The sequence below is a fragment of the Pedobacter gandavensis genome (assembly GCF_032678745.1).
Taxonomy (GTDB): domain Bacteria; phylum Bacteroidota; class Bacteroidia; order Sphingobacteriales; family Sphingobacteriaceae; genus Pedobacter; species Pedobacter gandavensis_C.
The window spans coordinates 519,043-634,385 of sequence record NZ_JAVTST010000001.1; the positions used below are offsets into that span (position 1 = coordinate 519,043).

The 115,343-nt window shown below is 40.0% G+C and carries 96 protein-coding genes and 1 pseudogene (2 of these 97 only partly in view); 58 read left to right on the forward strand and 39 right to left on the reverse strand.

The window, feature by feature from the left end:
• Window positions 1-449 carry the 5' portion of a DeoR/GlpR family DNA-binding transcription regulator gene (locus R2S10_RS02000; protein ID WP_316838761.1) on the reverse strand. The gene continues 301 nt to the left of window position 1, outside the view, so only the first 449 of its 750 coding nucleotides appear in the window; its start codon is at window positions 447-449; its stop codon lies off the left edge, out of view.
• 91 nt (window positions 450-540) lie between these two features.
• On the opposite strand from R2S10_RS02000, the gene R2S10_RS02005 reads away from it, so the two are divergent.
• The 8 genes from R2S10_RS02005 (at window position 541) to R2S10_RS02040 (ending at window position 11,540) form a co-directional block, all read left to right on the forward strand.
• Window positions 541-1,116 (forward strand): 5' nucleotidase, NT5C type, encoded by a 576-nt coding sequence (locus R2S10_RS02005; RefSeq protein WP_316838762.1) that lies wholly within the window; start codon window positions 541-543, stop codon window positions 1,114-1,116.
• 82 nt (window positions 1,117-1,198) lie between these two features.
• Window positions 1,199-1,783, forward strand: coding sequence for an O-methyltransferase (locus tag R2S10_RS02010; RefSeq protein WP_316838763.1), 585 nt, complete (start codon window positions 1,199-1,201; stop codon window positions 1,781-1,783).
• A 47-nt stretch (window positions 1,784-1,830) separates the two neighbouring features.
• A complete protein-coding gene (locus R2S10_RS02015) occupies window positions 1,831-5,193 on the forward strand; it encodes a DEAD/DEAH box helicase (RefSeq protein WP_316838764.1) in 3,363 nt (1,120 codons plus the stop codon).
• A 105-nt stretch (window positions 5,194-5,298) separates the two neighbouring features.
• The gene (locus R2S10_RS02020; protein ID WP_316838765.1) at window positions 5,299-6,591 is read left to right on the forward strand and encodes an FN3 domain-containing metallophosphoesterase family protein; all 1,293 of its coding nucleotides are present in this window, start codon (window positions 5,299-5,301) and stop codon (window positions 6,589-6,591) included.
• 174 nt (window positions 6,592-6,765) lie between these two features.
• Window positions 6,766-7,962, forward strand: coding sequence for a hypothetical protein (locus tag R2S10_RS02025; protein WP_316838766.1), 1,197 nt, complete (start codon window positions 6,766-6,768; stop codon window positions 7,960-7,962).
• Window positions 7,963-7,999: 37 nt separating this feature from the next.
• Complete coding sequence (locus R2S10_RS02030; protein WP_316838767.1) at window positions 8,000-9,211, forward strand: SGNH/GDSL hydrolase family protein; 1,212 nt, start codon at window positions 8,000-8,002, stop codon at window positions 9,209-9,211.
• 103 nt (window positions 9,212-9,314) lie between these two features.
• A complete protein-coding gene (locus R2S10_RS02035; RefSeq protein ID WP_316838768.1) occupies window positions 9,315-9,812 on the forward strand; it encodes a gluconate 2-dehydrogenase subunit 3 family protein in 498 nt (165 codons plus the stop codon).
• Between the two features lie 12 nt (window positions 9,813-9,824).
• Window positions 9,825-11,540: a GMC family oxidoreductase gene (locus tag R2S10_RS02040; RefSeq protein ID WP_316838769.1), complete on the forward strand. Its 1,716-nt coding sequence runs from the start codon at window positions 9,825-9,827 to the stop codon at window positions 11,538-11,540.
• Here R2S10_RS02040 and R2S10_RS02045 read toward each other — a convergent pair.
• Together R2S10_RS02045 and R2S10_RS02050 are read right to left on the reverse strand one after the other, a co-directional pair.
• Window positions 11,485-12,564: an aminoglycoside phosphotransferase family protein gene (locus tag R2S10_RS02045; RefSeq protein ID WP_316838770.1), complete on the reverse strand. Its 1,080-nt coding sequence runs from the start codon at window positions 12,562-12,564 to the stop codon at window positions 11,485-11,487. The genes R2S10_RS02040 and R2S10_RS02045 overlap by 56 nt on opposite strands.
• A 78-nt stretch (window positions 12,565-12,642) precedes the next feature.
• Window positions 12,643-13,662 carry a LacI family DNA-binding transcriptional regulator gene (locus tag R2S10_RS02050; protein ID WP_062548873.1) on the reverse strand — a complete coding sequence of 340 codons (1,020 nt, stop codon included), beginning with the start codon at window positions 13,660-13,662 and terminating at the stop codon, window positions 12,643-12,645.
• A 446-nt stretch (window positions 13,663-14,108) separates the two neighbouring features.
• On the opposite strand from R2S10_RS02050, the gene R2S10_RS02055 reads away from it, so the two are divergent.
• From R2S10_RS02055 to uxuA, 7 genes are all read left to right on the forward strand, one after another.
• The gene (locus tag R2S10_RS02055; RefSeq protein ID WP_316838771.1) at window positions 14,109-15,461 is read left to right on the forward strand and encodes a Gfo/Idh/MocA family protein; all 1,353 of its coding nucleotides are present in this window, start codon (window positions 14,109-14,111) and stop codon (window positions 15,459-15,461) included.
• 675 nt (window positions 15,462-16,136) lie between these two features.
• Window positions 16,137-16,475, forward strand: coding sequence for a helix-turn-helix domain-containing protein (locus tag R2S10_RS02060; protein ID WP_062548871.1), 339 nt, complete (start codon window positions 16,137-16,139; stop codon window positions 16,473-16,475).
• A 177-nt stretch (window positions 16,476-16,652) separates the two neighbouring features.
• The gene (locus R2S10_RS02065; RefSeq protein ID WP_316838772.1) at window positions 16,653-18,629 is read left to right on the forward strand and encodes an LTA synthase family protein; all 1,977 of its coding nucleotides are present in this window, start codon (window positions 16,653-16,655) and stop codon (window positions 18,627-18,629) included.
• Between the two features lie 40 nt (window positions 18,630-18,669).
• Entirely contained in the window at window positions 18,670-19,347 is a 678-nt protein-coding gene (locus tag R2S10_RS02070) for a response regulator transcription factor (RefSeq protein WP_316838773.1), read from the forward strand.
• A 16-nt stretch (window positions 19,348-19,363) separates the two neighbouring features.
• Window positions 19,364-20,617, forward strand: coding sequence for a HAMP domain-containing sensor histidine kinase (locus R2S10_RS02075; RefSeq protein WP_316838774.1), 1,254 nt, complete (start codon window positions 19,364-19,366; stop codon window positions 20,615-20,617).
• A gap of 152 nt (window positions 20,618-20,769) precedes the next feature.
• Window positions 20,770-21,591: an SDR family oxidoreductase gene (locus R2S10_RS02080; RefSeq protein ID WP_316838775.1), complete on the forward strand. Its 822-nt coding sequence runs from the start codon at window positions 20,770-20,772 to the stop codon at window positions 21,589-21,591.
• A gap of 3 nt (window positions 21,592-21,594) precedes the next feature.
• Window positions 21,595-22,770 (forward strand): mannonate dehydratase, encoded by a 1,176-nt coding sequence (gene uxuA / locus R2S10_RS02085; RefSeq protein ID WP_316838776.1) that lies wholly within the window; start codon window positions 21,595-21,597, stop codon window positions 22,768-22,770.
• Here the strand turns inward: uxuA and R2S10_RS02090 are convergent.
• Window positions 22,767-23,819 (reverse strand): LacI family DNA-binding transcriptional regulator, encoded by a 1,053-nt coding sequence (locus tag R2S10_RS02090; protein WP_316838777.1) that lies wholly within the window; start codon window positions 23,817-23,819, stop codon window positions 22,767-22,769. The two genes, uxuA and R2S10_RS02090, sit on opposite strands and share 4 nt — an antisense overlap.
• Before the next feature lie 163 nt (window positions 23,820-23,982).
• Here R2S10_RS02090 and R2S10_RS02095 point away from each other — a divergent pair, with 163 nt between their 5' ends.
• From R2S10_RS02095 to R2S10_RS02155, 13 genes are all read left to right on the forward strand, one after another.
• Window positions 23,983-25,137, forward strand: a complete 1,155-nt coding sequence (locus R2S10_RS02095; RefSeq protein WP_316838778.1) for a glycoside hydrolase family 18 protein — start codon at window positions 23,983-23,985, stop codon at window positions 25,135-25,137.
• A 127-nt stretch (window positions 25,138-25,264) separates the two neighbouring features.
• Window positions 25,265-25,942 carry a hypothetical protein gene (locus tag R2S10_RS02100; protein WP_316838779.1) on the forward strand — a complete coding sequence of 226 codons (678 nt, stop codon included), beginning with the start codon at window positions 25,265-25,267 and terminating at the stop codon, window positions 25,940-25,942.
• An 86-nt stretch (window positions 25,943-26,028) separates the two neighbouring features.
• Complete coding sequence (locus tag R2S10_RS02105; protein WP_316838780.1) at window positions 26,029-28,080, forward strand: hypothetical protein; 2,052 nt, start codon at window positions 26,029-26,031, stop codon at window positions 28,078-28,080.
• A 10-nt stretch (window positions 28,081-28,090) separates the two neighbouring features.
• A complete protein-coding gene (locus R2S10_RS02110) occupies window positions 28,091-29,527 on the forward strand; it encodes a hypothetical protein (protein ID WP_316838781.1) in 1,437 nt (478 codons plus the stop codon).
• A 229-nt stretch (window positions 29,528-29,756) separates the two neighbouring features.
• A complete protein-coding gene (locus tag R2S10_RS02115) occupies window positions 29,757-30,356 on the forward strand; it encodes a TetR/AcrR family transcriptional regulator (RefSeq protein WP_316838782.1) in 600 nt (199 codons plus the stop codon).
• Window positions 30,357-30,831: 475 nt separating this feature from the next.
• Window positions 30,832-31,968, forward strand: coding sequence for an efflux RND transporter periplasmic adaptor subunit (locus tag R2S10_RS02120; RefSeq protein ID WP_316838783.1), 1,137 nt, complete (start codon window positions 30,832-30,834; stop codon window positions 31,966-31,968).
• Window positions 31,969-31,976: 8 nt separating this feature from the next.
• Window positions 31,977-35,168 (forward strand): efflux RND transporter permease subunit, encoded by a 3,192-nt coding sequence (locus R2S10_RS02125; RefSeq protein WP_316838784.1) that lies wholly within the window; start codon window positions 31,977-31,979, stop codon window positions 35,166-35,168.
• 17 nt (window positions 35,169-35,185) lie between these two features.
• Window positions 35,186-36,595, forward strand: a complete 1,410-nt coding sequence (locus R2S10_RS02130; RefSeq protein WP_316838785.1) for a TolC family protein — start codon at window positions 35,186-35,188, stop codon at window positions 36,593-36,595.
• Between the two features lie 101 nt (window positions 36,596-36,696).
• Window positions 36,697-37,296 (forward strand): RNA polymerase sigma-70 factor, encoded by a 600-nt coding sequence (locus tag R2S10_RS02135; RefSeq protein WP_316838786.1) that lies wholly within the window; start codon window positions 36,697-36,699, stop codon window positions 37,294-37,296.
• 56 nt (window positions 37,297-37,352) lie between these two features.
• Window positions 37,353-38,546: a FecR family protein gene (locus R2S10_RS02140; RefSeq protein ID WP_316838787.1), complete on the forward strand. Its 1,194-nt coding sequence runs from the start codon at window positions 37,353-37,355 to the stop codon at window positions 38,544-38,546.
• Window positions 38,547-38,657: 111 nt separating this feature from the next.
• Window positions 38,658-39,104 (forward strand): protein-disulfide reductase DsbD N-terminal domain-containing protein, encoded by a 447-nt coding sequence (locus tag R2S10_RS02145; protein WP_316838788.1) that lies wholly within the window; start codon window positions 38,658-38,660, stop codon window positions 39,102-39,104.
• A gap of 7 nt (window positions 39,105-39,111) precedes the next feature.
• Entirely contained in the window at window positions 39,112-40,797 is a 1,686-nt protein-coding gene (locus R2S10_RS02150; protein ID WP_316838789.1) for a protein-disulfide reductase DsbD family protein, read from the forward strand.
• A 176-nt stretch (window positions 40,798-40,973) separates the two neighbouring features.
• A complete protein-coding gene (locus R2S10_RS02155) occupies window positions 40,974-43,496 on the forward strand; it encodes a zinc-dependent metalloprotease (RefSeq protein ID WP_316838790.1) in 2,523 nt (840 codons plus the stop codon).
• 85 nt (window positions 43,497-43,581) lie between these two features.
• Here R2S10_RS02155 and R2S10_RS02160 read toward each other — a convergent pair whose 3' ends face one another.
• The 3 genes from R2S10_RS02160 to R2S10_RS02170 form a co-directional block, all read right to left on the reverse strand.
• Window positions 43,582-44,028: a carboxymuconolactone decarboxylase family protein gene (locus R2S10_RS02160; RefSeq protein WP_316838791.1), complete on the reverse strand. Its 447-nt coding sequence runs from the start codon at window positions 44,026-44,028 to the stop codon at window positions 43,582-43,584.
• A gap of 65 nt (window positions 44,029-44,093) precedes the next feature.
• Window positions 44,094-44,678 carry a Crp/Fnr family transcriptional regulator gene (locus R2S10_RS02165; protein ID WP_316838792.1) on the reverse strand — a complete coding sequence of 195 codons (585 nt, stop codon included), beginning with the start codon at window positions 44,676-44,678 and terminating at the stop codon, window positions 44,094-44,096.
• A 103-nt stretch (window positions 44,679-44,781) separates the two neighbouring features.
• Window positions 44,782-45,591 carry a murein L,D-transpeptidase catalytic domain family protein gene (locus R2S10_RS02170; RefSeq protein ID WP_316838793.1) on the reverse strand — a complete coding sequence of 270 codons (810 nt, stop codon included), beginning with the start codon at window positions 45,589-45,591 and terminating at the stop codon, window positions 44,782-44,784.
• A 328-nt stretch (window positions 45,592-45,919) separates the two neighbouring features.
• On the opposite strand from R2S10_RS02170, the gene R2S10_RS02175 reads away from it, so the two are divergent.
• On the forward strand, window positions 45,920-48,730 hold the full coding sequence (locus R2S10_RS02175) for a thiopeptide-type bacteriocin biosynthesis protein (RefSeq protein WP_316838794.1): 2,811 nt from the start codon (window positions 45,920-45,922) through the stop codon (window positions 48,728-48,730).
• 9 nt (window positions 48,731-48,739) lie between these two features.
• Here the strand turns inward: R2S10_RS02175 and R2S10_RS02180 are convergent, their stop codons facing one another.
• Complete coding sequence (locus tag R2S10_RS02180) at window positions 48,740-49,828, reverse strand: sensor histidine kinase (protein ID WP_316838795.1); 1,089 nt, start codon at window positions 49,826-49,828, stop codon at window positions 48,740-48,742.
• A gap of 82 nt (window positions 49,829-49,910) precedes the next feature.
• Between R2S10_RS02180 and R2S10_RS02185 the strand changes: the two genes are divergently transcribed.
• Window positions 49,911-50,072, forward strand: coding sequence for a hypothetical protein (locus R2S10_RS02185; RefSeq protein ID WP_316838796.1), 162 nt, complete (start codon window positions 49,911-49,913; stop codon window positions 50,070-50,072).
• 21 nt (window positions 50,073-50,093) lie between these two features.
• Here R2S10_RS02185 and R2S10_RS02190 read toward each other — a convergent pair whose 3' ends face one another.
• Window positions 50,094-50,840: a LytTR family DNA-binding domain-containing protein gene (locus R2S10_RS02190; protein WP_316838797.1), complete on the reverse strand. Its 747-nt coding sequence runs from the start codon at window positions 50,838-50,840 to the stop codon at window positions 50,094-50,096.
• Window positions 50,841-51,319: 479 nt separating this feature from the next.
• Between R2S10_RS02190 and R2S10_RS02195 the strand changes: the two genes are divergently transcribed.
• Window positions 51,320-51,655: a cupin domain-containing protein gene (locus tag R2S10_RS02195; protein WP_316838798.1), complete on the forward strand. Its 336-nt coding sequence runs from the start codon at window positions 51,320-51,322 to the stop codon at window positions 51,653-51,655.
• Here the strand turns inward: R2S10_RS02195 and R2S10_RS02200 are convergent.
• Window positions 51,624-52,865: an MFS transporter gene (locus R2S10_RS02200; RefSeq protein WP_316838799.1), complete on the reverse strand. Its 1,242-nt coding sequence runs from the start codon at window positions 52,863-52,865 to the stop codon at window positions 51,624-51,626. The two genes, R2S10_RS02195 and R2S10_RS02200, sit on opposite strands and share 32 nt — an antisense overlap.
• Window positions 52,866-52,995: 130 nt before the next feature.
• On the opposite strand from R2S10_RS02200, the gene R2S10_RS02205 reads away from it, so the two are divergent.
• A complete protein-coding gene (locus R2S10_RS02205) occupies window positions 52,996-53,571 on the forward strand; it encodes a TerD family protein (RefSeq protein ID WP_316838800.1) in 576 nt (191 codons plus the stop codon).
• A gap of 14 nt (window positions 53,572-53,585) precedes the next feature.
• Here R2S10_RS02205 and R2S10_RS02210 read toward each other — a convergent pair whose 3' ends face one another.
• The 10 genes from R2S10_RS02210 to R2S10_RS02255 form a co-directional block, all read right to left on the reverse strand.
• Window positions 53,586-56,204, reverse strand: coding sequence for a PAS domain-containing protein (locus R2S10_RS02210; protein ID WP_316838801.1), 2,619 nt, complete (start codon window positions 56,202-56,204; stop codon window positions 53,586-53,588).
• A 132-nt stretch (window positions 56,205-56,336) separates the two neighbouring features.
• Window positions 56,337-56,918, reverse strand: coding sequence for a DUF4136 domain-containing protein (locus tag R2S10_RS02215; RefSeq protein WP_316838802.1), 582 nt, complete (start codon window positions 56,916-56,918; stop codon window positions 56,337-56,339).
• 139 nt (window positions 56,919-57,057) lie between these two features.
• Window positions 57,058-57,666 carry a hypothetical protein gene (locus R2S10_RS02220; RefSeq protein WP_316838803.1) on the reverse strand — a complete coding sequence of 203 codons (609 nt, stop codon included), beginning with the start codon at window positions 57,664-57,666 and terminating at the stop codon, window positions 57,058-57,060.
• Window positions 57,647-58,447 (reverse strand): metallophosphoesterase, encoded by an 801-nt coding sequence (locus tag R2S10_RS02225; protein ID WP_316838804.1) that lies wholly within the window; start codon window positions 58,445-58,447, stop codon window positions 57,647-57,649. Before R2S10_RS02225 ends, R2S10_RS02220 begins: the two co-directional genes overlap by 20 nt.
• 126 nt (window positions 58,448-58,573) lie before the next feature.
• On the reverse strand, window positions 58,574-59,020 hold the full coding sequence (locus R2S10_RS02230) for a hypothetical protein (protein ID WP_316838805.1): 447 nt from the start codon (window positions 59,018-59,020) through the stop codon (window positions 58,574-58,576).
• Window positions 59,021-59,152: 132 nt separating this feature from the next.
• A complete protein-coding gene (locus R2S10_RS02235) occupies window positions 59,153-59,464 on the reverse strand; it encodes a hypothetical protein (protein ID WP_316838806.1) in 312 nt (103 codons plus the stop codon).
• 188 nt (window positions 59,465-59,652) lie between these two features.
• Complete coding sequence (locus R2S10_RS02240) at window positions 59,653-60,231, reverse strand: NAD(P)H-dependent oxidoreductase (protein ID WP_316838807.1); 579 nt, start codon at window positions 60,229-60,231, stop codon at window positions 59,653-59,655.
• 66 nt (window positions 60,232-60,297) lie between these two features.
• A complete protein-coding gene (locus R2S10_RS02245; protein ID WP_316838808.1) occupies window positions 60,298-60,864 on the reverse strand; it encodes a Crp/Fnr family transcriptional regulator in 567 nt (188 codons plus the stop codon).
• 554 nt (window positions 60,865-61,418) lie between these two features.
• Window positions 61,419-61,733, reverse strand: coding sequence for a hypothetical protein (locus R2S10_RS02250; protein ID WP_316838809.1), 315 nt, complete (start codon window positions 61,731-61,733; stop codon window positions 61,419-61,421).
• Window positions 61,734-62,006: 273 nt separating this feature from the next.
• Window positions 62,007-62,588 carry a hypothetical protein gene (locus R2S10_RS02255; RefSeq protein ID WP_316838810.1) on the reverse strand — a complete coding sequence of 194 codons (582 nt, stop codon included), beginning with the start codon at window positions 62,586-62,588 and terminating at the stop codon, window positions 62,007-62,009.
• Between the two features lie 165 nt (window positions 62,589-62,753).
• Between R2S10_RS02255 and R2S10_RS02260 the strand changes: the two genes are divergently transcribed.
• The 3 genes and pseudogenes from R2S10_RS02260 to ribB all read left to right on the forward strand — a co-directional run.
• Window positions 62,754-63,251, forward strand: coding sequence for a hypothetical protein (locus R2S10_RS02260; RefSeq protein ID WP_316838811.1), 498 nt, complete (start codon window positions 62,754-62,756; stop codon window positions 63,249-63,251).
• Window positions 63,252-63,263: 12 nt separating this feature from the next.
• Entirely contained in the window at window positions 63,264-64,136 is an 873-nt protein-coding gene (locus R2S10_RS02265) for a helix-turn-helix transcriptional regulator (RefSeq protein WP_316838812.1), read from the forward strand.
• Between the two features lie 140 nt (window positions 64,137-64,276).
• Window positions 64,277-64,897: pseudogene (ribB, locus tag R2S10_RS02270) on the forward strand (3,4-dihydroxy-2-butanone-4-phosphate synthase); the annotation flags it as partial.
• On the opposite strand, the gene R2S10_RS02275 reads toward ribB, so the two are convergent.
• Window positions 64,895-66,166 carry a prephenate dehydrogenase gene (locus R2S10_RS02275; protein WP_316838813.1) on the reverse strand — a complete coding sequence of 424 codons (1,272 nt, stop codon included), beginning with the start codon at window positions 66,164-66,166 and terminating at the stop codon, window positions 64,895-64,897. The pseudogene ribB and the gene R2S10_RS02275 sit on opposite strands and share 3 nt — an antisense overlap.
• 80 nt (window positions 66,167-66,246) lie before the next feature.
• Window positions 66,247-68,511, reverse strand: coding sequence for a family 20 glycosylhydrolase (locus R2S10_RS02280; RefSeq protein WP_316838814.1), 2,265 nt, complete (start codon window positions 68,509-68,511; stop codon window positions 66,247-66,249).
• Between the two features lie 153 nt (window positions 68,512-68,664).
• On the opposite strand from R2S10_RS02280, the gene R2S10_RS02285 reads away from it, so the two are divergent.
• Window positions 68,665-69,552, forward strand: coding sequence for a YegJ family protein (locus R2S10_RS02285; protein WP_316838815.1), 888 nt, complete (start codon window positions 68,665-68,667; stop codon window positions 69,550-69,552).
• 375 nt (window positions 69,553-69,927) lie between these two features.
• Window positions 69,928-70,617 carry a transporter substrate-binding domain-containing protein gene (locus tag R2S10_RS02290; protein WP_316838816.1) on the forward strand — a complete coding sequence of 230 codons (690 nt, stop codon included), beginning with the start codon at window positions 69,928-69,930 and terminating at the stop codon, window positions 70,615-70,617.
• On the opposite strand, the gene R2S10_RS02295 is transcribed toward R2S10_RS02290, so the two are convergent.
• Window positions 70,614-71,432: an ion transporter gene (locus R2S10_RS02295; RefSeq protein WP_316838817.1), complete on the reverse strand. Its 819-nt coding sequence runs from the start codon at window positions 71,430-71,432 to the stop codon at window positions 70,614-70,616. The genes R2S10_RS02290 and R2S10_RS02295 overlap by 4 nt on opposite strands.
• A gap of 23 nt (window positions 71,433-71,455) precedes the next feature.
• On the reverse strand, window positions 71,456-72,160 hold the full coding sequence (locus R2S10_RS02300; protein ID WP_316838818.1) for a FadR/GntR family transcriptional regulator: 705 nt from the start codon (window positions 72,158-72,160) through the stop codon (window positions 71,456-71,458).
• A gap of 168 nt (window positions 72,161-72,328) precedes the next feature.
• On the opposite strand from R2S10_RS02300, the gene R2S10_RS02305 reads away from it, so the two are divergent.
• The 9 genes from R2S10_RS02305 (at window position 72,329) to R2S10_RS02345 (ending at window position 87,817) form a co-directional block, all read left to right on the forward strand.
• Entirely contained in the window at window positions 72,329-75,652 is a 3,324-nt protein-coding gene (locus tag R2S10_RS02305) for a TonB-dependent receptor (RefSeq protein ID WP_316838819.1), read from the forward strand.
• 21 nt (window positions 75,653-75,673) lie between these two features.
• Window positions 75,674-77,242: a SusD family outer membrane lipoprotein NanU gene (gene nanU / locus R2S10_RS02310; protein WP_316838820.1), complete on the forward strand. Its 1,569-nt coding sequence runs from the start codon at window positions 75,674-75,676 to the stop codon at window positions 77,240-77,242.
• 85 nt (window positions 77,243-77,327) lie between these two features.
• A complete protein-coding gene (locus R2S10_RS02315) occupies window positions 77,328-78,257 on the forward strand; it encodes a dihydrodipicolinate synthase family protein (RefSeq protein ID WP_316838821.1) in 930 nt (309 codons plus the stop codon).
• Window positions 78,258-78,310: 53 nt separating this feature from the next.
• Window positions 78,311-79,450: a galactose oxidase gene (locus tag R2S10_RS02320; protein WP_316838822.1), complete on the forward strand. Its 1,140-nt coding sequence runs from the start codon at window positions 78,311-78,313 to the stop codon at window positions 79,448-79,450.
• Between the two features lie 2 nt (window positions 79,451-79,452).
• Window positions 79,453-80,694, forward strand: coding sequence for an MFS transporter (locus R2S10_RS02325; protein WP_316838823.1), 1,242 nt, complete (start codon window positions 79,453-79,455; stop codon window positions 80,692-80,694).
• A gap of 131 nt (window positions 80,695-80,825) precedes the next feature.
• Entirely contained in the window at window positions 80,826-82,388 is a 1,563-nt protein-coding gene (locus R2S10_RS02330) for an exo-alpha-sialidase (RefSeq protein WP_316838824.1), read from the forward strand.
• Between the two features lie 114 nt (window positions 82,389-82,502).
• Window positions 82,503-84,599 carry a GDSL-type esterase/lipase family protein gene (locus R2S10_RS02335; protein WP_316838825.1) on the forward strand — a complete coding sequence of 699 codons (2,097 nt, stop codon included), beginning with the start codon at window positions 82,503-82,505 and terminating at the stop codon, window positions 84,597-84,599.
• A gap of 13 nt (window positions 84,600-84,612) precedes the next feature.
• On the forward strand, window positions 84,613-85,797 hold the full coding sequence (locus R2S10_RS02340; protein ID WP_316838826.1) for an AGE family epimerase/isomerase: 1,185 nt from the start codon (window positions 84,613-84,615) through the stop codon (window positions 85,795-85,797).
• A gap of 25 nt (window positions 85,798-85,822) precedes the next feature.
• Window positions 85,823-87,817, forward strand: coding sequence for a beta-N-acetylhexosaminidase (locus R2S10_RS02345; protein ID WP_316838827.1), 1,995 nt, complete (start codon window positions 85,823-85,825; stop codon window positions 87,815-87,817).
• Here the strand turns inward: R2S10_RS02345 and R2S10_RS02350 are convergent.
• Complete coding sequence (locus tag R2S10_RS02350) at window positions 87,812-88,555, reverse strand: arylesterase (protein ID WP_316838828.1); 744 nt, start codon at window positions 88,553-88,555, stop codon at window positions 87,812-87,814. The two genes, R2S10_RS02345 and R2S10_RS02350, sit on opposite strands and share 6 nt — an antisense overlap.
• 148 nt (window positions 88,556-88,703) lie before the next feature.
• Here R2S10_RS02350 and R2S10_RS02355 point away from each other — a divergent pair, with 148 nt between their 5' ends.
• The 4 genes from R2S10_RS02355 to R2S10_RS02370 all read left to right on the forward strand — a co-directional run bounded on the left by R2S10_RS02355 (window position 88,704) and on the right by R2S10_RS02370 (window position 93,265).
• Window positions 88,704-89,393, forward strand: coding sequence for an ABC transporter ATP-binding protein (locus R2S10_RS02355; RefSeq protein ID WP_316838829.1), 690 nt, complete (start codon window positions 88,704-88,706; stop codon window positions 89,391-89,393).
• Between the two features lie 43 nt (window positions 89,394-89,436).
• Window positions 89,437-91,953 carry an ABC transporter permease gene (locus R2S10_RS02360; RefSeq protein ID WP_316838830.1) on the forward strand — a complete coding sequence of 839 codons (2,517 nt, stop codon included), beginning with the start codon at window positions 89,437-89,439 and terminating at the stop codon, window positions 91,951-91,953.
• On the forward strand, window positions 91,954-92,325 hold the full coding sequence (locus tag R2S10_RS02365; protein WP_316838831.1) for a DUF2784 domain-containing protein: 372 nt from the start codon (window positions 91,954-91,956) through the stop codon (window positions 92,323-92,325). It abuts the gene before it with no gap.
• Window positions 92,326-92,515: 190 nt separating this feature from the next.
• Entirely contained in the window at window positions 92,516-93,265 is a 750-nt protein-coding gene (locus tag R2S10_RS02370) for a hypothetical protein (RefSeq protein ID WP_316838832.1), read from the forward strand.
• Between the two features lie 42 nt (window positions 93,266-93,307).
• Here R2S10_RS02370 and R2S10_RS02375 read toward each other — a convergent pair whose 3' ends face one another.
• Entirely contained in the window at window positions 93,308-94,165 is an 858-nt protein-coding gene (locus R2S10_RS02375) for an HD domain-containing protein (RefSeq protein ID WP_316838833.1), read from the reverse strand.
• A gap of 121 nt (window positions 94,166-94,286) precedes the next feature.
• On the reverse strand, window positions 94,287-95,147 hold the full coding sequence (locus R2S10_RS02380; RefSeq protein WP_316838834.1) for an SDR family oxidoreductase: 861 nt from the start codon (window positions 95,145-95,147) through the stop codon (window positions 94,287-94,289).
• Window positions 95,148-95,269: 122 nt separating this feature from the next.
• On the opposite strand from R2S10_RS02380, the gene R2S10_RS02385 reads away from it, so the two are divergent.
• The 3 genes from R2S10_RS02385 (at window position 95,270) to R2S10_RS02395 (ending at window position 99,570) form a co-directional block, all read left to right on the forward strand.
• Complete coding sequence (locus R2S10_RS02385; RefSeq protein WP_316838835.1) at window positions 95,270-96,460, forward strand: MFS transporter; 1,191 nt, start codon at window positions 95,270-95,272, stop codon at window positions 96,458-96,460.
• A 109-nt stretch (window positions 96,461-96,569) separates the two neighbouring features.
• Window positions 96,570-98,255, forward strand: a complete 1,686-nt coding sequence (locus R2S10_RS02390; RefSeq protein WP_316838836.1) for a sodium/sugar symporter — start codon at window positions 96,570-96,572, stop codon at window positions 98,253-98,255.
• Between the two features lie 307 nt (window positions 98,256-98,562).
• Window positions 98,563-99,570, forward strand: coding sequence for a type IX secretion system membrane protein PorP/SprF (locus R2S10_RS02395; RefSeq protein WP_316838837.1), 1,008 nt, complete (start codon window positions 98,563-98,565; stop codon window positions 99,568-99,570).
• Between the two features lie 75 nt (window positions 99,571-99,645).
• Here the strand turns inward: R2S10_RS02395 and R2S10_RS02400 are convergent, their stop codons facing one another.
• The 4 genes from R2S10_RS02400 to R2S10_RS02415 all read right to left on the reverse strand — a co-directional run bounded on the left by R2S10_RS02400 (window position 99,646) and on the right by R2S10_RS02415 (window position 104,706).
• Entirely contained in the window at window positions 99,646-100,866 is a 1,221-nt protein-coding gene (locus tag R2S10_RS02400) for a Gfo/Idh/MocA family oxidoreductase (protein WP_316838838.1), read from the reverse strand.
• A complete protein-coding gene (locus R2S10_RS02405; protein WP_316838839.1) occupies window positions 100,866-102,224 on the reverse strand; it encodes a Gfo/Idh/MocA family oxidoreductase in 1,359 nt (452 codons plus the stop codon). The genes R2S10_RS02400 and R2S10_RS02405 overlap by 1 nt, the downstream gene beginning before the upstream one ends.
• A gap of 11 nt (window positions 102,225-102,235) precedes the next feature.
• Window positions 102,236-103,597: a DUF1080 domain-containing protein gene (locus R2S10_RS02410; protein WP_316838840.1), complete on the reverse strand. Its 1,362-nt coding sequence runs from the start codon at window positions 103,595-103,597 to the stop codon at window positions 102,236-102,238.
• 77 nt (window positions 103,598-103,674) lie between these two features.
• Entirely contained in the window at window positions 103,675-104,706 is a 1,032-nt protein-coding gene (locus R2S10_RS02415; RefSeq protein ID WP_316838841.1) for a PmoA family protein, read from the reverse strand.
• Between the two features lie 206 nt (window positions 104,707-104,912).
• Between R2S10_RS02415 and R2S10_RS02420 the strand changes: the two genes are divergently transcribed.
• On the forward strand, window positions 104,913-105,941 hold the full coding sequence (locus R2S10_RS02420) for an LD-carboxypeptidase (RefSeq protein WP_316838842.1): 1,029 nt from the start codon (window positions 104,913-104,915) through the stop codon (window positions 105,939-105,941).
• Here the strand turns inward: R2S10_RS02420 and R2S10_RS02425 are convergent.
• Both R2S10_RS02425 and R2S10_RS02430 read right to left on the reverse strand, forming a co-directional pair.
• Entirely contained in the window at window positions 105,938-106,177 is a 240-nt protein-coding gene (locus R2S10_RS02425; RefSeq protein WP_316838843.1) for a hypothetical protein, read from the reverse strand. The genes R2S10_RS02420 and R2S10_RS02425 overlap by 4 nt on opposite strands.
• A 14-nt stretch (window positions 106,178-106,191) precedes the next feature.
• Window positions 106,192-106,440: a YtxH domain-containing protein gene (locus R2S10_RS02430; RefSeq protein WP_316838844.1), complete on the reverse strand. Its 249-nt coding sequence runs from the start codon at window positions 106,438-106,440 to the stop codon at window positions 106,192-106,194.
• A gap of 101 nt (window positions 106,441-106,541) precedes the next feature.
• On the opposite strand from R2S10_RS02430, the gene xseA reads away from it, so the two are divergent.
• Genes xseA through R2S10_RS02445 form a run of 3 tightly spaced genes read left to right on the forward strand, consistent with a single transcriptional unit; the run spans window position 106,542 to window position 109,057 of the window.
• The gene (gene xseA / locus R2S10_RS02435; RefSeq protein WP_316838845.1) at window positions 106,542-107,915 is read left to right on the forward strand and encodes an exodeoxyribonuclease VII large subunit; all 1,374 of its coding nucleotides are present in this window, start codon (window positions 106,542-106,544) and stop codon (window positions 107,913-107,915) included.
• The gene (gene xseB, locus R2S10_RS02440) at window positions 107,893-108,096 is read left to right on the forward strand and encodes an exodeoxyribonuclease VII small subunit (RefSeq protein ID WP_062548805.1); all 204 of its coding nucleotides are present in this window, start codon (window positions 107,893-107,895) and stop codon (window positions 108,094-108,096) included. Before xseA ends, xseB begins: the two co-directional genes overlap by 23 nt.
• Before the next feature lie 40 nt (window positions 108,097-108,136).
• Window positions 108,137-109,057 carry a tetratricopeptide repeat protein gene (locus R2S10_RS02445; RefSeq protein WP_316838846.1) on the forward strand — a complete coding sequence of 307 codons (921 nt, stop codon included), beginning with the start codon at window positions 108,137-108,139 and terminating at the stop codon, window positions 109,055-109,057.
• Here the strand turns inward: R2S10_RS02445 and R2S10_RS02450 are convergent.
• The 3 genes from R2S10_RS02450 to spt are packed head-to-tail and all read right to left on the reverse strand — an operon-like array spanning window position 109,052 to window position 112,361.
• Window positions 109,052-110,041: an NAD(P)-dependent oxidoreductase gene (locus tag R2S10_RS02450; RefSeq protein WP_316838847.1), complete on the reverse strand. Its 990-nt coding sequence runs from the start codon at window positions 110,039-110,041 to the stop codon at window positions 109,052-109,054. The genes R2S10_RS02445 and R2S10_RS02450 overlap by 6 nt on opposite strands.
• Entirely contained in the window at window positions 110,038-111,159 is a 1,122-nt protein-coding gene (locus tag R2S10_RS02455) for a hypothetical protein (protein ID WP_316838848.1), read from the reverse strand. Before R2S10_RS02455 ends, R2S10_RS02450 begins: the two co-directional genes overlap by 4 nt.
• Entirely contained in the window at window positions 111,156-112,361 is a 1,206-nt protein-coding gene (gene spt, locus R2S10_RS02460; protein WP_316838849.1) for a serine palmitoyltransferase, read from the reverse strand. The genes R2S10_RS02455 and spt overlap by 4 nt, the downstream gene beginning before the upstream one ends.
• A 446-nt stretch (window positions 112,362-112,807) precedes the next feature.
• On the opposite strand from spt, the gene R2S10_RS02465 reads away from it, so the two are divergent.
• Entirely contained in the window at window positions 112,808-113,146 is a 339-nt protein-coding gene (locus R2S10_RS02465) for a hypothetical protein (protein ID WP_316838850.1), read from the forward strand.
• Between the two features lie 96 nt (window positions 113,147-113,242).
• Here R2S10_RS02465 and R2S10_RS02470 read toward each other — a convergent pair whose 3' ends face one another.
• The 3 genes in view from R2S10_RS02470 to R2S10_RS02480 are tightly spaced (at most 52 nt apart) and all read right to left on the reverse strand, a layout consistent with a single transcriptional unit that may run on beyond the window.
• The gene (locus tag R2S10_RS02470; RefSeq protein WP_316838851.1) at window positions 113,243-113,752 is read right to left on the reverse strand and encodes an SRPBCC family protein; all 510 of its coding nucleotides are present in this window, start codon (window positions 113,750-113,752) and stop codon (window positions 113,243-113,245) included.
• A 10-nt stretch (window positions 113,753-113,762) separates the two neighbouring features.
• The gene (locus R2S10_RS02475) at window positions 113,763-114,902 is read right to left on the reverse strand and encodes a TlpA disulfide reductase family protein (protein ID WP_316838852.1); all 1,140 of its coding nucleotides are present in this window, start codon (window positions 114,900-114,902) and stop codon (window positions 113,763-113,765) included.
• A 52-nt stretch (window positions 114,903-114,954) separates the two neighbouring features.
• Window positions 114,955-115,343: the end of a thioredoxin family protein gene (locus tag R2S10_RS02480; RefSeq protein ID WP_316838853.1), read on the reverse strand. Its footprint extends 805 nt past the window's final position; 389 of the gene's 1,194 nt are visible here — the last part of the coding sequence; its start codon lies off the right edge, out of view — the gene reads right to left on this strand; it ends in the stop codon at window positions 114,955-114,957.

Consider the following 115,343-nt stretch of genomic DNA (forward strand, 5'->3'; position numbering starts at 1 on the left):
GTTGAGAAAGAGGTTTTGTTTAACCTGCCACCCAAAAAGATCACTTCAATGCAAGGATGATCTTCTAGTACGGTTACTACTGGAAAACTGTTGGTGATCACTGTGATTTGCAAATCTCGAGGTAAAAGCGTCGCAATTGCCAATGCAGAAGTACCTGAGTCAAATAAGACCACTTGTCCATTTTTGATCAGTTTGACAGCTTTTTCTGCGATGATGCCTTTATGGCTCATGTCGTAATGTTCACGTTCGCGAAAGTGGTGTGGTATAGGAGACCTGGAAATTGCACCTCCCCGAACAGCTTTCAGTAATCCCTGATCCGAAAGTTCCTTAATGTCTCGTCTTACGGTATCTTCAGAAACGCCTAATAGGGTACTCAAGTCGCCCAATAGTACTTTTTTCTCTTTCCGGATATGCTCTATGATCAATTGTAATCTTTCTTCCTTTATCATATTGTTGCAAATGTAAGTAAATAATCTCAGCAATATAATGCAATAAGTTGCAAAATAACGCTATATTTGTTGCAAGATATTACAATAATATATGAATGAGATCAAAAAAACAATAGGAATTGACATGGATGGCGTTCTTGCAGATATAGAAGAGCAATTCATGAGTTGGTATGAAAATGAATACGGTGTAAGAGTGCCGAGATCAGAGAGATTAGGTGTTTTGGAGCCTGAAGGATTCCCTGAAAAAGGAGCGATCAGACGATATGTAAATACTCCTGGATTTTTCAGAACCATTCCGGTAATGGAAGGTGCAGTGGAAGCAGTGAAGAAATTAATGGAAGATTACGAAGTTTATATCGTGTCTGCAGCCATGGAATTCCCACAATGTTTATCAGAAAAACACGAATGGTTGGCTGAACATTTTCCTTTTATCAGCTGGAGAAACATCATTTTCTGTGGAGATAAGAGTGTGGTAGTGACCGATTACCTGATCGATGACCATTGTAAAAACCTGGATTTTTGTAAAGGAAAAGCGATTATGTTTGATGCTTCGCACAATGTGAACCAACATCATCATTTGAGGGTAAGTAGCTGGACAGAAATATTGGCCTTTTTTGAGCAAGAGAAATTAGGACAGGAAAACCTGATTGATGCTGCAACAGCTTAATCAGTGTTTTTAAGCTTCTGTTATTCGGCAGAGTCTTATTTCTTTTATCTATATTTCAAATTCCTAAAGGAACCACAAATATATGATAGAAGAAATTAAACGAAAGTATCCTGAGGCCTATATGGCCATCGATGAAGCGACAAAAGATGCAGGTTTTTCTATGGCTTCGGCCACAATGACTTGCTCCTTGTTACAGACGCTGGCCGCTTCAAAACCCGGAGGTCGCTTTCTGGAATTGGGAACTGGAACTGGATTGTCTACTTCCTGGATATTGGAAGGGATGGACCAACATGCCAGCCTGATTTCCATTGATAATGACGCTCAATTTCTGGACATTGCAAAACGTTTTCTTGGTCAGGATGACCGTTTGAAACTGGAATGTATAGAAGGAGAGGACTGGGTACTTCAAAATAAAGACCAGAAGTTCGACTATATTTTTGCCGATACCTGGCATGGTAAATACCTGCTGTTAGAGGAGGTGTTAGAAATGTTGAATCCTGGTGCATTTTACATTATTGACGACATGCTTCCTCAGGAAAACTGGCCTGAAGGACATGCTGAGAAGGCTACCCGCCTGATTGAAGTGCTTGAACAACGTGAAGACTTAATACTGACGAAACAATGCTGGGCAACTGGAATTGTAATTGCTACAAAAAAAGCAGGATAGGTCATTTAAAATCTGATTACCTTTAAGGCTTGGAATTGCCGGAGCAAATGGAGGTTAGAAAAGAATACGTATTAGGAGATTTTGATTTCTCAGAATTAACAGATTTATATATATTAAAACATGTCAATGAGCGTGTGGACACGGGAGTTAAAGGGTTTTACGACCTGGTTCCGGAACATATCGACATTGACGTTGTTTTTTTTACTCAACCGACTAGCATCATCCCGTTTCCAGGGGTGGGCATCAGCCAAAGAGATCGCCAAACCCTGATTACCTGTGGATGTACGGACGCGAATCCGAAATTATGCAGTCATCAGGCACAAGCTCTTTACAACATTTTAAGCAGACCTTCTTTGCGTCTTTTCTTTGATCAGAAGCTCCGTAAGGAAAAGATGAAGCAACAAGCCAAAGATTACGGATTGGAAGCGGAGCATAACCTGACTAACTTTTTTGAACTGGAATACCAGCAAGGCCAGACCCAGATTAAAGCTAAAATGAAGGAGATGTTTCCCCTGAACGGGGAGAGCAAACAAGACCTTAAAAAGAGTTTGTTACCTAAAGAGGGCTTGCAATTACCGACATCAGGAGGCTTAAAACCTAAACATAAAATGGGCCTGGTATTTGGTCAGCATCGTTTTTATAGTCACCTGACCTTAGAAATTATTGAAGCCCAAACTACCTTGGAAGGGAAGTTTAAAAATCCAATTCAGACGATTAGTCCTTCAGATCTCTTATGGAAAACAGAAGATACTGCCGCATTAAAATTCTACAGTGGTATTTTAAAGTTTCAGAACAATTATAATGCGGAACGTAGTGATTCGGATCTGGATGCACTAAGGGCTGTTGCCAGGAATCCACTAAAAATGGATGTCTTTCTGCATGATGCGAAAGTGTCCAGCAATATTACTGCAAATGCCATCATTCCGGTACAGCTGAATACATTAAGCGTAGACATGGCACTCCATGTGAGTCAAAGACATGAGTTTTATGAGGTCTCCGGAAAATTAACACTCAATGGAACAGCTTATGCTTTGGATCAAATTCAACTGAAATATAATTATTTCATTCAAATGGACCAATGTCTTCATTTGATCGATAATCCTAACTTTTTGAGGGTGATTGATTTCTTTAAGCAACATCATGATAAGATGTTGATCCACCACTCTAAATTCGAAGCTTTTCAGGAAGACATTCTTTCCAAATTGGAAAGTAAAATCAAGGTGACTTATGACTACCTAAAACCTGCTACGAAGAAACAGATTGAAGAAAAAGGCTTTGACCTGGAGAATGAACAAATCATTTACCTTTCTGAGTCCGAAGATTTTGTATTACTGACACCAGTAATGAGGTATGGAAATCTTGAAATACCAGTGCTTTCGAGAAAACAAATTCAGTCGAGGGATAGAAATGGTAATTTATTTACCTTAAACAGGGACGCTGAAACGGAACTGCAATTCATCTCAAATATCATGAGGCAGCATCCTTATTTCGAGGAACAAATGGAGAGTAATGACTGTTTCTACCTGCATAAAACCAGGTTATTAGAAGAGCAGTGGTTTCTTCATGCTTTCGAAGCATGGAGGAATAAGAACATCAGTATCCTGGGTTTTAACCAACTAAAAGACAATAACCTCAATCCTTATAAGGCCAATATCTCCATTCAGGTAATGAGTGGAATTGATTGGTTTAAAACCGCAGTAAAGCTTAAGTATGGCAATCAGGTGGTTTCTCTGAGGCATTTACATAAATCTATCCGCAACAAAAACAAGTTTGTAAAGTTAGACGATGGAACGATGGGAATTCTTCCCGATGAGTGGATTGAGAAATTCAGCAAGTATTTCAATGTCGGAGAAATCGTTGATGAACACATTCAAACGCCAAGAATTAGTTTTACAGCTATTGAAGAATTGTACGAATCACAATTGCTGGATGAATCTGTAAAAGACCAGCTGGCGATGTATAAGAACAAGCTTTCCGGATCAGCAGCCACAATTACCGACATAAAGGTCCCGGAAGGCTTAAATGCGACCTTAAGACAGTATCAAAAAGAAGGTTTGAATTGGCTGAGCTTTTTGGATGAATTTAACTTTGGCGCTTGTCTGGCAGATGATATGGGCCTAGGAAAAACAATACAAATCATTGCTTTTATTTTGGCACAAAGAGAAAAGGGACAGCACAATACCAATTTAATTGTGGTTCCGGCTTCTTTGATCTTCAACTGGCAGCAAGAAATATTAAAGTTTGCCCCATCTATTAAAGTGATGACCATTTATGGTGCGGACAGGGTGAAAAACCATAAAGACTTTGATCAGTTTGAGGTGGTATTGACTTCTTACGGAACATTACTCACAGATATCCGATTTTTAAAAGACTATAGGTTCAATTACGTTTTTCTGGACGAGTCTCAGACCATTAAAAACCCGGAATCTCAGCGTTATAAATCTGTTCGGCTACTGCAATCCCGGAATAAGGTGGTGTTAACGGGAACTCCAATTGAGAACAATACTTTTGACTTGTACGGGCAATTGTCTTTCGCTTGTCCGGGTTTACTAGGTAGTAAGCAGCATTTCAGAGAAATCTATTCTACACCTATTGATCAGTTTAAGGACCGTAGGGCAGCGATGCAATTGCAGCAGCGCATTAGCCCATTCTTATTGCGCAGGACCAAGGAGCAGGTGGCGAAAGAGTTGCCGGATAAAACAGAAATGGTGATTTATTGTGAGATGGAAGCTGATCAGCGTAAAGTATATGATGGTTATGAAAAAGAAATCCGCGATTACCTGACCAATCAAACAGATGAAGAAGTGGCGAGCAATACCATGAACGTATTGAAGGGAATCACCAAATTAAGACAAATCTGTAATTCGCCGGCATTACTTAGCGAGGATGAGTTTTATGGCAGTTCTTCGGCCAAAATGGAAGTCTTATTGGAGCAGATTGAGAACAAATCCACTCAGCATAAAATTCTGGTTTTCTCTCAATTTGTAGGCATGCTGGACCTGATTAGAAAAGAATTGAAAGATCGGGGAATTGCTTTTGCCTATTTGACCGGTCAGACCAAAAATAGGGAAGCAGTAGTAGATTCCTTCCAGAATAACCCTGAGATCAGGGTGTTTTTAATCAGCTTAAAAGCGGGAGGAGTTGGATTAAACCTAACGCAGGCAGATTATGTATACTTAGTTGATCCATGGTGGAATCCGGCAGTAGAAAACCAGGCTATTGACCGAACCTATCGCATCGGGCAGCAAAAGAATGTAATTGCCGTCCGTCTGATCTGTCCGGATACGATTGAAGAGAAAATTATGAAACTTCAATCTTCGAAAAAAGAGCTGGTCAAAGACCTGATCAAAACGGATGCCTCTATCTTTAAGTCTTTGTCGAAAAAAGACCTCCTGGCTTTATTTAGCTAGGAATTCATGCAAACGTTTGTGTGAAATTTGGGCTGTTTTACTGAGGAGGGAATTGGAATTTCTGGCTAGTTTGTGGAAAGGAAGCTCAATTCTCCTAAACCACACATGAAAAGAAGAAACTTTTTGAAATCCGGCATAACCGCTGCCGCATTACTCCACATTGGAACATCTGGGGAGGTTCTGGCTGCTCCGATAAATTCGTCAGCTAAGATTAATCATGATTTAGGTACAACTGAAAGTCAAGCTAATAAAGCCATTAACGAGGTTAAAATGATTGGCTTTCCAACAGTGATGTCGCCTTATGAGGATACCATTGCCATTGTTTGGCAAACAGATCAGCCTTCAGTAGCTTGGGTAGAGTATGGTACTGATGAAAAATGTAGTCAGAAGGGAGAAAGCCAGCAGAATGGCCTGGCGGAGTTTTTCCAGGTGCATAAAGTGATTTTGACAGCGCTTAAACCAGGAACCCGCTATTTTTATAGGGTTTGTGTAGAGACACCATTGGCAGAAGAGGTTAGGCCGGTATTGAAAACCGAAGTTCAGCAATTTAATACACTAAATGCCAAGGCCGAAAAGATCAGTTTTGGAATTATCAATGATACCCATGAAAACCAGCTAGTACTAGATAAAATTCAGCAAATCAATCAGGATTTTAAGCCTGATTTCTTATGTTGGAATGGGGATCAGATCAATGATCCTTCTTCAGAAAAACAGATTACGACTGCGCTTTTGAACCCTACAAAAGCGGCATTTACGAGTGGTACTCCTTTGGTGTATGTTCGTGGAAACCACGATACGAGAGGGAACTGGGCCTCACAGCTCAGCAGGTACCTTTCTGTTCCAAACGGATCTTATTATTATCATTTTGTTCATGGACCGGTGGCCTTTACCGTTTTAGACACGGGGGAGGATAAGCCAGATCAGCACAAATATTGTAAAGGGAGAACACGTTTTGAACCTTATCGCGATGCGCAAGCAATTTGGTTGGATCAGGTATTGAGTAAAAAGGAAATGAAAAATTCGCCTTTTAATGTGGTGTTGCTGCACATTCCTTTGTTTACTAAAAGTGGTTGGGATTCACCAGATTCCAGGAACAAATGGTTGGAAATTCTTAAAAAGCATAAGGTAGATCTATTGATATCAGGACATACTCATACCTATGAATTTGTGAAACCAGGAGAAATCACTGATTCCTCGGAATGGCTGGATTGGAACAAGAAAACGAAAGTTAAAGCTGTTATTCCACAATTGGTTGGTGGTGGTCCGAAATTGGAAGGAGCCGAGTTTGCTACTTATATCAAAGGAGAGGCTACTGCTAAGGAGTTGGAAATTTCTGTAGTAGATATGAAAGGTGTATTGTTGGATACCCATATCTTTCCAAAGACCAAAAAAGCTTAGCGCTAATCAATCAACTTTCAAGGTATTTATCATTCGGGTTGGGTTCGGGCAGCATTGCTTTAGGACACAGCCCGAATCAATGAGTATTCATTCTGAGGGAAGGATTTTCATAGTAAATTTACTTTATTTTAACATAGAATTTACGTATATTTAATAGGAAGCAATCCTTAGATCATGGGCCATCTCTTAAAAATATTCGGAACTTTATCATTGGCCCTGGCATTAAGTACCAGTTATGGCCAGCGTAAACAAGATATTTCTTTTGATTTTTACGGAGGGCAATTCCATACAACGCTGGATACTTCCCTTATCGTTGCTGCTCCTGAGCTTTCTGCTGCTTCCATCAAAAGGGCTTATGAGCAATTAAACTCCGGCGATTACCAGCCAATCATAGATTCATTACAGGCTTATAAAAATAAGCTGGAACTGAACGATTGGTTATATTATCAATTGATTCGAAAAACTGCGGAGCAATTGAGTCCGAAATCAGTGAATTATAGTCGCTATACCTTATATAAATGGTTTTTACTGGCAAAATCAGGTTATGATGCCCGTTTGGCTTTAAGTCGGGACAAGATCATTTTCTATGTTTTCAATGATGAAGATATCTCGGATATTCCCTTTTTTATGGTCGATAACAAGAAATACATGTGTTTAAATTACCATGATTATCCTAAAGCGGACCTTAACATTGATCCTCCCGTTCCTGTACAGTTATTAGTGCCGGAAGCAACGAAATCGTTCTCTTATAAAGTTACGAAGTTACCTGATTTTAAACCAGAGAATTACTCAGAGAAAAAACTGGAATTTGTTTATAAACATAAAGCATATCACTTCAATGTGAAGCTGAGTAAAGATGTGGAAGCCATATTTGCCAATTATCCAGGAGTAGATTTTGAAACCTATTTTAATATCCCTTTGAGTAAAGAAACCTATGGTTCATTGATTCCTTTGCTGAAAAAAAACACCCAGGGAATGAGTCAGAAAAAAGGGGTGGATTATTTAATGCGCTTCACCCGTTATGCTTTTCTTTATGAAGATGATGAGCAGAACTTTGGTAATGAAAAGCGCCTTTCCCCTGAAGAAACCTTGTTTGCCAGTCATAGTGATTGTGATGACCGCGTTGCTTTGTTTTTCTATCTGGTAAAGGAAATCTATAATTTGCCTATGATTGCAATGTTGTATCCTACACACATTACGATGGCGGTTCAGTTTGATCAGCCCATTGGTGATGCGATTGTGTATAAGGGGAAACTATATTCGGTTTGTGAACCTACACCTCAGAAGGAAGACCTTCCGATTGGAACCATTTCTGCGAAACTAAAAAACATTCCTTATCAGATTGTTTACCAGTATGATCCAAATCATTAAATCCCTATCTTAATAGCTGAATAATTCCTTAAGATATATGAGCAAAGTACTTTTGTGTTTTTGCAGCAGTTTGCTGTGTAGTATAATGATGGTTTATGGTCAGCTGAAACCATTGGATGATGGTGATTATATCCAACAAAGAGCGGGTTTGAACCAGGCAATTAAAACTTTTCAAGAGCGGAAAAAAGCAACTGTAGCCTTTCTAGGCGGCTCGATCACTTACAATCCGGGTTGGAGAGATCAGGTATCGAAAGAATTGCAAAGTCGTTTTCCAGAGACTAAGTTCCATTTTATTGCTGCAGGAATCCCTTCATTAGGAAGTCTGCCGCATTCTTTTCGATTTAAACAGGATGTATTAGATTCTGGAAAAGTAGATCTATTGTTCCTGGAGGCAGCGGTAAATGATGAAGCGAATGGCACAGATAGCCTGACTCAGATCCGTGCCTTAGAAGGAATCATCAGGCATGCGAAATTACAGCAACCAAAAATGGACATCATTCTGATGTCTTTTGCAGATCCCGATAAAACGAAAACCTATAATGAAGGTAAAATACCGGTATCGGTAAAGAATCATGAATTGGTGGCGGCACATTACGGATTGCCATCGATCAACCTGGCGAAAGCGGTAAGGGACAGACTGGCCAATCAGGAGTTCAGCTGGGAAAAGGATTTCAAAGATTTACATCCTTCTCCATTCGGACAAGAGCTTTATTTCAAAGCGATTCAGCGATTATTGAATGATGCTGTTGCCTTAAATATTCAGTCTATTAAAGAGAATAAGCCTCTCCCTAAAAAGATGGAGCTACCAGGCGCAATGATCAGCGGTAGTTTTTCAAAGGGACATTATATGGGCATTGAAAAGGCAAAGCTACTAAATGGCTGGTCTGTAACACAAGATTGGAAACCGGAGGATGGAAAGAGTACCCGCAAAGGTTTTGTACACATTCCGATGTTATGCAGCACAGCAGCGGGTTCAGAATTGAGTCTGGATTTTGTAGGTAATGCCTTTGGGATTTCGATTGTTTCGGGACCTGATGCAGGGATTCTGAATTATTCAATTGATGGCGGTCCGGAGCAGCAAATTGATTTGTATACCCAATGGAGTAAATCATTGCATTTACCTTGGTATTTGGTGCTGGCCAGTAACTTAAAAGAAGGTACACATCAGGTCAGCATGAAAATCAGCGCTGCTAAAAATATAAACAGTAAAGGGAATGCTTGCCGTATTGCTTATTTCCTGGTGAATTAAGGTTATTTAAAGCTTAATCACCCGATTTTAATAATTAACCCGCTAATAAATAGGCTTAGGAGAGTTCCAGATTTTGGATTATTTTAGCGCCAGAAAATGAATCATGAATAGACGATTAGCCATAAAACAGGTGTTGATATTTGCAGGAGGAATGGCATTATTGCCTTCTTGTTTGAGGGAGGAAGGAAAAGTCTCCATTCAGCTCAAAAATCTTGACATTACTGCAGCACAGGAAAATCTATTGGCAGAGATTGCCGAGCTGATTATTCCTAAAACAGACACTTCCGGTGCAAAAGACCTGAAGCTCCATCTTTTTGTATTGAAGATGCTGGACGATTGTTATGAGCCAGCAGATCAACAGCAATTTCTAGCCGGACTGAAGGCATTTGAAGGCCTTGAGGGGAACGAAGTTGCGCAATTGGTAACAGGTGCCAACAGCAGTAAAACCGGAACTCCTGAAGAGGTTTTGAAGTTTTATAAAATCATGAAATCCAGGACAATTGGCGGATACCTGAATTCTAAGTATGTGATGAGTAACCTGTTAATCTGGGAGCTTGTTCCGGGTAGATACAATGGGTATTTAAGGGTTAAATCAGCTTAACTAACAGCAAAAATGTCGAATCTAAATATAGATAGTATAAAGGAACGTACCTATGATGCCATTGTAATTGGCTCGGGGATTAGTGGTGGCTGGGCAGCCAAAGAATTTACAGAAAAGGGTTTGAAAACCCTGGTACTGGAAAGGGGAAAAGACGTCAAACACATTGTTGATTATCCGACTACCAATAAGTATCCTTACGAATTTGAACATCGTGGAGAACTGACTTTAGCGATAAAGAAAGAAAACCCGGTAGTCAGTAAATGTTATGCCTTCAGAGAAGATGCCATGCATTTTTTTGTGAAGGATCAGGAGCATCCTTATGTGCAGGAAAAACCATTTGATTGGATTCGTGGTTATCAGGTGGGTGGAAAATCGCTATTGTGGGCCAGACAAACCCAGCGTTGGAGCGACCTTGATTTTGAAGGACCTAAACGAGATGATTTTGCGGTGGACTGGCCGATTAGATATAAGGATCTGGATTCCTGGTATACCTATGCGGAGAAATTTGCTGGGATTTCTGGTAATAAAGATGGTCTGGCTTCTTTGCCTGACGGTGATTTCTTACCTGCTTTTCCACTCAATGCGGTGGAGGACTACTTCAAGAATACCATGCGTGAAAAGTATGAGGGCCGTCATGTGATCAGTGCCAGGTGTGCGCATTTATCTCAACCTAAACAAGTGCATTTTGATCAGGGCAGAGGGAAGTGCCAGAACCGTAATTTATGTCAGCGTGGTTGTCCCTTTGGTGGTTATTTCAGTAGTAACTCTTCTACTTTACCATGGGCAGAAAAAACAGGGAATTTGACTTTAAAACCATTTTCAGTTGTGGAATCGGTCATCTATGATGAGAAATTGGGTAAAGCTTCCGGTGTTCGCGTGGTGGATACCAATACCAAAGAAGTTCGCGAGTATTATGCAAAAGTGATTTTTGTAAATGCAGCAGCGATCAATACCAATCTGATTTTATTGAATTCTACCTCTTCGCGTTTCCCTAATGGTCTGGGAAATGACAGTGGGACGCTAGGTAAGTATGTGGCTTTCCACAATTACAGCGCTAGAATTGGAGCAGAATATGATGGATTAAAAGAATTTAGTACCGATGGCAGAAATCCTGCCGGAGGTGGATACATCCCTAGATTTAGAAATTTACTAAAACAGGAAACCAATTTTAAACGCGGTTATGCGGCTGGTTTCTCTGCTTACAGAAGTCCGGAGCGTGATACTTCTGGTATGGGTTCAGCTTTGAAAGCGCAGTTGCTCAATAAGAATCTGGGACCATGGCAGGTAGGGTCGCACATGATGGGCGAAACGATCCCTAAGGAAAGCAACTTTGTGAAGTTAGATACAGATCAAAAAGACGCATGGGGCATCCCATTGTTAAGGATTTCCGTTGATTATGACGACAATGATGTGAAGATGAAAAAGGATTACCTGGAACAGATGACTGAAATGTTTACCGAAGCAGGGTTTAAAAACATCAAAGCAGATAATAGTTCACAATCCCCGGGATTAGATATTCATGAGATGGGTGGTGCCAGAATGGGACATGATCCTAAAACTTCTGTACTCAACAAATGGAATCAGTTACATGATTGCAAGAATGTATTCGTTACTGATGGGGCTTGCATGACCTCTACGTCAACACAAAACCCATCATTAACTTATATGGCACTTACAGCGCGTGCGGTTGATTACGCGGTTCTTTCGATGAAGAAAGGGGAGTTGTAAACTCTTCTTCCATTTTTAAATATTCTTTTAACAGGGCGATTTGATTGATTGCTCTGTTAAAATTATGGCCTTCATATTTAGCACCATAATAGATGTCATTCTGTAGGTAATCTGCAAGGAAACGAATGGCTTGCATATAGATGATGAACTTACCGGCATAGCTGAAATACTGTTTTTCAGTTTCACTCAATACCTCAGCCATTTCTTCCATATATCCTTCATAAATGGCTTTAAAGAAATCTTTTCTAATGCTGATTTTCGTCAAATCAGTTTCTTCTTCACTTGCAGCACATAAATATGTTCTCATCATATCACCTACATCACTGATGAAATAACCAGGCATAACGGTATCCAGATCGATGACACAGATGCCTTTATTATTGGCGTCAAACAATACATTGTTGATTTTGGTATCGTGATGAATCACTCTTAAAGGAACTTCTTCATTGGCTACAATATCCAGGTAGGTATTGACAAGACTTTTGTGTTCATTGATGAAATCAACATATTCCTTTGCTTGCTCCAGTCTTTCCGGATTGGCATTGGCACAGGCAGTTTTAAACTGCTCATACCTCAAACTCAGGTTGTGGAAGTCAGGGATAGTAATGTTTAATGATGAAGCGTCAAAATCTGCCAGTAAACCAGAGAATTTTCCAAACTGTTTGGCAGCTTCATAAGCTTCTTCTCTTTTTGTCAGGGCATTTAAAGAAAGAGATCCTTCTACAAATGGGGTCATACGGAAGTACCCATCAGGGGTATTCAGTAGTGTTTCGCCAGACAATGCGGCTACCGGTGATACAAATAGATATTCCGGATCTTTCTTATTTAAAAAGTCTTTTAACAGACAAAGGTTTTTATCAATATTTGATGGCTCTTTAAATACATCAGTATTTACCTTTTGCAGGATATAGCTTTGCTCAGCGGCAGTTACTTTCCATGTATGGTTTATCAGGCCATCGCCAAATAGGTTAACAGTCGTGTCATCAGAATTCAGGCCATACAATGGTAAGATATTTTCGAACATGCGTCTTTTCAAGATTGGTTACAGATTCAAACGTAATTATTTATGTGATTAAACCATTGAGCAAACGTTTGCGCAAAATTACTTAATATTAGAAATAATCAACTCTGATTCTACAACTACGTTAAAATAAGCCTGTTCTGTTCCGGTTTCATTTTTAGGTCTGTTGATCAGGTCTATTAGAATGTCGGCTGCTTTCTTTCCTTGCTTGTATGGGAACTGTTCCACAGAAGCAATTGGGGTGTAATCCATGTAATTAATGATGGGTAGATTGGCATAGCTGACAAAGTCAATTCCTTCCAGTTCCAGGGAACGGGTATGTCTCATGGCAAATAGGGCCACATAATCATTAAAGGTAACGATGGCTGTTGGTTTACGTCTGTGGTTGAGCATGGTATTCATCACCTCAATGGTGCCACTTTCAGAAAGGTCGCAGCTTACAATTAAAGAGGGGTCGAATTTCAGGCGGTTAGAGATCATTGCTTTAATGTATCCTTCTTTTCGCTCATGACTGGCTACCAGTGTGGTAGGGCCGTTGATCATCCCAATGGTGCGGTGTCCTTTCTTTAGCAAAAAGTTAACGGCTTCATAAGTTCCATTTTCCAGATTAGAGGCCACATAGTGGATGTCTTTAATAGGAGGGATGCGGTCGAAGAATACCACCGGGATATTCAGTTTCTTGAAGATCTCAAAATGTTCGTAGGTGCTGGTTGTTTTGGAAACAGATACCAGTAAGCCATCGACACGTTGGGTTTTCATTTTTTCTACCAATAGTTTCTCGCGATCCGCATCATCGTGTGATTGCGCAAGTAATACGGTATAGTTTCTTTTGTAGGCAACATCTTCAATGCCACTAATGGCAGTAGAAAAGAAAGATTCAGATAATTCAGGTAAAATCACACCTATAATATGCGACTTCCCCTGCAAAAATTGAATTGCTTTCTGATTTGGTTCATAGTTTAGCTCTGTAGCTAGCTTCTTGACCCTCATCTTTGTTGTTAAACCGATACTGGAATGGTCATTTAAAGCCCTTGAAACGGTAGAAACCGAAATCTTAAGTATTTTGGCTATTTCTTTTATCGTGGTTGGTTTATCAGACATGATGTTCAAATATTGGCATAAAGTTTCAATAACCTTCAATTATTTTGAAAAAACAATTCGTATAAAACCCAATTGTTTGATGCTTAGGTCTAAAATGTGCGCAAACGTTTGTTTGAAAATATAAGCCTGAATTTGTATTTCAAGGGGTGTTTTTTTTGGAATAATCCTATTTTATTGAGGTTGTCGGCGGTGTTTTGTTAAATTATGCTAGAATTGTCCAGTTAAACGATCATGAAATTGTTACAAATACAGGAAAGTCATTTTATTTCCGCGAATTCTCAATTTTAAATTATAGAAAATTTAAATATCAAACGTTTGCGTGTATTTTTTGGAGGGTAATCTGCATGGCTTTTGGATTTAGTCTATACCTTGTATTCGGATAATCGTGTGTGGTATGCCATAAAAGCGATACTTTTGAACCAAACATATATAATGAACGGAATATTATGAATAGAAGACAATTTGTTAGAAATAGCGGCATCACTGCCGCAGCTATAACTGTTTTACCTGAGCAATCGATTTTTGCGAGTACCAAAGGTGAAAAGATTAAGGTAGCAATGATTGGAGTGGGAATGAGAGGCCAAAATCATCTTGATCTTTTATTAAAGAGAAGTGATGTGGATTTGGTTGCGATTTGTGATGTAGATGACGTTATGTTAAATTCTGCAAAAGCAATGATTGCAAAATCAGGTAAAGCAATGCCTAAGATTTATACTGGTGATGAAAATGCCTGGAAGAAACTTTTGGAGACAAAAGGATTAAAAGCGGTTGTTATTTCTACACCATGGGAATTACATAAGCCAATGATCATTAAATCTATGGAAGCTGGTATTAAATATGTAGCTACCGAGGTAATGTTAGGTGTTACACTTCAGGATCACTGGGATGTAGTACAGGCGGCAGAAAAGCATGAAGCGCATGTGATGATGTTAGAAAACGTTTGTTACAGAAGAGATGTTTTAGCAGCATTGAATATGGTACGTCAAGGGGTGTTTGGTGAAATTATGCACTTACAGGGTGGATACCAACATGACCTAAGAGAGGTTAAATTTAACGATGGTAAGAAGCCTTATGGCGGTGGTGTAGAGTTTAATGAGAAAGGTTTCTCTGAAGCAAAATGGAGAACCAATCACTCGGTACACCGTAATGGTGATTTATACCCAACTCATGGTATCGGTCCGGTAGCACATTGTATCAATATTAATAGAGGTAATAAATTCTTAAAATTGAACTCTTTTGCAACTAAAGCAAGAGGTCTACATAACTATATCGTAGAAAAAGGTGGTGAGAACCATCCAAATGCGAAAGTAAACTTCCGTTTGGGAGATATCGTGACGACTACTATTGACTGTGCAAATGGAGAAACTATCATTTTACAACATGATACCAATCTTCCAAGACCATATTCTATTGGTTTCAGAGTTCAGGGAACTAAAGGTCTTTGGATGGACATCAATAAGAGTGTATATGTAGAAGGTGTAAGCAAGTCTCACCAATGGGATCCAGCTAAGGAATGGTTAGAAAAATATGATCACCCACTTTGGAAAAAATACGGTAACGATGCTGAAGGTGCAGGACATGGTGGTATGGACTTCTTTGTTATTCATGCTTTCATTGAAGCAGCGAAAAGAAATGAGCCTACGCCAATGGATGTTTATGATGCAGCAGCATGGAGTGCAATTACGCCATTAAGTGAGCAATCTATAGAATTAGGAAATGAAACTGTAGATTTCCCTGATTTCACCAGTGGTAACTGGATGACCAGAAAACCAATTTTCGCATTAAATGACGATTATTAATCTTTTTGAATTTTAGCCTTCCTTTTGGGGGATTTTGAAGCTGAATTAATTTAGTCTCAAAATTCACCGGGATTGCTATAGCTTCAAAAACCATATTTTCATAAAAGGAGCAATGTGATTTTTCACAATTGCTCCTTTTTTTTGACAAAAAAAAGGGAAGAAAACGATTTTCTTAACGTTAACTTAACATTGGAAACGCATCTTTGTATATGTTTTTAACCATTCTTGCTTTAACGTTTTTGTTGTTCGCTTTGATCGCAGCTTTTAAAATGGAGTCCTTTTTACAGGGATTTCTATTCATTGTGGCTTTAGCTGTCGTTGCTGGGGTATTTTATTTATTTATTCTTTTTCCGGGCCTTTCAGGCTTGGCAGTGGCTTTAATGTTAGGTGCTTTTATCTTTAGACAGACTAAAAAGTAAAGTGCCCTATCTGGCTACTGTGCAGCGATTTACCCGGTTAATTCCGGGTGTTTTTCCGATGTTTTTTTACCCTTTACAGCGTGAAAAAACACCGGAAAATGAACGGCTTATAGGCCGTTTTTTTTGCTAAAAACTTTAGTCTCAAAACCTCTTTCGATTATTTATTTCAAAATTTTGTAATAATATGATAATATTATATTTAATATTTCTTAAATTTATTTCAATTAGGGGTTATTAAAAAATAATAATATTCATTATGAAAACATTAGGGGAGAAATTTAGAATTTTACGTCAAAAAAAAGGGGTCAACCAAAAAGCGATGGCCGATCTGTTGGATATCTCAATTCCAGCATACTCAAAATTGGAAACCAGTATTACTGATCCTAACTTTAGCCGCATCAATCAGATCGCTGAAGTACACGGATTGAGCTTAAGAGAGTTTCTTGATGTTGGGGAAGAAGGCGTAAGCGAACACATCCAGATCATCGAACAATTGAAAGAGAAAATCAGTCAATTGGAGAGTTCTGTGATTCGTTTGCAAAGTAAACTGATTGATTTATATGATAAAGAGGATCAGCGTAATAAAAACGCTTAATCTTTAGCAAATCCTTAAGTATCAGTGTTTTAATTAACTTTATTTTGTTGATTCTTTCGGTGTATTTCCGGAAGATCTTGATGATCTTGAAGGTTTTTTAAACGCTGATACTTTCTGCTTTATCTTCAGTTTTCCTACAGAATAGCAGGCTACATTTGACTATATTTTTATAGCGATATGGCTTTTTCTTTTCTGTTCAAATCAAGGTACAGTGTGCTTTTTTCTTATGTAGCAACCTTTATTGCCGGGTCGTTCCTGATTCGTCTTGGATTAATGGTTACTACATTGGAAAAAACTGATTTTTCCTTCTTTTCTATCCTTCATATTTTTCTGGAAGGGTTTGTCTACGACTTCGGTGTAGCCATGTTTCTGGTGTTATTTTACGCCCTATATTTATGTTTCCTTCCCCAGCGATTGATCAAATCCTGGTTCAATATTACTTTCAGCTATTCGGTTTTATTTTTAATGACATTGATTGCCATGTTCTCATTTTTTGCAGAACTTACTTTTTGGCAGGAATTTGAAAGTCGCTTTAACTTTATCGCCGTTGATTATCTGGTTTATACCTATGAGGTAATCCATAATATTAATGAATCTTATCCATTGCCTTTATTGATTGGAGGGGTGATGCTGATCAGTCTGCTGATCTTGCTTGCTTTTGCCAAAACCGGTGCGTTTTCCCGTCATTTTCAGTCAAATACCCCAATTAAGCAAAGGGGAGTGATTTCGGGAATGATCCTGACGATTTGCCTTTTGTACGGTTTCTTTGTTCCTAATTCCTGGGCGGAAACAGGTTCCAATCGCTACCACAATGAGCTGGCTAAAGCCGGGATATATTCCATCTTTTCCGCGTTCAAAAATAATGAACTCAATTACAATCATTTCTATAAAATGCTGGATAAACGGGAAGCCTATCGTGTGATCCGGGCTAGTCTACAAGAAGACAATAGCAGGTATTTATCAGCGGATAGGGGGATAAAAAGAGCCATTACAGGAACCGGAACCGCCTATAAACCTAATGTTATTATGATTACTGTGGAAAGCTTAAGTGCCGATTTTATGGCGCATTTTGGAAATAAAGAAGGTTTAACACCGGTTCTGGATTCTTTAGCTAGTACAAATTTGTTGTTTACCAATATGTATTCCACCGGAACCAGAACAGTAAGAGGGATGGAGGCATTGTCTCTGGCAATTCCACCAACACCGGGAAGCAGTATCGTTAGACGTCCTGGAAACGACAGCCTGACTACTATCGGAAATATATTTGAAAAAGCAGGCTACCACCGGAGCTTTTATTATGGTGGGGATGGGTATTTCGACAATATGAATCAGTATTTCGGAAGCAATGGTTATGACATTATCGACCGGGGTAGGAAGGTGATGGCTGGAGATGATTATTTGACTAAGCGTACCATTATTGCGGATGATCAGGTTCATTTTGAAAATGCCTGGGGAATTAGCGATGAAGACCTTTACGCTGCCCTGATCAAAGGCTCGGACAAGCAGTTTCAGGAAGGTAAGCCATTTTACAGCTTTGTGATGACTACTTCAAACCACCGTCCTTTCACCTATCCGACTGGAGAGATTGACATTCCTTCGGGAACCGGCAGAAATGGGGCCTTGAGGTATACCGATTATGCGATTGGTAAATTTTTACGTGAAGCGGCTAAAAAGCCATGGTTCAAGAACACCGTAGTGATTATTGTGGCCGACCATTGTGCCAGTAGCGCTGGAAAGAATGAAATCGACATCAGTAAATACCATATTCCTTGTATAGTGCTGAATCTAACTGGAGGAGCAACGAATTCAACAGGTAAGCAGCAGGAAATTACCCCCTTGTGTTCCCAAATAGACCTTTATCCCACATTGTTTAACTTAATGGGATGGAGTTATGAAAGTAACTTATTTGGTAAAGATGTATTGGCTAAAACCTATGTGCCAAGAACATTTCTGGGTACTTATCAGAAGCTGGCTTACCTGAAAAATGATAGCCTTGTGGTATTGAGTCCACAGCAAAAAGTGGAAACCTATATATATCATCAGGCTAAAAACGAACAAGTTCCCGGAAAATTTAGCGGTATGGTGCTAAAGGAAGCGATCGCGAATTACCAGACTGCTTATGATCTTTTTAAGAATGGTGGCCTGCATCAATAAATAATTATTAACTTAAAGGCCGTCTAGCCTAGCTTATTTCATGAAATTACTATTAATTGAAGATGAACAGTCGCTCCGCGAAAGTATCCTTGCTTATTTTAGCGCGGAAGGAAATATCTGTGAACAGGCTGCCGATTTTCAATCTGCAATGGAGAAAATCAGTCTTTATCAATATGATTGTATTCTACTGGACCTTACTTTACCTGGTGGAGAGGGGATGGAGATCCTGAGGGAGTTGAAAAAAATGAATAAGAAAGATGGGGTATTGATCATTTCTGCAAGACATTCTCTGGATGATAAAGTCGATGGATTGAACCTCGGTGCTGATGATTATCTGGTGAAGCCTTTCCATCTTTCTGAATTACAGGCCAGAGTAACTGCCATTGTTCGAAGGAAAAGTTTTGATGGCAATAGCGCGATCATATTTAATGAAATTAGTATCGATACCCTTGCGATGAAGGTAATGGTGAATGACCGGGTATTGAATCTGACAAAAAAGGAGTTTGATTTACTTGTGTATTTTATTGCCAATCAAAGGAAGGTGGTAACTAAGAGTGCAATTGCTGAACATTTATGGGGAGACGAGATTGATTTGTCGGATGATTTCGATTTTATCTATACGCATATCAAAAATCTGCGTAAAAAGCTGATTGAAGCTGGGAGCAAGGATTACATCAAATCCATGTATGGTGTAGGCTATAAGTTTGAGAACATATAAAAATGATTGAAAATAGATGAAACTTTCCAGTCGGTATAATCGGGTAAATATATTGGTGTCTCTCCTGGTCTTGTTATCGACGGGGGTAATCTATTATGTGGTCATCCATTTTATATTGACGGAGAAGCTGGATCGTGACCTTCGAATTGAAGAAGAGGAAATCCTTGCCTATGTAGAAAAGTACCATAGACTTCCTTTACCGGGTGATTTTCATGATCAAAAGGTAAGCTATCGGAAGGTAAAGCCATCGGATACTGTGGGTAGGACTTATAATAATAGTATCTACCTGAATGAAAAGGAACACGAAAAGGAACCTGGAAGAAGTCTGACGACTTTTATGAAGGTGAACGATGAGCTTTTCGAGGTTACCGTTGCAAAGTCCAGACTGGAAGCTGAAGACCTGGTTCGCATTATTTTTCTAATCAGTTTGTTGATTATCATCGTGTTACTACTGACTCTTTTTATTGTGAATAGATTTTTATTGAACAGTTTATGGCAGCCATTTTATCATATTCTTGATCAAATGAAAGCATTTAACCTCACCGGAAAAAACGAGGTTAAAGTAGAGCAAAGCAATATTGACGAATTTGCGGAGTTAAATCAGGCGGTTTTATTAATGTCTCAGCGTGTAAAAGAGGACTATAAGGAGTTGAAATCTTTTACTGATAATGCGGCGCATGAGATGATGACCCCATTGGCTGTTATCAATTCAAAGTTGGATACCTTGCTGCAAACGGAAGGATTCAGCGATAAACAGGGGGAATTGATGGAAGACATTTACCTGGCTGTAGGCCGACTCTCCCGCTTAAATCATTCATTGTTACTATTGGCTAAGATTGAGAACAATATGATCAAGGATGAGGAAGCTATTCAGCTTAAACCCTTGATCGAGCAGAAACTGAGACAGTTTCAGGAGCTTTTACAAGCTGCTGAAATTACGGTTTCGACGCAGCTTGAGGATAAGGAAGTCTCTATGAGTAAGTATCTTGCTGATATTTTACTCAACAACCTGATCAGTAATGCGATTCGCCACAATGTTAAGCCAGGAAGGATGGATGTTTTACTGAGCGATAATGAATTGGTGTTCCGAAATACGGGACTGGCAATGGCTTTGGATGGGGGCAGGGCTTTCGAGCGCTTCAATAAAACAGCCGCTTCCGAAGGGATGGGATTAGGCCTGGCCATCTCGCGTCAAATTTGTCAGCATTACGGCTTCATCATGACCTATGCTTATACTGCTGAGCAACATACTTTCTCAGTTCATTTTTAAATTCGGCCCAGGGTAGGCATTAGATTATCCCCTTCCCACAAGCTGCCACAAAAACGCAATCGTTATCGTAAATATTTAAAGATATTCGGCGGTAATCAATGTTTAATTTCCTTAACATTGATTCTAGTATTTAACCTATATAATCATAAAGTATGAAGGGCAAAGATCTGTTTTCATTAGAAAACAAGGTGATTGTAATTACCGGGGCAACTGGTGTTTTGGGCGAGTCGTTTGCAATGGCCGTGGCCGCTGCCGGAGCTAAAGTTGCCATTTTAGGCAGGAACGAAGACAAAGCAAACGAACGTGTTAAAGCAATCACGCTGAATGGTGGAGAAGCCATGGCGGTCATTACTGATGTGCTCGATGAAAAAGCATTGATCGCGGCAAGAACTCAAATTCTAAACGCATGGGGAACCATTGATGGTTTGGTAAATGCTGCCGGAGGTAACATTCCAGGTGCAACCATCGGTCCTGATCAGAATATATTTGATACCAATATTGCCGATACTCAGAAAGCGGTAGAACTCAACCTTTTCGGTACTGTATTGCCTACTCATGTATTTGGTAGGGTAATAGCAGAAAAGGGGAAAGGTTCTATTGTCAATATCTCTTCTTTGGCTGCGCAACGGCCTCTGACCAGGGTTTTAGGTTATACCTTGGGCAAAAATGCGATAGAAGGCTACACGAAATGGATGGCGGTGGAGCTGGCTCAACGTTATGGAGATCGGGTAAGGGTGAATGCATTGGCACCCGGGGTATTTTTGACGGAGCAAAACCGCTCTTTATTAACCAATCCTGATGGTTCTTATACAGATCGCGCACAACGTTTTGTAAATCATACCCCTTTTGGTAGATTAGGGAACCCGGAAGAATTGAACGGAACATTGATCTATTTATTGAGCGATGCTTCTGCTTTTGTAAATGGAGAAACAATATTAGTAGACGGTGGATTTAATGCCTATAGCGGCGTATAAAAGATGGATAAAAAGAATCATAAATTATTACAAACATGGCGCTGGTATGGGCCATCAGATCCGGTGAGCTTATCAGATGTAAAACAAGCAGGAGCCACAGGAATTGTCACGGCTTTACACCATATTCCTCATGGAGAAGTATGGCCGGTTGCAGATATTCTGGAAAGAAAATCTATTATTGAAGCTTCAGGATTACATTGGGCAGTGGTAGAGAGTGTCCCTGTTCATGAAGCGATAAAAACAAGGCGTAAAGATGCGGGGCTATACCTTGATAATTACAACCAGAGCTTGAAAAATCTTGCTTCTTGTGGGATTAAAACGGTATGTTACAATTTTATGCCTGTATTGGACTGGACAAGGACGCAGCTAGACCTGACCATGACGGATGGTTCCAAGGCGCTATATTTTAACTGGACTGACCTTGCTGTATTTGATCTTTTCATTTTGAACAGAACAGATGCTGCTGCAGATTATCCTGAAAAGATCAGGGAAAGAGCGGCTTTGAGGCATTCGGAAATGACGGATGCGGAGTTGGATTTGCTTAGGATTAATGTACTGATGGGCATTCCTAATGAGAAAGAAATTGAGCTGGAGGCTTTACGCAACAGCATTGATGAATATAAAGTGATTGGTACTGCCGGTTTGAAAGAAAACCTGATCTGGTTTTTGAATGGGATTTCGGAAGTTTGTGAATCGGAAGGCATCAAGATGACGATTCATCCGGATGATCCACCATATCCGATTTTGGGTTTACCGCGTATTGCCAGCACTAAAGAAGATTTACTACATATTATTAATAGTGTAAATCTGGATTTCAATGGCATCTGTTTTTGTACAGGTTCTTTGGGCGCAGGCTTAAGCAACAACCTTACAGATATTTTTGAAGCGGTAAAATCAAGGGTACATTTCCTACACCTTAGAAATGTAACCAAAGATGAGGAAGGTAATTTTTACGAGGCGGATCACCTTGGTGGCGATGTAAATATGTATGAAGTGATGAAAGCGATTGTAGCAGAGAATGTATCCAGGGCATTGCCGATTCCTTTTCGTCCGGACCATGGTCACCAGATGCTGGACGACCTGGCGAAACAAACGAATCCGGGTTATTCTGCAATTGGGCGTTTACGTGGACTTGCAGAATTACGGGGCTTGGAACTAGGGATTAGCGGGAATTACTAATCATTTAACTGAGTTTTGAAGAAATGTGTAGAGGCACGAACCATGATTTGTGTCTCTAATTTGATCGTTTCAAAATCAACTTCCCGGTGCTTTTGCTCTATTAATGAGATTAATTTTTCGGCAGCGAGCTGTCCGATTTCAAATGCTGGCTGATGTATGGTACTCAAAGCAGGGTTCATTGCATCGGCCAGTTCTGTATTGGTGAAGCCAATCAAGGCAATATCCTGAGGGATTTTATAGCCGAGCTTGTTCAAAAGTGAAAGACATCTGGTTGTGATCTGATCTGTCGCCGTAAATATAGCGTCTGGCGGTTCTGGTAAAGCCATATAATATTGAATTGCTTCTTCCAGATCTTCATTTAGCTTATGGGTATCCGTATAATCGCAAGAGCGAAGGTAGGCCGGGTTGAAGCTGATCTTTTGATCTGTAAGGGCTTGTTTATAGCCGTTTAACCTGTCGGTAGAAATACTGAGTTTGGTGTTGGTGTTGAGGTGTGCAATGCGACTGAATCCATTGTTAATCAAGTGCATTGTGGCATCATATGCCCCTTTGAAATTATCCGCTCCAACTTTATGGGTATCAATCTGATCAGTTAAGCGGTCGAACAATACCATCGGCAAACCTGATTGCTGTAAATTTTTAAGGTAACTAAAGTCGGTGGTTTCACATGCAGGGGAAATGAGTAAGCCGTCTATTCCTCCGGAATACAGCAAATCTATACAAGCGATCTCTTGTTTTTGAGATTCCTTACTTTGCATGATGATGATCTGGTAGGATTTTCCAGTGCTGATCTTATCAATCCCATCCAACATTTGCGCCACAAAGTTATTGTCTAATGAACAGACCACCACGCCGATGGAACGGCTTCTACCTTGCTTTAAGCCTTTTGCCATCCGATTCGGAACATAATGATGCTCCGTTGCATAGGCAATTACTTTCTTTTTAGTCTCTTCGCCAATTTCATAGCTGTCATTTAAAGCTTTGGAAATTGTAGAAGTAGACAAATTCAGTGCCTTTGCAATATCCCTCAATGTGATACTGTTGTTCATACCAGTTTTATATTTACTGGCTAAAATGCAATTATTAGAGGAGATAAGGGAATCTTTTTTTATTTATCAGAGGATTGGGATTCTTTTTAATGCATTTTTTTCTCCTTTTGTTTTCAGCTGATCTTTAATATCTTTAGGTGAAGAAACACCTAAAACTATGCTCATGAAAAGAACGCTCGGTTTATTGTTATTGGTTTTGTTGTTTGGCGCTATGAAAATGGAAGAGGAGCCAAAAGAAGCATTTAAAAACCGAATGGGAAGTCATGGCAATGGTGCTAAAAAGGTGGTGATTGGTTATGTAGGTGGTTTCAGGGGCCTGGTGAATACAGGTTTGATCTCTCCTGAGAAACTAACCCATATCAATTATGCATTTGTAGATGTTCAGGGAAACCGTGCATTTCTGACTAATGAAAAAACCGATACCGTAAATTTCAGAAAGCTGTTGTTGTTGAAGCAGAAGAACCCTGCGCTCAAAATTCTGATTTCTATTGGGGGTTGGGCATGGAGCAAAAACTTTTCGGATGCTGTATTAAGTGATGCTTCCCGTGCGGCTTTTGCAGCTAGTGCTGTAGATATCATTAGAAAATATAAGCTGGATGGGGTAGATATCGATTGGGAATATCCAGGCAGGCCAGGAGAAGTGGGGAACATTTACCGTCCGGAGGATAAGCAAAATTTCACGCTTATGTTTGAAGCGCTTAGAAAAGAACTGGATGTTTTGGAGCAGGAAACTGATCAAAAGAAACTGCTGACTACCGCAGTGGGTGGATTTTCAGATTTTCTGCTGCATACCGAAATGGATAAAGCTGCGAAATATCTGGACTATGTAAATCTCATGACTTACGATTACTATTCCGGAAAAGTAGCGGGACATCATACCAATTTATATGCTTCTAAACTTTATACATCAGCGAATTCGGCAGATATTGCTGTTAAAGCCTATGTTGCCGCAGGTGTGCCAATTTCGAAATTGGTGATGGGTATCGCATTTTATGGTAGAAATAGTAAGGTAGAACCAGGAACTGCAACAGGTTTAGGCGCTACCTATATTAAAGGAGAGTTTGGAAGTGGCTACACCAGGATAAAAGACAGTCTGATCAATAAAAAGGGCTTTGTTGCCTATCAGGATCGAGATGCAAATGCTTCCTACCTTTACAATACAAACACGCAAACCTTGATTACTTATGATGATGAATGGTCGGTACGGGAAAAATGCAAATATGTGGTAGCGCAGCAAATGGGTGGCGTAATGTTCTGGGAATATGCTTCAGATCCTAAAGAATACCTGTTAAATGAGGTCGTCAGGTCTTTTAAATAAACCCTATAATCTTCATTGATTTCTTGTATAATGCATTTTTGTATTTCATTCCTGTTTAATCGTCAGAATTATTCGTAGTAAATTATATCTTTGGGAAATTATATATTTAATTATGGTTGCAGGGGATATGCTAAAGAGAAACGCGGGATACTTTTTATTAATACTGGTTTTATGTTTTTTTTCCTCCTGTTTTCAGATTATAGAAGAGATCAATGTGGCCAATAATGGCTCTGGTACGGTGAACTTAACAGTGAATCTGAGTGCGAGTAAAACTAAAGTTGCTTCGTTGATGCTGTTAGATAGCGTAAATGGTTATAAAGTACCTAGTAAACAGCGAATTCAGAAAGAAATGGAGGAGGTAGTGGCCTATCTTAAAAATTCTCCAGGAATCAGTAATGTGAAGAAAACATTGGATTTTGAGAACTATATTGCAACGGTAAGCTTTGCTTTCAAAAATATTTCCAACATCAATAATGTCAATCAAAATGTGTTGAAGAAGATGAAAATTAAAGCGATCAATAATTCTTCTTATAGCTTTAACCCAGAGGCTGGAACTTTCCAACGTCGTTATACACATACCAAAGAAGCTTTAGTAGAATATAATAAGCTAAAACCGGAAGTGAAAAATGTGTTTAAAGAAGCGAGTTACACGAGTATTTACCGTTTTGATAAACCAGTAGCGAGCAGTGTAAACCCCTTGGCTAAAATATCAAAAACAAAGAAAGCCGTGATGCTCAATGTTGGGATTATGGGCTTGATTAACGGAAAAACAAATATTTCTAATCAGATTACACTTGCGAAATAATGCGATTATCATCTGCTTTAAGCGAATGACTTTGCCCAATCAACTAATTTTACAATACTATCTATTTTAAAACACCTATATAAAACATGAATTATTATTTTAAATCTGCAATTGCCGGATCTTTCGTATTGAGTTCAATTGCAGTAAATGCCCAGGATCTTGCCCGTAAAATCCCTGCGGATGCATTAGCCGTTGCCACTCTAAAAGGAGGAAATTTTACTGAGTTGATGTCTGTAAGCGAATTTAATCAGACTTTTCTGGGTAAGCAAATGGTGGAATTTCTAACCAAAGATGCTAAAGCTGGTGTTACTGGAATGGAAGACTTCGGTTTTAACTTGTCTTCAGATTTTTATTATTACAATCAAAGCAATGACAGTGTAAGTTACAACTGTCTGTTATTTCCTATTAAAGACCCCATCAAACTAGATCAGTTCTTTACACAACGAGGTAAGAAATTTATTGTTAAAGATCAAATGAGGGCTTATTTCAATCATGACTCTACAGAGATGGTGCATTGGAATGGAGAGATGTTGCTGGCCGTAATGCCTATTGAAAAAGCAGCGTATTTCAAACGTCCGGAAGTTCGTGAGGGTCTTGGCTTATCGAAAGAGGAGATCATTTTGCCTAGTGCGGAAAATGCGAATGATATGGTGGTTGATTCTGCGGCAGTTGCTGTAGAGGAAAGCGCAGCGGAAGTGGTAGAAGCACAAGAGGAGATTGTTGTTCAGAAGCCTTTGAAGAAGAAAAAGGCGGGATCAGCTAAAAACAGGTCTAAAAACTCAAAGCTGAAAGGAAAGAAAACAGCCCTAAAAAACTATAAGAAGAAACCCTTAAAAAAGAAAGCCGTTGTAGTCGAAGCGGAAGAGGAAATGGAAGCATCTACTGCTGTTGAGGCAACAGATGGTACAGATATGGTTGCAGTTGATACTGCTTATGCAGAAGACGGCGTTGCTGATGATTTAAATAGCCCTTTCTTTAATGACCTTAAATTGAAAAAAGGCATTCTTGCAGGCTGGACAGCAAAAATGACAGAAGACTTTTTTGCAGGAAAGAATCAGACTTCTATTTTAAGCAATGCAGATTTTGCGAAAAGCATTGATCCACATGCAGAAGCTACGATTTGGGTTTCTGGAGTAGATAAATTGACTAGTGCTTACCTGCCTTTAGACTACTTCAAAGGGGTTAACTTTATGAGTGGTTATGGTACTGCGAATGCCAAGTTATTCCTGGAAGAGAAAGCAATCAAGATGAGTTCTGCAATGACTTTTAGCGAAGATATGGGCAGTGTGTTGAGAAAAGTTCATAAAAGAAAATTGAATAAAAAATTCCTGAAATATGTAAATGAGGATCAAATGATCGGTTACATGGCTTATGCGATGGATACGAAGGCTTATTTACAGGAATACCCTAAATTGGTTTCTAAAATCTATGGCTCTGTTTATGCAGAGGAAGTAGGTATGGCTACAGATTTGTTTTCTTTATTGTTGGATGAAGAGGCAATTGGAAAAGTGATCAAAGGAGATGGTATTTTTGTTTTCAATGGCTTATCACAAAAAGAAGTTTCTTATAAATCTTATGATTACAATGAGGAGAACTTTGAGACAACAGAGGTGATGAAAACAAAGAAAGAAACATTGCCAGACTTTCTGATGATGATTTCTACAGAGGATACACGTTTGTTGGACAAATTAATTGCTTATGGAGTGAAAAAGGAATTGTTGAAAAATAACAACAGTTATTATGAGCTTTCTATCCCTAAAAGCCCGATGGCCTTATATTTTGCGATTAAAGATGGCGTAATATTCCTGACTACAAATGCTCAGGAGATGCAACAGATTACGAACAACACTTTTAATGCAAAACTAAGTGCTAAGCATAAAAAAGCATTATTAGGAAACAATTACGCAGCTTATTTCAGTCCTAAGAAGTTGGCGGGTAAAATACCAGCAGAAGAGTTGGGTACAGTTGCAAAAGTAGAGAAAACCAATAAAACCTTAAGTTCTTTGGGTGATATCTATATTAGATCCTTCCCTATGACCAGCAATACGTTTTCTGCAGAAATCAGCATGGATATCCCTGCAGGTCAGAAAAATGCATTAAAATATCTGATCTCCCTTACTGAAGACCTTCAAAAGTAACCGCATTCGGATGAAATTGACATTAAAAATATCAGCAACAATAGTTCTATTGTTGCTGATTTCTGTTTATGGGTATTTGCAAATCAGAGCATCCCGTTCTTATCATGGCCAGGTAGCTAAAAATGCCAGTGTGGTTTATAAATTGAATGTAGATGGTTTATTGAAAATCATGGCCATTGATTTTATGAGCCATCCTGGTGATTATTTGAAATCTAAAGAAAAGGGGGAGCCAGGACCGGACTTTACTTTTCCTGGCAATATCTTTGCTTATTCTTTGAAAACAAAAGCGAGCAGCACGCTTTTCTCTGGCTTGGCCTTAACTGATACGACTGGATTAAAGACCTATTTAAAACGGGTTTTGAAAATTAGAGATTTCGAGGTAATTGGGCTTGAAGATACTACAGGAGGAGCAATAAATGGAGCAGGGAAGACTGTTGGTCGGTCTGCAGATCAAAAAATCACAGTTGTTTATGATGAAAAAATGCTGGCTATTGCTTATTCTCTGAAAAGAGAAGCACTGATGGAAGAGTTGACTGATATCCTTCAACATCGCAATAGGATGGAAGATACAGCACCGTTGATGGCTGCTGTGAAGAAAGCAACAGGTCATTTGAGTTGGACAACCGCTGGGACTGCCGGGCAGTTGAATTTCAAAGATGGGCAGGTTGAAATGGAGGGTAGATTTCCAACTGAGGGTTTGGACATTCCTGTTCATCCTCATCCATCTGTACAATTTGCAGATCATGCCCTGTTAAAGATCTGGCTGAATGCCGGATTTAAGGCTTCCAGTAAGCCTAATGAAGTAGCAACTAATAAAGTGTCCGGAATGCTTAAAGGATCTGTTTTTTTTAAGGAGTTGTCGCTAAAAGGGATTTCGATTGAACCAGATACCTTGTTGAAATCTTACCAGGGCTTTGTGGCATTGGAAATGGGCCCTGGAATTACGCAAATGGATTCCTTGATTGCTTATGAATACAATGATGATTTTGAAAAGGTGGCTACTGTTCAAATGAAAAAAGTAACGGTGCCGCATTTGAAATTAAGTATCACAGCAGCAGGTAAGGATTTGCTAAGCTATTTAAGTGCAAATCGTGTAATTGGCCAGGACAACAGGTTGAATAAGCAAATATTTCCTTTGTATCAGGTTTTTAGTAGTCAGCAAGACCAGATTTGGCAATTGAGTACTTTAAACAATGATCCTATAAGGCTTTTAACTCCTTCAACATCGGCCAGTACGACTGCGTCCAATCCTGATTTTTTTGCGCTAACTGCGGATTTAAAAGGTATAAAAACTCAGCAATTGTTTCCATTGTTGAACAGTTGGTTAAAGCCTTTTTCTCATTTGAAAATTACAGCTGCTAAAGGGGAGGTTGGAACTGCCAGAATTAATGGAAAGTTGGAATTTGAAGATAAAAACAGGAATGCTTTTATTCAATTGATTCGCTAAGTAAATACTGGAGCTGTTATTGAAAAATTGACTCATACTTAGATAATGAAAATGACTGGATTTTTTAAACGGAATCCAACTTCTAAAAAATCGGCAAAAAAAACCGGCTTTTAACTTTAGTTAAAGCCGGTTTTTTAGTATTTGACAAATTAATGATGGGATTATCAGGACAACTATTTACATTTGCTTAACAGTGTTAAATTATTTACACTATTTTATTTTCTAAAACATGGGCAGTAAGGAACGCATACAACGATTAAAAGAGGAGACAAGACTCAATATATTGGATGCTGCACTGGAAATTGTAAAAGAAGACGGTTGGCAGTCACTCAGCATGAGAAAGATTGCCGATAAAATTGAATACACTGCGCCCATCATTTATGAATATTTTGCAAATAAGGAAGGTATCTTGCTGGAATTAACCAGGAAAGGATATATCATTTTATTTCAGGAGTTGAAAGCTGCTAAACTGCAACATGAATTGCCTCAGGACCAATTGGAGGGGATGTGGATGGCCTATTGGGACTTTGCTTTTAAATATAAAGAACTGTACCAGTTAATGTATGGGGTGGATATGAGCTGTTGTGAGGTGATGAAAGCATTCCCGGAAGCAGAAGCGACCACCAATATTATCTGTGATACGATAAAGGAACTGATGACCGCTGATCCGATCAATGATGACCTGGTTTGTAGGAAATATTTTACCTTTTGGTCTGTTGTTCATGGTTTGATATCCATCAACTTTGTGCGGAAAGGAACTGATAATACAACGAATCAACACATTCTTAGAGATGCACTCAAAGGAATTATAAAATACATTAACGATTAATAGTCTTGGTTTAGTTCCAATAGAATAATCATTTTTGGACCATCAAGATCTTTAATAAAACAATGCCAGTACAAGAATTAATGCCCTTAATATATAAATAGTAATTATACAATAATATCAAAAGCATACCAGGCGGGTTATTTCAATCCGTTTTTTTATCAATCATTACTTAACACTGTTAAATCACTTATATCCGTTATTTGTTTGCTAAAAGCGGCATATTATAGCACGATTGACAGCTTTTTTTAATGACTTAACACTGTTAAATCACTTATACCTGTTATCTGTCCAATTAAAACAAAGAAATCTTATGAAACGCCCATCGCTTAGTCCTCATTATCTAACGCTGTTAAATTACTTAAATCTGTTTTTCAAACTTTAAATCAAATACATCATGACATATTACCCTCCATCTATCAACGATTCCGGAAGCAATAGCCGGTCTTTAATTCATAAACCCTCAAATCATTACCTTATGAAATCTATATTTTTACTTTCTGCAGCAGTATTTTTATTCGGATGTGCGGCCGAATCTACCACTGAAATTGCTGCTCCCGCGCCGAATTTACCAGTAGTATCCATTAGTCAGTCTTCGGAAACTACTTTCCTGGAGTATCCTGCTTCCTTACAAGGTGCAGTAGATTTGGAAATCCGCCCACAAGTATCAGGAGCATTGGAGCAGGTACTGGTTAACGAAGGAGCTTTTGTTCGTGCCGGACAACCTTTGTTTAAAATCAATGCACTTCCGTTTTTGGAGCAGTTGAACAATGCCAGGGCAAATCAGCGTGCTGCTGAAGCAGCCGTATTAAATGCGCAATTGGAAGTTGATAAGTTAATCCCCTTGGTACAGAACAAAGTGGTTTCTGATTTTCAATTGAAAACTGCCAAAACTGCTCATCAAATTGCATTGGCAAATGTAGCACAGGCGAAAGCGAGTGTTGGAACTGCACAAATCAATATGGGATATACCCTTATCAAAGCCCCTGTAAGCGGCTATATTGGGCGCTTACCTAAAAAGCAGGGGAGTTTAGTTGCTCCATCCGATCCATTACCTTTAACCAATTTGTCGGATGTTCATGAAATCCGTGTTTACTTTTCTTTAGGTGAAGCCGATTTTATCAATTTTAAAGCGAAATATCCATCTGCTACTGCCACAGGAAGTCTTAAGGGAATCGCTCCGGTATCCTTGATTTTATCTGACAATAGCGTATATGCACAGCAAGGTAAAATTGATATGATTGACGGACAGTTTGATAAAAACACAGGGTCAATTACCCTTAGAGCAAGTTTCCCAAATGCAGAAGGACTATTGAGGTCTGGAAATACTGGAAAAGTAAGGTTGAGTCTGGAACATCAGCATGCGATGCTTGTTCCGCAATCAGCTACCGTAGAAGTTCAGGATAAAATCTTTGTATACACTGTAGACCAGCACAATAAAGTAGCTAAACAGCCGATTAAAGTGATCGGAACAAGTGGTACAAATTACCTGATTAAAGAAGGATTGAAGTCTGGCGACCGCATCGTTTTTAAAGGATTTGAAATTCTGAAAGACGGAGATGCGATTGTTCCGGAAGTATCTAATGAAAAAACACCAAAAATTGCCGCTAACTAACAACAGTCATGTTTAAGATATTCATACAACGACCAGTCCTCGCCACTGTAATCTCTATTCTATTAGTGATTCTGGGGATACTTGGACTTTCAAAATTACCATTACAACAGTTTCCTGACATTGCGCCACCTGCAGTTCAGGTAACCGCCCTATACCCGGGGGCAAATGCGGAAACCGTGTTAAGAGCCGTTGCCCCTTCATTGGAAGAATCCATTAATGGGGTGGAAGGCATGAGTTACATGAGTTCTACCGCGAGTAATGATGGATCATTAGTGATCACCGTTTACTTTAAATTGGGGACTGATCCGGATCAGGCAGCAGTAAATGTGCAGAACAGGGTGGCTCAGGCTACCAGTCAACTGCCAGCAGAGGTAGTTCAGGCTGGGGTCTCTACCGCCAAACAACAGAACAGTCTGATCATGGTACTCGATATGTATACCGACAATGAGTCGGAATATGACCAGACTTTCTTAACCAATTATGCACAGATTAACTTGATTCCAGAGATCAAAAGGATCCCAGGAGTAGGTTCTGCCAGTATTTTTGGTGGAAATAAAGATTATTCTATGAGGATTTGGTTGAATCCTTCACAAATGGCGAGTTACAATCTAATGCCAAATGAAGTGATGGCTGCCATACAGAGTAAAAACATTGAAGCAGCACCTGGGAAGTTTGGTGAAAGCAGTAAGAATGCTTTTGAATACGTAATCAAGTATAAAGGTAAGTTGAATCAGCCTAAGGATTACGAGAATATGGTGATCCGTTCCAATGCAGATGGTTCTTTTTTAAGGTTAAAAGATGTAGCCAGGGTTGAATTTGGGGCCTATACTTATGGAAGTTTAACACGTATCAATGGCAAATCCGGAATTGTAGTCGGCATTTTGCAATTGGCTGGTTCCAATGCCAATGAAATTCAGATTAAGATCCAGGATTTCATGAAAAAAGCAGAGAAGGATTTCCCTAAAGGTGTTCATTATGATGTGTTGTATAGCACTAAAGCTTCTTTGGATCAGTCCATAGATCAGGTAAAGCATACCTTGATCGAGGCCTTTATCCTGGTATTTATCGTGGTGTTTATCTTCCTTCAGGATTTCCGCTCTACATTGATTCCCGCGATAGCTGTACCGGTAGCGATTATCGGAACGTTTTTCTTTATGCAGTTATTTGGTTTCTCCATCAATTTACTGACTTTATTTGCCTTGGTGTTGGCGATTGGTATTGTCGTCGATGATGCGATCGTTGTAGTAGAGGCGGTCCATGCAAAAATGGAACAACAACATTTGCCTCCAAAAGAAGCAACAGCTTCGGCCATGCAGGAAATTACAGGAGCCATTATTTCGATCACTTTGGTGATGTCTGCTGTGTTTTTACCAGTAGGTTTTATGGAGGGCTCAACGGGTGTATTTTATAGGCAATTTGCTTTTACGCTAGCCATTGCCATTGTAATTTCGGCAGTAAACGCCTTGACTTTAAGTCCGGCGTTATGTGCTCTGTTTTTAAAAGACAACCATGCTATCCAAAAAGGAGAAACGAAGAAAACCTTTTCCGAGCGTTTCTTTATGGGATTCAATACAGGTTTTAATAGCTTGACCAGTAAGTATATTGGTAGCCTTAGGTTCTTGATTCGCTTTAAGTGGATTGGTCTGGTAGGGCTGCTATTAATTACCCTTTCTACGGTATGGATGGTAAAGAAAACCCCGACAGGATTTATTCCTTCAGAAGATCAGGGCTTTATTGCAATCGCTTTATCGATGCCTGCAGGTGCTTCTTTAGAACGTACTACCGAAGCACTAAAAGAAGCAGAGAAAATTTTGCTGCCCTTGGAATCCAGAAGATTGCTGAATGCGCTTTCCGGTTTCAATATTATGACTCAAAGTACCAGTCCTTCAGCAGGTGTGGCATTTGTGCTACTAAAACCAACAGAGGAGCGTGGTAAATTGAAAAATATCAATGATATCATGAATGATATCAGGACTAAATTAGCTAGTGTAAAAGGGGCCAACTTCTTTGTCTTTACTTTTCCTACGGTCCCAGGTTTCAGTAATGTAGACGGGCTTGACCTTGTTTTACAGGATAAAACAGGAGGGAAACTAGATAAATTTAGTGGAATTGGTTACAATTTCATTGGGGAACTGATGAAACGCAAGGAGATTGCGATGGCTTTCACCACTTTCAAAGCGGACTATCCACAGTTAGAATTGAAAATTGATGAGGAGAAAGCAGAACAGTTAGGGATTAATGTTAAAGACATATTGCAGACCATGCAAGCCTATTTTGGTAGTGCGCAAGCATCAGACTTTAATCGTTTCGGTAAGTATTACCGTGTAATGGTACAGGCAGATATTGCGGATCGTGCTGATGCAAGTGCTATGGACGCGGTGTATGTCAAAAATAAACAAGGAGAAATGGTGCCGATCAATACGGTTGCAACCCTATCCAGAGTATATGGCGCAGAAACTGCATCCAGATATAATTTGTTTAATTCAATTGGTGTAAATGCCATTGCTAAACCTGGTTATAGTTCTGGTGATGCGATTAAAGCGGTAGAAGAAGTGGCAAAGAAACATTTGCCTTCAGGCTATTCATTTGAGTTTTCAGGTTTGACAAAAGAAGAAATTTCTTCTGGCGGACAATCGACGATCATCTTTATGTTGTGTCTTATTTTCGTGTACTTCCTGTTAGCAGCTCAATATGAGAGTTATATCCTGCCATTAGCTGTTGTACTTTCTATCCCAGCCGGTGTTTTTGGCGTATTTGTGGCCATTGGTCTAACTGGAATTGAGAACAACATCTATGTTCAGGTTGCTTTAGTGATGTTGATCGGACTTTTGGCAAAGAATGCGATTCTGATTGTAGAATATGCTGTTCAGCGCCGAAAAGCAGGGAAAACTTTGGTTGCAGCTGCATTAGAAGCTGCTAAATTACGTTTGCGTCCAATTATTATGACCTCTCTGGCTTTTATCGTAGGATTGATTCCGATGATGAGCGCCACTGGCCCTTCTGCGATGGGTAACCATTCGATCAGTATTGGTGCAGCAGGAGGAATGGTTTCTGGAGTAATCCTAGGTTTATTCATCATTCCAGTGTTGTTTGTCATTTTTCAATACTTGCAAGAAAAGCTAAGTGGTAAACCTCCTTTGGCGGAAGAAATGAAACATGGCGTAAGTGTTAAACCAGAAACTGAGATCATTTACTCTTAATCTTTTAGACAAATCAAATGAAAACACCTATAAATAAACTCACAGCATTGATACTCCTGGTATTTCTGGGAGGCTGTAAAGTTTCAAAAGATATCATTTTACCTACTGCCAGCATTCCTGAAACTTTCAGGAATGCTCCAGCAGACAGTAGCAGTAGTATTGCTAAATTATCTGTACAACAATTTTTTACGGATGCTACCTTAAGTAAGCTTATAGATACGGCATTACTGAAGAATTACGATTTACAGATCGCAATGAAAAATATGACTGCTGCTGAATTGTTGTTCAGACAATCGAAACTGGGAAATCTGCCACAGTTAAATCTGAATGTTACTGCGAATAGCAGCAGACCATCAGACAACAGTTTAAACGGATTGAGTGCAGGCCAGTTTTTGGGTACTAAACATATCGAAGATTTCAATGCAAACCTTGGGTTGAGCTGGGAAGCAGACATCTGGGGAAAGATCGGTAGTCAGAAGAAAGCAGCATTAGCGACCTATCTGCAAAGTGCGGAAGCTAGAAAAGCTGTTCAGATGAGATTGATTGCAAATGTTGCTCAGGGTTATTACCGATTATTGATGCTGGATACTCAAATGTCTATTGCTAAGAGAAACGTAGCGTTGAACGACAGCACTTTAACGATGATTAAAATGCAGTTTGATGCCGGACAAGTGAGTTCATTAGCCATTCAACAGGCAGAGGCTCAACAGTTGGTTGCTGCGCAATTGATTCCTGTATTGGAGCAGGACATTAATATTCAGGAGAATGCACTAAGCATTCTTGCAGGTCAGCTTCCTGGGGCGATTAGTCGCCAGGGAAGTCTGGAACAGGCTAATTTCCCAGTGCAATTGGCTGCAGGAGTGCCTTCCGCACTATTGGCTCAAAGACCTGATGTACGTTCCGCTGAACTGGCATTAGACCTCGCCAATGCGCAAGTAGGGGTTGCTAAAGCAAGTATGTATCCTTCTTTAAACATCACGGCAACTGCCGGTTTAAATGCTTTTAAAGCAAGCAACTGGTTTAATATTCCTGCTTCTTTATTTGGGGTAGTTGCAGGAGGAATCACCCAGCCCTTGTTTCAACGTAATCAATTGAAAACTCAATTTGAGGTGGCAAAGATAGAACGAGAAAAAGCAGTACTTCAATTCAGACAATCTGTTTTAATTGCGGTAGGGGAAGTATCTGATGAACTGATGCGTATTGAAAAATTGAAACAGCAACAGGCGATTGCAGAACGTAGGGTAAAGACCTTAAAAACTGCGGTTAAAAATGCAGGTTTACTGTTTAATAATGGAATGGCAAATTATTTGGAGGTAATTACCGCCCAAAGTAATGCCTTACAAAGTGAATTGGAATTGGCCAGTATTAAAACTGCCGAACTCCATGCTACTGTGGCACTTTACCGTGCTTTAGGAGGCGGTTTTTAGGATTAAAAATAGAATAAGCTATAATTTATTATCCCAATAATGATAAAATTAATGTTTTAATTATTTAACATTGGCCCTTATTATGATCTTTTATAAAGGCTATGTTTCCTAACAAACCAGGAGGTTATACTGAACAGGAACTGCTGGAGGAAGTTGCAGGGGGCAACGAATTCGCGTTTAAACTGCTATATGAAAAGTATGCAGGTAAGGTATATACCATGGGCATGAACTATTTAAAATCCCCCTTTTTGGCCCAGGATGCTGTTCAGGAAGTTTTTGTAAAGGTTTGGAAGAACCGGGAGCAATTGACTACTCTGAACAGTTTTCCTGCATGGCTAACTACTATCTCCAGGAATCAATTGATTAATGACCTTCAGCGTCTGGTTCCTATGGAATCTCTGGAAGCCATTCCTCCCGATGATGCCAGTCAGCATCAAGCCACAACGGTAAATGACATAGATTTTCGAGAACTGGAAAAAGCCATTAAGATTGGTCTCAATAGCTTTTCTCCCCGTCAGCAACAAATTTATAATTTGAGCAGGGAAGAAGGATTAAGTCATAAGCAAATCGCGGCTCAACTCAATATCTCCTACGATATGGTGAGAGAACACATGAGTAATGCCCTCAGGAATCTTCGTAAATTTCTAGAAAATCATTATACCCATTTGCTGCTATTATGGCTGTTTTCCAGACATAATTAAAAAAAATAAAAAAACACCCCCCACAACATTTCATTTTCACTGTCTATATTATTGTAATGACACCAGAAACATTTAAATCACTTTTAACAGGTTACCGTTTGGGCACATTAAGTCCAACGGAGCAACAGCAGCTACGCGCGTTGTTGCATGATCCGGCCTATCGTGAACAACTGGAGAATTTATTTACCGAAGACCTGTCTAGCGAAGAATTCCCGGTAACCCTGGGAGAAGAAGCATTAGCTATGGTTTTTGAACAAGTCAAATTACAAACTGCGGAGGCAAAGGTAGTCTCCTTCCGCCCAATACGTTGGGCTGCTGCAGCGGTAGCGGTCTTGGCTATAGGGATTGGAAGTTTTTATTTCAGTTCCAGGCCTCCAGCGCTACCAGCAAATGGAATTGCTGCAGAAAAGGGAGAGCATATCCTCCCTGGTGGCAATAAAGCGGTACTTACTTTGTCTGACGGCTCTCAGATTACGCTTGATGACATGGCTAATGGAGAGATTGCCAAAGAATCTGGGGTAAAGATTACTAAAACTGCGGATGGCAGACTGCTATATAGTGTGAGGGAAGGATTATCACATGTTAAACCGGCTTACAATACAATTACAACGCCTAAAGGTGGTCAATATCAAATTGCACTCCCTGATGGAACGATGGTCTGGTTAAATGCAGCTTCCTCCTTAAAATACCCTTCTTCCTTTACCGGAAAGGACCGGTTAGTGACCCTTATTGGGGAAGGTTATTTTGAAGTGGCAAAGGATAAGACGAGGCCTTTTAAGGTAAAAACTGAGGAGCAGGAAGTAGAAGTTCTGGGTACGTATTTCAATATCAATGCTTATGACGATGAGGACGGTGTAAAAACTACCCTTATTGAAGGCAGTGTAAAGGTGAAACTACCAACTAATAAATCAGCGGTGCTTAAACCTGGCGAGCAATCGTTAGTCTCAAATGATATAAAGATAAATCAGGTCGATGCGAATTCGGCGATAGACTGGAAGCAAGGATTGTTCTGGTTTAATGATGAAAGTATATATAGTATTATGCGTCAGTTTTCTAGATGGTATAATATAGAAGTAGAATACAGGGGAGATGTGAGCAATGTTCGTTTCGGCGGACAAGTTTCCCGGATGAAGAATTTGGCGCAGGTACTGCGGATCATGGAGCTTACGAAATCCATTCAGTTTAGAGTGGAAGGGAATAAGATCATTGTGATGCCATATAATGTATCCAGTCAAAACCAGATAAAATAAATGAACAATTGATTATAAACTAATTTACCATATTTATAACTTTTAGTTAAAATATTAACCACCGGATACCTATAAATACATAAGTTCGCAAACACATAGAAAAACAATAACATGAAAAACCTATTCTTATTTGCAGTTGCATTGCTATTCAGCATGACAGCGAGCAGCCAAATTCTAAAGCCTGTAAAATGGAGTTATGCCGCAAAAAAAATCTCTAAAACTGAGGCGGTTTTGTATTTAAAAGCCACAATTGAAGATGGATGGCACCTGTATTCTCAGAACATTCCTGATGGCGGCCCGGTAAAAACATCTTTTACTTTCACACCGGCAAGTACTTATAAGCTAAATGGAAAAACAACTGAACCAAAACCTATTGTTAAGTTTGAGAAAGCATTTGATATGAATGTTGGTTATTTCGAAAATTCTGTGATTTTTCAACAGAAAGTTAAGCTAACTGGCGCCAGCGCAGTTGTTAAAGGTACATTGGAATATATGGTTTGTGATGAGTCACAATGTCTTCCTCCAGAAACTGTTCAGTTTTCGATTCCAGTAAAATAGATTAAATATGACTTTTAAATACCATCAGACGAGCGTTAAAACGCTCGTCCTGGGATTTCTATTGCTTTTTTGTTCCCTAACTGCGGCTTTTGCGCAGCAAGCGGATACGACAATGGATGACCTTGAATTTACTGAAATTACGGAAGATGTGCCGGTAAAGGATAGCATCAGCGCAACGATTGTTGGCGCAGCAAAAGACAGTATTGTAGTGATAGATGTTCCTGTAGCTGCAGCTGAAGAAGGGGAGCAACCAGGATTAATGGGGATTTTTATTGCTGGTTTTATCGGCGGGTTAGCGGCATTGTTAATGCCTTGTATTTTCCCGATGCTGCCTTTAACGGTGAGTTTTTTCACGAAGGGCAGTCAGACTAAAGGGAAGGCCGTAAGCCATGCCATGTTTTATGGTCTGTCCATCATCGTAATTTATGTGGTTCTGGGCTTATTGGTGACGGTTATCTTTGGAGCCGACGCTTTGAACAGCCTGTCTACCAATGGTATTTTTAACTTCTTGTTCTTTATTTTACTATTGATCTTTGCCATTTCATTTTTGGGGGCATTTGAAATCACACTACCATCTTCATGGGTAAATAAAATGGATGCCAATTCAGATAAAGGTGGGCTTGCCGGATTATTTTTCATGGCAGGTACTCTTGCATTGGTTTCTTTTTCTTGTACAGGGCCGATTATTGGAACTTTATTAGTTCAGGCAGCTACTAGTGGTGCTTTATTAGGACCAGCAATTGGGATGTTTGGCTTTTCTTTCGCCCTGGCGATTCCATTCGCCTTATTTGCCCTGTTTCCATCCTGGTTAAGTGCATTGCCTAAGTCTGGTGGTTGGTTAAACAGTGTAAAAGTTGTTCTGGGTTTCCTGGAGCTTGCTTTAGCGATGAAATTCTTAAGCAATGTAGACCTTGCTTACCACTGGAACTGGTTCGATAGAGAAGTATTTCTGGTATTATGGATTGTGATATTCGGATTAATGGGCTTATACCTATTGGGAAAACTAAAGTTCTCTCATGATAGCCCGGTTAATTTTATCTCTGTTCCGAGGTTAATGATTGCCATAGTGGTACTTTCTTTTACCGTATATATGATACCTGGATTATGGGGAGCGCCATTAAAGTCGATCTCTGCATTCCTGCCTCCACAGGCCACACAGGATTTCGATCTGTACACCTCAACCTTAGGCGGTGGTACTACAGCTCATACCGTAAAACAGGAAGAGGGCCGTCATAAGTATGCTGATATCTTTCATGCGCCATTAAACCTGAATGTGTTTTTTGATTATGAAGAAGGCATGGCTTATGCCAAAAAGGTAAACAAGCCGGTGATGATTGATTTTACGGGCCATGCCTGTGTAAACTGTCGCAAAATGGAAGCCAATGTATGGCCAGATAAAGGCGTTTATAGCAAATTGAATAATGATTTCGTGATCATACAACTCTATGTCGATGATAAAACGGAATTGGCAAAAGATGAAAAATTTACTTCAACATTTAGCGGCAAAGCCGTAAACACGATAGGAAACAAATGGAGCGACTTCCAGGCCGCGAAATTCAATTCCAACTCTCAACCTTATTATGTGCTTTTAGGGCATGACGAAAAGTTGCTGGTGCAGCCTACAGGTGCAAATTATAATGCAGAGGAATACCTTAAATTCCTCAATAGTGGCTTAAGTAATTTCAATAAATAATTGAAATTTTAGGTTAATAGTTAATAGTCGTAAATGATGGCCTGTGGATGCAGGTCATCATTTTAGTAAAGGGACAATTTTTTTTACGATGGTAAAAAAGTTGTTAATCTCCGTCTTTTATAGTGAATGATCTTACAAAAAGGATAATTTAGAAAAATATAAACCAATTACTAAGAATGAAACAATTAAGTTTGATTACACTGGTGCTATTAGGTGCCGGAGTTCAGGGCTTTTCTCAACAGAAAAACCCTAAAAAAGGGGCAGTAGTGCCTCCAGGGAATCCAAACCCAGCGAACCGACCAGTGACTAATGGTCCGAAGCCTTATGCAGAGGTCATTACCGCCAAAGCAAAAACAGACAAAGGACTGTTTAAAGTACACACGATAGAAGATCGTTATTTCTTCGAAATCCCTGATTCTTTGATGGATAGAGCTATTTTGGTAGTCAACAGAATCAGTAAAGCAGCAGCTGGAAACCGTTCTCAGATGATGGGATATGGTGGTGATCAGATTAACGACAATGTGATTTCCTTTCAGAAAGGGCCGGCTAACAAGTTGTTTCTAAAGAGTATTTCTTATGCAGAGCGTTCACAGGATACAACAGCTCATGGTTTATATAAATCTGTGATGAACTCAAACCTGCAGCCATTAGTGGCTTCGTTTGACATTAAAGCCTTAGCTAAAGATTCTGTATCTGGTGCTAAAGGAGTAGTTATTGATGTAACAGAATACATGAATGGTGACAATGAGATTTTCTTCTTTGACCCGAGTGTAAAGAAAGCATTGAACCTAACTGGTGTGATGCCAGACAGAAGTTATATTAAAGAAATCAAAGCGTATCCAATGAATATTGAGGTTCGTACTTTGAAAACTTATATGAAAGCAGCTCCTGCAATGCCAGGAGGTTCTGCACCAGCTGCTTCGCCAGCCACCTATGAACTGAACAGTTCTATGGTATTGTTGCCAGAAAATCAAATGAAAGCCAGATATTTTGATCCTCGTGTAGGTTATTTCGCTACTGGATATGTAGATTTTGACGCGAATTCTCAGGGAGTTGAAAACCTTTCACTGATCACCAGATGGAGATTAGAGCCAAAACCAGAGGATGTAGAGAAATACAACCGTGGAGAATTGGTAGAGCCAAAAAAACAAATCGTTTATTATATCGATCCGGCTACACCAAAGAAATGGGTGCCATATTTGATGCAAGGGGTGAACGATTGGCAGATTGCTTTTGAAAAAGCAGGTTTTAAAAATGCTATCGTAGCTAAAGAAGCACCTTCTGATCCATCATGGAGCATTGAAGATGCCAGACATAACGTAATTGTATATAAGCCTTCAGACATCCCTAATGCAAGTGGACCACACGTTCATGATCCGCGTACCGGAGAGATCCTTGAAACGCATGTGAACTGGTACCACAATGTGATGTTGTTGCTTAGAAACTGGTACCTGATTCAGGCAGCAGCAGTAGATCCTGAAGCACGTAAAATGAAGTTTGATGATAAACTGATGGGAGAGTTGATTCGTTTCGTTTCTTCGCATGAGATTGGACATACGCTTGGTTTACGCCATAACTTTGGTTCTTCTGCAACAGTTCCTGTAGAGAATCTGAGAAACAAACAATGGGTAGAGAAAAACGGTCATACGCCATCTATTATGGATTATGCACGTTTCAACTACGTAGCTCAACCGGAAGATAACATCAGTTCAAAAGGAATTTTCCCAAGAATCGGTGACTATGACCTTTGGGCAATCGAATGGGGTTACAAATGGAGACCAGAATTTAAAGGTCCACAGGAAGAACTACCAGCTTCAAATAAAGAAATCATCAACAGGATTACGGCTAATAACCGTTTAGTTTTCGGTACGGAATCTGACCCTAGTGATCCACGTAACCAGAACGAAGATTTAGGTGATAATGCGATGTTAGCTTCTGCTTATGGCATTAAAAACCTGAAACGCATTCTTCCTAATCTGCTTACCTGGAGCAAAGAGCCTAATGAAGGTTACCAGAATGCAAGAATGTTTTACGGAGAACTGATTAGCCAATATGGTCGTTATATGGGCCATGTGACTAAAAACGTTGGAGGTGTTTATAACACACCAAAAACTGTAGAACAAGCTGGTGCAATCTATGTTGCCGTTCCATTTGCTAAGCAAAAAGAAGCGATGACTTTCCTGAATGCACAGTTGTTTACCAGTCCAACATGGTTAATTAATAAAGAATTAATAGAACGGACGGGTTATAATGCGGTTGATGTTTTTCAAGGAGTTCAGAAAGGAACCTTAAGCAGATTACTAAGCGCAGGTACTATTGGTAAACTGATCAATGCAGAGGTAATGAGTGGTACTAAAGCTTATACTGCAGATCATCTTTTTGCCGACCTTAAAAGCGGTGTATGGTCTGAATTATACAGCCATAAGCCAATTGATGTATACAGAAGAAACCTTCAAAAAGCTTATGTTGACTATTTGAGTAAGCTAATGGTTGCTCCAGCTGCAGGTGGCTCTGGAGGCTTCCCAGGTATGAGAGTATTGGATCCTACCAGTTCAGATGTATCCAGCATCAGTCGCGCGAATATGGCCTCTTTAGCTAAAGACATCCGCGCTGCTATTCCTACGGCTACAGGATTGAGTAAATATCATTTACAAGACCTTTTGGTTCGTGTAAATAACGTATTGAATCCAAAGTCTTAATAAGGTAAAAGCGATTTTTAAAACGGCCATCCCGGATCTTGCTACCATAGCAATTCTGGGATGGCCGTTTTTTTATGAGGAATCTTTATTTAGGATCCAGAATAGGTTTCAGGTGTGTACTGATCGCAATCCTGTTCCAGGCATTGATGGTCACGATGGCCATAATGATTTCGGTGATTTGGAGTTCAGTGAACAATGCTGAGATACGATTTTGCGTTGCCGCAGAAACACCAGAAGGAATTAGTGTAAGTTCTTCTGTAAAAGCGAGTATGGCCATTTCTTCTTCAGTAAAGAAAGAGGTTTCCCTCCAGGCACTTAAGGTATAAATCCTTTGCGGACTTTCTCCATTTTTTATGGCGTCCCTGGTATGCATATCCAGACAAAAGGCACAACCATTGATCTGCGAAGCGCGAATTTTTATCAGCTCTTTATGGCTTTTACTCAATGAGCTTTCTGCTAGAAAACCTTCTAAAGCATACATTGCCTTATAGGCTTTCGGATTAATTTCCTGCATATTCATAGTATCTTTCATGTATTTGTGGTTTTAATTTCTGATTCAAAGTTGCACAATGGAAAGTCTAATAAACTTAAACTGGTTTAAGAAATCGGCTGATCTTTCTTTGCCCGGATTTTACTTAGAAATTCCGGAGTGAAGCCGAGAAAGGAAGCCAGCATATATTGTGGGATTCGCTGTACGAAGTCTGGAAAAGACTTGCTGAAATGGCGGTAATGCGCCTCTCTAGATAAATTGTGGTTGTATTTCGCCAGATGTTGACTGGCGCCATAAGCGCGTTGAAACATCAGGCGGAAGTAGCGTTCCAGTTTAGGAACCCTTTCAAATAAGGCCTCTTCAGCAGCACTTTCCAAGACCATAATGCTGCTGTCTTCCACCGTCTGAAGGTAAAACTCTGAAGGTTTTTTAAGTGCCAGACTCGTATAATCACTGATCCACCAGTTTTCAATCGCGAATTGCGTTGTTTGTTCTACGCCTTTATCATTAAAAAAGAACAGTCTCAAACAGCCCTTGCTGACGAAATAGTTGGTTTTACAAAATTGGCCAGCCTCTAAAATCAGGCTTTTCTTTTTCAGTTCAAGCAGGTTAAAACTTTCAATAACGGCTTGTTCTTCGGCCTTGTTTAAAGGGCAGTAATGATGGATGTGTTTTAGAAGCGCAGTATACATAGCATGATATATGGTACTCAAAGATAGAAATCCCGGGGGAGATGCTATAAAAAAAAAAGCAGGTAATCATTACTTTACCTGCTTTTTAATAAATCACTGAATGCTAAATACTTAAGGAAGTATCTGTGAGTTCGGTTTGTGGGATACTACCAATGTCATTCGTGGCAAACATCGCCGCAACATGTGTATTTAAGTATCTGGATGTATAATAGGGATCGCTCACATTGATAAACAAAACAGTTCCGCCTTCAATGGAATCTATTACCAAATTGGCAAGTTCGGGTGGTACTGCAGGGCAGCCTTGACTGCGACCTAGTCTTCCAAGCGCATTGATCGTGCCCTGACTGACATAATCCGCACCGTGAACCACAATAGAGCGTTTACGGGCATTAGAATTAAAACCTTCATCCATTCCATCCAAACGCAAAGATTTACCATGTTGTCCTCTATAAACTTCGGCAGTTAAATAGAAGCCAATGCTACTTTGAAAAGAATCATTTGTATTAGAGAATCGTGTAGCTTTATCGTTTCCACTGCGTTGTCCATGGGCAACCCAGGTATTGAGCAATAGTTTCTTTTGATCTAGATCAATGATCCATAGCCGTTTTTTTGTGCTGTTTTGATCGAAATCTGCAATCGTTAAAATGTCTTTGTGTGCAGAAAGTTGTCCTGATTTTTTTAGGTTATAGAAACCTGTAACTGCTTTTTCAAACACGGACTCTGTTAATCCGCTTTCAGCGAGATGTGCTGATTGATACAACTCATTGACATGTCTATTGTAAATGCTGTCTGGAGTTAACTTTACAACTGATGCCGTTGAGGCAATTGGCGTGCTGACTGATTCCCGGTTTACCAGGGTAAGTGCTAAGGAAATTGTAATCAAGCCTGCTCCACCAAAAAGGTATTTCATCATAGAATTGGGGTTTAGTTGCTATGAATAATTAATCTGTTATTTAAGTCGGGTTCTATCTATAAGCTTACGTATTTTCTTACAAAGGTATTGATTAGTTGGTGTTTAGCTTTATTTATTTTAATATTTTATTTAAAAATGACCTTCTTTCTACACACTTGCGCGTTCTGGTGTCCTAAATTGACTATAGGAAGGTTAAAAGGTTTAAATCAAATTACTTATATCTTTCAGTTGATATTTAACGTAAGCTCAGGGCTATTTGGTGTAATAGATTAGGTTCATTTCTAAATGTAAGGGAAATTGTAGTAAAAAAAGATAATCATCGCTAATTATGAATGTAAAATTAAACATCAGCCCTGTGGTATTATTGAGGATTCCGGCCTTTTCCTTAACAGATGAATTAGTTGAAGTTTGGGAAGAGTTGAAGTTGGCTATCTCTCATTCATCCAGTGATTTCTATGAAAAAATAAAACCTGTGACTGCGGAAGGTATTGCTGATCTGGATGCCCGTACGCAGTATACGATCTGGAAATATTTCAACCGTTCTAAATACAGGGGAACGCCTTTTGGTCATTTTGCGGGCTTTGCACTGGCCAGCCTGGGATCTGGCAAAGAGAACTTGATGTTCTCCAGAACGCAGCATTTGCATCGTTTTAAGGACTGGTCGCACTATAAAGCTCCTGAGTTGAGTGAAACTGAATTGAGTGCCTTAGATCGTCTCTATTACGCTAATTCGAGTCATTATATCAATGCTGATCATATTCGTTTCATTTCTTTGGGTGATCAGGTGTTTGAATTGTCGGAGATTAAGTATAGTGAGTTCATTTGGGAGCTGCTGATTTTTTGTGCAGAAAAAGCGACTTATTCCTGCATACTTGAATTTGCACAAAGCAAGTCTATCGAGGAAGAAGTGTTAGTCGGTATGTTAAAAGCAATGGTAGATGCACAACTGCTATTTACAGATTTAAATGCAAATATTATTGGGCCTGATTATTTTGTACGGAACCATCAGAATACTCAGGAAAGCCTTGGAAGTTACCTGATTGCGGAACGAAAAATGATTTCCGGTGATTTGTCTGCTGCTGCTTTTAAACACTTATCATCTTGTGTTAATACTTTACTTGAGTTAAATCTATCTATTAATAATAAGGGTATTAAGGTGTTTGTGTCGGACTTTAGTAAGCGTTATGAAGGTAGAGCTATACCCTTGATGACTGTATTGGATCCTGAATTGGGAATTGGTTATGGACAATTCACTTCAGCCGCTACGGGGGCTGGTTTGGCAGAGGAACTGAGTGGCCGACAAGGAGGGGAAGCTGAGTCACTGCTTTCATGGAACAAGTTGAGCAAAGGGCTTGTTAAGGCAATAATTAATGGCGCCGGGGCTACAGATCAGGTTTTACAATTGAAGGACTTGATGACTGTAGAACAGGAAGATTTGAATTTAAACCTAAAGATGAAGCCAGCAAATAGCTTTAGTGTGTTGGCGAGGTTAGCCGGTGATCTTGTGGTTTTAGATGCCATTGGTGGATGTACAGCGAATGCACTGTCCGGGCGTTTCACCTTGGCAAATGATTCCTTTACGCAGCACTGTAAAGCGGTTGCTGCCCAGGAGTCTGCTGCAAATCCGGAAGTAATCTTCTTTGACGTCGCTTATATGGCAGAAGGAAGAGTAGACAATGTGAACCGTAGAAAGCAAATCTATGCGCATGAATTACCCATTCTGAATTACTCTTGCAGCACAGAATTGATCGGATTTCATGATATTTTGGTAACGGTTCAAGGAGAGGAAGTCATTCTTTTCTCTAAAAAATATGGAAAAAGGCTCGTTCCAAGGCTCGCTTCCGCTTATAACTATAGCCGTTCAGATCTCGCTGTTTATCGTTTTCTGTGCGACCTGCAACACCAGGGGATTCAGTCTCAGCTCTTATTTAACATCCAGGAAGTGTTGCCTGGACTGGATTATTATCCTCGGATTCAATATGAGAATCTGGTGCTTTCTCCGGCAAAATGGAGGCTAAAGGGAGGGGCGTTAAAAAATGAGAACATCTTGTTGGGCTTGGAAAAAATAGGACAGTGTCGGTTCTTTTCAGTTGGGGAGGCTGATCAGACTTTATGTTTTGATAAAGAGAAAAAAAGCGACTTTATTTTTCTAAAACAGTATGCAAATCAATACGACGATTTCGTTATAACTGAGGTTATTGTTTCAGATTGTCAAGTGTTTACAGATGAATATAAGAAGTGTTACTTTACTCAGGTATTGCTGGCGATTAGTCATCAGGAGCAAATCTATCCTGGCTATGTTTACCGGGATTTGAACACGAGTTTGGGCTTGGAATCGACCATCATGCCTGGGAAAGATTGGCTGTGTTACGAAATTTATTGCCATCCCGACAGGGCTGATTTCCTTTTGTCGGAACGGATTACTGCATTTATTGCGGCCCATGGTGAGGCTTTTAAAACCTGGTTTTTTATCCGGTATAATGACCCAAGTTCACACCTTAGGTTGAGGATCCAGTTGAAGGATCAGCAGAGCGGGTACTTCTACATGAGCCGCTTAATGGAGGTGTTGGAGGGAGACTTGAAGGAAGGTCTGATCAAAGATGTTCAAATGAAAAGTTACCAACGGGAACTTGCCCGATATGGTAGCCTTCAGATGGTACTTACAGAACAACATTTCAGTAAGGATAGTGCTTATGCGCTGGAGGTGATTTCCCGTCATTTAGATCATTTCTCCATTTATGCGAATTGTATTAGCTTGATGAAGGTTGCGCTACAGTTATTACCATTGGAAAATAAAGCGCTACTGGGATTTGTGCGTGAGGTACAAAGGGCTTTTGAACAGGAGCATCAGCTTAAAACAGATGACTTTAAACTGGTGAATCGGGAATGGACTGATTTTAAGACGCAGGTTCAATTACCGATTGCGAATAGTGCATTCCTATTGGACGATTTACAGCAATCGTTCTTGGATACCCTGAACGCCACTGCAGCAGAACAAAGACCTGCGCTGTTCCGTAGTTTGTTTCATATGCACATTAACCGTCTGTTTTCTGATTACCAAAGGGCTCATGAACTAATGATTTATAGTTTTCTTTACAAACAATTGCAAATGGAACAACAGCGACCGGCCCTGGTTTAAGGGATTTACTTAATGTGGGGCCAAATCGATCTCCAGTGACACTAAAAATTGTTCATCCTGTTTAGAGGTTTGGAGTGCTGCACGATCCCCATAAGTTGCTTTTAATCGTTTTTTTACATTGTCCAGGCCAATATGATGACTTGGATGAAGCTGGGTTTTGTTGATTAGATTTCTGGTTTCCACCTGCAATAATCCTTTTCTGTACTTTAGCTTCAGACTTGCAGGCTGCGTTTCCTGCAGTAAATCACCATGCTTGAACATGTTTTCGGCAAGGGTCATGACCAGGAGTGGGATAATTTCCAGTTCCGTTACCTCTTCTTCGTATTCCATGTTGATATAGAGTTGCTGATGTGATTTAATTTTGTGGAGCTTAATCAGATTTTCCACTTGTTCCAATTCGCCGATGAGCGGAGTATTGGAGTTGCTCATTTCCTCAATGGAATACCTCATCATTTCCGACAAGGCCAGAATAGCCTCTGCAGCATCAGGAGCAGTTTTTCTGGTGCTGGTGTAAATGAAATTCAGGGTATTAAATAGAAAGTGCGGATTGATTTGTGCTTTTAAGTGTGCATGTTGAGATTTGATCAGGTCGGCATAAATCCGCTGATTCTCGATAATGACGAATAGTCGTTCTTTTTCTTTTTCCTCTACGAGTTTTCTCTCCTGAAAATAGCCGAGGATATAATAATAGGCACTGCCAAAAAGAATAAAATAAATAACACGGTAAGACATTCCAACATAGGCATCCATCCCAAAGTAGGGTGGGTTTGCGAAGGTCATATAGCCATTTCGGTGAAGGAAATACGTAATGTTTAGGGTTATAGTGATATAGACCACCACCTCAATTGCCATAAACAAAGGGAGCCTCCAAAGTGCTTGAACGGTCTTCATTTTTGCTGCAGGCATCACGAAATGCGCATGAAAATAAAACAGAATAATATTAAAAAAATAAAAGAAAGCGTAATTTCCAAAAGGGGCAAATTGTTTTCTTATTAATCCCATGATCACTACCTCATAAAAAATAAAGATCGACCAGCCAATGAAGTGAATCTTGTATTTACGTAAGAAGTTAATCAGGTCTGAAGAGGTAATTTTCATTTTGTGTAAAAAAAAAAGAGGTTAACGTAATACTTTTCGATTGGGATTGGCTCCGCACTAATTTTCATAAAAAACTTATATTATGAAAAAACAAATCATCTCTTTCGACCTAAAGAAAAGTACATTATTCGTATTTAAATCAAAAACAAACAAATCAGGGCTGATGCCAACAACAGTAACTGATCCTACTAATGGAACGGCTACCTCACACACCAGCTCAGTTGTCATTTATGCAGCCAGATAAATTTATGCTCAACGATGAAATCTATTCGGAAATACTTCGGTTAGATTTCATCGTTTTTTCTGCAAGGAAGGTCAGGAATTGCTTTTTATAGGTGGTTCCCAAAGGAACTTCCATTTTATTACTCAATATAATCGTATTCCCTTCTACTTTCTGAATGTAATTTACCGCAACAATAAAGGAGCGTTGAACCCGAACAAAATTATTGATGTCCTGTAGTTTAGTTTCCAGTTCTTTCATCGTTAAATAGGCGACATGGGTTTCTGTGCAAGTATGGATCTTTACATAATTGTTCAGTCCTTCAATGGTGATGATGTCTTTGATATTGATTTTTGTATATTTCTGAATCTGATCAGTTTTGATAAAGAAAAAATCATCGGCAGCAGTAGGAGCTTTATGGGTATTTTCCAGACTTTGCAGCCTTTTGATCATTAGTGCAAATTTACTCATGGAAATAGGCTTCAATAAATACTCATTGGCCTGCACGCCAAAAGCTTCGTATGCATATTTAGAATGACCTGTGGTAATGATCAGGTATTTGGTTTTCGCTCTAATGGCTACCGAAAGGTCTAGTCCTGAAATTCCAGGCATATCCATGTCCATAAAGACAATGTCAATATGATCATCTTCCGAAATCTCCATCAATGCCAATAATGGGTCCGTAAAATACTTTAGCAAATGCAAATTAGGCATGGCATCAATATAATCTGCCAGGAGTTCTACAGCATGCTTCTCGTCGTCAATAATGACGCAGTTTAATTTTTTATCCATTGATCTCCTCCCATAATTCAAATACTTTTAATAAATCTAATCAAAAAATATATTCACAACGTAAAAACCACATTTGGCGTAATACATTTTTTTGTTCCATGAAATTTATTAAGGATCTGTAAAGATAAATCAAATTTGGTGATAAAACTATAGTTTCAGTATGGAGCGACGGATTTTAAGCAAAAGCATTTATTTCATTGACCACATAAATCTGATCATTCACCACGTGGATCCTGCGTTTAGCGTAAAAGAATTCCTGCATTAAGATCTCTTGTCTACATTTAAACCATCCCCCCTATAAAACAAGATTCCTGGTGCATGGAGGTGCATCAGGGATTTTAACAAAATGATACCCAAACGCGCTCAACTTATATATAAGGGGGTAATTCCCCTTTATAATCTAACTCATTCCCTTTACAGCTTTTATCAGATTTCTGGATTTTACCCATTTTGCTATATTTGGATTCAAATGTATCAATATGGAAAGTGAATTGTTTCAAATCAATGCGGAAATGCCTTGGGAAGACCTTGGTAATGGTATAAAAAGACAGGTATTTGGGCATAACGACCAAATCATGCTGGTAAAAGCAAAGTTTGAGGTTGGCGCTATTGGTACCATACATGAACACCACCATACTCAGGTAACTTATGTAGACAGTGGCGTTTTTGAAATGACGATAGGAACAGAGAAAAGAATCATTCAGCAAGGTGATGGCTTTTATGTCCCACCGCATACGCTCCACGGTTGTGTATGTATTGCGGCAGGTACATTGATTGATGCCTTTAATCCAGCCCGGGAAGATTTTCTGCCTTAGGGCTGTCTACTGCTTTCATAAACTTGTATAAATAAGCACAAGCGAGTAGTAGGCAGGTTAGGATCAGCCAAAGCATGTTATAACCATGGTGTTCGGCTATATAAAATCCTGCCGAAGGACCAACAACCTGTGCAACGGACCATACCAACATATATCCAGCTGCATATTGACCCCGGTTAAATTCATTTGCCCTGCTCATCACGAAAGTGTTCACAAAGGGTAGGGCAAACATTTCACCAAAGGTGAAAAAGACGATGCAGAGTACGCCAAGCACCATTGGTGAGCCAAATGGCAACATCAGGATCAGAAAGGATGCTGCAATTAAGAGTACACCGATCGTAATAAAAAATACTGATGATTTCTTGCCTTCAATTTTATGGATCATCACCATTTCAAAAAGCGCGATAATCACCCCATTTAATCCTAAAATTAAGCCGATCATAAATTCATCGATCTTCCATGATTCCTTGAAAAACACAGGAACTACCCTAAACATTAGGAAAAAGCAGATGATGAAAATGGTACTCAGGAGTAAAAATTTGATAAATAGTACATCTTCCCATGGTTTGCGCACGATAATGCCTTTCACTTTTTCTTTAATAGTCTTTCTATAGCCCTTGATTTTCGGGAGGAACCATAATATACTGAGTCCGGCAAAGATGCTGACTGCACCATCTACATAAAATAGAAGTCTGTAATTATAAGAGGCGATTAATCCACCCATACTTACGCCAAAAGCCCAGCCTATGTTTGTAGCGAGACGGTTCAAAGAATAGGATCGGGTTTCCAGACCAGGCTTGGCATAAGCGGCAATTGCCGCGAAATTAGCCGGACGAAAAGCCTCTGCAAAGAAACTAATCACCACCGCCAGGATACAAAGTGTATGGAAATGTGTTATACTGGCAAAAAACAAGAAAAAAGTACCTCCAATAATGGCAGAAAAGATCTGAACAGGCCTAAAACCGATCACATCGGTTAGTTTGCCTCCTGCCGCAGAGCCCATAATTGAACCTACACCAAACAGTGTAATGATCAGCCCGGCATCCGAGGCCGAGCGGTGTAAGGATTGCGTAACGTATAAGCCCATAAATGGCACAGCCATATAGCCGCTTCGGTTAATGAGCATAACGATGCTCAAAATCCAGGTTTCCCTGCTCAGTCCTGAGAACGACCGCTTGTAGTTCCCTGCAATATCTTGAAGTAATGACATGATTTTATTTTATCCCTGCGAAAGCCGCCGCTTCAACGAGTAATTGATGTAATATTTCTGCCAAGATATCAAAAATGAATTGCCATTCTAGCAAAACATACTAACTTTAAAAAGTTCAAATGAAGAAATTATGGCAATTAACTTACGTAAAGGCGAAAAAATTAACATTGGTCTCACAAAAATTAGTGTTGGCTTAGGTTGGGATCCTAATGAGGGAACAGGGCAAGATTTTGACTTAGATGCTTCTGCATTTATGGTGGATGGGAGCAGGATGATTCCGGCAGAAGAGTTTTTTGTTTTTTATGGAAATGATAAATCACCTGATGGCGCATTGTTCCATACCGGAGATGATCCTACCGGTGGTAATAGTGCTACCGGTGATGATGAAATTGTGAAGGTAGACCTTTCTTTGGTAGATGAACGCATTCAGGAAATTCTGTTCGTAGTTACCATTCATGATGCCCAAAGCAGGAGACAGAATTTCGGACAAGTACGTAGTTCTTATATTCGAATTGTAGACGATACCAATGGTGATGAAGTCGCAAAATATGAATTAGACGAAGATTTTTCTATTGAAACCGCCATAGAATTCGGCAGACTCTATAAACGAAATGGCAGCTGGAAATTTGAGGCTTCGGGTAGGGGATATAAAGAAGACCTGGCTTTCTTTCTGGCTAAATATTATACAGGGGAAATCATCAAATAATTCCCCTGATTTATCTACCTCAATGTAAGTGCGGTGGGTGGATCATTTATCGGGAGAAGGATGTGAAATATACTGCCTTTTCCCGGTTCACTTTTTACCTGAATGGACCCTCCAAGGTCTTCTACTTGTGTTTTTACCATGAAAAGACCCATACCTTTTCCCTCCACAGCGACATCAAACCTTTTATAAAGGCCAAAGAGCTGACTTCCATATTTCTTTAGGTCAATACCTTTTCCATTGTCTTCAAAAATAATATTCAAATGTTTTCCTGTCAGGTAAGTTTTAATGATCATCCTTGGAGAGATCGTTTCCTGTCTGTATTTGATGCTATTTAGGATCAGGTTATAGAAGATGCTGTATAGGTAACCACGCACGGTATATACCTTTTCCTCTTCCAGCTGATATTCAAAAGTCATATTTTCACTTACAATCAGGTTATTGATGCTACTCTTGATTTCGGTAACGAGGGTTTGAATTTCTACCGGTTCCTTCATCCGTTCTGGCGCATCCTTTTTAACCGTTAATACGTAATTCAAATCCTTAATCACGGTATCCAGATTTTTAATGGAAGTACGAAGTCCTTGCATCAGCTCAGAAACCGCAGATGGATCTGCCTCCATGGCAGTCAGCAAATCACTGATTCCCATGATATTGGCAACAGGGGCGCGCAGGTTGTGAGAAACTACATAGGTGAATTGCTCCAGGTCTTTATTTCTACGAATCAGTTCTGAAGTCGTTTCATGCTGCGCTTTCGCAATGTTTTTCTGTTCCGTGATGTCTTTGATGGACAAAATAAACCCCCAATATTGATTTTCATCGTCATTTACACCAATCCATTTTAAAGCATACCATTTTTCTGAGCCGTCTTTTTCAATGACATTCGTCTCATAAGACATGTTATGACCCTTGATCACATCATCAACAATCCGTTGAAGTCTTGCCCTTTTGTTTTTAGCAAAGTAATCTAAAATGCTATTTCCTTCCAGTTCTTTATAATGACCTCTGAATTCTGCAATTTCTTTTGCCAGCTGGCTATACGAAATGATCTTCAACTCTTGGTCTACCAGAATATAAGCTGCATCCGTATGATTTAGTAAGGTGCGTAAATTGGCTTCAGATTTTTTAAGTGTCTCTTCAGCTACTTTTACAGAAGTTACATCTTGTAAAATACCGTAAAGACGGGTAGTGACGCCTTCTTTGTTGAATTCAATTCTATTTTCTCCTTCCAGGATTTTCACTTCGCCTGCCTCATTTTGGATGCGAAAGCTTGTTTTCATATTCTTTCCAAGACGGATCAATTTGTCGACCTCATGTTCCACCCGTAGCTTATCGTCCGGATGAATAAGTCGTTCAAAATGCTCATTTGCCGGAACGAGTGTGTCATCTGCCCAGTATATTTCTTTCAGTCCGTCAGACCAGGTCAGTTCCTGTTTGATCAGGTCGAAATTCCAGTTGCCAATCTGTGCCATTTTTTGGGCTTCAGAAAGAACAGCCTCCGCCTGTTTGATCTGCTCTTCTGTTTGTTTCCATTGTGTGATATCGCTGATCACGCCATCTACCGTATGGAGTACACCATTTAAAAGATGCGGAACAGCTTTTATCTCAATCCAGCGCGTACTGGCATCTTTACATATAATCCGATACTGACTCTTTGTTTGCTCGCCTTTTTCTAAAAGCTCACCATCTCGTTCTGCAATGTAGCGGTCTTCGGGATGTATGACATCATACCATAGGTCGGGGTTTTCATGAAATTCGGCAAGATTATACCCATAAATTCGAGAACAGCCAGCCGACAATTTCAAATAACGGTTATTTAGAACATCTTTGAGGTAAAAACCTTCATTTACGGCATCCAATAGTTTTTCAATCTCATTGCTAACCTGTTCTTTCTCTTTCCTATATTGCAGCTGCTCCGTAACTTCCGAACCAAAAAGGAGCAAGCCTTCAATCTGACCATTTGAATTACGCAAAGCCTGAATGCTAAAATTAAAGTAACGCCCTTTTAAAGAGTTATTAGTTAATTCCTTAACGAGCTGGCTTTCTCCTGTTTCATAAACCTGATCCGCTTTTTCATTTAAAAAATCGAAATCACTACCCTGGTATACTTCTTTTAAACTGCGATTTATAATCAGTTTATTTTCAATATTTTCCTGAAAAAAAGTATTTACAAACGTAAATGTGTGTTTCTTGCCCATCAGGACTGCAATAGCAGATGGAATTTCCTGTAGTAAAGTAAAGTCTTTTGTGCTTTTAGCCAAAGCTAATTTTTCTGTAGCCTGGGTTATCGCAGTAGGTAACCTCCGCAACCGATCCTCAAAAAGATAGTCCGTAGCACCTAAACTGACCAGTTTAAGTACTTCTTCTTCAAATTCTGGTTTAGTAATACAAATGAAAGCAGGCTGATGATCAAGCGCCTGTATTAAATTTAAAGCCTGATGCACTAGAGCGTTTTTATCAGCGCAAAATGCAAGAACCACATCTGGAGCAAAGCTTTTTAAACTAAGATGAAAATCAGATAGTGCTACTGTTTTGAGCAGTTGGAAACTGAGTTCTGATTGATCTAAGGTATTGGATATTAGATTACTATCATTAGCTGGATCTCCAAAAATAAGGATTCTCAGAATGTTTCCCATTAGTTAAATGTTTTTTTATTTGTAGGTAAAGGATAATATAGACAAATTTTTAAAATCCAAACCATTATTTTGATAAAAAACAAAAAGCCTCCAATTGGAGGCTCTTTATTTTTCTATATCGTTTATTAAAAATTAAGGTAGTTGTTTGAAGATATTCTCTACTACTTTAGGGATTTCGTTGATTGCTTTTTGCGGATCTGTCAATTCACCTTCGGCCCAACCTCTCCAAATTACTTTAGAGCTACTGCGTTCAATGATATCGATCATGATGTTTCCTTCTTTAATAGGCATTCTACGTTCTCTGCTGCCTACATATACCGGGAATGGGTTATCATATACGTAAAAGAATCTTGCACGACCTTTATAATAAGCGATCCTTGGGCTTAGCATAGGAGGCTGATTGTAATAGATAGGCTCATCATAAACCTTCATGCTTTTATTGACAATTGCTGAGTAGCGGATCAGTAGATCCGGATTTCTATTGTCCAGTGTCAAGCCTTTTTTAGTCAATTCCGTTTCTGTAGTTTCTACAATTTTATCGGTAACGACGTCATTGTTGTAAATGTTATTCAGCTGTCCGTCTTCAGGTGGGAGCCATGCATAAGTTTTAAAGTCGGTTCCAACAGGCTTACTTCCAACCGCATAATAGTTGTAAGGTGAGCATGCCGACAGCATCCCTGCTGCCACAAGTAGTAATAATAGTTGTCTTTTCATGGTAAACGTTTTTAGAGTAGGGTAAAATTTAAGGTATTTCATTCATAACCTAATATTACTATTACAATGAAAGCTCTAAAATGTTTAGTCAATTTTTAAAATAATTATACTAGTACTACAAATTTATCGTTGTCTGCCATTAAAATTTGACACGCATGCCTATTCCCAGTTGAAATATGTCTGCAAGAGTAAGTGCAGAGGTGTTTTGGATGTAATTAATAAGATAATAATCATTCGTGTTGATCTCAGAATATAGACTGATCGCTTTAATTCCGGAATCTTTCCAAATCTTTTTCATATTGAATTCTAACTCATTACCAATCGAAAGGTGAGGTCTAAAAGCTTCAGACCAGTAATAGTAATTATCCGGGTAAAGGTTTTCGTTGAAACGCATGGAAAGATCTGGATGAGAAGTATAGCTGATAAAGAATCCAGGATTAAATGGATAGAACTTCCCCCAGTCTTTCAGTTTTACTTCATACGCTTTGTAAGCAAATTTTGCCGTAAACACATGTAGTTCGCCACCCTTGTTTTCGGGGACATAACCATAATTGAAATCCAGAATTCCTCTTTTATTCTTAAAAAGATCGTAGCCGGCGCCTACACTGAAATAGCCGATACTTCCTGCAAACTGCACAATTGCATTGTCTGGAACCAGGAATTTGAACTTCTGGGCTGATGCTTTCCCTACGAAAATGATCAGTATTGATAATAGGAGAGTCGCGCGCTTAAAATGATATCCGTTCAAAACTTATTTTATGATTAATGATTTCAACTAATAAAAATTCTTCATTGCCCATGGCACTGGTAATGACATAAGGGATTCCCGAATCGTCAGGGAAATAGCTTTCATAAGCATGGGTGTGTGCATGTAATGAGGCTAGAAAACCTGGGGTTTTTGCGAAAAGACCGGTATATGGTTTTACCAGATTCGGATCAAAGTCTGGCGATATAGTAGGCACATGGGAAACCGCCACATAATTGCTAATCCCATTTTGCGGCTGCAGTTCGCTGGCTAACCAGGAAATGTTAGGTACCTCACCATTGAATTTATATTCCCTGCTATTGGTATCATGGCAGATAAACTTCGTTCCCCCATAGTTAAACGTATAATTTAAGGCACCAAACATCCGTTCAAAAACTTGCCTGCCGCGAGAGGTCAGGTCATGATTTCCAATCACCCCCATATAAGGGACATTTAATTTTGATAAACTCCTGGCGATCCATTCCATTTCCTTTAATACCCCAAATTCGGTGAAGTCACCTGCGATAAGTACAAAATCAACCCCGGTCATTTCATTTGCTTTTTTAACAAAGGCAACTGTTTCGTCTCTTGATCTTTGGGTATCACCAGTTAAAATGAATCGAACCGTGTCGTCGGTCTTACCTTCTCCCAGGCGTTTTAAACTGCTGGCATTGACGTCTTGAGGGGAGTTCCTGTCGAAAACCTGATTTGGGCTGTACTCAAAACGGTTACAACTCCCTAAACCGACTGTTAAAACAAGCCCCAATAGTATAAATTTGTTCATCGAAAATTCTAATATTTCCGCAAACCTAAGATTTAAAAAAGGAGTTTAAACACCTAATATGGCGTTATGGCATTGGGATAACCGTTAAATGGCATTAATTTAACATTTCTGTCAAATTCAGAAATGCTATAAGTTCGGGAAAATATCAGAAAGGAGACTAGTTGCCTGAGCCTCTTCGATTTCAGCTTTAAAGTCAGACAATGGGATAAACTTCCAGGTAATGTGCTGTTCTTCTAAGACCATCATGATTTCGATGGGATGATTGATTAAATGTTGCTCAAAAAACGATTGTTTGCTGGCTGCCCATGCTTTGGGGTCGCCTAGATTTGCTGGCCAGGTGTATAGTTTATGGGCTTCAATAATTTTTTCTTCCAGCACATGGCTGGAGGTTTTGGAAAGCAGGGGACTGATGTTATAGTCTTGAACAGATGCCCGAATTCCGGATGCATCATTATGGATACCTACAGCAGATGCCTTAAATTCAATCACGAAAAGGTTTTGTCCTTCCTGGGTGTAGGGACTTCCAAAAAACAAATACTTTCCTGTGGTTAATTGTTGCAGTTCTGCGGCCATAATGATTTTGAGGTAAAGCTACATTATATATAGGACCTTTAAAGGCAAGATTTAGCTTAAAAAAATCAGCACAGAAAAAGGGCCGGATTTCTCCAGCCCTTTTTAAACATACATTATACTTTTTAATTCAGATTATTGAATTACTTTACCATCTGCTCCAATTTTGATAGCTGCAGTTTCTGCATCTTTCTTAACTTCTATATGGTAATATTGTGTTTTGTCTGCATTAGTAACCAGGAACGCTGCTGTAGGCGTCCAGGCTTTAACAGGCTCAGATTGCAAAGTAGTTTTTACTGCTTCTGGAAGATCCTTCAATTCAACCGGAACTTTAGTAGTACTATCTTGTTTTACTGTAATTGCTACTGGGTTTTTTACTTCTGATGCGTTTACTGCTGAAATTCCTGCGAAAGCTAAAAATGCTGCTGATAAAATGATCTTTTTCATATCTTATGTTTTACTGTTAAATATTCATGTTAATTCTGATTAGTCTATGCTTCATAATGATGCCACAAGGAATTGTTTTTGGCATTATATTGATATTCAGATAGTTATGGTATTTTGTAGAATTTTAACTGTAGAGATGCTCCACACTTTGTGGCTTAAAGAAGCATTATAAAATAGATTTTGGCCAATCATTTTTGTTGTTGCCCCAAAACATGGATTTTATCCAGCCATTTTTGTCGCTGTTCGGCAGTCGCTGTTTTAATAATTCCAATAGTACTCACCTTTACAGGTCCGACGCCACAAAATTCTAAGGTACTTTTTTTCAATTGGCGGATGCTGGGGTTTCCATAAATAAGTCGGTAATACCAGGCCGGTTGATCCATGGTGGTTATGATTCTCGCTGTTTTACCTTTTAATAGTTTATCCCACCAAATCGAATTTTCCCGGTATTGATAAGTGAGGCCTGGAAGAAACAGGCGGTCGATAAAACCTTTCATAATGGCTGGTAATCCTCCCCACCATACTGGATGGAGCCAAACCAGGTGATCAGCATCCTTGATTTTTTCCAAACTACTGAGTAGATCTGGTTCCAACTCCATTCTTTGGGTATAGCCATAAGCCAGATTCGGATTGAAATTGAGTTCTGAAATATTGATCTGGCTAATTAATGCGCCTGATTTTATAGCACCAGATACATAGGCCTCTGCAAGCGCATGGTTAAAGCTGTCTTTATTGGGATGTCCATTGATGAGGAGTATTTTTGTCATTTTCTAAGTTTGAAATGGTACTCCACAAAAGTAGCTGAGATCAAAGCTGGCTTTCAGGACAAATGTCTAAAAAGCAATTTCTTTTCTCAATCTACTAAGGTGCCTGGAGGTAATCCCTAAATAAGAAGCCAGGTACTGTAATGGGATTTGCTGAACATAGACTGGTTGGTGTTCTAGCAGGTCAAGATATCTCTTCTTTGCTTTTTCCTGCTGAAATAGAAAAATCCTTTTTTCCAACTCGAGGTATTGTTGCTCTGCAATGATCTTTAAGAATTTGCTCCAGTTGGGATTGGTATCGGATAACTGTTCTAAATCACCTTTTTGAATGATCATCAGTTCAACGGGCACCAGCGCCTGTATGTTTTCTATGCTGGGATTGCCGGTGATAAAAGAAGAGTAGGCTGTTGTTAGTGCGCCCGGAAAGGTGATACAATAGGTAGTTTCTACGCCGGTTTCAGCCCTGAAAAATGTTCTCAAAATACCGGTGGTTAAGAAGGCAACCTCTTTACATGTTTTTCCTTCCTGAATAAAGAACTCTCCTTTTTTTAATTTCTTAGGTTTCATCATCCCGATGACTTCATTGATTTCTGCCGGACTGAAGAGTTGAAAAGAAGTTAAAAAATTAATGATCATCTGGTTTCGCACTTTACTGTTTTATGTTGATCCAATTCTCAAAGGTATTATAAAATAGCAGAGCTGAATGAATACCTGATTAAAACCCATTCAGAAAAATTGTAAAGTCATTTCAGTAATAAAAAATTGGATGTCAAGCTAAATCAGGAAAATCATTTTTTTTATCCCTAAAACGTCATTGATTTAAGGTCAATAAATCCTAAAACGGGCAGGACATGAGACCGTTATACAAAGGACATCGTAAGGGTATAACAGGGGGTTGGTATATAGTTGCGATATAGTTGCTATATAGTTGGTATATTCAGGAATATACCAACCATATCCCAACCATATCTCAATAGTATGGCAACTATATACCAACCCCTTACTAAACCCTTACTATACCCTTACTAAATAGCCGCTATATTCAGTGAATTACTGAACTAGATTTGCAGCTCAGATTACTCATGCTATAGTCCTAAATAACCACCAAAAAAACAAACAAAAGAAAAGCCGGATTGCTCCGGCTTCTTCTTGTAAAAATACTGCTTCAATTATGGTTTGCCAAGCTGACACTATTGTTTAACGGGTTTACCGTCTTTGTCTAATTTCACTGCAGCCGTTTCATCACCTTTTTTAATGTCAATGTGGTAATAGCTGGTTTTATCTGCATTGGTCACCAAAAATGCAGCTGTTGGTGTCCACTGTTTTACAGGTTCTGTTTGTAAGGTTGCTTTAACCGGTTCAGGTAAGTCAGCTAGTTCAACAGGAACCTTCGTAGTGCTGTCTTGTTTAACTGTAATTGCTAAAGGTTCTTTTACTTCTGTTGCGTTTGCTGCTGTTAATCCTGCGAAAGCTAAAAATGCTGCTGATAAAATGATCTTTTTCATATCTCTTGTGTTTCAGTTAATATTCTAATTAATTACGATTAGGCTAGGTTTAATAATGGTGCCTTAATTAAATGTTTTTGGCATTCAGTTGAAATACAGTTTATTAGATATTTTTTGTTGTTTTTTTATTGTAGCGTTATTCCACAGTTTGTGGGGGATAGAACCAGTTCGATGCAGTTATGACAATGATTCTGGCCTTCCTGATCAACAAACAGGCCTGCTCTTGTAAGAAAAGCAGGCCTGTTTATTCAGAAATAAATTTAAAAGTAGCTGTTAATTCATATCTCTCTCCACTTTTTTAGCAGTACTTCTTCCAGGAAGATAAATCTGGAATCCTAAACCCAGGCTCAAAGTATGGCTATAGGCGCTACTTCCAAAACCCACGATTCCATTATATTTTAACAGGGTTTCTAGTCCGATAGATTTGGTAACGAAATAAGTAAAACCAGGGCCAAAGCTAAATCCAAGGCCATTAGTTGAACCTCCAGAGCCCGCAGGATTAATTCCATTAATCCCTACTGTAGCTTCTCCAAAGAACCTGGAGTTTTTAACTACCTCATCCGCACCAGTCGTCCCATAGTACCTTCCTAAAGCACCAATGCCGTATGAAATACTGGTTCCGGCACCTTTTGCGGTGGCCAGACCAAAATTGACATCACCACCCAGTGCCAAACCATCCTGTATAAACCAGGCGGCTTTCGGATTGATGTTTAAACTAAATATATTTGGTTTATCTAACCCAAATTTCAAGTCGGAAATGTTGGCACCCATCATTACATTTCCTTTTTGTATCTGCGCAGAAGCTCCATAAAGCATCCCGATACATAAGCTAAGTGTTAAGCATAATTTTTTCATGATATACGGTTTAAATGTAATTAGTTAACAAATTATATAAGTTTTGGTTTTGAAAACTCTTAGCACTTAGTTGTTTAAAGCATTGAAGTCCTACTAAGGCTATATCTTTAACAGGCTTCGCGAAATATCTTGTTACCTTTGTTTCCAGACATCAATGCTATTTTAATGAAATTACCATTTGGAACAACCATTAATGACCAGCCGAACTACTTTATTGAAAAGATCTGGAAGGGATTAACAAACCTTTCCGCTCAGATGGAACCTGAGTATTACCGATATCTACAGCGTCATTTGGAGAAGTTCAATAGGGCTTGGGATGGAGATCAGTATACGGAATTCCTGGAGCCAAAAATACACACCATCCGTAAAGATGTAGGTCAAATTTGGCGTCAGGGGATGGAAATCGAAATGATCATTGATAAAGGTGGACCAGATGAATTTCAGTTTGCACCTGGATTATCTTGTCAGTGCATCCAGGAAATCAGGATGGATAAGGAGGGTAGCAGAGCGGTTCAGATCCGTATCGATGGCCGGTTATTACCTGAAGAGGGAGCTCATCAATTTGCGTTGAATGATGGATTCCAAAATGCGGAAGATTTATATGCCTATTTTAATGGCAGCTTTACTGGGAAACTGATTCATTGGACTTCCTATAAATACTAGTGCTTTAAACTTATGATTGCTACCTACCGGATCGAAGATTTTAGTTCTCTTTGTGCGATTCCTGGCCAGTTTGTGATGGACAGGTTTGAAAATATAGGGCGACCTATAAATATGGTATGGCCACATAAACACAATTTCTATGAGATTTTATGGTTAGAAAAAGGACCTTCCAAACACACCATAGACCATCATTCCTTTGATTTGTCGTTGGATTCTATCTTTTTTATTGCGCCCGGACAAATTCATGAACTTGCGCAGGAAGAAGATTTAAGAGGCTATAGCATCATGTTTAGTCCGGCCTTTTTAGCCTTAGGTGATGGCGGACAGGAGCTGTTTTCGGGCTTGTCATTTATGGAGGATACCTATGCACATCCAGCTTTAACCCTGCTGCCAAAAGAACAGGAAGGATTGTTTACCGCTTTAAATATGCTGCATATAGAAACGAAAAGGGCCGATCGATCGCCAAATATCATCAGGCATTTGTTGCTGGCATTTCTCTTTCAAATCAAAAGGATGATAACGGATAAACCTGTGGATGCAAAAGATAATTTACAAGTCATCATGGTTAAAAAGTTCAAAGTTTTACTGGAAACACATTACAAACAAGAAACCAGGCTCTCCTTTTTTGCAGATGCACTGTTCATGACTGCTGCACACCTCAATGAAGTATTGAAGGCCGTTACCGGTAAAACCGCTGGAGAGAGCATCAGGGAAAGACTGCTGTTGGAAGCCAAAAGAATGCTCATTCATAGTCCCTTAACCGTTGGGCAGATTTCCGCTGAACTTGGATTTACAGACTTCTCTTATTTCTCCAGGCAGTTTAAGAAGCAGGAGGGATTGAGCCCCGCCGCTTTTAGGAAAACTAAATCGCTGATGTACCGTTAGGCATTCTCTATGGCCATTATTACTGGGAAGGAAATCAGCTGAGATTTTGGATGTAAATTACCAATAATGCCCTGCTTTGTCCTAAAATTGAAAATCCATTCCCGGTACCTTTGCAGCTTAGAACTTATCAATAAAAGATGATGCAAATTAAATTGAATACCATTCCTGAAGCAATTGAGGCCTTAAAAAAAGGGAAAGTCATTATTGTGGTAGACGATGAAAACCGGGAAAATGAAGGTGATTTTATCACTACAGCGGAACATGCTAGTCCCGAAATTATCAATTTTATGGTCACTCATGGCCGAGGATTAGTTTGCGCACCATTAACACCACAGCGTTGCGATGAACTTGAACTTCATCAAATGGTACAACAAAATACTGCTGCTTATGAAACCAGTTTCACCATTTCAGTGGATTTATTAGGCGAGGGATGTAGTACAGGTATTTCTGCATCTGATCGTTCGAAAACCATTCGCTCCTTAATAGATCCTAAAATTAAAGGCTTTGACCTGGGCAAACCAGGCCATATCTTTCCATTACGCGCGCATCAGGGAGGCGTATTGTCCAGACCAGGACATACGGAAGCAACCGTAGACCTGGCTCGATTGGCTGGAATGGCACCAGCCGGTGTATTGGTTGAAATCCTGAAGGAAGATGGAGAAATGGCCCGCTTACCAGATTTAATGAAGATTGCTGCCAAACATCAATTAAAAATCATTTCTATCGAAGACCTGATTAGCTATTTACAGAAAAAGAACTTAGGGCAGGTAAGTTTGGTCTGATAATCTTTTGATCATTGCAGAACTCTGTTCACGTCCATGTTCCAGCCGGTCTTTGAAGAAAAGTTTGGTCTGGTCGAAATGTTGCTTATAACCATCCATATCTCCGTAGCCGATAATGGAAGTCCATTCCCGTACTGCCGAATGAAACTCCAGGTCATCTGCACGGATACTTTTATCGAACAAAGCAGCAGTGATGGATTCTTCCAGTAGTTCTTCATTCCGGAAAAGGTATTCTACTATTCCTAACCGTAATCGGAAAGGGGGCGTCTGACAAATCAGATTGTCATATGGATTGGTTTGTAAATGGTACCAGGAATCCGCCATGCTCAATAAACTGAGGTGAGAATTCGCCTTTCTAACACCGGGACTGGCAGAAAGAGAGAACTCCTGCATAATCTGATCGTCCAGCAATAAAGGTTTCCTACTTTCATGGAAAACGAAGTCTCTTACTTTATAGAGTCGGGTTCTGAAAGCATGTTCTTCCTCCATAATCATCATTTTGAAAAGTTCAGACTCTGATTGTGCATAACGCTTTACCTGCTGACGGGCAAAAGGATTAAGAATAGCCAGACCCGCATAAATGTGTGCTTTATAACTAAAGATTCTTAAGGTAGTGAGGATTTTGACATTATCGATACCACCCAGGTAGGAAGCATTTTCCCATGGGAAGAATCCTGCGGAGGCCCATGCGGTACCCATACTCTCAAAACCCACATGGGTGGCAGCTTGTGTATCGGCAACAATCCGGTCGTGGTCCTTGTAATCCGCCATTTCGACCATTTCAGAGCCTAAACAGGAGAGGAGATCCGTCATGCGCTGATAAGCTTCTGGACTGGTTCTATGAGGAATTACAATCATTTTCTGCCCAGCAGGATCAAAGCCTGGACCATGAAGAGAATGACAGGTGATGATATGGACATCTTTCGGCAGGTGTTTTTCAAAAGCCATAATCTCCGGATGCTTCACAGAAGTTTGTCCGCCAACGATAGCCCCGTATTTAGTGGAACTCCCATATCTTTCCAAAACTTCTTCAATGCGTTCAGACTCTACCGCATAAAAGATGACATCACAAATGCGCGACACTTCTTTACCATCATAAAGAATGGAAATACCCAAAGGATTCAATTCTTCTTCCAGTTGTGCCCGTCTTTGCGGGAGATCTGAGCCATAAACGGAATAACCTGCCTTGGCAAAACCCTTGGCATACATTTTTCCCATATCGCCCAAACCGATGATTCCTACATTCATAAAACCTGTTTTTACTACAAATAAGCAAATTAATGTTAAAAACAAAAATGACTACCGTCACATTGAGCAGTAGGTAATCGTTAATAAACGACTACCTCATCCGAAAACATAAAGCCTTTTTTTTCATTCTTTGCGGTAATTCTAAGGTAACGTGCCGTGTTTCCTTTAAGGTCAAATAGGAAAGTTTTAAACCTTAAGGTATCATCAGTGTAAGGCACATCATTGTCTACCTGTTGTGCCGGTTTGAAATTGATCCCATCATTTGAAAGCGCAATTTTAACATGTGCCGGCATATAGACACCCGGACCGGTCAACTGCATAAACCTCATTTTTACTTGTTGTAAGGCATCCGGTTTTTCCAGGTCAATCGTGATGTCAAGATCACCCAGGAAACCTTGCCATTGCCCATCACCATAGGTAAGGTCGCCGGTTTGTCCATTTACTAAGGTCAGCTCTTTTTGTGCCGGATAATTATCGCTGTATTTATTATTATAGGTTACTTTTTTGCCAATTGCCTTATGCAGATCGATTTCCAGTGCCTGTACTTTTCCTGCTGGAACCTGGTCTTTGAAAATCACTGCCTTCACTGTTCCTGATTGGGTTAAAGAAAGGCCATTGGTAAATAATGGTGAATTAGCCGTAGGTATGCTGCCATCCAGGGTATACCTGATTTCTGGTTTAAACTGCTCTGAATTAATCCTGACTAGCGCTACTTTACGAAGCATATCAAAATTGGAAAGTATGCTCAGCTCATTTGATGGTGGATAATAATTCACATTGAATTGTTGCAACAAACGGTAGTGTTTTTGTAAGCGGTTCTGAAAGTCATCCCAGTTCTTAGAAGATACAGGTGTCCATGCTACTTCTGAAAGTGCAATTGCTCTTGGGAAGACCATGTAATCTACCTGATTTGAAGTTGTCATGTATTCTGCCCATACATTGGCTTGAACACCAAGTACGTGTTTTTGCTTTGCAGGATCAATTTCCTTCGGAATCGGTTGGTAACTGTATACTTTTTGTAGTGGAAGATAACCACCTATAGCTTCCGGCTGCCCGATTGGGTTTGTTTGATACGAATCCAGGTAAAGGTGTGAGCCTGGGGTCATGATCACATCATGACCAGCATTGGCAGCTTCAATACCCCCTTTTTCACCGCGCCAGCTCATCACCGTTGCGTCAGGTGCGAGTCCGCCTTCCAATATCTCATCCCAACCAATGAGTTTCCGTCCTTTACTGCTCAGATAAGCTTCCATTCTTTTGATCGAATAACTTTGTAAACCATGCTCATCTTTGAGGTCATGCTCTTTAATCAGTTTCTGACACTTAGGACACTGCTTCCAGGCTGTTTTATCAGCCTCGTCGCCACCAATGTGGATGTATTTGGAAGGGAAGATCTCCAATACTTCATCCAGTACGTTTTGAAGAAAGGTAAAGGTATCTTCATTTCCGATGCAGAATTCTGAGTTTTTATAAGGCAAGCCATAACAAGATAAGTTAGGGTAGGCGGCAAGTACCTCTTCACTATGTGCGGGCATTTCAATTTCGGGGATCACAGTAATGCCCCTTTTAGCCGCATAGCGAATCAGCTCTTTTGCTTGTTCAGCAGTATAGAATCCACCAAAAGCATTCGGACTACCCATTTCTGCATACTTGCGACCATTGTTCCACCATTGTTTCCAGCTGGCATCCGATCTCCAGGCAGCAAATTGAGTCAGTTCCGGGTATTTTTTTATTTCTAAGCGCCATCCTGCACCATCAGTAAGGTGCCAATGAAAGGTGTTTAACTTATATAAAGATAAAAGATCGATGTACTTTTTTAGAAAACTAAGGGGTAAAAAGTGACGGGATACGTCGAGCATTAATCCACGGTAACCAAAAGCAGGCTGATCTTCGATCCATACTGCCGGCAATGTTTTGCTGTCTTTTCTGGTATAGGAAATTTGTCGTAATGTAGAAATTCCAAGCAGTATTGCCTCCGGTTGATGTGCCGTGATGGTGATGCTGTTCTTTGTGATTTCCAGGCGGTAGGCATTTGGCGAAAGGGTATCTTCTTTATTGGCTTTCAATAAAATAACGCCTTGTTTTGGAAGATGCTTGACATTTTTAAGTGTTTTTACCTGATCAAATTTCAAATATGGATGCTCCTTTAAAAGCATTGCTGCGTCTTTAAAATCAGGACTGGCAAATACTTCAGTTTTGGAAGCATATACGTAATGTCCAGTTTTAGCAATTTGAACAAGTGGTTTTGGGATAATAAATAAAGAATCCTGGGCAATAGAAATTTGTGGTGTTAAATATAATGTTGCAGCAAAAGATAGGGCTGCCACCCATTTAATAATATTCATGTCGGTTTAGTTTCAGGTTGTGTAGGTCAAATTTACGCATTATAAGCATAAAAGAAACTGTGATTGGATTTTGCGTCCAGTTCAATATCAAATATTTATTTTATTAATTATAAAAGAAATTATTATATTTAAAAGGCCGTAAATTATACGCACATGGGTTTCTTATCTCGGTTTTTTAGAAAAGGCAGTTTAGAAAAGGAAAAAAGTAGATTTAGTCTGGGTTATATTCCTAAGGAAGATGAACAGATGAATTGGGCCATGGAAAAGGCCCGGCTAACCTTATGGTATTTCGAAGAACATTTGAAAAGACCAGGTCCGGGTCAGGATTATTTCTCCATAAAAGTGAAGGTTAAAGATCAGAACCTGGTAGAACACCTTTGGCTAATTGCACCGGATTTTGATGAAGAAGGCAATCTTTATGGAAAGGTGGGTAATGAACCTATTCAGGTGAAGAATATAGAATTAGGGCAAAGAATAGGGATTGGACGTTCTTTGATCTCCGATTGGATGATCGTAGAACAGGGGATGTTGCTTGGCGGTTATACCATCCGGGCGATTCGTGACGGACTTCCGAAAGTAGAACAACAATTTTTTGATGAATCGATAGGCATTGCGATTGATGCTGGGGCAGACCATTTTTTTCCGGATTTTAATACACCGGAAGGAGCAATCACTACCTTAGAGGAAGCCTATAAGAATGATGACCTGGCCTCAGCTGTTGCCTGTAAAGATTTCCATGAAGAAGCCCGTTTGCTCTTGGCGCATATGAATTTAAAGCCAGAGGATGAAGACTTTATCCAGGAAACCTCGGAAGCATTGGAAGCTGCTTATATTGAAAGCCTGATCGAATGCGGAATGCCGGATTTATCCAAAGTTAAAAGGGCATTCTCTAAAAGGGAGATCATCTCTAAAGATTCTTGTATTGTGACGGAAGTATGTACTTTTCCTACTGGCTTGGTAACAGAGCAACGATTGCTCACCTTTAAAACAAGAGAGGGTTGGAAAGTGATCGGAGTAGTCCGGGAAAACATCGCTTCCTGATGCTGAAAATCAGCAGAAAGCGATGTCAGTAAATATAACTAGTGATCGCTGGTATCTACACTTTTTTTAATGAAAGACAGATAGTACGCGGAAAACATAATAATAACCACAAGAGAAAGTAAGAAAACTACCATACATATTGATATTTAAAGTTGACAAATAATTATGGTATGAAGGTAATGATTCTTTTTAAGACCCATAGCGATATCATTACGGTTTTTTTACATTCTAAATAACCAGCTCTTTTCCATTGTTTTACCGGAGCTTCAAACCTTCAAATCCTAGTAGAATGAGCTTCTTTATAATGATTATAGGAATAAATTGCTTTTACAATCGTAAATTAGCCGCGCCTGGACCCTTAATCCCTAATTGAATATGGCCATAAAGAGAGTATTAAAAGTCGGTTTAGATTCTGCCGCACCCTTCCCAATGCACTCAGACTATAATTCTGAACGATTTGAGGGTTTTGAAGTAGATCTTTTGAGCGAAATTGCTAAACTTCTTGACTTTGAAATACAGTACGAAGTTTCCTTATGGAAGAAAATACTTGGAAAATTGTTTAAAGGAGAGCTGGACCTGATCTGCTCTGCGGTAACGATGACTTCCACCCGTAAACATATACTAGAATTTACAGAACCTTATTTACATTTCAGACTATGTGCTGTAGTGGCTGCTGGTGATGTATTGATCAATGAGGTCAATGATTTTAAGGAAAAAAAGGTAGGGGTAAGAACGGCTGCTGAAGCAGAACGCCATGTGCATACTAAATTCCCTGAGGCCAATATGGTTCATGCGGATACCAATAAAGAATTGTATAATCAATTGGAATCAGGTGAGATTGATGTATTGATTGATGATTCTCCGATTGCAAATGGATTTTTGCAAAAGAATGATAAGTTAAAAATTGGCTTGTTCTTACCAGGTACAGATTCTCAATATGCAATTGCTATGAAAAAAGGTGACCTGGAATTGAAAGATCAATTTAATGTGGCCTTGAAATCAATACGTGAAAACGGAACTTATGATGCGCTTTATAATAAGTGGTTTTCCGGAATGGACTTCTAGAGTTTTGTTGCACAATATTTACAGTATTTAGCATCGTCGTCGTGGCCTTCCCGGCCACAACCCGGACAAACTTCATGGTGAAAGCCTTTCTTTTTGGCTGCAATAGCCATTTCTGTGGTGATGATTCCCGTTGGCACAGCAATAATCGCATAACCAATCAACATAATTAAGGAAGCCACAAATTTGCCAAAAGGTGTTACGGGAGAGATGTCTCCATAACCAACAGTGGTGATCGTAACAATTGCCCAATAAATACTTTCCGGAATATTTGAAAAACCATTTTCCCGGTTTTCTACCAGGTACATGATCGAACCTAATACGATAACCAAAGCCAGTACGGTCAGCATAAAGATGCTGATTTTACGCATACTTCCTCTTAAAGCCACCGTCAGGAATTTCATTTCTGAAAGGTAATGACCCAATTTGAAAATCCGGAATACGCGAAGTAAGCGTAATGCGCGTAAAGCCAGTAAGGATTGTCCGCCGATAAAAATCACACTCAGGTAAGAAGGGATCAGTGCTAATAAATCCACAATACCCAGTGGACTTTTGATATAATTAATAGGGTGTTTGATGATGATCAATCGCAACACATATTCTATCGTAAACAAACCGGTAAAGGTCCATTCAAGAATAGAAAACAAATCCCCATATTTCTGGTGGTAACTCTGCACACTATCCAGCATCACGATGAGAATACTGGCAAAGATGGCAATCAGTAAGGCTACATCAAATGCCTTACCGGCATAAGTGTTGGACTCATAAATGATTTCATGGAGCTTTGCCCGCCAATCCTGATTTTTCTTTTGCTCCATATCTGAACCTCTATCGAGGTAACTTAGCTAAAAATTCTTAAAAAGTGATTCTCCAGGTGATTTCTCATGGCATTTCTAAACAATTCAGGAGAACCATTTTCCAGGATATCTACCAGACCTTTATGAGAAACGAATTTCTTAACGGTCGCAGGTTTTTTTAATAAGCCACTGTTGTGTACATAATCGAATACCGGAAGTAATAATTTCTGGAACTTCTTTAAAGTCTGATTGCCGGTGATCTCGTACAACTTTCCATGAAAAGTAATCTCATGGTCGATATGGAAAACATAATCCTCAGAGGTTTCAGGCTCGTTTTTAACAATTTCCTTTAATTCTTTAATGTGTTCAGCAGTGATGTTCTGAAAGAGGAAATCGGCCATGCCAATTTCTAAAACCAGACGCATTTCAAAGATTTCTTTTAAAGTCTCCTGATCCAGTAAATGAGGATCAAGGGATTTTCCAATAATGCTGAATATATCCGGACTAGTGATCACAGATCCTTTTTTCTTCTTTGTTTCTATCAGGCCTCTCATTCTAAGCCTCAATAAGGCCTCGCGTGTTACGGTGCGGCTTACGCCTAGGTTTTTTGATAAATCTATTTCTGTAGGAATGACATCTCCGATTTTCAACTTCCTGTCTACCAGTAGTTGTACGAGATTGGCCTCCACTTTGTCGACCAAACTGCTGGTATCCATCTGGATAAATGTATTCGCTGTGCTGCTTTCCATATTATGTATAATAATAAATTATTGAGAGTATACCCCTAAATTAATACTAATAAAGCGATTTATCAAAATTGGACTAAAAAAAATATAAATAATTCTTGCTTTCAAATAATATTTATCTCAACTTAGTAGTATTATGTATAACATAATGCTAACCAAAACTCTAATAGTATGAAACAGTTTTACCTAAAAACGATTGTTTTAGTGTGCTGCCTATCCTCCTTTATAGGCGCATTTGCACAAAACAAAAAGGTAACCGGTACGGTTACTGGCGAAGATGACGGACAGGGGATTCCAAGCGTCAGCATTTCAATTAAAGGAACTAAGTCGGGCGCGCAAACAGATGTGAATGGAAGATTCATGATTGATGCGAGTTCAAACGACATACTCGTGTTTACTTATGTAGGGTACTTAACCCAGGAACAGAAAGTAGGCAACAACACCAATTTAAAAATAGTCATGAAGCCTTCAACGGCTAATCTGGATGAGATTGTAGTAGTAGGTTATGGTACGCAAAACCGACGTACAGTAACCAACTCGATCGCAAAGCTGGATAAAGAGGTATTGGCAAATGCACCACGTGCCAATGTGGGTTCTGCTTTACAGGGAACAATTGCCGGTATTCAGGCCATTAGTAAAAGTGGACAACCAGGTGTTGGTCCAACCGTGTTTTTGAGGGGAGGAGCATCGATCAACAATCCTGGGGGACCATTGGTGATTGTAGATGGAGTAATCAGAGATTATAACGACATCTCTTCTGAAAACATCCAATCCATCGAAGTACTGAAAGATGCGGCTTCAACAGCTATATACGGTGCAAGAGCCAATAATGGGGTAATCTTAATTACCACCAAAACCGGTGCTGCAGGCGTTGCTCAAATCAATTATAAATTTACCGGGGGGTATAATGCTAGAAGAGATGGTTATACCTATTTAGGTGCTAAAGATTATATTTATTATACCCGTTTGGGTTACCTAAATTCGGGTAAGCCAATTACAGATGCCAATAATTCAAGAGGATTGGGCTTACTGCCTGATGCTGCCAATCTTGCTAGTTTTGACATCAGAAAATACGTGGAAGGGACTACCGTTTTGCCAGCTGGATGGGGTATCGTAAATGACCCTTACGGAGGTCAAATGATGTACAAAGATCATGGTGGTGAAATTGAAGACCTGGTATTTAAAAACACCTATACAAAAGACCATTATGTAAGTGCTACAGGTGGTAATGATAAAGGTAAATTCTTCGCTGCTTTTGATTCCTATAATGAGGATGGTGTGATTGTAGGTTCTAGCTACAAACGCTATACTGCAGACCTTAATGGTTCCTACAAAGTGAGGTCTAACATTGAAGTTTCCGGTGGTACTACACTTTCTACTTCTTCTCAATTGGGTACAATTGGTGGTGAGGTGAACTCCTTATATAGAAGTTTAGCTTTGTGGCCAACTTTTAACCCTTGGATTGATGAAGCTAAAACAATACCAAATCCAGGAAATAGTGCCAGTGATGGGAATCCATTATACTGGTTAGGTAGATTGAACCGTCAGAATGAAGTGAATAAAGTGGTGGTAAACGGTGCCCTAAAATGGGATTTGTTACCAGGCTTATATTTTAAAGCTACCGCTAACGCTTATTTATTAGATAGAAAAGATGAGTCTTTTCAAAAATCAACTCAGACCTATGCAAATATTTTCGCCAATCCACAGTCGATAGGTTCTGCCAGCAGAGACGCAATTCTTTGGTCAAGAAGAGATTTTCAAACGCAATTTAACGGGCTTGTTAATTATAACAAATCTATAAAACAGCATAATATTGGCGCTATGGTAGGTGTGGAAACTTTCCAGGTTAAAACACTAAATTCTCAATTATATGGTCAGAACGCACCTACAGATGAGATTCCTACGATCAACGCTTCTACTGTTTTTCCAGCAATTGTAAATGGTGCAAAAGCTAATTTTAGTGAGAAATCAGAATATCGTATCAATTCATTCTTCGGAAGATTTACTTACGATTTTGATCAGAAATATTTATTTACTGCAGTGTTTCGTGCAGATGGTGCCTCCAACTTACCAGACAAACATAAATGGGGTTATTTCCCAGGTGTTTCTGCAGGATGGAATGTTCAAAAAGAGAATTTCTTCCTGAATTCTGGTGTCGATAAATACATTTCTACTTTCAAACCTAGATTGAGTTATGGTGTAAATGGTAACATTTCAGGCCTGGGTAGATATGTTGTTCAAGGGGTATATTCATCTCCGGCAAATTATGACGGTGCTGGAGGTTTCTTCCATGATAAACTGGCAAATCAGGATTTAAGATGGGAGCGAAGCAAAACCTTAGGTGCTGGATTAGACTTAGGTTTAATAAAAGACAGAGTAACCTTGTTATTTGATTATTATGACCGCAGAACTTCAGACCTGCTAACAGATCTACCACTTCCTGATTATGTGGGTTATCCTCCAATTACAACCAACTCTGGTACATTACAGAATAAAGGTTATGAATTTGCAGTGAATGCAAGAGTATTAAGTACTGAAGGTGGTTTTACTTTAAACCTGGGTGCGAATGCGAGTTTTGTAAAGAACAAAATATTGAAACTTCCTTTCAATGGAAATGAGAACAACAGACAAGGTGGATTACAGGTGTATGATGCTGCATCAGGCCAGTTAAAATGGGTTGGTGGATATCAGGAAGGCCAGACTATCGGTGATATTTATGGTTTCAAACAGGTGTCTATCTTTAAAGATGCTGCAGAAATTCAGAGAGTTGCTGGCAATAGAAGAGATATGATCGCCAATGTAACCGGACCAAATTTACCTAAAGGTACTGCTCCAGGTCCTGGATTAGATGCAGGTAGAATTACTCCTGGTGATGTGAACTGGTTAGATGTAAATGGTGATGATATTATTGATTCAAGAGATCAGGTATACCTGGGTAATATGGCTCCAAAATGGACTGGTGGTTTCAATGCCAACGCAAATTATAAAGGCATCAATTTATACACCAGATTCGAGTTTGCTGTAGGTCATACTGTTTACAATGATTTATTAGCACGTACGCTTGGAAACTATCAGGGAACTTTCAACTATACCGACCTGATGCTTAAATCCTGGACTCCAGATAACACGGTGACGGATATTCCAAAAGTATATTTTGCAGATCAGGTACAAGGATCTAAACAAAATTACACCAGAGCAAATAACGCCGCTACTGTAGTTAATGGAAACAATTCCAGACTTTATGAAAAAGGAGATTACCTGGCACTAAGAGAGGTTACGCTTTCTTATACTTTCCCAAAAGCATTAATCGCTAAATCTAAGATCTTATCTAACTCAAGAGTGTATGCAACAGGAACCAACCTGTTCTATATCACCAAGTTTACTGGCTCTTCTCCGGAAGCACCTTTAGATGGGAATAACAGACTTACCGGTGTGTATACAGGTGCATATCCTGCTGCAAGATCCTTTGTTTTTGGTTTAGAAGTTTCCTTTTAATCACCTATAAGATTAAATACTATGAAAAATAATTATAAAAATATAATCGCAGCAGCCTTAATGGTATTGAGCCTTGGCGCCTGCAAAAAAAGTCTGGAATTACAACCAATCAGTAACCTGAGTGATGAGAATTTCTGGAAAACAAATGATCAATACGATGCCTTTGTATCTGCAATTCATAATAAATTCCGTGGTCATAATAATAGTTTTATGTACCTGGGGGAGTTGAGGGCTGATATTTACGGAAATGATCCGGGTACAACGGCTTCTTTTACTGGTGAAGCTTCTCAGGGATTGGAGCGCATGTGGTTGCAAACGCTCACTTTAGATGCGGCAGGGGTAAATTCTTTTGGTACTTTTTATAGCAATATCAATCAGCTGAATCTGTTGATCTATAAACTCAATACCGGAAATGTGGTAACTGAGGCGACCAAAAAGTATGAATTGGGGATAGCTTATGGAATGCGTGCATTTTATTACTACCAATTGTACCGCAGCTGGGGAAATGTAGTGATCATCACAGATTTTATCGATGCCGGTAACCTGGATCTGTTTAACCTTTCTAAAGCGGCTTCGCCAGCAGCAGATGTGTTGAAACTGGTTAGAGCGGATATCGAATTGTCACTGGAGAATTTTGGTGCTGATTATTCCATTAAACGCAATAAAGGCTATTGGTCTAAATCTGCAACCTTAATGCTAAAAGCGGATACTTACCTGTGGACTGCCCATAGAACTGGTGGGCCTGCAGATGCGACAATAGCTAAAAATGCCTTAACAGATATTCAAACCAGTGTTCCTGCATTAGGCTTATTAACAACCTCTGCTAATGCCTTGAATACCCCATTTGCGGATCTTTTCTCTACTACTAACAGGGGAAATAAAGAGATCATTCTGGCAAGTAGAAATGGATTGAATGAAGCAGAAATGACATTTATACCAAGCTCATTTACACCCCAAACAGGCTTAATCGCAAATTATTTCGACTCTTTGGCTAACAGGCAATTTAATGTAACCACTGACAATTACGCTGGTTTGTTACGTGCACCGGTGAAAATTGCTACTTACAGAAAGTTTGATGCAAATGATACCCGGAGAGAAGGTTCCATTCAGGCTGCTTATAGAAGGCCAACTCCAGGAACTTATGTAATTGCAGGTGCTTTCCTGAAAAAATACCAGGGACAACAAGATGCCGCAACAAGAAAATATACCAACGATTTTCCGATTTACCGTTATGCTGACCTGCTGTTATTACTTGCAGAAGCTAAGGAAGTATTAGGTGAAAGTCCAGCTGCCGAAATTAACGCAGTAAGGGCAAGAGCATATGGTGTTAACTATAACCCTGCAGTTCAGGGCTTCCCGAATATGCCAGGTGACGGAGATATTAAGCAAGCCATTTTAAAAGAACGCTTGTTTGAGTTTGTCGGAGAAGGAAAACGCTGGTATGACCTGCGACGTATGGGAGACAATTATGTCTATGCCAACACGACTTTATCCTCTGCCGACGCCTATAAACTACTTTGGCCAATCGACCGTACTTCTTTAACCAATAATAGAGCGCTTGTTCAAACCAGTGGATACCCACAATTTTAAGATTTTGGTGTAGGAGTGGAGGCTTTAGGGCCGACACTCCTTCCTTTGATCCTCCTAATTTGTATTCTTTTAAAACACATATAAAATGACTATTCAACACTTACAAGGCCTGATTGCTGCACCATTTACACCAATGGATGAAAATGGACAGCTAAATGTTTCCTTGATTCCGAGCTACTACCAGTTTTTAAAATCCAACAAAGTGACCGGCGCATTCATTTGCGGATCTACCGGAGAAGGTGTATCCTTAACCAATGCCGAGAAAAAAGAAGTGGCACAAGCATGGGCAGATTGCACACGTGGCGACAATGACTTTAAGGTAATGATGTTCCTTGGTGGAACCAGCGTTGCTGATTGTAAAGATCTGGCTTTGTTTTCAAAAGAAATCGGCCTTTATGCCATCTCTTTTACCGCACCATTTTACTTTAAACCGGCAAACGTAGAAGTGTTAGCTAGCATATGCGCTGAAATTGCTGCTGTTGCACCAGATATGCCTTTCTATTATTACCATATTCCAGTATTGACAGGGGTAGGTTTTGCTATGTACGACCTGTTACAGGCTATCGACGGTAAGATTCCTAATTTCGCTGGGGTAAAATATACGCATGAAGATTTTATGGATTTCTTATCTTGTATCCATTTCCAAAACGGCAAATATGATATGCTTTGGGGACGTGATGAAAACATGCTTTCTGCATTGGTTTTAGGAACTAAAGGTGCGGTAGGAAGTACCTTCAACTATGCTGCTCCTTTATACTACGATATGATTGAAGCTTTTGAAAAGAATGATTTGAAAAAAGCACAGCTTTTACAACAAACTTCAATTGATATGATCAGATTGTTAGGTAAATACGGTGGTATTGCTACCGGAAAGGCCTATTTAAAATTAGTTGGCGTAGATTGCGGTGAATTTAGGTTGCCTGTGAAAAACATGAGCGCAGCACAATTTGAGAGTTTTAAACAAGATGTAGCCGCTGTTGGTTTCGATAATTTTAAATCAAAAGCAGCTCATTAGCCTTAATAATGAATGCGATGAGTAAGTACTTATTTTATCTATCAGTTCCCCTTATGTTGACATCAACAACAACAGCCGTGTTCGCACAGAAAACTCCTGCTGAGCAGATCAAATGGTCTATTGCAGCTAAATTACAAACACCCGATGGACAAACGTCGATTGGTTTTGCTGGTGCAATGAATGCGGTGCTTCAGCATCGCCTGATTGTAGCAGGTGGCGCTAATTTTCCAGATAAAAAACCCTGGGAAGGTGGTAAAAAGCACTACTCAAATGAGATTCATATCCTGGAGAAAAAAGGAAATGAATTTTCCTGGGCTAAAGAAATAGCTTCTTTGCCACAGGCGATTGCCTATTGCGGAAATACCAGTACCAAATATGGAATTGTATACGCTGGTGGTGAAAATGAAAAAGGCTTATCCAATAAGGTTTTCCTGTTGACATGGGATGAATCAAAACATAGTGTACAGGCGAAGCCTCTGGCGAGCTTACCCATCGCATTAACAAACCTTGCTTTAACAAGTATCGGGAATTTGGTATATGCCATTGGTGGAGACCAGGAAAAGACAAGTTCAAAAGCTGTCTTTAGTCTGGATCTATCATTACCGGATGCCACATGGAAGGTCTTGCCGGAACTACCGGTTCCATTAGCAAATGCTGTGGTAGTGGTGCAAAACCCGGAAAAACAAGCCTTGATTTATGTGATTGGTGGACGCACTAAAACGCCTTCAGGCATTAGCGATCTTCATTCTACGGTGTTCGTTTATCATCCGGAAAAACAAGAATGGAAAGAAGCCGCAGCAATCAAGGATGGCAAAGCAGTGATGAACTTCTCTGCTGGAACAGGTTTGGCTGTTGGTAAAAATCAGATTCTAATTTTTGGTGGCGACAATGGGGAGACTTTTCATCAGATAGAAACGTATATCTCAAAAATTGCCAAAACGGAAGATCCTATGGAAAAGGCCAGGCTAACCAAAGAAAAGAATCAATTGAGTATCCAGCATAAAGGCTTTTACAAAGGAATTTTATGTTATGATATACTAAAAAATACCTGGACAAAATTGGGCGAATTGCCTTTTCCAGCACAAGTAACCGCGACGGCTACAAAATGGAACAATGAGATCATTATTTCCAGTGGAGAGGTGCAACCTGGAGTCAGAACACCAAATATTATACTGGGTAAAATAAAAGAATAGAGATGAAAAACACAAACAGATATGCCTGGGTGGTGGTTGGATTATTGTGGGTGGTGGCACTATTAAATTATATGGACCGACAAATGTTGTCGACCATGAAGCCGGCAATGCAGATCGATATTCATGAACTGCAATCGGCCACAAACTTCGGTTACCTGATGGCTATTTTCTTATGGATCTATGGGTTTATGAGTCCGGTATCCGGAATTATTGCCGATAAATTCAATCGGAAATGGCTAATCGTAGGCAGTTTGTTCGTTTGGTCATTGGTGACTTATTTAATGGGTTATGCAACCACTTTTAACCAAATTTACTGGCTTAGGGCATTGATGGGCGTGAGTGAAGCCTTGTACATTCCTGCGGGATTGTCGCTGATTGCCGATTTCCACTCTTCGAAAACCAGGTCGCTGGCCATCGGAATTCACATGACCGGTCTTTACATGGGCCAGGCTTTAGGTGGTTTCGGTGCAACCATTGCCGATAAGTTTTCATGGCAGGCCACCTTCCATTCCTTTGGAATTGTTGGGGTGCTATATGCCTTTGTATTGGTGTTTTTCCTGAGAGAGAAGAAAGCCTCGGAAAGCGTAGAAATGGATGATGAGATTAAAATGAAGGTTAAACCTTCCATCTTTAAAGGATTCGCCATTCTGTTTACCAATATCTCTTTCTGGATTATCCTGTTTTATTTTGCCGTTCCAAGCTTACCAGGTTGGGCCGCAAAAAACTGGTTGCCAACGCTTTTCGCGCAAAATCTGAACATTCCTATGGCTACTGCCGGCCCATTGTCTACCATCACGATTGCTTTCTCTTCTTTTGTAGGGGTGATTTTTGGTGGAATTCTCTCCGATAGATGGGTGCAGAAAAACATCAAAGGAAGGATTTATACCAGCGCCATTGGCCTGGCATTAACCATTCCTTCTTTATTGTTTTTAGGCTTCGGACATTCCTTATTTCATGTATTGGGTGCAGCGTTATGCTTTGGCCTGGGCTTCGGAATGTTTGATGCAAATAATATGCCGATCCTTTGTCAGTTTGTTTCCTCAAAATACAGAGCAACTGCATATGGTTTAATGAATATGACCGGGGTGTTTTTTGGCGCCTTTATTACCGATTTATTGGGTAAATCATCCGATGCTGGCCATCTGGGACAAGATTTTGCCATGCTTGCCGGAATTGTTTGTGTAGCGCTGTTTGTACAGCTTTACTTCCTCAGACCAGTAGTAAACGATTTTGCCGATGCTTAATGGGATCAGGGGATGTTTGAGATCCCCTGATCTTATAGAAAAATACAATTTGAATTAAATGCCGAAACAGAATACGAATAGCCAATAACATAATATACTAGCCGAAACTATTTAAAACGATAAACACACACATGATGAAGACACAACACTATAAATCTGCTGCGCTTGCACTTTTTTTATTAGCTACTGGGATGACCGCCAGTAGTCAGAATGTTCAATCCAGTGCTGCTGATTTAAAAATCAAAGCCGAACAAACTGTAAATCCGATCTTAACCAGAAAGGCGGTCAATCCAATATGGCGTATAGAACTGAATGTTCCCGAAAAAGGATTAGACATTGCAGCACTATTAGGTACCATCAATAAAAAGGGATTAACCGATCTTCAGTCATTGGAAGCTTATTTGAGTACCGAGAAATTGAGAATAGATGTAAATAAAAAGATCGGTTCTGTACAGGTGACTGGAAAAAAATTCCGTATTTCTTTAAATGCGAAACTAGAAGCAGGTAGACAAGTGATCTGGATCAGTGCAACATTAAAACCGAAAGTTGATATCGATGACCGTGTTTTAATTACTGTTTCCGATTTAATTGACGCCAATGCTGCAAAACATAAAATCAGTATTCAAGGCCCTGCAGTGGCAAATAGATTAGGGATTGCCTTAAGAAATCCTAACGATGATGAGGTTAATTCTTACCGTATCCCAGGAATTGCTACGACCAATAAAGGAACGTTGATTTCTGTTTATGATGCACGTTATAAGAATAGTGGTGATTTACCCGGTAATATCGATGTGGGTATGAATAGAAGTACCGATGGTGGTAAAACCTGGGAGCCGATGAAAATCATTATGGATATGGGCGCTCCTCATGAAAATAATGGCGTTGGTGATCCATCTATCTTATTCGACCCGGTTACAAAAACCATTTGGGTAGCTGCATTGTGGAGTAAAGGAAACCGCTCGATTGCAGGTTCCGGACCTGGTCTTTCTGAAGAAGAAACCGGGCAGTTTGCCTTGGTAAGCAGTACTGATGATGGCTTAACCTGGTCAAAACCATATAGCATCACCAATCAGGTGAAAAATCCAATCTGGAGGTTGTTCTTCCCTGGCCCAGGAAATGGAATCGCAATGGCTGATGGTAAAATTGTATTCCCGGCACAATATTGGGATGAAAAGAAAATGCCGCATTCTACATTGATTTATAGTGAAGATCATGGAAAAACCTGGAAAGCAGGAGTAGGCGCTAAATCCAATACCACAGAAAGTCAGTTGGTGGAAACTACCGCTGGAAAGATCATGCTGAACATGCGTGATAATCGCGGAAAATTCAGAAGCGTAGCTACCACTACTGATATGGGCCAAACCTGGAATGAACATCCTACTTCTTATAAAGCATTGATTGATCCGGTTTGCATGGCCAGTTTTATAAAAGCCCGTGTAAAAGTAAAAGGAAAAATGAGAGATGTGTTGTTTTTCAGTAATCCGAACTCTTCATCAGAAAGAGAAGATATGACCATTAAATATAGTCTGGATCTTGGAGAAACATGGGAAGATACCGGTTTATTGGTAGACGATAGAAGTTCTTTCGGATATTCGGCACTGACTCAAATTGACGACCATACTTTAGGTTTGCTATACGAAGGTGTACGTGATTTGTATTTCGTACGTATCCCGGTAAAAGAAATTATAAAATAATAAGCATCAAGGATCCAGATGGCATGCTGTCTGGATTCTTGTATTTGCAGCTTTAGGCTGCTGTATTCATAATACCTGGCTGATCAACCTCAGCAGGAAAATCAACAAAACGGAATGAGAACCACATTAAAAATCATCCTGGGCGTTTGGTTATTGTCGCTTTCTTTACAATTTAACCTGTTCGCACAGGCTAAAAAGATCAAAGTTGCCTGCATCGGAAATTCCGTTACTGCAGGTTATTTGCTTAAAGATCCAACACAGGAAGCCTACCCATCGGTGTTACAAGGCTTGCTCGGCACTGCCTATGAAGTTGGGAATTTTGGACTTAGCGGTGCTACGCTATTGAAAAAAGGACACAGACCCTATTTTAAAACCAAAGAATTTACTGCTGCCCTTAATTTTCAGGCAGATATCGCCATTGTTCACCTGGGTTTAAATGATACAGATCCTAGAAACTGGCCGGAATATCGCGATGAATTTCAACGCGATTATGCCTGGTTATTGGATACCTTAAGAAAGAACAATCCTAAAATCAAATTATACGTTTGTCGCTTGACACCAATTTTTAGCGAGCATCCAAGGTTTAAATCAGGAACCCGAGAATGGTATTGGCAGATTCAAAAAGAGATTCCTTTGATTGCCAAAGAGAATCAAGCAGAACTGATTGATTTAAACACTCCTTTAAACAGCCGTACAGATTTATTTGCCGACAACCTTCATCCAAACAAAGAAGGTGCAGCGATTATTGCACAAACGGTGTATGAAAACTTAAGCGGCAATTATGGCGGATTAAAATTGCCGGTGTTGTTTAGCGATCACATGGTCTTACAACGTGATCAAGCCATTCCTGTGTATGGAACTGCAGATGCAGCGCAACCTGTTACCGTTTTGTTTAATAACATCAAGAGAACGGTGATCACTGGAAAAGATGGCAAATGGAAAGTCATGTTTCCAGCGATGCCTCATGGTGGACCTTATCAGTTGCAGGTAAATGATAAGAAAAAGAAAATCCTTTTTAAGGACATTTTAATAGGAGATGTTTGGCTTTGCTCCGGACAGTCAAATATGTATTTCAAATTGAAACAATCTGCTACCGGCGAAGCAGAATTAAAGGAATTTCCGGCGCAGCCGAAACTTAGATTGATGAAGTTTAAGCCTTCAGCAGAAACCGATGCAGTATCCTGGGACAGTACCACCTTAGCTCAGGTGAACCAGTTGCACTATTTCTCTGGAAATTGGGAAACAGCAATGGCGGGGAATGCCGCAGAATTCTCAGCAATTGGGTATTATTTTGGTCAGCAATTGGTACAGGAAGTAGGAGTGCCCATCGGATTGATCCAAATGGCAGTTGGTGGTTCCACGCTGGAATCCTGGATAGACCGCTACACGATGGAGCAGGATCCTCAATTGGTAGATGTATTGACCAACTGGCGGAAATCAGATTTTATCCAGGAATGGGCAAGGGGCCGTGCAAATTTAAACCTTAAAAATGCGGCTAATCCTAGACAACGCCATCCTTATGAGCCTGCTTATAATTACGAAGCAGGTATTGCTCAACTCATCGGATCTCCAATAAAAGGGGTAATCTGGTATCAGGGAGAGAGCAATGCTCAAAACCCGGAATTTTATGCCCATAGTTTTCCCGTACTGATCAAAAGCTGGCGCGAGAAATGGAACATTGATTTCCCATTTTACTATGTACAGCTTTCCGGCATCAACCGCCCATCATGGCCGTATTTTAGAGATATGCAGCGTGAGGTTCAATATCAGGTGCCCAATGCCTATATGGCGCTGAGTTCTGATCTTGGCGATTCTCTGGATGTTCATCCAATACGAAAGAAAGAAATAGGGCAGCGCCTGGCCTTACAGGCGCTAAAACATAGTTATGATCAAAACCGCATTGCGGATGGTCCGATTGTGAAAAGCGCTTTGATCAAGGCGAATGTACTGGAGATTTCTTTTGCAGAAGGCGCCTTACTAAAAGTAAAAGACGGCGGAGCATTACAAGGCTTTGAATTGGTTTTAGATAAAGGAAGCGTTCTCCCTGTACTAGCTACAATACTGAACAACAAAGTTCAAATCCAGATTCCTGCTGCAATAAAGACAGAAAATATAAGAAAAGTAAGGTATAGCTATGCGCCTTTTAGTCGCGCAAACCTGGTGAATCAAGATGGATTACCAGCCTCAACCTTCGCTTTACCCATCAATTAAAAACATTAAAGACATGAATTACACTACAGAAGACCTGACCGAACTACAACAATTTTATAATAATCAACTCTTAAATGATACAGTTCCTTTTTGGTTCCCAAGATCTGTTGATACTGAATTTGGCGGATACCTGCTGATGAGAGATCAGGACGGAACCCTGATTGATGATGATAAGGCAGTTTGGATCCAAGGTAGGGCAGCATGGTTGCTTTCGACCTTGTACAATACAATTGAACCGAAAAAAGAATGGTTATCTGCGGCAAAATCAGGAATAGATTTCCTGAATAAATATTGCTTTGATGATGATGGGCAGATGTTTTTCCATGTCACACGCGATGGCCAGCCGATCAGAAAACGTAGGTATTATTTCTCGGAAACTTTTGCCGTGATTGCCAATGCTGCTTATGCTAAGGCAAGTGGTGATCCTGCAGCTGCAGAAATGGCCAGGTACCTATTCGGAAAATGTATCGAATACTCAACTACACCGGGCTTATTGGCACCTAAATTCACTGGAACCAGACCTACAAAAGGAATTGGCGTACCGATGATCATGATGAACACCGCCCAACAACTTAGAGAAACCATCGGAGATCCGCGTTGCGATGAATGGATCGATACCTGGATTGCGGAAATTGAGACCTATTTTGTGAAAGACGACATTCGTTGTGTAATGGAACAAGTGGCTCCGGATGGCAGTATTGTAGACCATATTGATGGCAGAACCTTAAACCCTGGTCATGCGATAGAAGGTGCATGGTTTATTCTTCATGAAGCAAAATACAGAAATAACGATCCAAAGCTGATCGCATTGGGTTGCAAAATGCTGGACTATATGTGGGAACGCGGATGGGATAAAGAACATGGTGGCATTCTGTATTTCAAAGATGTTTATGATAAACCTGTGCAGGAATATTGGCAGGATATGAAGTTCTGGTGGCCGCACAATGAGGTGATTATTGCTACATTATTAGCTTATACCATCACTGGTGATGAAAAATATGCAAAATGGCATAAAATGGTGCATGATTATGCTTACGGTCATTTCCATGATAAAAAGAATGGGGAATGGTTTGGATACTTACATAGAGATGGAAGTTTAGCGCAAACCGCTAAAGGAAATATGTTTAAAGGGCCTTTTCACTTGCCTCGACAAGAATGGTACTGTGCTGCTTTATTAACTGAACACCTCAAGAAATAAGTTTTATTATTCCTGATTTATAATTATGTTTATCCGAAACCTTTTAATACCTATCATTTTGTTGCTCTCCATCGATATGTTATATGCCCAGGTCCCAACTCTGAAAGAGGACCAACGGGCGATGCCTGCTTTAATGCCACTTCCACAGCGACTGGAAAAGGAAACTGGTGTTTTTGATTTTGAAAACTGTAAGATAATTGTGGTAGATAATGATGATTTCATCCCTGAAGCCAAACTATTACAAAAAGTGCTTAAAGTACAAGGCATAGAGGTTAAAATAGGAAAATTGCCTGCAGATGCTTCTCCTTATATTGTATTTGATAAGGATGAGATGCTGGACGCAGAGTTTAAAGAAGAGGCTTACCGTTTATCGATTAGCCCTACTAAAATAGTGATTAAAGGCCTTCGTAAAAAAGGCGTGTTTTATGGTATACAAACCTTAAAACAACTGATTGACGCAGATAAAAAAGCAGGTTCCTGCGAGATTCTGGATTGGCCCGCATTTTCATGGAGAGGTTATATGGTAGACGTTGGGCGTAATTTCCAGTCGGTCGCTATGCTAAAACAGCAAATTGATGTGATGGCTGCTTATAAACTCAATATTTTTCATTTTCATGCTACAGAAGACATTGCATGGAGATTGGAGAGTAAGCTTTATCCACAATTAACAGCTCCGGAGACGATGCTGCGCAACAAAGGCGACTTTTATTCGGTAGCCCAAATGAAAGACCTGATTGCTTATTGTAAAGAGCGCCACATCACCCTTGTTCCGGAAATTGATATGCCAGGACATAGCGACGCTTTTAAAAGAGCCATGAAAACCGAAATGCAAAGCGATACCGGTTTGAATATCGTTAAAAACCTGATAAGAGAATTCATCAAGACTTACAACCTGCCTTATTTGCACATTGGTGCGGATGAGGTTAAAATCACTAACGTAAACTTCCTTCCGGAAGTGACGAAGCTGATTGAACAATTGGGTAAAAAAGTAATTGGATGGGAGCCAGGAGGGAACTTCACAGAGAGTACCATCCGACAATTATGGATGGAAGGGGCTACAAAAGTGAGTAAAAACAAAAATATTCAGTATGTAGATTCCAGACACCTTTACCTGAACCACATGGATCCCTTGGAGAGCGTGGTGACGATCTTCAATAGGAAAATCTCTAACCTGGAAAAAGGTAGTTCAAATGCTTTAGGAGGTGTAATTTGCAACTGGCCAGACCGTAATGTTGCTAAGCCAGAAGATGCTTTAATACAGAACCCGGTTTACCCTTCCATTCTTGCTTTCGCTGAACGCAGCTGGAGAGGTGGGGGAATACCTGGTTGGCTGGCTAAAATCGGACAACCCGAATCTCCTGAAGCGCTTGCTTTTTCGGAGTTTGAACAGCGTCTGTTGCTACACAAACAGCGTTATTTTAGCCGTTTGCCATTTCCTTATGTTGCACAATCGGACCTGAGCTGGAAGCTGATCGGGCCATTTGCCAATGGAGGAGATTTAACTGCATCATTTGATCCGGAATTAGAGAATGTAAATAAAGACAGTTTGCCGGTAGCGATGGAAGTTCTGGGCGGCACGATTGTCCTAAGACATTGGTGGACGCCTCAGGTGACCGGTGTACTGGATAAACCGCAGGAAAACACCACCTGGTATGCTTACCGTAAAATATGGAGTGACGAGAATGAAAGCAAAGATTTCTGGATTGGCTTTAACAATATGTCACGCTCTTATGCTTCAAGTTCCCCTGAAAAAGGAACCTGGGATAGCCGTAAAAGCAGTGTTCATGTCAATGGAATCCTGATTGACCCACCTGTATGGAAACAGGCGGGGTTATCGGGGAACATGGAAACTCCCTTGATCGATGAAGGTTATGAGTTTAGAGCCCCTACAAAAATCGCCTTAAAGCAAGGTTGGAATGAGGTACTGATCAAATTACCGATTGCCAGTTTTAAAGGTGCCGATTGGAAAAACCCACAGAAGTGGATGTTTACTTTCGTTTCGGCCGATTCCTCCTTATAAGATGGGTTTCAATTTCGCCCATACATTTTCTGCAAGGATCTTTTGTCCGGCAGCAGTAGGGTGAATCCCGTCTCCCTGGTTCAGGTCTGGTACTCCACCAACGCCCTGAAGCAGAAATGGAACCAATATCATATCGTTTTTCCTGGCTAGTTCCGGGAAAAGCGATTTGAATTCATTCGCATATTTTGCCCCCATGCTTGGCGGAATCTGCATACCCGCAAGAACAATCTTTACCTCCGGATACTTTCTCTTTACTTTATCAGTGATTTCCTGAAGATTGCTTTTAGTCTCAGATAGAGGAAGGCCTCTAAGTCCATCGTTTGCCCCTAATTCCAAGACCAATATATCTATCGGCTGTTTTAACAACCAATCAATCCTGGTATTGCCTGCAGCAGAGGTTTCGCCGCTTAACCCTGCATTGACCACTTTGTAGGGAAGCTTAGCCTCCTTTATTTTCTCTTGTATCAAAGCTGGAAATGCTTCATTCAGCTCCAGGCCATAGCCTGCAGTTAAGCTGGTTCCAAAAAATACAATGGTTTTTTCCTTTTTCAAATCTTCTTCTTTATTGCTGACTGCAGGTTTGTTTTCTCTTACTACGGCAGTGTTTTTAGTAGAGCTGTCCTTTCCCCCTTGTGGCGTAGCCCCAGATCCCTGACCGCCGGTACAAGAACTCAATAGTGCCATTGTAGAAAGTACCATCATGGAAGCCCATGAACCTTTTAAATTAAGCTGTAACATATCTAATTATTATTTATCAAAATATCCTAAATACTTGTTAAAGCAAGTATATTTAACAGTAATGCAGTATTGCCTTCATAAATGGCCGGCAATGCTGTAGAACCAGATTCCTTATTTGTTTTAACTCAAGATCCTAATTATACTGCACGTGGAACACATCCTTAACATTCGAAATGTAAGTAAAATTTACGAAAATGCCGGTCATAAGTTGACCGTACTCGATCAGATCAACTTTTCCATTCAAAGGGGCACTACAGTGGCCATTACCGGGCCTTCAGGTAGTGGAAAAACAACTTTGCTGGGTTTGTGTGCAGGGTTGGATCGTTCAAGTTCAGGAACAGTATCTTTAAATGAGATCGACTTAGACCATTTATCAGAAGACCAACGGGCGGCAGTAAGGAACCGTTATGTAGGATTTATCTTTCAAAATTTCCAGCTTTTACCTACGCTAACCGCATTGGAAAACGTGATGGTTCCATTGGAATTGAGAGGAGAAAAGAACATCAGGCATCATGCGATGGATTTATTGGATAAGGTTGGACTTGCCGACCGTTCATCACATTATCCGGTGCAACTTTCAGGCGGAGAGCAGCAAAGGGTGTCTTTGGCGCGGGCTTTTTCAAATAGACCAGCGATATTATTTGCGGATGAGCCAACAGGAAATCTGGATGCTGAAACCAGTGATAAGGTCATTAAGCTGTTGTTCGATTTGAACAAGGAAGCAGGCACAACGCTGGTGATTGTGACCCATGATCCGGATCTGGCCGCAAAGACGAATAGAATGATCAAATTAAAAGGAGGTGTGGTGATTGCTGATTTAGAACTGAACCATGGCTGATCCTAATTTCAATATTAAAAGGGCTATTAATTATTCCTGGATAATGAAAATGGCCTGGCGTGATAGCAGGAAAAACCGTTCCAGACTATTATTGTTCATGTCCTCCATTATCCTGGGGATTGCGGCATTGGTAGCGGTATACTCCTTCAAGGCGAATTTACAACGTGACATCGACGAACAGGCAAAAACACTTACGGGAGCCGATCTGATCATTCAAAGTCGCAGGCCTTTAAGTCCAGCGATTACAAAATTCCTGGATACACTAGGAGAAACGCGTTCGATGGAGAAAAACTTTGTCTCCATGGTCTATTTTATAAAAGGCGAAGGTTCCCGCCTGGTCGAAATCAAGGCATTAACAGGCGCTTATCCTTTTTATGGTACGATAGAAAGTCAACCGGTTGCTGCTGCTCAGCGTTTTAGAACCGGCAGAAAGGCGCTTGTAGACCGTACATTAATGATGCAATATCAGGCAAAACCTGGCGACTCCATCAAAATTGGTAACCTGAGTTTTGTGATCGAAGGCAGTCTGGAAAGTGTTCCAGGGCAAACTAGCATTGTAAGCACGGTAACACCAGTGGTGTATATTCCGTTAAAATATCTCGAACAAACAGGTTTAACACAGCTTGGGAGTAGAATTCAAACCCGCTATTTTTACCAATATAAAGATGTAAAAGCCGTAAACAGCGATTTAAAACGCTATGAACCCCTGCTGGAAAAGGAGCAACTGAGTTATGAAACGGTGGCGACGAAGAAAGAACGTGTCGGAAGGGCTTTTGAAAACCTAAGTAAGTTTCTGGCCTTATCAGGATTTATCGCATTATTATTGGGTTGTATCGGTGTAGGAACCTCTATTCAGGTCTACATCAAAGAAAAACTAGCCGCCATCGCTACTTTGAGATGTCTGGGCCTGAATGCAAAAGAGGCTTTTCTGATCTACCTGATTCAGGTGGCAGTAATTGGTTTCTTGGGCGCAATTGTGGGTGCTATATTGGGTACTGCGATGCAGTTTTTGCTGCCTCTGGTTTTAAAAGATTTCCTGCCCTTAGAATTGTCTATGGGGATTTCCTGGGCGGCAATTGGTCAGGGGCTAGCTACAGGGCTGGTCATTTCGATCTTATTTGCATTGCCATCCCTGATATCCGTTCGGAGTATTTCGCCATTAAATGCAATCAGAGCTTCTTTTGAAGAAAAAGGTCCTAAAAGAGACCTGTTGAAATGGGTGGTTTACTTATTGATTATCGGCTTTATCTACGGCTTTACTTATCTGCAAATGAAGGATGGGTTACAAGCTTTTGCATTTGTAATCGCGATTTTAATCGCCTTCCTATTGCTGGTCGGACAATCTAAGCTACTCATGCTGATGCTGAGGAAAATGATTCCAGAGCGTATGGCCTATGTTTGGCGTCAGGGTTTTGCAAACCTTTACCGCCCAAACAATCAAACCATGCTGCTTAGCGTCGCAATAGGTTTGTCGACCTTATTTATTGTGACTTTATACCTGGTACAGGGGGTGCTTTTAAATAAGATAGAAGTCTCTGGAGATGGTGCAAAATCTAATACGGTACTTTTTGATGTTCAACCCGCGCAAAATCAACCATTGGAGAAACTGCTGAAAGCGAAACAGCTCCCTGTGTTAGGTCAGGTGCCAATCATCACTATGAGAATCATTGAAATTAATGGTAAAACGGCAGCTCAACATGGGGATAAAACAGATAAAGAAAGTAAAAACCAAGCTTCCAGAGCTTTTAAAGGAGAGATCAGAGCTACTTATCAGACAAATTTAAGAGCCACAGAAAGGTTAACCGGAGGCAAATGGACAGGGGCAATAGCAAAGGATGGAACAGTTTTCATCTCTTTAGAGAAAGACTATGCAGATCGGATCAAAGTTGGCTTGGGCGATTCAATTACATTCGATGTTCAGGGAATGCCTGTAAAGACCAAAGTAGGCAGCTTCAGAGCGGTGGACTGGAATACGGTTCAGCCCAATTTCAGGGTCGTATTTCCTTCAGGCGTTTTGGAAGATGCCCCGAAATTTTATGTGTTCATGACCCATGTTACTGGCGCTCAACAAGCTGCTGCCTTGCAGGCTAAGGTATTGAAACAGTTTCCTAATGTCTCTATCGTTAATTTAGATATGATTGTCAAAGCAATTGATAGTCTGTTAGATAAAATAAATTTTGTAATCCGGTTTATGGCTGGATTTAGTATGGCCACTGGCTGGATTGTATTGTTGTCCTCGGTAATGAGCAGTAAAGTACAGCGATTAAAAGAGAGCGTATTGTTGAGAACGATGGGCGCAAGTAGGAAACAGATCCTAACCATTACAGGTTTAGAATACCTCTTCCTTGGATTCATTGCTACAGCTGCAGGGATTATTCTTGCGATATTGGCAAGTTGGGCCCTCGCCGTATTTGCACTTAATAGTAATTATGCCCCTGAGGTATTGCCTTTAGTTGTATTTTTGCTGGCCATACCCTTATTGGTCATGTTAACCGGCTTATACAGCAGTAGGAGTGTATTGAACCATCCACCCTTAGAAATTTTACGCAAAGAATCATAAATGAGTTTAGTTGCCCTCGATTATTTTTATACCCTGCTTCATTTATTAATCATTGGTTTTAATCTTTTTGCCTGGGCATTTCCAGCTACCAGGCGGCTACATCTCTACGGTGTAGCCATCACCTTGTCTTGCTGGTTGATTTTAGGGATCTGGTACGGAATAGGCTATTGCCCTATCACAGATTGGCAGTGGCAGATAAAGGAACAGCTGGGAAAGCAAAATCTGCCCAATTCTTTTGTAAAGTACTATGCAGATCTGCTAAGCGGGCATGACATCAATGCTGGGCTGATTGATGCTTTGACATTAGGATTATTCCTGATTTCCATCTCCATTTCAGTATATCTTAACTTTTTCCGAAAAAAAACACAGTAAAAAGAAGAAGTAAATGAACACTGTAACAGCTCTGTTACTCTGTGTTTTATAAGGTAAGGCGCTTCATTACAGTTGATTATTATGCTGTAAGCGCAGTTTAATCCAGTAAAAAATGCCTCTAAATCCCTACTTTTAGGAAATTTACAAGAGAAAATTGCGTTTAATTATCGTTTTGTTAAAGCACTGATTTATGAATAAACATCTGATTGCCCCATTTATAATTGTTGCCGCTATGTGGAGTTCCTGTTCTTCAATTTATATGCCTAACGTTCCTAATACACCCATGTTGAGTGCCAAAGGGGAGTTAAGTGCCGGGGCACACATTTCGCCAAAAGGAAATGCAAGTATCAATGGTGCTTATGCGGTTTCTAATCATTTTGGCGTATTATTTTCCGGCTCATATATGAAAAATGAAAGAACAAGTAAGGACTTTCGTCATAAATTAGTGGAAATCGGTGGGGGATATATCGATACTTTTGGGCCAGACAACAATCGGATCATAGAGATTTATGCTGGATATGGCGGTGGAAGTGCCGATCGTAAATACAGAACATACGACGATAAGGTTTTGATCAGCAGTAGTCTGCAGGAGGTTACTTTTACAAAAACCTTTATCCAGGTCAACTATAGTTCTAAAAAGAACAGTTACCTGAAGCTATTTGGAAACAGGTATGCTTTGAACTACGGAACGGCCATCAGAATTAGCAACGTGGAGATGGATACTTTCCTGATCGACAATATCGGTCAACCTAAAGAAGACAATATGTTCATAGAGCCTGTTTTCTTTACCCGTATGAGGCTAAGTGACGCGGTTCAGCTGCAATATACCTCCAGCGGTAATTTTGGATTAAAAGACAGGAAATTCATGACAGCAGGAAACTCCATCTTTACCATCGGTGCGGTAGTTAACCTGGGTGGCAAGAAAGCTGCTGTAAAATAATGGCCATAATATCCTGACATCAAGCTATAAAAGTAGCTGTTCCTAAATAGAAAGTATGGCTTTCAAATTCCGAAGTTTAGTGGTTAAGCTGCTTCCTTTTTTTAAGAAAGCCGGATAACCTTTTAAAGTTTTAATGGCTTTAATCGCTTCATAGCCTAAAGCAAAGCTCCTGATCTTATTCAAGAGGAAGGTGTCATCCTTAAATAAATCGGCCTCCTGTAGGAAACCATTCCTCAGGAAATCGCGGATCAGGACAGCCATCTGTTGATTGGCATACAGATGAAGTGGGAGCTGGAATACTTCTTTCTTTAAACGCTCATATAGGGTATTGATCCATTCTACCTGTTCTTCATTGGTGACAACGATACGACCATCCTGCATCGTAATGTGTTCCAGGAATAATTTAGCTGCTGCTCTATTGGTCAGTCCTGCATGTACTGAATCTCTAAGGGTATAATCCAATCTGTCTGCACAAAGATCCGGTAGAGGCTGCTCCAGGACAGGGAAATCTCCATCTAAAATCTGGTCCAGCTGATAGCCATGTTTCTTCAGCACCGCTGGAATCTCAGAATTCATAAGCACCTCCTCAAACATTTCCTCATGATAGTTCTCTTCCTTGTTCTTAAACACATAATCGCCAACATGCGAAAAAGCAGTATGAGAAATGTCATGGAGCAACCCTGCAATTTGTTCCAGTTCTGAACCACCAAGCCTCCTGATGAGGAGCATCACCCCAATAGAATGTTCTAGTCGGGTATGGCATAGCTCCGGGTTCACTAAAAAGATCGCACCACTTTGATGGACACCAGCAAGTCTTCTTACAGCAGGACTGGCTAATAAATCCTCAAAAACTGCGGGCAGTTCTACATTTCCATACAGCAAATCATTTACAATTACCATGTTTTTTAGAATTAGGATGTTTTAATCATATACCTCAATTAGCTATCGTTGAGGATACAATTATACTAATTATTTTAGTTTAAATTGCTAATTCTTAATTTAAAATACTAACATAAATAGATTATCCGTTAATAATCTCGCCACCATTGGGATGCAATACTTGTCCGGTGATGTAACTGGCATCATCAGAAGCCAGAAAGACATAACAAGGGGCAACTTCATTTGGCTCGCCAGCTCTTCTTAATGGGACATCAGACCCAAAGGTGGCCACTTCAGTAGCGGAAAACGTTGCCGGGATTAAAGGAGTCCATATTGGGCCAGGAGCAACCCCATTAACCCTGATTTTTTGGTCGGCAAGGGCAGTAGAGAGGGAGCGGACAAAACCCACAATTGCGCCCTTGGTTGCCGCATAATCGATCAAATGATCACTGCCACGGTAGGCAGTTACTGAAGTCGTGCAAATGATACTACTTCCTGCTTTAAGGTGTTTCAATGCGGCCTTACTTAAATAGAAATGGGAAAACACGTTGACACGGAAGGTTTTTTCCAGCTGTGCTGCAGTAATCTTTTCCAGACTTTCCTGAGGATATTGTACTGCGGCATTGTTCACCAGTATATCTAATTTCCCAAATTCCTTGATTACTGTCCGCATTAAAAGCTGACAATGTTTCTCCTCAGATACATCACCAGGAATCAATATCGCCTTCCTTCCATGAGCAGTTACTGCCGCTGCTGTCTCTTTGGCGTCTTTATGTTCATTTAAATAGCTGATCAGGACATCAGCACCCGCCGCCGCAAATGCAACTGCTACTGCGCGGCCAATACCACTATCGCCACCCGTTATCAAGGCCACTTTTCCATCCAGTTTTTTAAGAGAAACCGAAGGCTCAAATTCTGGTGCCGGCTGTAGGAGGGATTCCTGTCCGGGTTGTTTCTTTTGATGCTGTTTTGGTCGGATTGCTTTTTCTTTTTCTTTTTTCATGAGGTTTCTTTTAGTCCATTCTGAATGGTGTTTACAGCCCTTCTTTCCTTAGGACTTAAAAACAAACCGGTAACTAAAACAGTTTTTCTACTTACCTTTGGGCTTTCATTCATCCTTTTTCAATGCAACAATCTTCCGATTCTATCTATACTTTTCAATTTGGTCTGGTCTGTCTAAGCTCTTTTCTTTTTTCTGCCAGTTTCAATATGCTGATCCCTGAACTGCCTGCTTACCTAACTGCAATGGGTGGTGCGGAATACAAAGGCTTTATCATTGCGCTGTTTACCCTTACTGCAGGGATTTCAAGACCCTTCAGTGGAAAGTTAACGGATACCATAGGGAGAGTTCCAGTAATGGCGGTAGGATCGCTTGTATGCTTTGTATGTGGATTCCTTTATCCCATGCTGACTACCGTTGCAGGTTTTCTGTTCTTAAGGTTAATTCATGGCTTTTCTACCGGATTTAAACCTACAGCTACCGCAGCTTATGTGGCAGACCTTGTGCCGGTTAACCGCTGGGGAGAAGCGATGGGAGTGCATGGTGTTTGTTTCAGTACCGGACTAGCCATCGGCCCTGCGATTGGAAGTTTAATTACCGATCATTTCGATATCAATATCCTGTTTTACTGCTCTTCTCTTTTTGCCTTATTGTCTATTGTGATCCTGGCAAATATGAAAGAAACCCTGGCCAATAAAGAGAAATTCAAGTTTAGTCATCTGAAGATCAATAGAAAAGACATTATTGAATGGAGGGTCATTCCTTCGGTCATCATCATTTTCATGACCTACATCAGCTATGGTGCCATCCTAACCGTGATCTCAGATTGGAGTAAGGCCTTGGGCACCAGTAATAAAGGAGTGTTTTTTATGGTGTTTACCTTAACATCTCTTTTGATACGATTTGTAGCAGGTAAAGCATCCGATAAGTACGGAAGACCAGTAATCCTTAAATTCTCTTTAGTGCTGCTGGCAGCCTCAACGCTATGGATTGCGCTTGCAGATTCATCTTTGATGTTGATGTCGGCCTCAGCGCTGTATGGCGTAGCTACAGGAATGTTATCCCCAACAGCTACCGCATGGACGGTAGACCTTAGTGATCCCCATCATCGTGGAAAGGCGATGGCCACCATGTACATCGCCTTAGAAGCCGGAATCGGACTGGGAGCTCTACTTGCCGGCTGGTTATTTATCGACGACCTGGCTATGATTCCCGTTACTTTTTATGCCTGTACAGGAATCACCCTGATCGCGCTGCTTTATCTTCAATTTATCTATAAACCAGCGACTTTTAAACCAGAGCAATTGATGAAATAAATAGGAATGCTTAGTTGGTCCTTAAATTAATTTACTTTTTCTGTTGTTTTCTGAAAAGTAATGGCAAATAAATTTATATTTTAGCCAGCTAATCAACATTTAAACCACAATGAGCGGACTTCACAAATACGATTACATCGTATTTTTTATTTACTTCATTATCGTATCTTCTTACGGTTTCTGGATTTATTACAAAAAGAAAACTGCAGCAGCAGATTCCAAAGATTACTTTTTAGCAGAGGGCTCCTTAACCTGGTGGGCTATCGGAGCTTCCCTGATCGCCTCTAATATCTCTGCGGAGCAGATGATTGGGATGAGTGGTTCAGGTTTCAAACTTGGACTTGCGATTTCTGCCTACGAATGGATGGCATCTGCAACGTTAATTATTGTAGCAGTGTTCTTTATGCCGGTGTACCTAAAGAATAAGATCTTTACAATGCCTCAGTTTTTAAGTCAGCGTTACAATGAAAAAGTAGCTATGATTATGGCGGTATTCTGGCTGATGTTATATATTGTAGTAAACTTAATGTCTATTCTTTACCTTGGGGCATTGGCCATCAGTGGTATATCCGGACTAGACTTAACAGCTTGTATCCTTGCACTGGCCATCTTTGCCATTTTCATCACCCTTGGGGGAATGAAAGTAATTGGATATACAGATGTGATCCAGGTATTTTTCTTAATCCTGGGAGGTTTGGTAGCAACCTATCTTGCTTTAAACCTGATTTCAGGAGGCGAGGGTATCATCAAAGGATTTGGTATGCTAAAAACAGGCGCATCAGAACATTTCCACCTGATCTTCAAAAAAGACAATCCAAATTACATGGACCTTCCAGGTTTAAGTGTATTGATTGGTGGTATGTGGATTGCGAACTTAAGTTACTGGGGATGTAATCAATACATCACGCAAAGAGCGCTTGGTGCTTCTTTACCAGTGGCTAGAGCCGGACTATTATTCGCAGCATTCCTTAAAATGTTAATGCCGGTGATCGTAGTGATTCCAGGTATTGCCGTATATTTTATTGTTAAAGAAAACATGGGTGGCATCAAAGCATCAGATCTATTGACTGCTTCCGGTGTAGAAGACCCTAACAAAGCATATCCAGCCTTATTAGGGTTGTTGCCAATCGGTTTAAAAGGATTGTCATTTGCCGCCTTAACTGCAGCAATTGTAGCTTCATTAGCTGGTAAAGCCAATAGTATTGCCACGATCTTTACACTTGATATCTATAAGAAAGCATTCAATCCAGAGGCAGGAGAACGTACGATGGTTAATGTAGGTAAAATCACAGTAGTGGTTTCTATGTTAATGGCGGTAGTACTTTCCCTAATCGTAGGTGATGCTTTAATGGGCGAAGGAAAACAAGGTTTCCAATATATTCAGGAATATACAGGATTCGTATCACCAGGTATCTTTGCGATGTTTATCCTTGGATTCTTCTGGAAGAAAACAACTTCAAATGCAGCATTATTCGCTACTATTGGTGGTTTCGTTGTTTCAGTACTCCTTAAATTCTTACCAGGATGGGTAGACTTATCTGGATTACATGAATATGGATGGGCAATTGCCAATTCTAGTGGTGTATTCGAGATTCCATTTATGGACAGGATGCTGATCGTTTTCGCGGTTTGTATTCTTGGAATGTACCTGATCAGTATTTATGAAGGTAAAAAAGGTGTAGTGACCAAGGGATTAGAAATTGACGCTAAAATGTTTAGAGTTTCAACTTCATTTGCAATCGGTTCCTTAATCATCTTTGCCATGTTAGTTGCATTGTATTCTGCCTTCTGGTAGGACCTCATGAAATTGATAGAAAAGCGGCTTCTTTTTATAAGGAAGCCGCTTTTTTTTGTACTCAATCGCCTCATATAGTAATCCTGATCCTTGTGATTTAACTCCTGTTTTGTTTATTTGGCCGACAACCATTATCTCTAATTGTAATATATTTGATTGCTATGTCAAATATATATCGATATGTAAATAATACTTATTTAAGTATAAAATATTTGTTTATTAGAAATTTGTTTAACCAATGATTACTGTTTAGCTTAGTGATGCGTCTTTTATTCAATTGACGTCTGAAATAAGATTTTAGTATTCCATGGGGAAAGGGCTGTTTTTAGTAGAAGTGTTGCTGAGCTTTACTTTGCTGTGTCAGGCACAGCAAAGACCTCAGTACACGCAGTATGTTTTTAACAATTACATTTTAAATCCCGCAATTTCCGGGATTGAGAATTATACAGATGTCAGGTTTGGCTATAGAAATCAATGGAATGGCATTGATCAGGCACCCATAACTGCCTACTTCTCCCTCCATCTGCCAATTGGAAAGAACTACCTCTATGGCAATTCAAACTCCTTTTCTGAGAATGGCGAAAACCCCATGAAGCGGAACCTGATGCAAACCTATATGGCCTCAGAGCCACACCATGGAATAGGGCTATATGGAGTGATAGACCGCATAGGGCCGATTACCAGCTCAGATTTTAAATTCACTTATGCCTATCACCTCGGATTAAGTCCCAAGATCAATTTAAGTCTGGGGGTAGCAGCAGGGGTATCCAGGTTGATGTTGGATATCAGTAAAATCACCCTGGAAAACAGCCTGGATCCAGCCATTTCAGAGAATGCAAACAATAAACTACAGCCAGATTTAGGTTTATGGTTATACGGCCCTGATTTTTTTGCTGGTATCTCTGCACAGCAATTGCTCAACAGACCCATTACCTTTACGAATGAAAATGGATATAATAAGGGGAAACAAGTGCCTCATGTTTTTGTAACAGGTGGGTATAAATATTTCATAAGCGATGAAATTGCGGTAATTCCTTCTTTAATGTTTAAATATGTTGCACCAACGCCACTGTCCACAGATGTTAACCTTAAAGTGGCTTTTAAAGATAAGTTTTGGCTGGGAGGGAGCTACCGCTCAAATGATGCAGCAGCGATTAATGCCGGCTTTAACATTCATGCGCTCTTTGTATTGGGCTATTCCTATGATTTTACGACTTCCGAATTGGGAAGAGTAAGCAACGGAAGTCATGAGGTAGTTTTAGGGATCCTATTGAACAACAGGTATAAAGTTTCCTGTCCACAGAAAAACTGGTAAAACCATCCCAGAAAACGGTAATGGTCATTAAAAAGCTGCAGGAATATAAAATCCCTGCAGCGCTTAAAACTATGTTTACAAATTGTATTTCGGTTCCCAACGTTCAATTTGTTGTCCATACAAAGCCTTATTGGCCAGATGAACGCAGAAAGCTGTAGTTGCTCCTGTAATCACATTGGAATCCGGTTGTTTCTTTTCCAGGATAGATTTATGAAAATCCTTTAAAGAGTAATAAGTACCATCTTTTGCGGGTAAGTCTGTTTTAATTGGAATCCCACCATTTCTATCCCATACAATTTTTGTGGCTCCGGTTACACCATCCACAGTCTCCAGTTCTTTCTTAAGACTCTTCTCAGGATAAAAGATCGCTTCGTTGACCAATAACGATATCGTGCCTTTGGTGCCTTTAAGCTTAAACAGATAACCATCTCTTTCATTACCTAGCGTAGTCCCAAAATTACCAATCATGTCGGGGTAACGGAACATCACCTGTACATTATCATAAGTTTCCCGGCCATCTTTATAGGTGTCAATACCACCTGTAGCCATAATTTCCTGAGGATGTGTACGAAAAGCCCAATTGATGAAATCCATCTGATGAGAGAGCAATTCTGCCATTAATCCACCGGAATAAGCTTTGTACATCCGCCAATTCACCTTCCTTTCTAAGGAAGGATCCGCGATAGGGCGTCTCCAGTTGTTGTTCCTGTCCCAGCGACTTTCAATCTGCGTTACCTTTCCTAAAGCTCCATTGTCGATCATTTCCTTGACCTTATAATAAATAGGAGCATAGCGGTATTGGTGACCTACCTGAAGGGTTTGTTGAGGATGTTTTTTCACCAAATCTACCAGCGCAAAAGCTTCAGGGATATCATAAGTCATGGTTTTTTCCAGATACACATGCTTTCCGGCCTTTAAGGCGGCAGCAGCAATTGGAAAGTGCATATTTAATGGCGTGGAGATAAAAACGGCCGTAATCTTCGGGTCATCCAGTAAATCCCGATAATCGCTATAAGATTTTACTGCTGAAGTTCCAGGTTGCTGCAAAGTTTCTTTGATTCGAAAATCGAGAACATCTGCAATGGCGACCAGTTCAAACGCTTCGGGCAGCTGCTGGGCAATATGAATCAATCCTTTTCCACGGTCACCACAGCCAATTACACCTATTTTGATTCTGTTTTCAGGAGCTTTCGGGTCAAAGCCCAAAAGTCCATCAGCAGCAAATAGCTCCCCGGGTAATAACAATCCCCCGGTAAGCACAGCGCTACTTTGTATAAACTTCCTTCTGAACATCATTAATATTTAAAAGGCTTACCATCTACCATTACTTCTTGTTTTACCTCATCAAACACGGCTTTTTTACCTGTTCTGGCAGCAGCATTGGTCATAATGTTGGCAATAGAATGGTAATAACCAGCTTCTACCGGAGCATTGGTTTCTTGCCTGCTACGCACACATTCCATCCAGTTTCTCATATGCGCAGAAGTGAGTTTATCGCCACCGGTATTGGCCGAGGCGGCTACTTTTTCTACCATATCAGTTAATTTCAATTCCGGCAATAAGTTGGCTTGCATTTGCATCGCACTTGCGGCACCAGCTTTTAACCCACCTTTTGGCGAAACCATATTGGTATTCAGGTTCAGCTCCCCACCGTTTGCATAATAGATCTCTGCGGGATTTTCATCACCATTGTGCATTCTCGAAGTAAATACCACCTGAAAACCTTTCTCCGCATTGTTCTCAGGGCCATAATCAAATACAGCAGTGGTGGTATCCCAGTTTCTGCGGCCATCTTTCCATTGGTAAATGCCACCATTAGCGACCACACTGCGTGGGTGTTTTAAGCCCGTAAACCAGTGTACCGTATCGATCTGGTGCGACATCCATTGACCGGGCATTCCAGAAGAATAAGGCCAGAATAATCGGTATTCCAGGTATTTTCTTGGATCCCATTCCTCAAAAGGACGGTTGATCAGGAAGCGTTTCCAATCTGTATCCTCCTGTTTCAGTTTGGCTACCAAATCCGGTCTGCGCCATCTTCCTGGCTGATTTACATTCCAGCTCAGTTCTACCATGGTGATGTCTCCAAATTTACCATCGGCAATAAACTTTGAAGCTGCTTTATAATTTCCGCCACTTCTCCTTTGAGAACCAATCTGAACAATTTGCGAAGAATTCTTTACCACTTTTAAAGCCGCTCTGGCATCTTCCATTGTTTCTGCGAAAGGTTTCTCACAATACACATCGCATTTCGCTCTAATGGCTTCTATGGTGTGTACAGCGTGTTGGAAATCCGCGGTACTCACAATTACTGCATCAATATCTTTTAAACTGTATAATTCTTCATTATTCCGACAAGCGGTAATGTCATGGCCAAGCTTTGATTTTAGCAGATCCTGACCCAATCCTCTGCGGTAATTCCATAAATCCGACACTGCTGTGATATCGAAATTGAGTTCTTTATGATGATTTAGGAAACTAGGCAGGAGGGAACCTGCAAAGCGATCAGAGAACCCAACAACACCTACTCTTACGCGGTCGTTGGCACCAATAATGTTTCCATAACTTTTAGCACTTAAACCCATGGTTCCCATATAAGTCCCAGCGGCTGCAATTGCAGATTGTTTGATGAATGTTCTTCTAGAAGTTGACATAAATAGGGGGATTAAAGTTGTTTCAATTTGATGCTTCTAAAGGAAACCTGATCGCCATGATCCTGCAATAGGATATGTCCTTTGGCGGCCATTCCGAAATCCTTCCAGTTTTTATACTTACTATCTGCTACCAGGGCCAGGAATTCCGCAGATCCACGCGTGTATTCCAGGATTTTGTAGCCATTTAACCAGTATTCAATTTTGTTATCCGGATATACACGGATCAGGCCTCTGTTCCAATCGCCAATTTTACGTTGTGCATTTGGGATCTTTTTGCTGGTCATCAGGTCATATAGAGAACCTAAAGTACGGTTGCCATCTTTTCCAAGTTTCGCATCCGGATGTCTGACATCGTCAAGAATCTGATATTCCGGACCAATAGCTGAGCCTTTATTGCCTTCAGTTAAAGTCACAAAGTATTTGACACCACTATTTGCACCTTCAGAAAGTTTAAAGTCGAACTTTAGCTCAAAAGCACCATATTGTTTCTCCGTTACGATATCACCGCCATTGGTAGACTCAGCGCCATTTGATTTTTGTACGCTCAATTCTCCGTCTTGCATGGTCCATCCGCTTTGTGGGAAGCCTGCTTTATAAGCACCTTTCCATCCTTTACTCGTTTTACCATCCCATAATAAAGCATATCCTTGTGCCTTTTCTTGCGTAGAAAGATCATTTGGCACTAGATTAACCACAAATATCCGGTCGCTTTTAGAAGGCTTTAGGTTTTCCGTCTGAATGCGGATATTGCGCCAGCGGATTTGTTTTCCTGGTGTATCATTTTTGCCGATCGAATGTACCTGTAATGCAATAAATCCGGAAGGTGTCATGGCATCCACCACATTCGCTGTAGGAATCCCATTTATCCAGGTGCGAATAGAATTGCCAATACATTCTACACGGTATTTGTTCCATTGTTGGTTCTTAAAGGCCGTTTTTCCTGTTGGATTGATGTCCAGTGGGTATAACCAACCTCGTCTGGATTCATCATAAATCCCACCGCTAAACTTCCTGTCGGAAGGGTCTATTTCAACCTGATAGCCATGAACCCTGCCATTATTGTAATCTGCCTTACTTTCGCTTCGGATTTGCACCCCGGAATTCATAGAATCATCGACCAATAGCTCCAGTTCCAGGATAAAATCTCCATAGTTCTTTTCTGTGGTTAAGAAAGAGTTGGGTTGATTAGATACTGTGCTGCCCACAATCTCTCCGTTTACAACCTCATATTTGGCTTGTCCGTTGAGTTGTTTCCAGCCCTGTAAATCTTTTCCATTGAATAGGTTTTGCCATTTTTGCGTCTGTGCCTGTAGTCCAACAGGGCTCCCTGCCCATAGCAAGGCAGCTAAAAGTAGTACTGGTTTCGTTTTCATTTGTGTGGTTTTGGTATTCTCTTTTTTTAATAGGTATTGAGAATAATGGTTTTTAAGGTGATTAGCTAAAAATGTGGTTATTTCGTTTGATTAAACTGTAAAGCCTGTTTGTTTAAAACCTCAGCACTTGGCTTTTCTGAGGAGCTGATCAATATCCGGTATCGAAAAGTAATAGATTGACCAGGGCTGAGCTGTAGGTTTAGGTTTTCCTTTCCCTTGCTAAACACTTGCTGTCCCAATGGATTGGCGGCGAATAAACCATAATCTCTTGCATGCCAATAAGTGGGATATCCCGGGTTTTTCGAATGGTCAATAATGGCAATAGATACTTCCTGCTGGTCTTTAACACCGGCCAATAAGCACCAATTTGCCCTGGTTCCCCAGGCATCATTACCCTTTTTTCCTTCGCTGGTCAGGTAATCGCCATTGGCACCATTTCCAGATGCCGAAACTTTTGTCCGGTTCCCCTGACTATCGGTAAATTCTGCAGTTTGGTTAGAAGGCATTTCCAGTTCTTTGGTCACCCGCAGGGCGATCATACCATCTTTCACATCCTTGAATTTAACCGTGTCCTGAACAGCGGTAAGAGTAGTAATGCGGTCTATCGTTCTTGTATTTCCTGTTCCTGAAAACACAAATCTGGTGTTTTCCTTTAGCAATACCCGGCGATCCTGTCTTTCCCAGTTTGCGGTATAGCTCAATTCTCCCTGATGATTTCCGGATTTGTAACCAGTAACCTGAACCCCTCTGATCCAGCCATACTTGCTTTTTTTCGCTTCGGGGATGTTATAAGAGTTGTTCCAGAAATCCAGACCATTTACACTTTCATAATTGAGCCATAAGCCAACATGGTGTGGGTGGTCTGTGCGTTCCTGATCTCTGGTATTTAGTGGGAATCCTCTGGTAAGTGTTAAGCCACTGGCCGATTGAAGAGGGTATAAAATGGGTTTCTCCAGGCTATCCGGATAGAGGAAGCTGCTGAAAAACTTTCCGTCTATACTCACATCTATCTGTTTTCCGTTTTTTTGCGGTTGAAAACTTACGCGTTTAGTCTGCGCATTTAATTGCAGGCTTAACCCACAAAAGCTAAGGATCAGATATTTATTCATACTTGGTTAGGTTTGTTTTTCAAGCAAACTGATAAACAGCTGGCTATTGGTAAGCTAATATACTTTTCTTCCTGCAAAACCGCTTTAAAGAAAGACTTAATCACATATAAAATTTACGAAAACGATGGAGTAGATAAGTGGTATTTCCTCAATTACACTTATCATTGTAATACGAAATGCGTAATATCCAATACGCAATACACGATATGAAAAGGAAACATTTTCTCTCTTTTATGCTGACTGCAGGATGCACGCTTCCTGTTCATGTTTCCTTTGGAGCTTCATTTAAAGCGCTTGCTAATCCTTCGATAAAGATTCCTGCGTATTTGAAAGCAGGAGATACCATTGGGATCACGAGTCCGGCGGGCTTTATGACAAGCGCAGAAATCCAACCGGCAATAGCTATGATGGAAAGCTGGGGCTTCAAAATCAAAGTCGGGAAAACAATTGATAAAAGAGACTTTGGGATGGGGGGCACCGATCAGGAACGAGCCGCAGATCTCCAGGAAATGTTAAACGATCCGGAAATTAAAGCCATCATGTGCGCAAGAGGCGGTTACGGAATGGTGAGGATCATTGATCTTTTGAATTTCGATATTTTCCTGCAAAAGCCCAAATGGATCATAGGATTCAGCGATGTGACCGTGTTGCATTGTCATTTGAACCGCCAATATGGAATAGCCTCTATCCATTCCAAAATGTGCAACTCCTTTCCTACAGACCCTTTGCTTGCAGATCCCGTTCAATTGGAAACCATCCTATCTATTAACAAGCTGCTCAAAGGAGAGCATCTTCAATATCAGGGGCCAGTGATGAGCATCAATAAGCCTGGCAAATCTTCCGGCATATTGGTTGGTGGCAATCTCAGCATCATTGAAACGCTCGCTGGAACAAAATCAGACCTGAATACCGATGGGAAAATTCTATTTGTAGAAGATACCGGAGAATACCTTTACCGATTAGACCGTATGTTTTGGAATCTGAAAAGAACAGGGAAACTAGATCGTTTAGCGGGTTTAATCATTGGTGGATTCAAAGTTAAGCCTGATGATCCTGGTGAAGAGTTTGGAAAAACCATTTATGATATCGTGCTGGAGAAAGTGAAACATTATGGTTATCCCGTAGCTTTTGATTTCCCCGTTGGCCATCAAAAGAATAACTACGCCCTTAAATGTGGGGCAAACCACAGTTTGGAAGTAGGGCCAAAGGGGAGTCGCCTTATGGCAATAAACTAATTTTTTGGCTTTTTCCTAAACCAGGACTTTACTTTGTTAAATAGAGAAGTCACCTTCTCTCTTGGCTTTTCAGTATACTTATTTATGAGGTATCCCGGACTATGCTGATGGATGATCGCTTTCACATCATTTTTAATCTTTTCCTGATAATGCTCCTCCTTCAGCAGTAATTGAGCCTTTCTTTTTTTTAAATCTTCCAGATTGTTAATCTCATCGTAAGTGTAGTTGTTTCCCATCAATATGCCTTCCTTTACACGTGTTCTACATGATCCGCAAAATCATCCTTTTCAAAAGTATTCATTAAGCGTTCTTTAATATTTTCCAACTGCTGCAATTGTCTTGCGGTTTCAGACTGGCTTTGTACACCAGTATTTGCTAAGCCGGTAGCCTGGCCATTCAATCGTTTAATTTTCTTCTCAGGGGCAAGTAATAAACCCAATGCAGCGCCTGCGGCCAATCCTGCAAAAATGCCCAATATTATTTTAGTGTCCTCGTTCATATCCTTATTTATAGCTTCGTTGTTGCATTATAAACTATCAAAGAGTTGATTTGTTTTTAGTTTTCCTAACTTTAGGGCATAATCATAGCTATCTAGAAATATTGAACACCATTCCCTCCATAAAACTGTCCGAGCTTACCCGCCAGATTCAACAGGCAATAGATGGTGTTTTCGGACAACAGACTTTTTGGATCATCGCAGATATCACCAATTACACTTATAAACCTCAAAGTAATTACCATTACTTTGAGCTGGTAGAGAAAGACAAAACTGCGGCAAGAATCCTCGCTAAAGTGGCTGGAAGAGCCTGGGGAAATGCTTCGCTCAATATCACTAATTTCGAAAAAGCAACGGGTCAGAAGTTCAAAAATGACATCAATGTACTTGTACAGGTTTCCGTTCAGTACAACCCTGCATTTGGATTACAGCTCAACCTGCTGGATATTGATACCAATTTTACATTGGGTTTATTTGAGCAACAGCGGAAGGAAACTCTGGAGCGCTTGCTCCGTGATAACCCAGCCTTTATCCAAAAAGACGGAGATCGCTACCTGACCAGAAACAACAGCTTAATACTAGGTCCTGTGATCCAAAGGATCGCAGTCATCTCCTCTGATACTTCTGCGGGATTTCAGGATTTCAGACACAGTCTGGAACACAATCCTTTTGGCTATAAATTCGAAATAGACGATTACTTTGCATTGGTGCAGGGCGATGGCAATGCCAAGCAGTTCCTTGCCCAGATTATTGCCGTTTATGAGTCTAAAAAGCCATATGACGCCTTGATTATCATTAGAGGAGGAGGATCTCAAACAGATTTCCTGCTGTACGACAATTACGAATTGAACCGTGCGATTGCCAAATTCCCCATTCCGGTGATCACTGGAATCGGGCACCAGAAAAATGAGACCATTGCAGATTTAATGGCGCATACCTCTACAAAAACGCCGACTAAAGCCGCAGAGTTCATCATTTCTCATAACCGCAATTTCGAGGACAGGTTAACGGGCATTCAGAAAATGATCCTGATCAAGACCTATCAAATGATCAATCACCATAAAGACCGACTGGTGCAACTCAATCAATCCACCATCAACACCAGTCGCAATCTATTACATGGCCACCATAACCATATTCTGCAGCTCTCAGGACTGATCCTTACCAATCCGAGGATCCTCATTTCCAATAAAAGAAAAGACCTGAGCAACCTCGCCCAGAACATGCAATCCTATAGCAGAATGTATTTTCTGAACAAAAACGGAAACATTGCCCATTTCCAATCTGTTATGAGAATAATGAGTCCGCAAAATATCCTGAACAAAGGATTTGCCATCATAAAGATAAACGGAAAAATCACCAGCAATGCCGATCAGATTGAAGTAGGAGAGGAATTGACCATCAGATTGGCCAATTCAGAGATCAAAACAACAGTAAAATCAAAATCAGCATACGATGAAAACGAATTTAACCTATGAGTTAGCCTATAAAGAACTGGCAGAAATCGCACAGGAAATAGAGACAGAATCTGTTTCTGTAGATGTTTTGGCAGAAAAGGTGAAACGCGCATCAGAACTCATTGAATTCTGTCAGAACAAGTTGCGTGCAACCGAGACAGAAGTAAATAAGATCATTAAACAAATGGAACAGCAAAAGTAGTATATTAGTCAGATTCGTAAACCATTTAAGCTTAAACAATATGTCTACACAACGGAATTTTAACGCCGAACAAGAAGAAGAGTTTTTCAATAAGATTGACCAGGTTTATGATTTAACGGAGGCTTCAAACTATGATGCCGCGGAACAATTGTTAATGGAAATCAATGGTTCAATTCCAGGACCTAAGGAAAACAGCAGTGTAGGAGGAGTAGTGCTTGACAGCATTTATTCTTTTTATGAGCAAACAGGAGCTTTAGAAAAGGCCTTACCATTCTTCCTTGAAGAGACCGAGTATCTGAAAGAAAAAATGGCCCATGAAAAGATCCATTCTACTCGTCACTTCCTGACTACAGGAGCAATTTATTATGCTTTAAAAGATCTGGACAATGCCAGAGCTAACTTTTTGATCGCTTATGAGAAAGAAGGCAGCAAGATTTTCATTGATGAAAACTCAGACTACCTGAAGATCGCCTTAATGGATGATCCGGAGTTTATCGCTTTCAAGGAAACATTTGTTCCTAATGAAGACGAGGAGCAGTTGGAGCTGACAGAGCAGGAGCATGAGCTATTGGACAAGTACTGTGAAGAAGGAAATGCAGAGATGGACAAGGAGAACTATGAAGGAGCAATTGCCGCTTTTACGAAAGCTTTAGACGTATTACCAGCACCAAAAGACGACTGGGAAGCTACTGCATGGATTTCCGCTTCAATTGGAGATGCAGAATTTAGCCAGAAAAAGTACAAGGAGGCATTAGATCATTTGCACCGTGCTTATCAGATCTATGGTGAAGAAGAGCCAAATGCATTTGTATTATTACGTATGGGACAAAGTTACCTGGAGCTAGGTGAAGAAAAGCATGCTACAGATTACCTGCACCATGCTTATAAGTTAGAAGGTAAAGAGTTATTTGAAGATGATAAAAAGTACCTTACTTTTTTAGCATCTAAAGTGACCCTATAACCAATTGTTATTTTTATACCAGCTGACGGTTTCTATCAATCCTTTTTCAAGGTCATAGATAGGTTCAAAACCTAGATCAGCTTTTAAATGGCCGATATTACATGCCCAGTTAATGGCAGTAAGCTCGGCCATTTTTTCTTTGTTCAATGTTGGGGTATTCTTGCTGTTTGCATAGAAGATATCCATCATGGTAGCCATGAAGCCTACTACCACTACCGGCAAATGAAACTTAATGGTTTTCTTATTCAGCGCTTTTTTAATCACATCTGCCAGGGCATAGCGATTATAAATATGGCCATCAGATACATTATAGCTTTTTCCAACCAGGGGAGAAGAGAGTGCTTTGACAATCACAGCTGCAAGATCCCTTACATAAATAAAGCTCAACTGCTGCTGGAAACGGCCAATATGCGGCTCTAAACCTTTGTTAATCGTGTCAAATAAGATGAATAAATCCTTTTCCCTTGGCCCATATACTGCTGTTGGGCGGATCACCAGCAAAGGGAGGTTAGGAATCTCCGATAAATACTGCTCTGCTAATAACTTGCTTGCACCGTAATTGGTAACCGGATGCCCGGGAGAATCATCCTGAATCTCAGCAGATAAATCCGTTAAAGGACCTATTGCCGCCAAACTACTTACAAATACAAATTTATGGAGGTCAATTTTAGCGGTACTAGCCGCAAGAGCCAGGTTTTTGGAATACTCGGCATTGACTTTATTGTAAGCGTCTTTGGTTTTTGCTTTGGTGATTCCCGCAGCATGGATGATGTAGTGGTATTGCTGTTCTTCCAGTGCGCTTTTAAGGCGATCTACGGAAGTATAATCCAGGGTAGTATATTGGATGTCAAATTCTTTCAAATGAGACTTATCAGTACCCGGACGGACTGCTGCATGCACTTCCAGTCCGGCTCCTAATGCTTTCTCGATCAAATGATAACCCACAAATCCTGTTGCACCGGTAATTAATACCTTTTTTATCATATTGATTTCTCGAAAATTCTATATTTTCTGTAAAGTTTACCATTGATTTGCTCAATAGCGCTGTTTACCATGGTGTTGTGTTCTAAAGTCCAGGAGGCTTCTGCATAATCAAACTTCTTTTCCTGGAAGGTTTTAATCGTCAGACCATAAAGACAAGCTTCAATACCCATTTTACGGTAACCGTCTAATACCCCTAAAGCCATGATCCGAAGACCTTTGATTTTACGTTTGTACCAAAGCAGTTTGAAGATGCCAAATGGCAATAAACGACCTCTTTTGATCTTAATCAAAGCCTGGTTGATGTCTGGAATAGATAAAGAAATTCCTACCATTTTTCCATCCTGCTCCGCTACATAGACAAAATCAGGGTCTACAATCATTTTCAAATCCTTAGCCAGGTAATGAAACTCCTTATCTGTTGCCGGAACAAAACCTGTATTGTGATCCCATGCGCCATTGTATACTTCACGAACTTTCACCACCTCATTCCAGAAATCATTCATATTGATCTTTCTGATGATGATGTTATTGCGTTTCAAGCGTTCACGAATGGCTTCAGTCAGTTTTAAAGAACGGTCATTGTAATCACCGGCAATAAACTTATAAGCCCTTAAATCTACCTTTTTTGCTAAACCTGTATTTTCCAGCAATTGCTGATAATAGGGTGCATTGTAAGGCATCATCGCCACCGGTGGACCATCAAAGCCTTCAATTAACAAGGCGCAAATATCATTCGTAGAGAAATTAACCGGACCAATCATGCTGGTCATGTTTCTTTCTTTTAACCATTTTGCAGCAGCATTAACTAATAGTTGTGCTGTTTCCTGATCGTTGATACAATCGAAAAAGCCAAAATGACCTTCCGTTGTTCCATTGATTTTATTGTGGTTATTGTTTTGAATACCGGCGATCCTTCCTACGATTTTGTCCCCTTCATAAGCCAGAAAAAGCTGTAAAGTAGAATGCTCATGAAAGGGATGCTTACCTGGGGTAAGCATATCCTGTTGTGCGATAAAAAGTTCCGGAACATAGTTCGAGTCGTTTTTATACAAATCATGTGGAAAATCAATAAAAGACGCCAGTTGTTTTTTGTCGTTTACAGCAACGATGTTTTTCATATGGCGATCTGAGATGGAGTTAATTCCACTTCTTTAGCAGCAAGGGCGATTTTTTCTACCGCTTCTTCAATCTGTGCAAAAGTATGTGTAGCCATCAATGAGAACCTGATTAATGAAGCATCTGAAGGTACTGCAGGAGAAACTACAGGGTTCACGAAAATACCGTTATTACTTAAAATATTGGTGATCATGAAAGTCTTGTCGTTGTCTCTGATGTATACCGGAATAATTGGACTGTCGGTATGACCGATGTCAAATCCAGCTTCTAATAATAGTTTTTTAGCGTAATTAGTATTTGCCCATAACTGGTCAATACGTTCTGGTTCTGATTCAATAATGTCTAAAGCTGCGATTACACTGGCAACTGCCGAAGGTGGCATACTCGCACTGAACATTAATGAACGCGCTCTGTGTTTCACGTATTCAATAGTTTCTTCTGTACCGGCGATGAAACCACCAAGAGAAGCTAAAGATTTACTGAAAGTACCCATGATTAAATCTACCTGATCAGTTAAACCGAAATGTGAGGCAGTTCCTGCACCTTTCACACCGATTACACCTAAACTGTGCGCGTCATCCATCATGATGTTTGCACCGAATTCTTCAGCAATTTTAACGATTTCCGGTAATTTCACTAAATCACCTTCCATACTGAAAATACCGTCTGCAACAATAAGTTTAGCTGCATCTTCTGGTAAGCGACTTAATTTCTTGCGAAGATCGTCCATGTCATTATGGGCGTATTTAATAGATCTTGAAAAAGATAGACGGCTACCATCAATGATAGAAGCGTGGTCATATTCGTCCAAAATCAGGTAATCATTTCTGTCTAATAGACAAGAGATCACACCCAGGTTTACCTGAAATCCAGTACTGAAAAGTACTGCAGCTTCCTTGCCAACATATGCAGCAAGTCTTCTTTCCAGTTCGATGTGAATGTCTAATGTGCCATTCAGGAATCTTGAGCCGGCACAGCCCGTCCCGTATTTATCAATAGCAGCTTTTGAAGCTTCTTTGATTTTAGGGTGATTAGTTAGTCCCAGATAGGAGTTGGAGCCAAACATCAACACCTTTTTCCCATCAATAACCACTTCTGTATCTTGTCCTGATTCAATGGCTCGGAAATAAGGATATAATCCTCTTTCCTTGATTGCTGTAGCGTCTTTAAAAGCGGCTATCCTATCGTGTAATTTTTTGCGCATGCTAGTACTGTATGTTTAGATCACGGAGCTTTTTGTTGATGTTTGTCGGTTTCTTCGAAAAATCATTAGCTCTGTATTTAATAATTTCTCCCGTTAAATCGTTTATTCAGTTTGACAAATTTGTCAAATCATGAAAAACTTCCCAAAGCTAAGATCATAAACACAGAAAACAAAACTTAGGGTCCTACAAGTTTGAATATATTACTTTTTAAAACAAAAATTACAATTTTCTTATAAATTCTTTGTTTTTAGGCCACAATTAAACTGTCTGCTGTTTTATGATTTGCAAGCAAGGATACAATATTGATACCAAAAAACAAAACTTTGTTCTGCTAATAGATCATAAAATCTAGATTTTAACGTTTGAAGCGATTAATATCCGGGATAAATGGACAGCTTTCTATCTGATCAAAAGATTTTATGTATTTTTGAAGAAAAAAGATTACATGAGCACTATTAATGTTATACCAACGTTCGACAATTTCACAGATTTTTATACACAGGCTGTGGAGCCTTTAAAGAAAGCCAATGTGGCTCACATCAGATTAGATGGAAAATTAAAAGGAAAAACAAGGAACGTTTTTGCCTACTTCATGTATAAAGATAAAAAATGGAGAGTTGATGCAGATACTTATATCGATAGACTGAAACTGGCTTATGAAGCTGCACAGCAATCTGAGGAGCCTTTCGTAATCAAAGCCACCAGAAATGATAAAGGTGAATCTTTACACATCAAAGGACAACCAGTTAGAAACGATAAATTCAACGTTTACCGCGTAGGTTAATTCAGAGCAATCTCATCAGAAAAATAAGAAGGCTGCATCATTGATGCAGCCTTTCTCTTTAACTAATAATTCATTCCTGCGTATTGCAGGATTTGTTTATTTAGACAACAGCTCAAATCCAGCTGCATAACTGTTAAATTCAGCAGTTAACTTTTCAATTAAAGCTTTCTTTCCTTCGCCCTTTCCTTTGATCTTAGCTCTCCAGTTAACCAGGCACTGATTGCCCTTTTCTCTGGTGAAAATAACAATTTCTGCTTCTGAAACCCCTTTAGGGAGGTACTCAGTGCCCAATTGTATCACCATAAATTTATGTTCCTGTTCCAGCTGATTGATCGTTTCAGTACGTTTACTGCCATCTGCGAAAACTACTTCTCTAGCCACAGGGAAGGCAGGATCCACAATTTTAATAGAGGTTGCATAACCATTGGATGCTTTTAAAAGATGCTCAGGTTGGTTTAGGTATGCCCAAACCTGCATCTGAGGCATATTTATAGTCGCTTCCTTATTAACATCGTAAACAACTTTTTGTGCGGCCTCCATCTGGGCATTGGCTTTGATAGTTGATAAGCCGGTTAACAACAGTAGTGATAAGATGATCTTTTTCATAATTACAAAATTACATTCCAAATATTTCTTTCAATTTTTTATCTAATGATTCTCCGCGTAGGTTCTTCTCAATGATATTCCCTTCTTTATCAATCACCACCAAATAAGGGATGCCACTGAATAAATAAGAAGCCATTACCGGTTTAGATTCCTGAGCGTGGACTTGTGGCCAGGTCATTTTCTCATCATCCATTGCTTTTTTCCAGTCGGTTGCTTTTGCATCCACTGAAACAGCTAATATTTCCAATCCTTTTTCTTTGTATTTTTTGTACACTTCTTTCAGGTGAGGAATTTCCTGGCGACAAGGGCCGCACCATGATGCCCAGAAATCAATGATCAGGTATTTACCTTTAAAGTCTTTAGGACTCCATTTTTTTCCATTCAGATCCGGGAAAGCAAAATCAGGTGCTTTCTTGCCATTGGAAATTTTCTTGGCCTGCTCGATACCGTCTAAAATTTCTTTTTTCTTGGCTTTTGCCTGATCCAGATTAGGGAATTTTTTAGTCAGATGGTCAAGCGTAGACATGATTAGATCCTGATGTCTTTTGGTACTTAGGTAGTTCAATGCGTACATTACTGTAGGTTGATCTTTGTATTTGTTAACCAGGTATTTGATGCGGTATTCTCTGTCTACATTGATGCGATCGAAACCGTCATTCATATAGTTGATCCATAGTGGTTCTTTAGCTAATTTCGCCTGGTATTGTTCCTTTCCTACAGCGATCATATTCTGATAATCAAGGTAACCTACCAGGTTCACATCATTGATCACATCATTTTCAACTGATGTGTTTTCCATATAAATATACGGCGGGTTTTTGATCTTCATCTTGGCGGTATCAATGCCTCTTACGTTTACATGAATATTGTCATTATTAGCCCAGAAATCAATACGATCCATATAATAAACGCGAACCTGGTAAAAATCTGGTTTATCTGCAGGTACTTTAAAGGAGAAGTTGTTATTGGCATCCACTTTTGTACTGTCTATGGCTTTAAAAGCTCTTTTGAAACCTTCACCTTCATATTTACCCAGGTAAATAGGGTACTTGTTTTCTGTATCAGGGAATTTAACTGTACCTGTAAAATTTACTGTTTTACCCTTTTGGGCAAAGACACTGCTGCCCATTAAAAGTACAGCAGCAGCCATTATTAAGCCTTTTTTAATCATTGTTTTTTATGTTATGTGTTTATGTGTGGTTTTAATCTTTCATCATAGGAGGAGTAGCCTGCTTTTTTTGAGCAGCCTCTTTTCTTAAGTCCATCGCTTTAGCAGCCATTACTTCTGCCTCCGCAGTATTCCCCTGTTTTTTGAATATTCTTTTTCTAAGGTCCGCCAGTTGAATATTGGTGAAAAGGTCAGGATTGCTCTTTTCTAATTCATTGGCCCATTTAAGGGCTTCCTGGCTATATTTAACTGGTGCTGCAGTAACCACATCATTTGCTGCTGTGACTACAAAGCCTGATTTACGTGTAAAAGCAGCATCACTAAAGACGTCATTTACTTTTGCGCAGAACTGATCCCATTGATTGGCCGAAGCGTACTCGATAAGGTCTAACTGTGCCAGCATATTTTTGGCGTTTACAGTAG

Excerpts from the sequence above, each read along its gene's own strand:
- R2S10_RS02005 (WP_316838762.1), top strand. The coding sequence starts at position 541 with ATGAATGAGATCAAAAAAACAATAGGAATTGACATGGATGGCGTTCTT.
- R2S10_RS02010 (WP_316838763.1), top strand. The coding sequence starts at position 1,199 with ATGATAGAAGAAATTAAACGAAAGTATCCTGAGGCCTATATGGCCATC.
- R2S10_RS02015 (WP_316838764.1), top strand. The coding sequence starts at position 1,831 with ATGGAGGTTAGAAAAGAATACGTATTAGGAGATTTTGATTTCTCAGAA.
- R2S10_RS02020 (WP_316838765.1), top strand. The coding sequence starts at position 5,299 with ATGAAAAGAAGAAACTTTTTGAAATCCGGCATAACCGCTGCCGCATTA.
- R2S10_RS02025 (WP_316838766.1), top strand. The coding sequence starts at position 6,766 with ATGGGCCATCTCTTAAAAATATTCGGAACTTTATCATTGGCCCTGGCA.
- R2S10_RS02030 (WP_316838767.1), top strand. The coding sequence starts at position 8,000 with ATGAGCAAAGTACTTTTGTGTTTTTGCAGCAGTTTGCTGTGTAGTATA.
- R2S10_RS02035 (WP_316838768.1), top strand. The coding sequence starts at position 9,315 with ATGAATAGACGATTAGCCATAAAACAGGTGTTGATATTTGCAGGAGGA.
- R2S10_RS02040 (WP_316838769.1), top strand. The coding sequence starts at position 9,825 with ATGTCGAATCTAAATATAGATAGTATAAAGGAACGTACCTATGATGCC.
- R2S10_RS02045 (WP_316838770.1), bottom strand. The coding sequence starts at position 12,564 with ATGTTCGAAAATATCTTACCATTGTATGGCCTGAATTCTGATGACACG.
- R2S10_RS02050 (WP_062548873.1), bottom strand. The coding sequence starts at position 13,662 with ATGTCTGATAAACCAACCACGATAAAAGAAATAGCCAAAATACTTAAG.
- R2S10_RS02055 (WP_316838771.1), top strand. The coding sequence starts at position 14,109 with ATGAATAGAAGACAATTTGTTAGAAATAGCGGCATCACTGCCGCAGCT.
- R2S10_RS02060 (WP_062548871.1), top strand. The coding sequence starts at position 16,137 with ATGAAAACATTAGGGGAGAAATTTAGAATTTTACGTCAAAAAAAAGGG.
- R2S10_RS02065 (WP_316838772.1), top strand. The coding sequence starts at position 16,653 with ATGGCTTTTTCTTTTCTGTTCAAATCAAGGTACAGTGTGCTTTTTTCT.
- R2S10_RS02070 (WP_316838773.1), top strand. The coding sequence starts at position 18,670 with ATGAAATTACTATTAATTGAAGATGAACAGTCGCTCCGCGAAAGTATC.
- R2S10_RS02075 (WP_316838774.1), top strand. The coding sequence starts at position 19,364 with ATGAAACTTTCCAGTCGGTATAATCGGGTAAATATATTGGTGTCTCTC.
- R2S10_RS02080 (WP_316838775.1), top strand. The coding sequence starts at position 20,770 with ATGAAGGGCAAAGATCTGTTTTCATTAGAAAACAAGGTGATTGTAATT.
- uxuA (WP_316838776.1), top strand. The coding sequence starts at position 21,595 with ATGGATAAAAAGAATCATAAATTATTACAAACATGGCGCTGGTATGGG.
- R2S10_RS02090 (WP_316838777.1), bottom strand. The coding sequence starts at position 23,819 with ATGAACAACAGTATCACATTGAGGGATATTGCAAAGGCACTGAATTTG.
- R2S10_RS02095 (WP_316838778.1), top strand. The coding sequence starts at position 23,983 with ATGAAAAGAACGCTCGGTTTATTGTTATTGGTTTTGTTGTTTGGCGCT.
- R2S10_RS02100 (WP_316838779.1), top strand. The coding sequence starts at position 25,265 with ATGCTAAAGAGAAACGCGGGATACTTTTTATTAATACTGGTTTTATGT.
- R2S10_RS02105 (WP_316838780.1), top strand. The coding sequence starts at position 26,029 with ATGAATTATTATTTTAAATCTGCAATTGCCGGATCTTTCGTATTGAGT.
- R2S10_RS02110 (WP_316838781.1), top strand. The coding sequence starts at position 28,091 with ATGAAATTGACATTAAAAATATCAGCAACAATAGTTCTATTGTTGCTG.
- R2S10_RS02115 (WP_316838782.1), top strand. The coding sequence starts at position 29,757 with ATGGGCAGTAAGGAACGCATACAACGATTAAAAGAGGAGACAAGACTC.
- R2S10_RS02120 (WP_316838783.1), top strand. The coding sequence starts at position 30,832 with ATGAAATCTATATTTTTACTTTCTGCAGCAGTATTTTTATTCGGATGT.
- R2S10_RS02125 (WP_316838784.1), top strand. The coding sequence starts at position 31,977 with ATGTTTAAGATATTCATACAACGACCAGTCCTCGCCACTGTAATCTCT.
- R2S10_RS02130 (WP_316838785.1), top strand. The coding sequence starts at position 35,186 with ATGAAAACACCTATAAATAAACTCACAGCATTGATACTCCTGGTATTT.
- R2S10_RS02135 (WP_316838786.1), top strand. The coding sequence starts at position 36,697 with ATGTTTCCTAACAAACCAGGAGGTTATACTGAACAGGAACTGCTGGAG.
- R2S10_RS02140 (WP_316838787.1), top strand. The coding sequence starts at position 37,353 with ATGACACCAGAAACATTTAAATCACTTTTAACAGGTTACCGTTTGGGC.
- R2S10_RS02145 (WP_316838788.1), top strand. The coding sequence starts at position 38,658 with ATGAAAAACCTATTCTTATTTGCAGTTGCATTGCTATTCAGCATGACA.
- R2S10_RS02150 (WP_316838789.1), top strand. The coding sequence starts at position 39,112 with ATGACTTTTAAATACCATCAGACGAGCGTTAAAACGCTCGTCCTGGGA.
- R2S10_RS02155 (WP_316838790.1), top strand. The coding sequence starts at position 40,974 with ATGAAACAATTAAGTTTGATTACACTGGTGCTATTAGGTGCCGGAGTT.
- R2S10_RS02160 (WP_316838791.1), bottom strand. The coding sequence starts at position 44,028 with ATGAAAGATACTATGAATATGCAGGAAATTAATCCGAAAGCCTATAAG.
- R2S10_RS02165 (WP_316838792.1), bottom strand. The coding sequence starts at position 44,678 with ATGTATACTGCGCTTCTAAAACACATCCATCATTACTGCCCTTTAAAC.
- R2S10_RS02170 (WP_316838793.1), bottom strand. The coding sequence starts at position 45,591 with ATGATGAAATACCTTTTTGGTGGAGCAGGCTTGATTACAATTTCCTTA.
- R2S10_RS02175 (WP_316838794.1), top strand. The coding sequence starts at position 45,920 with ATGAATGTAAAATTAAACATCAGCCCTGTGGTATTATTGAGGATTCCG.
- R2S10_RS02180 (WP_316838795.1), bottom strand. The coding sequence starts at position 49,828 with ATGAAAATTACCTCTTCAGACCTGATTAACTTCTTACGTAAATACAAG.
- R2S10_RS02185 (WP_316838796.1), top strand. The coding sequence starts at position 49,911 with ATGAAAAAACAAATCATCTCTTTCGACCTAAAGAAAAGTACATTATTC.
- R2S10_RS02190 (WP_316838797.1), bottom strand. The coding sequence starts at position 50,840 with ATGGATAAAAAATTAAACTGCGTCATTATTGACGACGAGAAGCATGCT.
- R2S10_RS02195 (WP_316838798.1), top strand. The coding sequence starts at position 51,320 with ATGGAAAGTGAATTGTTTCAAATCAATGCGGAAATGCCTTGGGAAGAC.
- R2S10_RS02200 (WP_316838799.1), bottom strand. The coding sequence starts at position 52,865 with ATGTCATTACTTCAAGATATTGCAGGGAACTACAAGCGGTCGTTCTCA.
- R2S10_RS02205 (WP_316838800.1), top strand. The coding sequence starts at position 52,996 with ATGGCAATTAACTTACGTAAAGGCGAAAAAATTAACATTGGTCTCACA.
- R2S10_RS02210 (WP_316838801.1), bottom strand. The coding sequence starts at position 56,204 with ATGGGAAACATTCTGAGAATCCTTATTTTTGGAGATCCAGCTAATGAT.
- R2S10_RS02215 (WP_316838802.1), bottom strand. The coding sequence starts at position 56,918 with ATGAAAAGACAACTATTATTACTACTTGTGGCAGCAGGGATGCTGTCG.
- R2S10_RS02225 (WP_316838804.1), bottom strand. The coding sequence starts at position 58,447 with ATGAACAAATTTATACTATTGGGGCTTGTTTTAACAGTCGGTTTAGGG.
- R2S10_RS02230 (WP_316838805.1), bottom strand. The coding sequence starts at position 59,020 with ATGGCCGCAGAACTGCAACAATTAACCACAGGAAAGTATTTGTTTTTT.
- R2S10_RS02235 (WP_316838806.1), bottom strand. The coding sequence starts at position 59,464 with ATGAAAAAGATCATTTTATCAGCAGCATTTTTAGCTTTCGCAGGAATT.
- R2S10_RS02240 (WP_316838807.1), bottom strand. The coding sequence starts at position 60,231 with ATGACAAAAATACTCCTCATCAATGGACATCCCAATAAAGACAGCTTT.
- R2S10_RS02245 (WP_316838808.1), bottom strand. The coding sequence starts at position 60,864 with ATGATCATTAATTTTTTAACTTCTTTTCAACTCTTCAGTCCGGCAGAA.
- R2S10_RS02250 (WP_316838809.1), bottom strand. The coding sequence starts at position 61,733 with ATGAAAAAGATCATTTTATCAGCAGCATTTTTAGCTTTCGCAGGATTA.
- R2S10_RS02255 (WP_316838810.1), bottom strand. The coding sequence starts at position 62,588 with ATGAAAAAATTATGCTTAACACTTAGCTTATGTATCGGGATGCTTTAT.
- R2S10_RS02260 (WP_316838811.1), top strand. The coding sequence starts at position 62,754 with ATGAAATTACCATTTGGAACAACCATTAATGACCAGCCGAACTACTTT.
- R2S10_RS02265 (WP_316838812.1), top strand. The coding sequence starts at position 63,264 with ATGATTGCTACCTACCGGATCGAAGATTTTAGTTCTCTTTGTGCGATT.
- R2S10_RS02275 (WP_316838813.1), bottom strand. The coding sequence starts at position 66,166 with ATGAATGTAGGAATCATCGGTTTGGGCGATATGGGAAAAATGTATGCC.
- R2S10_RS02280 (WP_316838814.1), bottom strand. The coding sequence starts at position 68,511 with ATGAATATTATTAAATGGGTGGCAGCCCTATCTTTTGCTGCAACATTA.
- R2S10_RS02285 (WP_316838815.1), top strand. The coding sequence starts at position 68,665 with ATGGGTTTCTTATCTCGGTTTTTTAGAAAAGGCAGTTTAGAAAAGGAA.
- R2S10_RS02290 (WP_316838816.1), top strand. The coding sequence starts at position 69,928 with ATGGCCATAAAGAGAGTATTAAAAGTCGGTTTAGATTCTGCCGCACCC.
- R2S10_RS02295 (WP_316838817.1), bottom strand. The coding sequence starts at position 71,432 with ATGGAGCAAAAGAAAAATCAGGATTGGCGGGCAAAGCTCCATGAAATC.
- R2S10_RS02300 (WP_316838818.1), bottom strand. The coding sequence starts at position 72,160 with ATGGAAAGCAGCACAGCGAATACATTTATCCAGATGGATACCAGCAGT.
- R2S10_RS02305 (WP_316838819.1), top strand. The coding sequence starts at position 72,329 with ATGAAACAGTTTTACCTAAAAACGATTGTTTTAGTGTGCTGCCTATCC.
- nanU (WP_316838820.1), top strand. The coding sequence starts at position 75,674 with ATGAAAAATAATTATAAAAATATAATCGCAGCAGCCTTAATGGTATTG.
- R2S10_RS02315 (WP_316838821.1), top strand. The coding sequence starts at position 77,328 with ATGACTATTCAACACTTACAAGGCCTGATTGCTGCACCATTTACACCA.
- R2S10_RS02320 (WP_316838822.1), top strand. The coding sequence starts at position 78,311 with ATGTTGACATCAACAACAACAGCCGTGTTCGCACAGAAAACTCCTGCT.
- R2S10_RS02325 (WP_316838823.1), top strand. The coding sequence starts at position 79,453 with ATGAAAAACACAAACAGATATGCCTGGGTGGTGGTTGGATTATTGTGG.
- R2S10_RS02330 (WP_316838824.1), top strand. The coding sequence starts at position 80,826 with ATGATGAAGACACAACACTATAAATCTGCTGCGCTTGCACTTTTTTTA.
- R2S10_RS02335 (WP_316838825.1), top strand. The coding sequence starts at position 82,503 with ATGAGAACCACATTAAAAATCATCCTGGGCGTTTGGTTATTGTCGCTT.
- R2S10_RS02340 (WP_316838826.1), top strand. The coding sequence starts at position 84,613 with ATGAATTACACTACAGAAGACCTGACCGAACTACAACAATTTTATAAT.
- R2S10_RS02345 (WP_316838827.1), top strand. The coding sequence starts at position 85,823 with ATGTTTATCCGAAACCTTTTAATACCTATCATTTTGTTGCTCTCCATC.
- R2S10_RS02350 (WP_316838828.1), bottom strand. The coding sequence starts at position 88,555 with ATGTTACAGCTTAATTTAAAAGGTTCATGGGCTTCCATGATGGTACTT.
- R2S10_RS02360 (WP_316838830.1), top strand. The coding sequence starts at position 89,437 with ATGAAAATGGCCTGGCGTGATAGCAGGAAAAACCGTTCCAGACTATTA.
- R2S10_RS02365 (WP_316838831.1), top strand. The coding sequence starts at position 91,954 with ATGAGTTTAGTTGCCCTCGATTATTTTTATACCCTGCTTCATTTATTA.
- R2S10_RS02370 (WP_316838832.1), top strand. The coding sequence starts at position 92,516 with ATGAATAAACATCTGATTGCCCCATTTATAATTGTTGCCGCTATGTGG.
- R2S10_RS02375 (WP_316838833.1), bottom strand. The coding sequence starts at position 94,165 with ATGGTAATTGTAAATGATTTGCTGTATGGAAATGTAGAACTGCCCGCA.
- R2S10_RS02380 (WP_316838834.1), bottom strand. The coding sequence starts at position 95,147 with ATGAAAAAAGAAAAAGAAAAAGCAATCCGACCAAAACAGCATCAAAAG.
- R2S10_RS02385 (WP_316838835.1), top strand. The coding sequence starts at position 95,270 with ATGCAACAATCTTCCGATTCTATCTATACTTTTCAATTTGGTCTGGTC.
- R2S10_RS02390 (WP_316838836.1), top strand. The coding sequence starts at position 96,570 with ATGAGCGGACTTCACAAATACGATTACATCGTATTTTTTATTTACTTC.
- R2S10_RS02395 (WP_316838837.1), top strand. The coding sequence starts at position 98,563 with ATGGGGAAAGGGCTGTTTTTAGTAGAAGTGTTGCTGAGCTTTACTTTG.
- R2S10_RS02400 (WP_316838838.1), bottom strand. The coding sequence starts at position 100,866 with ATGATGTTCAGAAGGAAGTTTATACAAAGTAGCGCTGTGCTTACCGGG.
- R2S10_RS02405 (WP_316838839.1), bottom strand. The coding sequence starts at position 102,224 with ATGTCAACTTCTAGAAGAACATTCATCAAACAATCTGCAATTGCAGCC.
- R2S10_RS02410 (WP_316838840.1), bottom strand. The coding sequence starts at position 103,597 with ATGAAAACGAAACCAGTACTACTTTTAGCTGCCTTGCTATGGGCAGGG.
- R2S10_RS02415 (WP_316838841.1), bottom strand. The coding sequence starts at position 104,706 with ATGAATAAATATCTGATCCTTAGCTTTTGTGGGTTAAGCCTGCAATTA.
- R2S10_RS02420 (WP_316838842.1), top strand. The coding sequence starts at position 104,913 with ATGAAAAGGAAACATTTTCTCTCTTTTATGCTGACTGCAGGATGCACG.
- R2S10_RS02425 (WP_316838843.1), bottom strand. The coding sequence starts at position 106,177 with ATGGGAAACAACTACACTTACGATGAGATTAACAATCTGGAAGATTTA.
- R2S10_RS02430 (WP_316838844.1), bottom strand. The coding sequence starts at position 106,440 with ATGAACGAGGACACTAAAATAATATTGGGCATTTTTGCAGGATTGGCC.
- xseB (WP_062548805.1), top strand. The coding sequence starts at position 107,893 with ATGAAAACGAATTTAACCTATGAGTTAGCCTATAAAGAACTGGCAGAA.
- R2S10_RS02445 (WP_316838846.1), top strand. The coding sequence starts at position 108,137 with ATGTCTACACAACGGAATTTTAACGCCGAACAAGAAGAAGAGTTTTTC.
- R2S10_RS02450 (WP_316838847.1), bottom strand. The coding sequence starts at position 110,041 with ATGATAAAAAAGGTATTAATTACCGGTGCAACAGGATTTGTGGGTTAT.
- R2S10_RS02455 (WP_316838848.1), bottom strand. The coding sequence starts at position 111,159 with ATGAAAAACATCGTTGCTGTAAACGACAAAAAACAACTGGCGTCTTTT.
- spt (WP_316838849.1), bottom strand. The coding sequence starts at position 112,361 with ATGCGCAAAAAATTACACGATAGGATAGCCGCTTTTAAAGACGCTACA.
- R2S10_RS02465 (WP_316838850.1), top strand. The coding sequence starts at position 112,808 with ATGAGCACTATTAATGTTATACCAACGTTCGACAATTTCACAGATTTT.
- R2S10_RS02470 (WP_316838851.1), bottom strand. The coding sequence starts at position 113,752 with ATGAAAAAGATCATCTTATCACTACTGTTGTTAACCGGCTTATCAACT.
- R2S10_RS02475 (WP_316838852.1), bottom strand. The coding sequence starts at position 114,902 with ATGGCTGCTGCTGTACTTTTAATGGGCAGCAGTGTCTTTGCCCAAAAG.